The organism is Cellulosimicrobium sp. BMG9.22 (genome assembly GCF_059159975.1).
The window spans coordinates 1-91,907 of the sequence record NZ_JBZGBY010000016.1; the positions used below are offsets into that span (position 1 = coordinate 1).

87 protein-coding genes and 2 pseudogenes are annotated in these 91,907 nt (G+C 73.4%); 57 read left to right on the forward strand and 32 right to left on the reverse strand.

The genetic code is table 11. The annotated features are described in order from the left end of the window. Positions 1-583 precede the first annotated feature (583 nt). From AC4H2H_RS11945 to AC4H2H_RS12005, 13 genes are all read left to right on the forward strand, one after another. Positions 584-1,477 carry a hypothetical protein gene (locus tag AC4H2H_RS11945; protein ID WP_494371030.1) on the forward strand — a complete coding sequence of 298 codons (894 nt, stop codon included), beginning with the start codon at positions 584-586 and terminating at the stop codon, positions 1,475-1,477. Continuing rightward, a complete protein-coding gene (locus tag AC4H2H_RS11950; protein ID WP_494371031.1) occupies positions 1,474-2,496 on the forward strand; it encodes an HAD-IIA family hydrolase in 1,023 nt (340 codons plus the stop codon). The genes AC4H2H_RS11945 and AC4H2H_RS11950 overlap by 4 nt, the downstream gene beginning before the upstream one ends. Positions 2,497-2,641: 145 nt before the next feature. Continuing rightward, the gene (locus AC4H2H_RS11955) at positions 2,642-2,836 is read left to right on the forward strand and encodes a hypothetical protein (protein ID WP_494371032.1); all 195 of its coding nucleotides are present in this window, start codon (positions 2,642-2,644) and stop codon (positions 2,834-2,836) included. A 2-nt stretch (positions 2,837-2,838) separates the two neighbouring features. Beyond that, on the forward strand, positions 2,839-3,816 hold the full coding sequence (locus AC4H2H_RS11960; protein ID WP_494371033.1) for a TlyA family RNA methyltransferase: 978 nt from the start codon (positions 2,839-2,841) through the stop codon (positions 3,814-3,816). After that, entirely contained in the window at positions 3,813-4,784 is a 972-nt protein-coding gene (locus AC4H2H_RS11965; RefSeq protein ID WP_494371034.1) for an NAD kinase, read from the forward strand. The genes AC4H2H_RS11960 and AC4H2H_RS11965 overlap by 4 nt, the downstream gene beginning before the upstream one ends. Positions 4,785-4,786: 2 nt before the next feature. Continuing rightward, complete coding sequence (gene recN, locus AC4H2H_RS11970) at positions 4,787-6,550, forward strand: DNA repair protein RecN (protein WP_494371108.1); 1,764 nt, start codon at positions 4,787-4,789, stop codon at positions 6,548-6,550. 6 nt (positions 6,551-6,556) lie between these two features. Continuing rightward, positions 6,557-7,744 (forward strand): putative cytokinetic ring protein SteA, encoded by a 1,188-nt coding sequence (steA, locus tag AC4H2H_RS11975; protein WP_494371035.1) that lies wholly within the window; start codon positions 6,557-6,559, stop codon positions 7,742-7,744. Positions 7,745-7,864: 120 nt separating this feature from the next. Continuing rightward, complete coding sequence (locus AC4H2H_RS11980) at positions 7,865-8,938, forward strand: copper transporter (RefSeq protein WP_494371036.1); 1,074 nt, start codon at positions 7,865-7,867, stop codon at positions 8,936-8,938. A 1-nt stretch (position 8,939) separates the two neighbouring features. Beyond that, the gene (locus tag AC4H2H_RS11985; protein ID WP_494371037.1) at positions 8,940-9,779 is read left to right on the forward strand and encodes a hypothetical protein; all 840 of its coding nucleotides are present in this window, start codon (positions 8,940-8,942) and stop codon (positions 9,777-9,779) included. Then, entirely contained in the window at positions 9,776-11,437 is a 1,662-nt protein-coding gene (gene murJ, locus AC4H2H_RS11990) for a murein biosynthesis integral membrane protein MurJ (RefSeq protein WP_494371038.1), read from the forward strand. Before AC4H2H_RS11985 ends, murJ begins: the two co-directional genes overlap by 4 nt. A 79-nt stretch (positions 11,438-11,516) precedes the next feature. Further along, the gene (pyrG, locus tag AC4H2H_RS11995; protein WP_494371039.1) at positions 11,517-13,202 is read left to right on the forward strand and encodes a CTP synthase; all 1,686 of its coding nucleotides are present in this window, start codon (positions 11,517-11,519) and stop codon (positions 13,200-13,202) included. Continuing rightward, on the forward strand, positions 13,202-13,876 hold the full coding sequence (locus AC4H2H_RS12000; RefSeq protein WP_494371040.1) for an NUDIX domain-containing protein: 675 nt from the start codon (positions 13,202-13,204) through the stop codon (positions 13,874-13,876). Before pyrG ends, AC4H2H_RS12000 begins: the two co-directional genes overlap by 1 nt. A gap of 70 nt (positions 13,877-13,946) precedes the next feature. Continuing rightward, positions 13,947-14,792 (forward strand): formylglycine-generating enzyme family protein, encoded by an 846-nt coding sequence (locus AC4H2H_RS12005; protein WP_494371041.1) that lies wholly within the window; start codon positions 13,947-13,949, stop codon positions 14,790-14,792. Positions 14,793-14,864: 72 nt separating this feature from the next. On the opposite strand, the gene AC4H2H_RS12010 is transcribed toward AC4H2H_RS12005, so the two are convergent. The 3 genes from AC4H2H_RS12010 to AC4H2H_RS12020 all read right to left on the reverse strand — a co-directional run bounded on the left by AC4H2H_RS12010 (position 14,865) and on the right by AC4H2H_RS12020 (position 17,729). Continuing rightward, the gene (locus AC4H2H_RS12010) at positions 14,865-15,842 is read right to left on the reverse strand and encodes a COX15/CtaA family protein (protein ID WP_494371042.1); all 978 of its coding nucleotides are present in this window, start codon (positions 15,840-15,842) and stop codon (positions 14,865-14,867) included. Between the two features lie 79 nt (positions 15,843-15,921). Then, positions 15,922-16,743 (reverse strand): ABC transporter permease, encoded by an 822-nt coding sequence (locus tag AC4H2H_RS12015; RefSeq protein WP_494371043.1) that lies wholly within the window; start codon positions 16,741-16,743, stop codon positions 15,922-15,924. Next, a complete protein-coding gene (locus tag AC4H2H_RS12020; RefSeq protein ID WP_494371044.1) occupies positions 16,740-17,729 on the reverse strand; it encodes an ABC transporter ATP-binding protein in 990 nt (329 codons plus the stop codon). The genes AC4H2H_RS12015 and AC4H2H_RS12020 overlap by 4 nt, the downstream gene beginning before the upstream one ends. Positions 17,730-17,936: 207 nt before the next feature. Between AC4H2H_RS12020 and AC4H2H_RS12025 the strand changes: the two genes are divergently transcribed. The 12 genes and pseudogenes from AC4H2H_RS12025 to AC4H2H_RS12080 all read left to right on the forward strand — a co-directional run bounded on the left by AC4H2H_RS12025 (position 17,937) and on the right by AC4H2H_RS12080 (position 28,623). Then, the gene (locus AC4H2H_RS12025; RefSeq protein ID WP_494371045.1) at positions 17,937-18,728 is read left to right on the forward strand and encodes a helix-turn-helix transcriptional regulator; all 792 of its coding nucleotides are present in this window, start codon (positions 17,937-17,939) and stop codon (positions 18,726-18,728) included. Between the two features lie 93 nt (positions 18,729-18,821). After that, positions 18,822-20,282, forward strand: a complete 1,461-nt coding sequence (gene sufB / locus AC4H2H_RS12030; protein WP_494371046.1) for a Fe-S cluster assembly protein SufB — start codon at positions 18,822-18,824, stop codon at positions 20,280-20,282. Between the two features lies 1 nt (position 20,283). After that, positions 20,284-21,537 carry a Fe-S cluster assembly protein SufD gene (sufD, locus tag AC4H2H_RS12035; protein WP_494371047.1) on the forward strand — a complete coding sequence of 418 codons (1,254 nt, stop codon included), beginning with the start codon at positions 20,284-20,286 and terminating at the stop codon, positions 21,535-21,537. After that, positions 21,534-21,878 (forward strand): non-heme iron oxygenase ferredoxin subunit, encoded by a 345-nt coding sequence (locus AC4H2H_RS12040; protein ID WP_494371048.1) that lies wholly within the window; start codon positions 21,534-21,536, stop codon positions 21,876-21,878. Before sufD ends, AC4H2H_RS12040 begins: the two co-directional genes overlap by 4 nt. A 79-nt stretch (positions 21,879-21,957) precedes the next feature. Beyond that, positions 21,958-22,740 (forward strand): Fe-S cluster assembly ATPase SufC, encoded by a 783-nt coding sequence (gene sufC, locus AC4H2H_RS12045; protein WP_494371049.1) that lies wholly within the window; start codon positions 21,958-21,960, stop codon positions 22,738-22,740. Positions 22,741-22,769: 29 nt separating this feature from the next. Further along, the gene (locus AC4H2H_RS12050) at positions 22,770-24,089 is read left to right on the forward strand and encodes a SufS family cysteine desulfurase (RefSeq protein WP_494371050.1); all 1,320 of its coding nucleotides are present in this window, start codon (positions 22,770-22,772) and stop codon (positions 24,087-24,089) included. 9 nt (positions 24,090-24,098) lie between these two features. Then, on the forward strand, positions 24,099-24,605 hold the full coding sequence (gene sufU, locus AC4H2H_RS12055) for a Fe-S cluster assembly sulfur transfer protein SufU (protein ID WP_494371051.1): 507 nt from the start codon (positions 24,099-24,101) through the stop codon (positions 24,603-24,605). Then, the gene (locus AC4H2H_RS12060; RefSeq protein WP_494371052.1) at positions 24,602-24,958 is read left to right on the forward strand and encodes a metal-sulfur cluster assembly factor; all 357 of its coding nucleotides are present in this window, start codon (positions 24,602-24,604) and stop codon (positions 24,956-24,958) included. The genes sufU and AC4H2H_RS12060 overlap by 4 nt, the downstream gene beginning before the upstream one ends. Before the next feature lie 70 nt (positions 24,959-25,028). Continuing rightward, on the forward strand, positions 25,029-25,238 hold the full coding sequence (locus AC4H2H_RS12065) for a hypothetical protein (RefSeq protein ID WP_494371053.1): 210 nt from the start codon (positions 25,029-25,031) through the stop codon (positions 25,236-25,238). A gap of 66 nt (positions 25,239-25,304) precedes the next feature. Beyond that, positions 25,305-25,628: pseudogene (locus AC4H2H_RS12070) on the forward strand (PIN domain-containing protein); the annotation flags it as partial. A 210-nt stretch (positions 25,629-25,838) separates the two neighbouring features. Next, positions 25,839-27,086 carry an ATP-binding protein gene (locus AC4H2H_RS12075; RefSeq protein WP_494371054.1) on the forward strand — a complete coding sequence of 416 codons (1,248 nt, stop codon included), beginning with the start codon at positions 25,839-25,841 and terminating at the stop codon, positions 27,084-27,086. A 157-nt stretch (positions 27,087-27,243) separates the two neighbouring features. Continuing rightward, a complete protein-coding gene (locus tag AC4H2H_RS12080) occupies positions 27,244-28,623 on the forward strand; it encodes a helix-turn-helix domain-containing protein (RefSeq protein WP_494371055.1) in 1,380 nt (459 codons plus the stop codon). A gap of 25 nt (positions 28,624-28,648) precedes the next feature. On the opposite strand, the gene AC4H2H_RS12085 is transcribed toward AC4H2H_RS12080, so the two are convergent. Continuing rightward, positions 28,649-29,302: a LuxR C-terminal-related transcriptional regulator gene (locus AC4H2H_RS12085; protein ID WP_494371056.1), complete on the reverse strand. Its 654-nt coding sequence runs from the start codon at positions 29,300-29,302 to the stop codon at positions 28,649-28,651. Between the two features lie 101 nt (positions 29,303-29,403). Here AC4H2H_RS12085 and AC4H2H_RS12090 point away from each other — a divergent pair, with 101 nt between their 5' ends. The 3 genes from AC4H2H_RS12090 to AC4H2H_RS12100 all read left to right on the forward strand — a co-directional run bounded on the left by AC4H2H_RS12090 (position 29,404) and on the right by AC4H2H_RS12100 (position 30,662). Beyond that, a complete protein-coding gene (locus AC4H2H_RS12090) occupies positions 29,404-29,892 on the forward strand; it encodes a DUF6326 family protein (RefSeq protein ID WP_494371057.1) in 489 nt (162 codons plus the stop codon). A 183-nt stretch (positions 29,893-30,075) separates the two neighbouring features. Then, positions 30,076-30,321, forward strand: a complete 246-nt coding sequence (locus AC4H2H_RS12095; RefSeq protein ID WP_494371058.1) for a ribbon-helix-helix protein, CopG family — start codon at positions 30,076-30,078, stop codon at positions 30,319-30,321. Continuing rightward, positions 30,315-30,662, forward strand: coding sequence for a type II toxin-antitoxin system PemK/MazF family toxin (locus AC4H2H_RS12100; RefSeq protein WP_494371059.1), 348 nt, complete (start codon positions 30,315-30,317; stop codon positions 30,660-30,662). The genes AC4H2H_RS12095 and AC4H2H_RS12100 overlap by 7 nt, the downstream gene beginning before the upstream one ends. Before the next feature lie 345 nt (positions 30,663-31,007). Here the strand turns inward: AC4H2H_RS12100 and AC4H2H_RS12105 are convergent. Both AC4H2H_RS12105 and AC4H2H_RS12110 read right to left on the reverse strand, forming a co-directional pair. Further along, a pseudogene (locus AC4H2H_RS12105) lies at positions 31,008-31,304 on the reverse strand (endonuclease V); the annotation flags it as partial. Positions 31,305-31,373: 69 nt separating this feature from the next. Continuing rightward, positions 31,374-33,824, reverse strand: a complete 2,451-nt coding sequence (locus tag AC4H2H_RS12110) for a DNA gyrase/topoisomerase IV subunit A (RefSeq protein ID WP_494371060.1) — start codon at positions 33,822-33,824, stop codon at positions 31,374-31,376. A gap of 241 nt (positions 33,825-34,065) precedes the next feature. Between AC4H2H_RS12110 and AC4H2H_RS12115 the strand changes: the two genes are divergently transcribed. From AC4H2H_RS12115 to AC4H2H_RS12130, 4 genes are all read left to right on the forward strand, one after another. After that, the gene (locus AC4H2H_RS12115) at positions 34,066-36,915 is read left to right on the forward strand and encodes a bifunctional acetate--CoA ligase family protein/GNAT family N-acetyltransferase (RefSeq protein ID WP_494371061.1); all 2,850 of its coding nucleotides are present in this window, start codon (positions 34,066-34,068) and stop codon (positions 36,913-36,915) included. Between the two features lie 70 nt (positions 36,916-36,985). After that, positions 36,986-37,579, forward strand: a complete 594-nt coding sequence (locus AC4H2H_RS12120) for a DUF5998 family protein (RefSeq protein ID WP_483776614.1) — start codon at positions 36,986-36,988, stop codon at positions 37,577-37,579. Continuing rightward, the gene (locus AC4H2H_RS12125; protein WP_494371062.1) at positions 37,576-38,793 is read left to right on the forward strand and encodes an alkaline phosphatase family protein; all 1,218 of its coding nucleotides are present in this window, start codon (positions 37,576-37,578) and stop codon (positions 38,791-38,793) included. The genes AC4H2H_RS12120 and AC4H2H_RS12125 overlap by 4 nt, the downstream gene beginning before the upstream one ends. 58 nt (positions 38,794-38,851) lie before the next feature. Then, positions 38,852-39,493 carry a thymidine kinase gene (locus AC4H2H_RS12130; RefSeq protein ID WP_494371063.1) on the forward strand — a complete coding sequence of 214 codons (642 nt, stop codon included), beginning with the start codon at positions 38,852-38,854 and terminating at the stop codon, positions 39,491-39,493. A 13-nt stretch (positions 39,494-39,506) separates the two neighbouring features. Here the strand turns inward: AC4H2H_RS12130 and sepH are convergent, their stop codons facing one another. Next, positions 39,507-40,646: a septation protein SepH gene (sepH, locus tag AC4H2H_RS12135; protein ID WP_494371064.1), complete on the reverse strand. Its 1,140-nt coding sequence runs from the start codon at positions 40,644-40,646 to the stop codon at positions 39,507-39,509. 177 nt (positions 40,647-40,823) lie between these two features. On the opposite strand from sepH, the gene AC4H2H_RS12140 reads away from it, so the two are divergent. The 3 genes from AC4H2H_RS12140 to AC4H2H_RS12150 all read left to right on the forward strand — a co-directional run bounded on the left by AC4H2H_RS12140 (position 40,824) and on the right by AC4H2H_RS12150 (position 43,018). Then, positions 40,824-41,486, forward strand: a complete 663-nt coding sequence (locus tag AC4H2H_RS12140) for a trimeric intracellular cation channel family protein (protein ID WP_494371109.1) — start codon at positions 40,824-40,826, stop codon at positions 41,484-41,486. 3 nt (positions 41,487-41,489) lie between these two features. After that, on the forward strand, positions 41,490-42,341 hold the full coding sequence (locus tag AC4H2H_RS12145) for an inositol monophosphatase family protein (RefSeq protein ID WP_494371065.1): 852 nt from the start codon (positions 41,490-41,492) through the stop codon (positions 42,339-42,341). A 377-nt stretch (positions 42,342-42,718) separates the two neighbouring features. Then, positions 42,719-43,018 carry a DUF4193 domain-containing protein gene (locus AC4H2H_RS12150; RefSeq protein ID WP_483776620.1) on the forward strand — a complete coding sequence of 100 codons (300 nt, stop codon included), beginning with the start codon at positions 42,719-42,721 and terminating at the stop codon, positions 43,016-43,018. Positions 43,019-43,140: 122 nt separating this feature from the next. Here the strand turns inward: AC4H2H_RS12150 and AC4H2H_RS12155 are convergent, their stop codons facing one another. Next, on the reverse strand, positions 43,141-43,671 hold the full coding sequence (locus AC4H2H_RS12155; protein WP_494371066.1) for a DUF3093 domain-containing protein: 531 nt from the start codon (positions 43,669-43,671) through the stop codon (positions 43,141-43,143). A gap of 93 nt (positions 43,672-43,764) precedes the next feature. On the opposite strand from AC4H2H_RS12155, the gene dut reads away from it, so the two are divergent. From dut to AC4H2H_RS12175, 4 genes are all read left to right on the forward strand, one after another. After that, positions 43,765-44,241 (forward strand): dUTP diphosphatase, encoded by a 477-nt coding sequence (gene dut / locus AC4H2H_RS12160; RefSeq protein ID WP_494371067.1) that lies wholly within the window; start codon positions 43,765-43,767, stop codon positions 44,239-44,241. A 90-nt stretch (positions 44,242-44,331) separates the two neighbouring features. Continuing rightward, positions 44,332-45,117, forward strand: a complete 786-nt coding sequence (locus AC4H2H_RS12165) for a DUF3710 domain-containing protein (RefSeq protein ID WP_494371068.1) — start codon at positions 44,332-44,334, stop codon at positions 45,115-45,117. A gap of 1 nt (position 45,118) precedes the next feature. After that, positions 45,119-45,493, forward strand: coding sequence for an OB-fold nucleic acid binding domain-containing protein (locus tag AC4H2H_RS12170; RefSeq protein WP_494371069.1), 375 nt, complete (start codon positions 45,119-45,121; stop codon positions 45,491-45,493). A gap of 91 nt (positions 45,494-45,584) precedes the next feature. Continuing rightward, complete coding sequence (locus tag AC4H2H_RS12175; RefSeq protein WP_494371070.1) at positions 45,585-46,475, forward strand: DUF3159 domain-containing protein; 891 nt, start codon at positions 45,585-45,587, stop codon at positions 46,473-46,475. 18 nt (positions 46,476-46,493) lie between these two features. Here the strand turns inward: AC4H2H_RS12175 and AC4H2H_RS12180 are convergent, their stop codons facing one another. Further along, positions 46,494-47,264, reverse strand: coding sequence for a potassium channel family protein (locus tag AC4H2H_RS12180; protein ID WP_494371071.1), 771 nt, complete (start codon positions 47,262-47,264; stop codon positions 46,494-46,496). After that, the gene (locus AC4H2H_RS12185) at positions 47,264-47,917 is read right to left on the reverse strand and encodes a potassium channel family protein (RefSeq protein WP_494371110.1); all 654 of its coding nucleotides are present in this window, start codon (positions 47,915-47,917) and stop codon (positions 47,264-47,266) included. Before AC4H2H_RS12185 ends, AC4H2H_RS12180 begins: the two co-directional genes overlap by 1 nt. A gap of 138 nt (positions 47,918-48,055) precedes the next feature. Here AC4H2H_RS12185 and AC4H2H_RS12190 point away from each other — a divergent pair, with 138 nt between their 5' ends. The 4 genes from AC4H2H_RS12190 (at position 48,056) to AC4H2H_RS12205 (ending at position 54,846) form a co-directional block, all read left to right on the forward strand. Further along, positions 48,056-50,059 (forward strand): APC family permease, encoded by a 2,004-nt coding sequence (locus tag AC4H2H_RS12190; protein WP_494371072.1) that lies wholly within the window; start codon positions 48,056-48,058, stop codon positions 50,057-50,059. A 222-nt stretch (positions 50,060-50,281) separates the two neighbouring features. Beyond that, positions 50,282-51,523 carry a class I SAM-dependent RNA methyltransferase gene (locus AC4H2H_RS12195; protein ID WP_494371073.1) on the forward strand — a complete coding sequence of 414 codons (1,242 nt, stop codon included), beginning with the start codon at positions 50,282-50,284 and terminating at the stop codon, positions 51,521-51,523. 86 nt (positions 51,524-51,609) lie between these two features. After that, complete coding sequence (locus tag AC4H2H_RS12200) at positions 51,610-51,783, forward strand: hypothetical protein (protein WP_494371074.1); 174 nt, start codon at positions 51,610-51,612, stop codon at positions 51,781-51,783. Between the two features lie 228 nt (positions 51,784-52,011). After that, a complete protein-coding gene (locus AC4H2H_RS12205) occupies positions 52,012-54,846 on the forward strand; it encodes an aconitate hydratase (protein ID WP_494371075.1) in 2,835 nt (944 codons plus the stop codon). Between the two features lie 196 nt (positions 54,847-55,042). Here AC4H2H_RS12205 and AC4H2H_RS12210 read toward each other — a convergent pair whose 3' ends face one another. After that, positions 55,043-55,498: a DoxX family protein gene (locus AC4H2H_RS12210; RefSeq protein WP_494371076.1), complete on the reverse strand. Its 456-nt coding sequence runs from the start codon at positions 55,496-55,498 to the stop codon at positions 55,043-55,045. An 86-nt stretch (positions 55,499-55,584) separates the two neighbouring features. Between AC4H2H_RS12210 and AC4H2H_RS12215 the strand changes: the two genes are divergently transcribed. Further along, positions 55,585-56,142, forward strand: a complete 558-nt coding sequence (locus tag AC4H2H_RS12215) for a TetR/AcrR family transcriptional regulator (protein ID WP_494371077.1) — start codon at positions 55,585-55,587, stop codon at positions 56,140-56,142. Between the two features lie 45 nt (positions 56,143-56,187). Further along, entirely contained in the window at positions 56,188-56,655 is a 468-nt protein-coding gene (locus AC4H2H_RS12220; RefSeq protein ID WP_494371078.1) for a DUF1801 domain-containing protein, read from the forward strand. Between the two features lie 84 nt (positions 56,656-56,739). On the opposite strand, the gene AC4H2H_RS12225 is transcribed toward AC4H2H_RS12220, so the two are convergent. After that, on the reverse strand, positions 56,740-57,420 hold the full coding sequence (locus AC4H2H_RS12225) for an NUDIX hydrolase (RefSeq protein ID WP_494371111.1): 681 nt from the start codon (positions 57,418-57,420) through the stop codon (positions 56,740-56,742). 5 nt (positions 57,421-57,425) lie between these two features. Next, positions 57,426-58,877 carry a GMP reductase gene (gene guaB1 / locus AC4H2H_RS12230; protein ID WP_494371079.1) on the reverse strand — a complete coding sequence of 484 codons (1,452 nt, stop codon included), beginning with the start codon at positions 58,875-58,877 and terminating at the stop codon, positions 57,426-57,428. Positions 58,878-59,082: 205 nt separating this feature from the next. Between guaB1 and dxs the strand changes: the two genes are divergently transcribed. Further along, positions 59,083-60,987 (forward strand): 1-deoxy-D-xylulose-5-phosphate synthase, encoded by a 1,905-nt coding sequence (gene dxs / locus AC4H2H_RS12235; protein WP_494371080.1) that lies wholly within the window; start codon positions 59,083-59,085, stop codon positions 60,985-60,987. Beyond that, a complete protein-coding gene (locus tag AC4H2H_RS12240) occupies positions 60,984-61,643 on the forward strand; it encodes an HAD family hydrolase (RefSeq protein WP_494371081.1) in 660 nt (219 codons plus the stop codon). Before dxs ends, AC4H2H_RS12240 begins: the two co-directional genes overlap by 4 nt. 41 nt (positions 61,644-61,684) lie before the next feature. Here AC4H2H_RS12240 and AC4H2H_RS12245 read toward each other — a convergent pair whose 3' ends face one another. Then, a complete protein-coding gene (locus AC4H2H_RS12245; protein WP_494371082.1) occupies positions 61,685-62,782 on the reverse strand; it encodes a carboxylate-amine ligase in 1,098 nt (365 codons plus the stop codon). Between the two features lie 77 nt (positions 62,783-62,859). On the opposite strand from AC4H2H_RS12245, the gene AC4H2H_RS12250 reads away from it, so the two are divergent. After that, entirely contained in the window at positions 62,860-63,489 is a 630-nt protein-coding gene (locus tag AC4H2H_RS12250) for a GrpB family protein (RefSeq protein WP_494371083.1), read from the forward strand. A gap of 47 nt (positions 63,490-63,536) precedes the next feature. After that, a complete protein-coding gene (locus AC4H2H_RS12255; RefSeq protein WP_494371084.1) occupies positions 63,537-63,896 on the forward strand; it encodes a hypothetical protein in 360 nt (119 codons plus the stop codon). A gap of 162 nt (positions 63,897-64,058) precedes the next feature. Here AC4H2H_RS12255 and AC4H2H_RS12260 read toward each other — a convergent pair whose 3' ends face one another. Then, on the reverse strand, positions 64,059-64,208 hold the full coding sequence (locus AC4H2H_RS12260; RefSeq protein ID WP_494371085.1) for a hypothetical protein: 150 nt from the start codon (positions 64,206-64,208) through the stop codon (positions 64,059-64,061). Here AC4H2H_RS12260 and AC4H2H_RS12265 point away from each other — a divergent pair. Together AC4H2H_RS12265 and AC4H2H_RS12270 are read left to right on the forward strand one after the other, a co-directional pair. Beyond that, positions 64,201-65,208, forward strand: a complete 1,008-nt coding sequence (locus AC4H2H_RS12265) for a Fic family protein (RefSeq protein ID WP_494371086.1) — start codon at positions 64,201-64,203, stop codon at positions 65,206-65,208. The two genes, AC4H2H_RS12260 and AC4H2H_RS12265, sit on opposite strands and share 8 nt — an antisense overlap. A gap of 106 nt (positions 65,209-65,314) precedes the next feature. Then, positions 65,315-66,070 (forward strand): PIG-L deacetylase family protein, encoded by a 756-nt coding sequence (locus AC4H2H_RS12270; RefSeq protein ID WP_494371087.1) that lies wholly within the window; start codon positions 65,315-65,317, stop codon positions 66,068-66,070. A gap of 85 nt (positions 66,071-66,155) precedes the next feature. Here AC4H2H_RS12270 and AC4H2H_RS12275 read toward each other — a convergent pair whose 3' ends face one another. From AC4H2H_RS12275 to AC4H2H_RS12295, 5 genes are all read right to left on the reverse strand, one after another. Then, the gene (locus AC4H2H_RS12275; protein ID WP_494371112.1) at positions 66,156-68,306 is read right to left on the reverse strand and encodes a 3-hydroxyacyl-CoA dehydrogenase NAD-binding domain-containing protein; all 2,151 of its coding nucleotides are present in this window, start codon (positions 68,304-68,306) and stop codon (positions 66,156-66,158) included. A gap of 62 nt (positions 68,307-68,368) precedes the next feature. Next, positions 68,369-69,667, reverse strand: a complete 1,299-nt coding sequence (locus AC4H2H_RS12280; protein ID WP_494371088.1) for a thiolase family protein — start codon at positions 69,665-69,667, stop codon at positions 68,369-68,371. A gap of 183 nt (positions 69,668-69,850) precedes the next feature. Further along, positions 69,851-70,897, reverse strand: coding sequence for a lipid II:glycine glycyltransferase FemX (locus tag AC4H2H_RS12285; protein WP_494371089.1), 1,047 nt, complete (start codon positions 70,895-70,897; stop codon positions 69,851-69,853). Between the two features lie 9 nt (positions 70,898-70,906). Further along, a complete protein-coding gene (locus AC4H2H_RS12290) occupies positions 70,907-72,187 on the reverse strand; it encodes an HRDC domain-containing protein (protein ID WP_494371090.1) in 1,281 nt (426 codons plus the stop codon). Further along, the gene (locus AC4H2H_RS12295) at positions 72,184-72,786 is read right to left on the reverse strand and encodes a DUF3000 domain-containing protein (protein WP_494371113.1); all 603 of its coding nucleotides are present in this window, start codon (positions 72,784-72,786) and stop codon (positions 72,184-72,186) included. The genes AC4H2H_RS12290 and AC4H2H_RS12295 overlap by 4 nt, the downstream gene beginning before the upstream one ends. Positions 72,787-73,018: 232 nt before the next feature. Here AC4H2H_RS12295 and gnd point away from each other — a divergent pair, with 232 nt between their 5' ends. Then, on the forward strand, positions 73,019-74,455 hold the full coding sequence (gnd, locus tag AC4H2H_RS12300; RefSeq protein ID WP_494371091.1) for an NADP-dependent phosphogluconate dehydrogenase: 1,437 nt from the start codon (positions 73,019-73,021) through the stop codon (positions 74,453-74,455). A 98-nt stretch (positions 74,456-74,553) separates the two neighbouring features. Then, positions 74,554-75,723 carry a DegT/DnrJ/EryC1/StrS family aminotransferase gene (locus AC4H2H_RS12305; protein WP_494371092.1) on the forward strand — a complete coding sequence of 390 codons (1,170 nt, stop codon included), beginning with the start codon at positions 74,554-74,556 and terminating at the stop codon, positions 75,721-75,723. Positions 75,724-75,748: 25 nt separating this feature from the next. On the opposite strand, the gene AC4H2H_RS12310 is transcribed toward AC4H2H_RS12305, so the two are convergent. Both AC4H2H_RS12310 and AC4H2H_RS12315 read right to left on the reverse strand, forming a co-directional pair. Then, entirely contained in the window at positions 75,749-76,981 is a 1,233-nt protein-coding gene (locus AC4H2H_RS12310; RefSeq protein ID WP_494371093.1) for a carboxylate--amine ligase, read from the reverse strand. Between the two features lie 72 nt (positions 76,982-77,053). Continuing rightward, on the reverse strand, positions 77,054-77,683 hold the full coding sequence (locus AC4H2H_RS12315; protein ID WP_494371094.1) for an HAD family hydrolase: 630 nt from the start codon (positions 77,681-77,683) through the stop codon (positions 77,054-77,056). A 31-nt stretch (positions 77,684-77,714) separates the two neighbouring features. Between AC4H2H_RS12315 and cuyB the strand changes: the two genes are divergently transcribed. After that, on the forward strand, positions 77,715-78,455 hold the full coding sequence (cuyB, locus tag AC4H2H_RS12320) for a cysteate racemase (protein ID WP_494371095.1): 741 nt from the start codon (positions 77,715-77,717) through the stop codon (positions 78,453-78,455). A 61-nt stretch (positions 78,456-78,516) separates the two neighbouring features. Here cuyB and AC4H2H_RS12325 read toward each other — a convergent pair whose 3' ends face one another. Both AC4H2H_RS12325 and AC4H2H_RS12330 read right to left on the reverse strand, forming a co-directional pair. Beyond that, on the reverse strand, positions 78,517-79,002 hold the full coding sequence (locus tag AC4H2H_RS12325) for a hypothetical protein (protein WP_494371096.1): 486 nt from the start codon (positions 79,000-79,002) through the stop codon (positions 78,517-78,519). A gap of 5 nt (positions 79,003-79,007) precedes the next feature. Further along, positions 79,008-79,847 carry a dihydrofolate reductase family protein gene (locus AC4H2H_RS12330; protein ID WP_494371097.1) on the reverse strand — a complete coding sequence of 280 codons (840 nt, stop codon included), beginning with the start codon at positions 79,845-79,847 and terminating at the stop codon, positions 79,008-79,010. Between the two features lie 37 nt (positions 79,848-79,884). Here AC4H2H_RS12330 and zapE point away from each other — a divergent pair, with 37 nt between their 5' ends. Both zapE and AC4H2H_RS12340 read left to right on the forward strand, forming a co-directional pair. Further along, a complete protein-coding gene (gene zapE / locus AC4H2H_RS12335) occupies positions 79,885-80,922 on the forward strand; it encodes a cell division protein ZapE (protein WP_494371098.1) in 1,038 nt (345 codons plus the stop codon). Between the two features lie 70 nt (positions 80,923-80,992). Beyond that, positions 80,993-81,397: a RidA family protein gene (locus AC4H2H_RS12340; RefSeq protein ID WP_494371099.1), complete on the forward strand. Its 405-nt coding sequence runs from the start codon at positions 80,993-80,995 to the stop codon at positions 81,395-81,397. A gap of 218 nt (positions 81,398-81,615) precedes the next feature. Here the strand turns inward: AC4H2H_RS12340 and AC4H2H_RS12345 are convergent, their stop codons facing one another. Genes AC4H2H_RS12345 through glgX form a run of 5 tightly spaced genes read right to left on the reverse strand, consistent with a single transcriptional unit; the run spans position 81,616 to position 89,771 of the window. Further along, complete coding sequence (locus tag AC4H2H_RS12345) at positions 81,616-82,170, reverse strand: GNAT family N-acetyltransferase (RefSeq protein ID WP_494371100.1); 555 nt, start codon at positions 82,168-82,170, stop codon at positions 81,616-81,618. Next, positions 82,167-83,096: a PPK2 family polyphosphate kinase gene (locus AC4H2H_RS12350; RefSeq protein WP_494371101.1), complete on the reverse strand. Its 930-nt coding sequence runs from the start codon at positions 83,094-83,096 to the stop codon at positions 82,167-82,169. The genes AC4H2H_RS12345 and AC4H2H_RS12350 overlap by 4 nt, the downstream gene beginning before the upstream one ends. 14 nt (positions 83,097-83,110) lie before the next feature. Then, complete coding sequence (gene treZ / locus AC4H2H_RS12355; protein ID WP_494371114.1) at positions 83,111-84,949, reverse strand: malto-oligosyltrehalose trehalohydrolase; 1,839 nt, start codon at positions 84,947-84,949, stop codon at positions 83,111-83,113. 29 nt (positions 84,950-84,978) lie between these two features. Beyond that, the gene (treY, locus tag AC4H2H_RS12360; RefSeq protein ID WP_494371102.1) at positions 84,979-87,567 is read right to left on the reverse strand and encodes a malto-oligosyltrehalose synthase; all 2,589 of its coding nucleotides are present in this window, start codon (positions 87,565-87,567) and stop codon (positions 84,979-84,981) included. Next, positions 87,564-89,771 carry a glycogen debranching protein GlgX gene (gene glgX / locus AC4H2H_RS12365; protein ID WP_494371103.1) on the reverse strand — a complete coding sequence of 736 codons (2,208 nt, stop codon included), beginning with the start codon at positions 89,769-89,771 and terminating at the stop codon, positions 87,564-87,566. The genes treY and glgX overlap by 4 nt, the downstream gene beginning before the upstream one ends. 213 nt (positions 89,772-89,984) lie before the next feature. Between glgX and AC4H2H_RS12370 the strand changes: the two genes are divergently transcribed. Then, the gene (locus tag AC4H2H_RS12370; RefSeq protein ID WP_494371104.1) at positions 89,985-90,197 is read left to right on the forward strand and encodes a hypothetical protein; all 213 of its coding nucleotides are present in this window, start codon (positions 89,985-89,987) and stop codon (positions 90,195-90,197) included. A gap of 3 nt (positions 90,198-90,200) precedes the next feature. Here AC4H2H_RS12370 and AC4H2H_RS12375 read toward each other — a convergent pair whose 3' ends face one another. Genes AC4H2H_RS12375 through AC4H2H_RS12385 form a run of 3 tightly spaced genes read right to left on the reverse strand, consistent with a single transcriptional unit; the run spans position 90,201 to position 91,843 of the window. Further along, complete coding sequence (locus AC4H2H_RS12375; RefSeq protein ID WP_494371105.1) at positions 90,201-90,512, reverse strand: hypothetical protein; 312 nt, start codon at positions 90,510-90,512, stop codon at positions 90,201-90,203. A 30-nt stretch (positions 90,513-90,542) separates the two neighbouring features. Further along, positions 90,543-90,899 (reverse strand): DUF2277 domain-containing protein, encoded by a 357-nt coding sequence (locus AC4H2H_RS12380; RefSeq protein WP_494371106.1) that lies wholly within the window; start codon positions 90,897-90,899, stop codon positions 90,543-90,545. A gap of 53 nt (positions 90,900-90,952) precedes the next feature. Then, a complete protein-coding gene (locus AC4H2H_RS12385; protein ID WP_494371107.1) occupies positions 90,953-91,843 on the reverse strand; it encodes a hypothetical protein in 891 nt (296 codons plus the stop codon). Between the last annotated feature and the right edge of the window lie 64 nt (positions 91,844-91,907).

A 91,907-nucleotide genomic window follows, 5' to 3' on the forward strand; every position in this document is an offset into this window, starting at 1 on the left:
AGAACGCCCCGCGTCCCGAGAGCACCCTGCGCACCTGGCGCAGCGTCGAGCTCGCGGTGACCACCCCCCGCGCGACTGCGCGACGTGGGAAGATGTTCTGCGCATCGAAAGACACGAGAGGGACATCCTGGTGAACGACACGGCTCACGAGCCCGAGCGAGAGCGTCCGACCACGGGCGAGGACCGTACGGGTCGTCGGGACAAGGACGCACGGCCCGATCGTTCGCAGGGGACCGGCCGGCCGGACGACCGTGGAGCGCGTCGCTCAGGCGACGCGACCGGTCGCCCTCGCTCGAGCGAGGGTTCGGGACGTGCGCGTTCTGGAGACGCCCTGGGGCGTCCCCGCCGTTCGGGAGACGCAGCACGTGCCGGTGACACGGACCGACGACGCGGCGGCCCCGCGGAGGGTGGCCGTCCCTCGGGCGGACGCGACGGTCGACAGGATGGTCGCGACCGCGGCGGTCGTCAGGACGCGCGCGACGGTTCCGCGCGTGGACCTCGCCGACCGTACGACGACTCGGCCCGGGACGACCGGGGTGCGCGCCGCGACGACCGGGGCCGGCCCGGGTCGGACGCGCGTGGTGTGCGTCCCGACCGCGACGGCGACCGCCGTCAGGGCCCCTCCGGCGCGGGCCAGGACCGTCGCGGGCACGCGCCGCGCGCCGGGGCCGGCCGGGACCGCGAGCGGGCCGACCAGCGCCCCGAGCCCCGTCACCCCGCAGGCCCGGAGCTGCCCGAGGACGTGCAGTTCTCGCAGCTGGACCGTGCGGCACGCGGCCGGCTGCGCACGCTGAGCAAGGAGACGGCCGAGGTCGTCGGACGGCACCTCGTCATGGCGGGGCAGCTCATCGACTCCGACCCGGAGCTGGCGTACGAGCACGCCCAGGCGGCGGTGCGCCGCGCGGGTCGCGTGGACGTCGCCCGGGAGGCCGCGGGGCTCACCGCGTACCGGACCGGGCGCTACGCCGAGGCGTTGCGCGAGCTCCGGACCGTGCGCCGCCTCAACGGGTCTTCGGAGCACCTGCCGGTCATGGCGGACTGCGAGCGGGGTCTCGGGCGCCCCGAGCGCGCGCTCGCCCTCGCCGCGTCGGTCGAGGCCGCCACGCTCGACGATGTCGGTCGCACCGAGCTGGCGATGGTCACGAGCGGCGCGCGCGTCGACCTGGGTGAGCTCGACGCGGCCCTGGCAGCGCTCGACCAGGTGCCCGCCGTGGGGAGGCGTGGAGAGCTGGGGGTCCGGGTCCTCCAGGCTCGTGCCTCCGTCCTCGAGGTCGCCGGCCGCACGGACGAGGCGGCCGAGCTGCTGGCGGGCATCGACGCGGACGTCCTCGCGGCAGCTCTGGGCCAGCCGACTGAGGACGTCATCGTGTACGACCTCACCGAGGAACCGGCGAGCGCGGAGGACGGCGACGACGGCGCAGAGAGCGCCGACGGGACGGACGCTGCGGGCCCTGAGGCGGCAGAGGGCGCCCGGTGAGCACGGGACTCCTCGCGAGCGAGCGTCCGCTCGCCGAGCGGTACGACCTCGCGCTCGTCGACCTCGACGGGGTCGCCTATCGCGGGCACGAGCCCATCGATCACGCGGCCGCAGGGCTGGCCGCCGCGCGGGAGCGCGGGATGCGGCTGGTGTTCGTGACGAACAACGCGTCGCGCGAGCCCGGCTCGGTGGCCGAGCAGCTCAGCGGGCTCGACATCCCGACGACGGCCGACGAGGTCATGACGGCCGCGCAGGCGGCGGCGGCGCTGCTGCGCACGCGCCTGGACCCCGGGGCGAAGGTGCTCGTGGTCGGCGGGGCCGGTCTCGTCACCGCGGTGCACGACGCCGGGTTCGTCATCGTCGAGAGCGCCGAGGACGACCCGGACGCGGTGGCACAGGGTTTCGCGCCCGAGCTCGGGTGGGCGCAGCTCGCGGAGGCGGCGTACGCCGTGCAGCGCGGGGCGTGGCACGTCGCGAGCAACCTCGACCTCTCGCTGCCGACGGCGCGCGGGTTCGCACCGGGCAACGGCTCGCTGGTCGGAGCGGTCCGCGCCGCGACCGGTGTCGAGCCGGACAGCGCCGGGAAGCCGTCGCCGACCATGTATGCGCTGGCCGTCGACCGCGCGGGCGCACAGGCGCCGCTCGTGATCGGCGACCGCCTCGACACCGACCTCGCGGGGGCACGTGCCGGCGGGTACCCGGGGCTCCATGTCCTCACGGGTGTCAGCACGGCCCGCGACGCGGTGCTCGCTGAGCCAGGCCTGCGGCCGCACTATGTCGGGACGGACCTGCGCTGTCTCCTCGAGGCCCATCCCGCGCCCGCGCGGACTGACGACGGGTGGTGGACCTGCGGCGACAGCGCGGCCCGGGTCGACGACGGGGCGCTCCGGCTGGACGTGCGCGGGACCGCGACGATCGACACCGTCCGTGTCGCCGCCGCGGCCGCGTGGGCCGCGGTGGACGCAGGCGGGCCGGTCGACCCGGCGAGCGTGCCGGACCTTCCCGTCGGGACGCACTGACGGCTGTCGCACCTGCGCCGCAGTGGCGAGCGCTCTGTGCGGCACGGCGTGCCGGGACGCAGGCTGGCACCGGCGCGTGGGACGGTGCGGGTAGCGTGAGCCCGGACGCCCGGGACGGGGACGACGAGCAGGCGGGAGGCAGCACATGACCGACGAGCGGGAACGCCCGGTGCCCGTGCCGCCGCCAAGGCAGGGTTCCCAGGCTGCAGGCCGGACGCAGCTCGACGACGCTCTCGCCCTCCTCGACGGCCTGGACGACCTGGCGATCGCCGACCACGCGCGCGTGCTGGAGTCGGTGCACGAGGCACTGGTCGCCGAGCTCGCCCGCACGGAGGACTGAGCGTGGCGGAGCGCGAGGGCGGGCGCCTCGACAGCGAGCTCGTGCGTCGGGGGCTCGCCCGGTCCCGACGCCACGCGGCGGAGTTCGTCGCCGCGGGCCGGGTGACGCGCGACGGTGTCCTGGTGTCGAAGTCCGCGCTCCACGTCGGGCCGACGACGACCCTCGCGGTGACGACCGACCCGGACGACCCCGGGTACGCCTCGCGCGCCGCCTTCAAGCTCGCGGGCGTGCTCGACGCCCTGGGCGCCCTCGATCCCGACGACGGCCCGGCACGCGTCCCGTCCACGCCCGTCGTCGACGGTGCGCTGTGCCTGGACCTCGGCGCCTCGACCGGGGGGTTCACGGACGTCCTGCTGCGCCGCGGGGCGCGCGGGGTGGTCGCGGTCGACGTCGGGCACGACCAGCTCGTCCCCGAGCTGCGGGCGGACCCGCGCGTGGTGGTGCACGAGGGGCTCAACGTCCGCGACCTCGTGCCCGAGCACGTCGGGGCGTCCCCTGACCTCGTCGTCGGGGATCTCTCCTTCATCTCGCTGGCGATGGTGCTGCCCGCGGTCGCGGGGGTCGTCGGGCCGGGAGCGGACCTGCTCCTCCTCGTCAAGCCGCAGTTCGAGGTCGGGCGCGAGCGCATCGGCAGCGGGGGCGTGGTGCGCGACCCGGAGCTGCACGTCGAGGTCGTCGTCGCCGTCGCGCGCCACGCGCAGCTCGTGGGGCTGCGGGCGATCGCGGTCGTCCCGAGCCCGTTGCCGGGGCCGAGCGGGAACCGCGAGTACTTCTGGTGGCTGCGCTCCGGCGACCCGCGTCCGGTCGACGACGCCGAGCTCGAACCGGCCGTGCGTCGCGCCGTGGCCTGGCAACCGGGACCTGAGACCGGGCCACCACCGGTCGTCCTCGTGCCGCCCGCCGGCGCGCAGACCTCGAAGACCCCGACCGGTGGCGGACACGTCGACCGGGACCCACACCTGGCTGGAGGAGCACCGTGACGCGTCGCGTGCTGATCGTCACCCACGGCGGCCGCCCGGAGGCGGTCGTCGCGCTGCGTGAGGCGGTCAGCGAGCTCGAGCGCGCCGGCTTCAGCGTCGCGCTGCACGACGACGACCTGGCGGAGACCTTCGGCGACCACATGGCGCGGACCCGCGTGCGTGAGGGCGTGACGGAGTCCGAGGTCGTCATGGTGCTCGGCGGCGACGGGACGATCCTGCGCGCCGCGGAGCTCACGCACGGGACGGACGTCCCGTTGCTCGGGGTGAACCTCGGCCACGTGGGCTTCCTCGCCGAGAGCGAGCGCGAGGACCTGCGCGCCGCCGTCGAACGGCTGGCCGACCACGACTACACGGTCGAGGAGCGCACCGTCGTGGACGTGCGCGCCCACCTGCCCGGTCGCACCGAACCGCTGGTGGGATGGGCGCTCAACGAGGCGACGGTCGAGAAGGCACAGCGCGAGCGCATGATCGAGGTCGTGATCGGTGTCGACGGACGTCCGCTGTCGTCGTTCGGCTGCGACGGCGTCGTCACGGCGACGGCGACCGGCTCGACCGCCCACGCGTTCTCCGCCGGGGGGCCGGTCATGTGGCCCGACGTCGACGCGGTGCTCGTGGTGCCGCTCGCGGCGCACGCGCTGTTCGCGCGACCGCTCGTCGTCGGCCCGAGCTCGACGATCACGGTGGACGTGCTGCCGCACTCGGCGTCGTCGGGCGTGCTGACGTGCGACGGGCGGCGCAGGATCGACCTGCCCAACGGGTCTCGCGTCGAGGTGCGGCGCGGGGCGACCCCGCTGCGGCTCGCACGGCTGAGCACGGCGCCGTTCACGGACCGGCTCGTGTCGAAGTTCTCGCTGCCGGTCGTGGGGTGGCGCGAGCGCGCAGCGAGCGCGGCGGCGGCGAACGGCCGCGGTGCCGACGCGCGCGCGGTCGAGGACGACGCGGCCGGTACCGCCGACGAGGAGGGGTGAGCGTGCTCGAGGAGATCGCGATCGAGAACCTCGGTGTCATCCGGGCGGCGCGCGTGCCGATCGGGGACGGGCTGACGGTCATCACGGGCGAGACCGGTGCGGGCAAGACGATGGTCCTCACCGGGCTCGGCCTGCTGATGGGCGGCAAGGCCGACCCGGCGACGGTGCGTCCGGGCGCGGCGAGCGCTGTCGTGGAGGGCCGCGTGCGCGTCGTCGACCGCCCGGGCGTCGCGCGGCGCGTCGACGACGCGGGCGGTCACGTGGACGACGACGGCACGGTCGTGATCCTGCGCACGGTCGCCGCGGAGGGGCGCTCGCGCGCGCACCTCGGCGGTCGGAGCGTCCCGCAGGCGGTGCTCGCCGAGATCGCGGACGACCTCGTCACGGTGCACGGCCAGTCCGACCAGCTGCGGCTGCGGACCCCGGGCCGCCAGCGCGTCGCGCTGGACGCCTTCGCGGGCCCGGAGCACGCCGCGCTGCTCCGCCAGTACCGGGAGGCGTGGACCGAACGCGTCGCGCTCCAGGCGGAGATCGACGACATCGAGAAGCGCGCCGGCGAGCGGGCGCGCGAGGCCGAGCTGCTGCGCCTGGGGCTGGCCGAGGTGGAGCGGGTCGCGCCGCAGCCGGGGGAGGACGCCGAGCTCACCGCGCTCGTCGCGCGCCTCGGGAACGTCGAGGAGCTGCGCGTCGCGGCCCAGTCCGCCCACGACGCCGTCGCCGGCGACGACGCCACCGAGCAGCAGGAGACCGCCGTCGTCTCGGTGGACCGTGCGCGCCGCGCGCTCGAGTCCGCCGCGCACACCGACCCCGCCCTCGCCCGGTTCGCCGAGCGTCTGGCGGAGGTGGGCTACGCGCTCGGGGACGTCGCGACGGAGATCTCCGGGTACGTGGAGGACCTCGCGGCGGACCCGGCGGGGCTCGAGACGGCGCACGCCCGGCTCGCGGAGCTCGGCACGCTCACCCGCAGCTACGGCGAGACGATCGACGACGTGCTCGCGTGGGCGAGCGATGCCGGGCTGCGGCTCCTCGACCTCGACGACGGCGGTGAGCGGCTGCGAGCGGCGACCGACCGGCGCGGCGAGCTCGATGCCGAGCTCGAGAGGGTCGGCACCGCGATCACCGCCTCGCGCGAGCGTGCCGCGGCCGAGCTCGCGGCGGCCGTGACCGACGAGCTGCGCGGCCTGGCCATGGGAGGAGCGAGCCTCGGTGTCGACGTCGAGCGTGCCGACGAGCCGGGTCCGTGGGGTGCCGACGCCGTGACCTTCTCGCTCGTCGCGCACCCCGGGGCACCGGCGCGCCCGCTGGGAAAGGGGGCGTCGGGCGGCGAGCTCTCACGCGTCATGCTCGCGATCGAGGTGGCTCTTGCGACGTCGGCGGTCGACGGTACCGACGGTGGCGACCAGGTGCTGCCGACGTTCGTCTTCGACGAGGTCGACGCCGGGGTGGGCGGCAAGGCCGCGGTCGAGGTCGGCCGGCGGCTCGCGGCACTCGCGCGCCGGGCGCAGGTCGTCGTCGTGACGCACCTCGCCCAGGTCGCGGCGTTCGCGGACGTGCAGCTCGTCGTGACGAAGTCGTCGGGCTCCGGCGACACCGGCGATCAGGCCGACGCCGACCCGTCCGGACCGGTCACCGTCACCGGTGTGCGCGAGGTCACGGGTGAGGACCGGGTGCGCGAGCTCGCGCGGATGCTGTCGGGGCAGGAGGACTCCGACGCGGCCCGTCGGCACGCGACGGAGCTTCTCGAGTCGTCGGTCGTGGGACGATAGGCGACGATGAGACTCACTCTGCGCAAAGCCTCCCCGCAGGAGGCCGGTTCCGGCACGCTCGGCCCGGCCAAGGTCGACGCGCGCACCAAGGCGCTGACCAAGCGGCTGCACCCCGGCGACGTCGCGGTGATCGACCACGTCGACATCGACCGCGTCGCGGCCGACGCCCTCGTGGCCGCGAAGCCGGTCGCGGTGCTCAACGCCGCCCGGTCCGTCTCGGGGCGGTACCCCAACCTCGGCCCGGACATCCTCGTCGACGCCGGGATCATCCTCGTCGACGACCTCGGGCCCGCGATCATGGCCATCCCCGACGGACGCGAGCTGCGCCTCGACGGCGGCAAGGTGCTTCTGGGCGAGGACCTCGTGGCGGAGGGCGTCCGGCAGACGCAGGAGACGGTCGCGCACAGCCTCGAGGAGGCGCGCGCGAACCTGTCGGCCGAGATCGAGTCGTTCGCCGAGAACACGATGGACTACCTGCGGCGCGAGCGCGACCTCCTGCTCGACGGCGTGGGCGTGCCCGACATCCGCACGGCCATCGACGGACGTCAGGTCCTCATCGTCGTGCGCGGCTACCACTACCGCGAGGACCTCGCGACGCTGCGCCCGTACATCACCGAGTACCGCCCCGTGCTCATCGGGGTCGACGGCGGTGCGGACGCGATCCTCGACGCGGGATGGAAGCCCGACATGATCGTCGGCGACATGGACTCGGTCTCCGACCGCGCACTGAGCAGCGGCGCGGAGATCGTCGTCCACGCGTACCGCGACGGGAAGGCGCCCGGGCTGGAGCGCGTCCAGGCTCTCGGGGTCGAACCGGTCGTCTTCCCCGCGACGGGCACCAGCGAGGACATCGCGATGCTCCTCGCCGACGACAAGGGTGCCGAGGTCATCGTCGCCGTCGGCACGCACGCGACGCTCGTCGAGTTCCTCGACAAGGGCCGTGCCGGCATGGCCAGCACGTTCCTCACGCGCCTGCGTGTCGGCGGCAAGCTCGTGGACGCCAAGGGCGTCTCGCGCCTGTACCGGCACCGGATCTCGAACCTGCAGCTCTGGCTGCTCTCCGTCGCGGGTCTGCTCGCCGTCGTCGCGGCGCTCTGGTCCACCGCCGCGGGGCAGACGTTCTTCGGCATCGTCGGCGCCCGGTTCGACGACCTGTGGTCGTGGGTCGGGTCGCTCTTCGCGGGCGGCGGCTGACGCCCAGGCACGTGACCGCCGCCGTCGTCGGCCGTGCCGCAACCCCGCACCGGCGCGCGCCGGCGCACCCCTGACCATCGCCAGCATGCAGCAGCACTCACCGAAGGACACCACCGCACAGTGATCGACTTCAGGTACCACATCGTCTCGTTGATCTCGGTCTTCCTGGCCCTGGCCGTCGGAATCATCCTCGGCGCGGGCCCGCTCCAGGGCGCCATCGGCGACCAGCTCACGGGGCAGGTCGAGCAGCTGCGCACCGAGCGCAACGACCTGCGTGACCAGCTCGACGCGGCGAACGTCATGGTCGACAACGACGCCCGCTTCATCGAGGCCGCCGGGCCGCAGCTCGTCGCGGGATCGCTCCAGGACCGCCGGGTCGCGGTCGTCGACCTCGACGGCGCCGACGCGGAGCGCGACGCCGCCATCACGGAGCAGCTCGAGAGCGCAGGGGCGTCGGTGGTCGGGCACGTCCGCCTGACGGACTCGTGGACCAGCCAGGACGAGGAGAGCGCGCGGGCGACCGTCGCGGACGGCCTGGGTGACAAGCTGGGCGAGGTCCCGCAGGACGCCACGGCCGAGCAGAGGCTCTCTCGTGCGCTCGCGCTGTCCCTGACCGGCGCGACCGCCGCCAGCACCGAGGTGCGCAGCCCCGAGGCGATCGAGCTCGAGGCGCTCCTCGAGCGCTTCGCCCTCGTGGACGTCGTCTCGGAGCAGACGCTGCCCGCCGACGTGATCCTGCTGCTGGCCGGGCCGGCGCCCGAGACGACGCCCGCCGCGGAGGGTGAAGAGGCTCCGGCTCCGGACACCTACGTCGTCGACATCGAGGTCCAGGTCGCGGTCGCGGCCCAGGACGTCGCCGACGCGGCGCTCGTCGCCGGGCCCACGGCGGTGGGCGGCGACGTCGTCTCGACGATCCGTGGCGACGAGGAGCTCGCCGCGACGCTCTCCACCGTGAGCGGTGTCGAGGCCGAGCCGGGCCGGATCAGCGTCCCGCTCGCGCTCGCGGCACGGCTCGCGGACCAGGTCGGGCAGTACGGCTTCGAGGAGAGCGCGACGGCGGTGCTCCCGCCCGCCGTCGAGCTGCCGCCGGTGACCAGGACCGCCGGTGCGCAGGACGCCGCCGCGGGCGACGCCGCGGGCACCGAGCAGACCGCCGGCACCGCACCCACCGCCGACGGCGCGGGGGAGGGCTGACGTGGGGCGCCTCCTGTCGACGCTCGCCGCGGCGGGCGTCGCCGCCGTCATGACCACGGCGGTGCGGCGTGCCGCGGACCCGCGCCCGCCCGGCGGGGCCGAGCGGTGGACCCGGACCAACCACCGGGGCGAGCCCATCAGCCTGCTCGAGGGGCCGGCCGTCGCCGCGGGTCTCGTCGCGGGGACCCTCGCGAGCGGAGGTGACGCCCGCACGCGCGGCGCCGTCGCGCTCGCGACGGCGAGCGCGGGGACCTTCGGCCTCGTCGACGACCTCGCCGAGGACACCGCCACGCGGACCAAGGGACTCCGGGGGCACCTGGGCGCCCTCGCGCGCGGCACGGTGACGACCGGGGGCCTCAAGGTCCTGGGCATCAGCGCGACGGCGCTCGTGGCCGCAGCGGTCGGGACGCGTCGCACGGGAGGGGCGTTCGCGCACCTCGTCGACGTCGGGGTCAACGGCGCGCTCGTGGCCGGCACCGCGAACCTGCTCAACCTCCTGGACCTGCGCCCCGGGCGCGCGTTCAAGGCGGCCGCAGCCGTGTCGGCGCCGTTCCTCGCCACCTCGGCCGCGCCGACGACGGGCGCCGTCCTGGGTGCGGCCGCCGCCGCCGCGCCCGGGGACCTCGCAGAGCGCGACATGCTCGGCGACTGCGGCGCGAACGCGCTCGGCGCCGCCCTCGGCTCGCAGGTCGCGTTCACCGCACCGCGCTCCCTGCGCTGGCTCGCGCTCGCGGGCGTCGTCGGGCTGACGCTCGCGAGCGAGAAGGTGAGCTTCTCGCGCGTCATCGAGGGCAACGACGCGCTCCGGCGCGTGGACGCGTGGGGCCGGCGCCCGGCGTGAGCACGCGGTCGGGGCGGCTGCGCGCCGCCACGGGCACGCTGGCGGGCGCCGCCGCGATGATCACGGTCGTGACGATCGCGAGCCGGCTCGTCGGGTTCGCGCGCTCGCTCGTGCAGTCGGCGGCCGTCGGGACCGAGGGGGTCGGCTCCGCCTACCAGGCGGCCAACCTCCTGCCCAACGTGCTGTTCGAGGTCGCGGCCGGGGGAGCGCTCGCCGGGTCGGTGGTCCCGCTCCTCGCGGGACCGATCGCGCGGCGTGCGGGCACCGACGTCTCGCGGATCGCGTCCGCGATGCTCGGGTGGACGCTCGTCGTCCTCGTCCCCCTCGGGGCGCTCCTCGCGCTCCTCGCGCAGCCGGTCGCGACGTTGCTGATGCGCGAGCACCCCGAGCTCGTGGGGGTCACGGCGACGTTCGTGCGCGTGTTCGCGCTGCAGGTGCCGCTCTACGGGATCGCCGTCGTCCTCGGGAGCATCCTCCAGGCGCACAAGCGGTTCTTCTGGCAGGCGTTCTCGCCGCTCCTGTCGAGCGTCGCCGTCATCGTCGTCTTCCTCGTGTTCGAGCGCCTCGCCGACGGCGACCAGGGCGACGTCGCGGCCCTCTCGGGCGCCGCGATCGCGTGGCTCGGGTGGGGGACCACGGCGGGCGTCGCAGTGCTCGCGCTGCCGCTCGTGCTGCCCGTGCACCGGGCGGGGGTCCGGCTGCGCCCGACGCTGCGCTTCGGCGGCGGCGAGGCCGTCCGGGCGCGCAACCTCGCGTTCGCGGGGATCGGCGCGCTCGTCGCCCAGCAGCTCTCGGTGCTCGCGATCCTCGGCGCCTCGTACCGGTACGGGCCCGAGCAGACCTTCCCGACCTACTGGTTCGCGCAGCAGGTGTACCTGCTCCCGTACGCCGTGCTCGCCTTCCCGCTCGCGACGAGCACGTTCCCGCGTCTCGCCGAGCACGTCGCGCACGACCGGCACGACGCCTACCGCCGGCTGCTCGCGACGACGACGCGCACGCTGCTCGTCGTCGCCGGTCTCGGCGCGGCGGCGCTGATCGCGGCGTCCGACGCCGTCGAGGCGGTGTTCGCCCAGATCGCGAAAGGCTCCGTCGTCGGCCTCGGGGACGCGGTCGCCGGGATGGCCGTCGGCATCGTCGGCTTCTCGCTGATCCTGCACCTGTCGCGCGCGCTGTACACGATCGACCGTCAGCGTGTCGCCGTCGTCGTGACGGCCGCGGGGTGGCTCGTGGTCGCCGTCGCCGCGTACGCGCTGCCCGCGGTCACGGGCGCACGGGACCAGGCCGGCGTGCTCGTCCTCCTCGGGCTCGCGACGGCGATCGGCATGTCGGTCGCGGGCCTCGGCCTGCTCGTCGCGACGCGCCGGTACGCCGGCCGTGAGGCGACGAGAGGAGTGCCGCGCACGCTCGTCGTCGTGACGGTCGGCGTGGCGCTGGGGGCCCTGGCCGGCTCCGCGGTGTCGCGCGGGCTCCTGCCCGACGACGCGGCCTGGCTGCCCGCCGTGGGCGTCGGGGTGCTCGCGGCCGCCGTCGCCGGTGCGATCGTGGTCGGTGTGTCGCTCGTCGCCGACCGGGGCGCGCTCCTGGACCTCCTGCGCCGCGGTCGGGGCACGGGCGGTCGCGGTCCGGACGACTCGGCCGAGGCGGACGCCCCGTCCTGATCCTCCCGGGCCCGGGTGTGAGGCGACCGACGTCGCGGCCCGCGTGCCGTCGTCGGGCACGCTGTTAGGATGGAGTTCCGTGGCAGATCACCTGAACCGGCCCTCCTCCCGCCTCAACGCCTCGGGCGCTCGCTCCGAGCACCGCACCGCGCACGTCTTCGTCACCGGCGGCGTCGCCTCCTCACTCGGCAAGGGCCTCACGGCGTCCAGCCTCGGTCGTCTGCTCCGCTCGCGCGGCCTGCGCGTCACCATGCAGAAGCTCGACCCGTACCTCAACGTCGATCCCGGGACGATGAACCCGTTCCAGCACGGCGAGGTGTTCGTCACCGAGGACGGGGCCGAGACCGACCTCGACATCGGCCACTACGAGCGCTTCCTCGACGTCGACCTCGAGGCGTCCGCGAACGTCACGACCGGCCAGGTCTACTCCCAGGTCATCGCTCGCGAGCGGCGCGGCGAGTACCTGGGCGACACGGTCCAGGTCATCCCGCACATCACGGACGAGATCAAGTCCCGCATGCGCGCCCAGGCCGGTGAGGACGTCGACGTCATCATCACCGAGGTCGGCGGCACGGTCGGCGACATCGAGTCCCAGCCGTTCCTCGAGGCGGCGCGCCAGGTGCGCCACGAGCTCGGCCGTGACGACGTCTTCTTCCTCCACGTCTCGCTCGTGCCGTACATCGGCCCGTCGGGCGAGCTGAAGACGAAGCCGACCCAGCACTCGGTCGCCGCGCTGCGTTCGATCGGCATCCAGCCCGACGCGATCGTGCTGCGCGCCGACCGTGTGGTCCCCGAGCCGGTGAAGCGCAAGATCGCGCTCATGTGCGACGTGGACAACGAGGCCGTGGTCAACGCGATCGACGCGCCGAGCATCTACGACATCCCGCGCGTGCTGCACTCCGAGGGCCTCGACGCGTACGTCGTGCGGCGCCTCGGTCTGCCGTTCCACGACGTCGAGTGGGACGGGTGGAGCCAGCTCCTCGAGCGCGTGCACACCCCCGCGCAGCGCGTCGAGGTCGCCCTCGTGGGCAAGTACATCGATCTCCCCGACGCGTACCTGTCGGTCACCGAGGCGCTCCGCGCGGGCGGCTTCGCGAACGACGCCAAGGTCACGATCCGCTGGGTCGCCTCCGACGAGTGCCAGACCCCGGCCGGCGCGGACGACGCGCTGCACGGCGTCGACGCCGTGCTCGTGCCGGGCGGGTTCGGCGTGCGCGGCATCGAGGGCAAGCTCGGCGCGCTGCGCTGGGCGCGCGAGAACAAGGTGCCGACGCTCGGCATCTGCCTCGGTCTGCAGTCGATGGTCATCGAGTACGCGCGCAACGTGCTCGGCATCGCGGACGCGTCCTCGACGGAGTTCCACCCGGAGACCTCCGACCCGGTCATCGCGACCATGGAGGAGCAGCTCGCGATCGTCGGCGGCGACGGCGACCTCGGCGGCACGATGCGCCTCGGCTCGTACGAGGCCGCGTTGGTCCCCGGCTCGGTCGTGGCCGAGGCTTACGGGTCCGAGCGGGTCTCGGAGCGTCACCGGCACCGCTACGAGGTGAACAACGCCTACCGCGCGCGGCTCGAGGAGGCCGGCCTCGTCGTCTCGGGCGCGTCGCCCGACTCCTCGCTCGTCGAGTTCGTTGAGCTCCCCGCGGACGTGCACCCGTACTACGTGAGCACGCAGGCACACCCGGAGTTCAAGTCACGCCCGACGCGCGCGCACCCGCTCTTCGCCGGGCTGATCGCCGCCGCGATCGAGAACCAGGCGGACTGATGGGCGCCGAGCCGGGCGCGGCTGCGCCGACGTCCGCCGCGTCCGGGGCCGTCTCGCCCACGATCGACGCCCTCGCTCCACGCGAGGTCGTCGACACGTCGGTCGTGCACCACGGCCGCGTGTTCGACCTCCGGTCCGACGTCGTCGAGCTCGACGACGGTCGGGTCACCCGCGAGTACCTCGATCACCCGGGCGCCGTCGCGATCGTCGCGCTGGACGAGGACGACCGCGTCCTCCTGCTGCGCCAGTACCGTCACCCGGTGCGACGGCTTCTCTGGGAGGTGCCAGCGGGCCTGCTCGACGTCGACGGCGAGGACGCACGCCTCGCCGGGATCCGGGAGCTCGCCGAGGAGACGGACCTGCGCGCCGCGCAATGGCACGTCCTCGCCGACTACTTCACCACGCCCGGCGGCTCGAACGAGGCCCTGCGCGTGTTCCTCGCCCGCGACCTGTCGCCCGTGCCCGACGGCGAGCTGTTCGCGCGCGAGGCCGAGGAGCTCGGCATGGAGCTGCGGTGGGTGCCGCTCGACGACGCCGTCCGCGCCGTCCTGGCGGGCGAGCTGCACAACCCGTCCGCCGTCGTCGGGATCCTCGCTGCGGCCGCGTCGCGCGCGGACGGCTGGGCGTCGCTGCGCCCCGCCGACGCGCCCTGGCCGGAGCGCCGCGGCGGCTGACCGGACGCGGACCGTCGATCTGGCGTCCGCCCGGTCGGCGCGCGGCACGCCTCGGGTAGCGTCACCTCGCGTGACCACCTTCGCACCGACGCTCGTCCGTGTCCCCGCCGGGAGGATCGAGCTCACCGACGCACGGTCGAGCTCGGCCCGGGTCGTCGGGCTCGCCGCGTTCGAGATCGGCCGGGCGCCCGTGACGGTCGCCGAGCACCGTGCCGTGGCTGCTGCGGCGCGCGAGCCCGATCTCCTCGACGCGGAGGAGACGCCGGGTTTCGCGGCGGACACACCGCCCCGTCCGGTACTCACCGACGTGCCCGTGCACGGCTTCACGTGGTTCGAGGCCGTGCACTGGTGCAACGTCGCGTCCGACGTCGCGGGACTGGCCCGGGCCTACCGTCTCGACGGTCGCGACGTCGAGTGGGACGTGAGCGCGGGCGGCTTCCGCCTGCCGACCGAGGCGGAGTGGGAGCACGCGTGCCGGGCCGGGACGTCCGGACCGGCGTACGGGCCGCTGGCCGAGGTCGCCTGGACGGAGGCCGACGACGTACCCGGTCCGCAGCCCGTGGCCGGGAAGGCGCCCAACGCGTACGGCGCGCACGACATGCTCGGCAATGTGTGGGAGTGGTGCTGGGACTTCGCGGACACGGCGCGGTACGGGGAGTACCGGAGCCTGCGCGGTGGGGGATGGGCCGACCGCGCCTGGAGCGTTCGTGCGTCGGTGCGTCGGGGCAGCGCTCCTGACGCGCGGATCGAGGACGTCGGCTTCCGGGTAGCGCGGGGCGCCGTCGGGACACACGGCGGACTCGACGCCCAGGGTTGGTCGGACGCCGCCGATCGCGAGCGCGCTGACGTCCGTGGCCCGCTCCCGCTCGGGTGGACGCCGCTGCGGTTCACGCGGCCGTCGCCCGCGCCGAGGTAGAGCCCTGGTCGTGTGCCCGCCCGAGGGCACTGACTCGCGTGACCGCGGCTCTACTTCGGCGAAGAGGCTGGGTCAGGCGCGGGTTCGCGTGGTGAGGACGACGCGCGTGGTGCCCGCGACGAGGAGTGCCGAGCCGAGCATGTGGAGGCCGACGAGCAGCGCGGGCAGGCCCGTGAAGTACTGGACGTAGCCGATCGCTCCCTGGGCGAGCGTGATCGCGAGGAGGAGCCAGGCGGCGCGGCGGACCTGCTGCGGGCCGCGGCGGACACTCACGAGGTACGCGACGAGGACGGCGACGAAGATCCAGACGGCCCCCGCGTGGAACTTGCTCACGAGCGCGGGGTCCACGGCGAAGCGGTAGCCGACCTCGGCGTCGCCGCTGTGCGGGCCGGCACCGGTGACGACGACACCGAGCGCCACGACCACCGCGGTGAGCGCGGCGAGGGCCCAGGCGAGCGCACGGGTGCGCGGGCCGACCGTGGGGACCGGTGGGCCGTCGCCCTCGCCGGACCGGTGCAGCAGGAGCAGCGACACGGACACGAGGGCGGCCGAGGCGAGGAAGTGCACCGAGACCCAGCCGGGGTGCAGGTGCAGCAGGACGATGACCCCGCCGATCACGGCCTGCGCGGCGACGCCGAGCAGCGGGACCGCGCCGAGGAGCCGGTACGACAGGGCGCGCGACCGGTCCGTCCACACGAGCACGAGCACCGCCACGGCGATGACCGAGAGCACGCCCGCGAGCGTGCGGTTCCCGAACTCGACGAACTCGTTGTACGTCGTCGCGGGGTGGAACTCGGCCGTGAACTGGCCGGGGTGGCACTCGGGCCACGTCGAGCAGCCGAGCCCCGACTCGGTGAGCCGCACGGCGCCGCCGGTGACGATGATGCCGATCTGGCCGACGAGGTTCGCGACGAGCACCGGACGGGTCCAGCGACGCAGCGGCGCGAGCCGGTCGGGACGGCCTGCGGCATCTCCGGTCGCGCGGGCTGTCGCGCCGGCAGCGGCACGGTCGGTGGCGGCGGGATCCGGCGCGGGGGGCAGGGTGCTCACCGTCCCACGGTATCGGGGGTCCGCGCGAGCCTTGGAATCCTGCGGGTGTGAGATGCGACGTCGTGCCGCCGGTGACCGCTCAGGTCCAGCGGAAGAGTTTGCCCGCGCCCCAGCCGAGGGCGGCGGTCCAGCCGAGCAGGACGACGACGGAGAACGGCGGGACGGCGCCGTCGAGCAGCGCGCCGCGCATCGCCTCGCCCAGCGCGCCCGACGGGAGCAGGAGCGCGACGTGTGCGAGCGGGCCGGGGAGCTGGTCCGCGGGGACGAGGACGCCGCCGCCGACCGTGAGCAGGACGAGCACGAGGTTCGCGACGGCGAGCACGCCCTCGGCCCGCAATGTGCCGGCCAGGAGCATGGCGAGCGACGTGAAGGCCGCGGTCCCGAGCAGGATCGCGAGCAGGGCCGCGGGGATCCCCGCCGGGTCGGGACGCCACCCCAGGCTCAGCGCGACGGCCGAGATGACCACGACCTGCACGACCTCCACCGCGAGCACCCCGAGCACCTTGCCCGCGAGCAGCCCGCCGCGCCCGAGCGGGGTCGTCGACATGAGCCGCAGCACGCCGTTGCGGCGGTCGAAGGCCGTGGCGATCGCCTGCGACGTGAACGCCGTGGACATGACGGCGAGTGCGAGCACGCCGGGCGTCACGAAGTCGACGCGCGAGGCGCCGCCCGTGTCGAGGTCGATGAACGACGTGAGGACGAGACCGAGGAGCAGCATCACGGGCAGGATGATCGTCACGAGGAGCTGCTCCCCGTTGCGCAGGATCATGCGCGTCTCGAACGCGGTCTGCGACGCGACGCGACGCCACGCGGGCGCGGCGAGCGCGCTCGACGACGGTGCGACGCCCGGTCCTGCGGATGACGTGGTCGCGGCGGGCGCGGGGTGCGTTCGGTCGCTCATCGCAGGTGCCGTCCCGTGAGGTCGAGGAACACGTCCTCGAGCGTGCGGCGGCCCACCGTGACGCGCGACGTGAGGACGCTGCGCGCGGCGAGCCACGTGGTCAGCGCCACGAGCGTGGCAGGGTCGGCGGGGCCCGTCAGCGCGTAGGAGCCGGGCTGCTGCTCGGCGACGACCCACGTGGGCGCGGCCGTGGCGCCGGGAACGGTGTCCGTCGAGCCCGTGCTCTGCGCGACCTGACCGGCGAGCACGGCGTCCAGGCCCGCGAGGTCGAGCCCCGGCGTCGCCTCGAAGCGGACGGTGCGGTCCTGCTCGCCGTCGGCGCCGGTCTCGAGCAGGTCGCGCGTCGTCCCGGACGCGATGACCTTGCCGTGGTCGACGACGTACACGTGGTCGGCAAGGTCCTCCGCCTCGTCCATGAGGTGGGTCGTGAGCACGATGCCGACGCCGTCGGCGCGCAGCTCGCGCACGAGCTCCCACACCGCGTGGCGGCTCTGCGGGTCCATGCCCGCGCTCGGCTCGTCGAGGAACACGACCTCCGGCCTCCCGACGACCGCCGCGGCGAGCGCGAGGCGCTGGCGCTGGCCGCCCGAGAGGCGGCGCACGGTCGTGCGCGCGAAGCTCTCGAGGCCCAGGCGCTCGGTGAGCTCGCCGACGTCGCGCGGGTCCGCGTACATGGACGCGACGTGCCGCAGCATCTCGAGCGCGCGGACGCCGGTGGGCAGGCCGCCGTCCTGCAGCATCACGCCGACGCGCGGGCGCAGGTCGCGCGCGTCGCTCACCGGGTCGAGCCCGAGCACCTGGACGCGACCGGAGTCGGGCGTGCGCAGGCCCTCGCAGCTCTCGACGGTCGTCGTCTTGCCCGCACCGTTCGGCCCGAGGACCGCGGTGATGGCGCCGCGCTCCGCGGTGAGCGACACGCCGTCGACGACGGCACGACCGTCGTAGCGCTTGACGAGGTCGTGCACGAGCACGGCGGGGGCGGGCACCCGCCGATTCTAGGGGCTGGCGGCGGGCGCGGGATCTCTCCTGCAGGCCTGCTCGGCCGGGTGTCGCGTACGCCACATCGCCGCCTTCCGGGGGCCCGCTGAGGGTCGCCTTGCTTGCGCTCAGGCAATTAGGGAACAACCATGTTCTCTATATCGAGCTGCGTGCTGCGCGCACGCGTGCCCGCGACGACGCCGCAGGAGGTGTGCATGTCCGCAGGATCCGTCCGCCCGGACGCGCTGCTCCCTGCCGTGCCCGAGGTGCCGACCGTGCCCGAGGCCCCGACCGTGCACGTCGCGACCGACGCCGACCGCCGCACGCGCGAGCGCGTGCTCGAGCTCGTGGCGAGCGAGGGCCCCGTGAGCGCCGCCGAGCTCGCGGCGACCCTCGGGCTCACGCCCGCCGCCGTCCGCCGCCATCTCGCCCTCCTCGAGGAGGACGACCTCGTCGCCGTGTACGACGCCGGGCACGCCACCGGCATGCGCGGCCGGCCCGCGCGGCGCTACGTGACGACGTCGGCCGGTCAGGGCGAGCTCACGGGCACCTATGCCGACCTCGCGACCGAGGCGCTGCGGTACCTGCGCGACGTCGGCGGCCCGGACGCCGTCGAGCGCTTCGCGCACGACCGCCTCGCCGGGCTCGCCGACCGCTACGCCGCGCGCCTCGACGCCGACGACGTCGAGGGGCGGGCCGTGCAGCTCGCCGCGGCGCTCGCGGACGACGGGTACGCGGCGAGTGTGCGGCCCGTCCCGGGCACCCTCGCCGTGCAGCTCTGCCAGGGCCACTGCCCGGTGCAGCACGTCGCCGAGGAGTTCCCCCAGCTGTGCGAGGCGGAGGCGCAGGTGTTCGCGAAGCTGCTCGGCTCGCACGTGCAGCGCCTCGCGACGCTCGCCACGGGCGGGCACGCGTGCACGACCAACGTCCCGCTCCACCCCGCCGCCCGCCTCCCGGGCGCCGGTGACGTCCGCACGCGGGGGAGACCGCCGTCGGACGAGCCCTGACCCGCACCTCCAGCACGACCACCCGCCGGGCCATCCCGGCCGCCCCCCGAACCGACTGCCCCCTCCGCATCGACGGACAGTGGAAGGAACACCATGAGCGCTCCCACCCAGGACGCCGCCGGCACGGCCCAGCCGACCGGTGAGAAGCAGACCGACGACCAGATCATCGCCTCGATCGGCGCCTACGAGTACGGCTGGCACGACGCCGACGCCGCCGGCGCCACGGCGCAGCGCGGCCTCTCCGAGGACGTCTTGCGCAACATCTCCGCGCTGAAGAACGAGCCGGAGTGGATGCTCAAGACCCGGCTCAAGGCGCTGCGCCTGTTCGGCAAGAAGCCCATGCCGAGCTGGGGCTCCGACCTCACGGGCATCGACTTCGACAACATCAAGTACTTCGTACGGTCCACGGAGAAGCAGGCGGCCTCGTGGGAGGACCTGCCCGAGGACATCAAGGCGACGTACGACAAGCTCGGCATCCCCGAGGCGGAGAAGCAGCGCCTCGTCGCGGGCGTCGCGGCGCAGTACGAGTCCGAGGTGGTCTACCACCAGATCAACGAGGAGCTCGAGAAGCAGGGCGTCATCTTCCTCGACACCGACACCGCGCTGCGCGAGCACCCGGAGCTCTTCCAGGAGTACTTCGGCACCGTCATCCCGTCGGGCGACAACAAGTTCGCGGCGCTCAACTCGGCCGTGTGGTCGGGTGGGTCGTTCGTCTACGTGCCGCCGGGCGTGCACGTCGAGATCCCGCTGCAGGCCTACTTCCGCATCAACACGGAGAACATGGGCCAGTTCGAGCGGACGCTGATCATCGCGGACGAGGGCTCGTACGTGCACTACGTCGAGGGCTGCACCGCGCCGATCTACTCGAGCGACTCGCTGCACTCCGCGGTCGTCGAGATCATCGTCAAGAAGAACGCCCGCGTGCGCTACACGACCATCCAGAACTGGTCGAACAACGTCTACAACCTCGTGACCAAGCGGGCGACCGCGGCCGAGGGCGCGACGATGGAGTGGGTCGACGGCAACATCGGCTCCAAGGTCACCATGAAGTACCCGGCGATCTACCTGCTCGGCGAGCACGCGCGCGGCGAGACGCTGTCCATCGCGTTCGCGGGCGAGGGCCAGCACCAGGACGCGGGCGCCAAGATGGTGCACGCGGCCCCGCACACGTCGTCGTCCATCGTGTCGAAGTCGGTCGCGCGCGGCGGCGGTCGCACGTCGTACCGCGGCCTCGTGCAGGTGCTCGAGGGTGCCGCGCACTCGGCCTCGACCGTCCTGTGCGACGCGCTGCTCGTCGACCAGATCTCCCGGTCCGACACCTACCCGTACGTCGACGTCCGCGAGGACGACGTGTCCATGGGGCACGAGGCGACGGTCTCGCGGGTGAGCGAGGACCAGCTGTTCTACCTCATGTCCCGAGGCATGGAGGAGACCGAGGCGATGGCCATGATTGTGCGCGGGTTCGTCGAGCCCATCGCGCGCGAGCTGCCCATGGAGTACGCGCTCGAGCTCAACCGCCTCATCGAGCTGCAGATGGAAGGGTCCGTCGGCTGATATGACCACCACCACCATTCCCGAAGAGGCCGGACTGACCACCGACCACTCGCGCGCGCAGGCCGACGGGGCGCACTCCCACGGAGTCGTGCCCCAGGGCTCGCGCGCCGAGCGCCTCACGTCGTTCGACCTCGCCGACATCCCCGTGCCCTCCGGGCGCGAGGAGGAGTGGCGCTTCTCGCCCGGCGCGCGGCTCGCGCCGCTGTTCGAGGAGAAGCTCGTCGGCCAGAGCGGCGGCGGCGACGTGCGCGTCACGGTCGTCGAGGCGCCCGAGGTCGAGGTCTCGATCGTCGGTCGCGACGACGCCCGGCTCGGCACCGCCGGCAAGCCCGGCGACCGCACGGCCGTGACGGCCTGGAACGCGTTCGAGCAGTCCACGGTCATCACCGTGCCGAAGGAGGCCGTCGCGTCCGACGTGACCTCCGTGCGGATCGAGGGCCACGGCTCCACGCCCACGGCGAGCCACGTCCTCGTGCGCGCCGAGCGGCACTCGGAGGCCGTCGTCGTGCTCGACCACGTCGGGAACGCCACCCTCAACGAGACGGTCGAGATCGTCGTCGAGGACGGCGCGCACCTCACCGTCGTCTCCGTGCAGGACTGGGCGGGCGGCGCCGTGCACGCGTCGTCGCACCGGGCCCGCATCGGTCGCGACGCGCGCCTCAAGCACGTCGTCGTGACGCTCGGCGGCGACGTCGTGCGCCTCACCCCCGACGCGGAGTTCACCGCCGAGGGCGGCGAGGTCGAGATGGTCGGCCTGTACTTCGCCGACGCGGACCAGCACCAGGAGCACCGCCTCTTCGTCGACCACGCCGTCCCGCGCTGCAAGTCGCGCGTCACGTACAAGGGCGCGCTGCAGGGCGAGGGCGCGCACGTGGTGTGGGTGGGCGACGTGCTCATCCGGGCCGAGGCCGAGGGCACCGACACCTACGAGCTCAACCGCAACCTCGTCCTCACGGAGGGCGCGCGGGCCGACTCGGTGCCGAACCTCGAGATCGAGACGGGCGAGATCGAGGGCGCGGGCCACGCGTCCGCGACCGGTCGCTTCGACGACGAGCAGCTCTTCTACCTGCAGGCTCGCGGCATCCCGGAGAGCGAGGCGCGCCGCCTCGTCGTCCGGGGGTTCTTCGCCGAGCTCATCCAGGAGATCGGCGTCGCGTCGGTCGAGGAGCGCCTGCTCGAGGCGATCGAGCGCGAGCTCAGCAAGTCCATGTCGATCATCGACGGGAGCGCCGAGCCCGCCGAGGCCACGGCGTGACCGCACAGCCCGCCTGCACGACGGCGGACCTCGGCCCGGAGGAGGCGCTGCGCGTCGAGCTCCCGGCCGCCGACGGGCGGGTCGTCGAGGTCGCCGTCATCCGTGACGGGGACGGCGACTGGCACGCGATCTCAGACATCTGCTCCCACGGGGCGGTGTCGCTGTCGGACGGCGAGGTCGAGGGATGCTTCGTCGAGTGCTGGCTGCACGGCTCGCAGTTCGACCTGCGGACCGGCATGCCGACCGCGCTGCCCGCGATGCGGCCGGTGCCCGTCTACCCGGTGACGGTCGACGGCGAGCAGGTGCTCGTCGACGTCGACCGCGTCGTCGCCCCGACCTGAACCGCCCCGTCGATCCGCCAGAAATGACACGGCGCGCCTCGCGCCCCACAGCTCACAGAACCTCTTGGAGAAGAACCAGATGTCCACTCTCGAGATCCGCGACCTGCACGTCAGCGTCGAGACCAAGGAAGGGCCGAAGCCGATCCTGCGCGGCGTCGACCTGACGATCGCCAGCGGCGAGATCCACGCCATCATGGGCCCGAACGGCTCGGGCAAGTCCACGCTCGCCTACTCCATCGCCGGCCACCCCAAGTACCAGGTGACGAGCGGCACCGTGACGCTCGACGGCGAGGACGTCCTCGCGATGAGCGTCGACGAGCGCGCCCGCGCGGGCCTGTTCCTCGCGATGCAGTACCCCGTCGAGGTCCCGGGCGTGAGCGTCTCGAACTTCCTGCGCACCGCGAAGACCGCGATCGCCGGCGAGGCCCCCGCGCTGCGCCACTGGACCAAGGACGTCAAGGGCGCCATGGAGCGGCTGCGGATGGACGCGTCGTTCGCGGAGCGCTCGGTCAATGAGGGCTTCTCCGGCGGCGAGAAGAAGCGCCACGAGATCCTCCAGATGGAGCTCCTCAGCCCGAAGTTCGCCATCCTCGACGAGACCGACTCGGGCCTCGACGTCGATGCGCTGCGCATCGTCTCCGAGGGCGTCAACCGCGTCCACGGGAACACCGACGCGGGCGTCCTGCTCATCACGCACTACACGCGCATCCTGCGCTACATCAAGCCGGACTTCGTCCACGTCTTCGTCGACGGCAAGGTCGCCGAGCAGGGCGGCTCCGAGCTCGCGGACCGTCTCGAGGAGGAGGGCTACGACCGCTACCTCCCCGGTGCGGTCGAGTCCGCGTCGGCAGCGTCCGCCTGAGCGGTCGCGCCACGTTCGAGGAGACGACCATGACGACCACCGCGCACACCGCCGAGCAGCCCGCCGGTCCGTCGGCGCGCCTGAGCGCCGGCGAGCTCGCCGCCGTGCGGGCGGACTTCCCGCTGCTCGAGCGCACCGTGCGCGGTGGTCGTCCGCTCGTCTACCTCGACTCCGCGGCGACGTCGCAGAAGCCGCAGGTCGTCCTCGACACCGAGGTCGACTTCTACGAGGAGCGCAACGCCGCGGTGCACCGCGGCGCGCACCAGCTCGCTGAAGAGGCGACCGAGGCGTTCGAGGCCGCGCGCGCGGACGTCGCGTCGTTCGTCGGCGCGCGACCGGGCGAGATCGTCTGGACGTCCGGCGCGACGGCGGCGATCAACCTCGTCGCGTACGGGATCTCGAACGCGACGCTCGGTCGCGGGGGATCCGCGGCGCGGCGGTTCGCGCTCGCGCCGGGCGACGAGATCGTGATCACCGAGGCCGAGCACCACGCGAACATCGTCCCGTGGCAGGAGCTCGCGGCCCGCACGGGCGCCGTGCTGCGCTGGTTCGACGTGGACGACGACGGCCGCGTGCGCGTCGAGGACGCGGCGAGCGTCATCACCGATCGGACGCGCGTCGTCGCGTTCACGCACGTGTCGAACGTGACCGGCGCCGTGACTCCGGTCGCGCCGATCGTGGCCCGGGCGCGCGACGTCGGCGCGCTCACCGTGCTCGACGCGTGCCAGTCCGTGCCGCACCTGCCGATCGACCTGCCCGCGCTGGGCGTCGACTTCGCCGTGTTCTCGTCGCACAAGATGCTCGGGCCGACGGGCGTCGGCGCGCTCTACGGGCGGCGCGAGCTGCTCGAGGCGCTCCCGCCCGTGACGACCGGCGGGTCGATGATCGAGGTCGTCACGATGACCGAGTCGAGCTACATGGCCCCACCGCAGCGCTTCGAGGCGGGCACGCAGGCGGTCGCGCAGATCGTCGGGTTCGGGGCGGCCGCGAGATACCTGGACGAGCTCGGCATGGAGGGCGTCGCGGCGCACGAGCACGAGCTCGCCGCCGAGCTGCTGCGCATCGGGGAGATCCCGGGCGTGCGGATCGTCGGTCCGCGCGAGCCGGTCGACCGGCTCGCGGTCGTGTCGTTCGTCGTGGACGGCGTGCACGCCCACGACGTCGGGCAGGTGCTCGACGACGCCGGCATCGCCGTGCGCGTCGGGCACCACTGCGCGCAGCCCCTGCACCGTCGGTTCGGCGTCGCGGCCACGGCACGCGCGTCCGCGTCCGTGTACACGACGCGCGAGGACGTCGACGCCTTCCGGGAAGCATTGGCCGGGGTCCGAGCGTTCTTCTCGGTGGACTGAGAGGACTCCATGAGCTCGATCGAGCAGATGTACCAGCAGGTCATCCTCGACCACGCGAAGACCCCGCACGGGCGGGGCCTCGTCGAGGTGGCCGACGGCGCGGCCAGCGGCCAGTCGCACCAGGTGAACCCGACCTGCGGCGACGAGGTGACGCTGCGCGTCGAGCTCGCCGGCGACACGATCGGCCGCGTGAGCTGGGATGGACAGGGCTGCAGCATCTCGCAGGCGTCCCTGTCCGTCCTCACCGACCTCGTGACCGGGCGACCTGTCACCGAGGCGGAGCACCTCGGCGAGGTCTTCCGCGAGCTCATGGGCTCGCGCGGCAAGGGCCTCGACGAAGCCGCGGAGGACGAGCTCGAGGACGCCACCGCGTTCACCGGCGTCTCGCTGTACCCTGCCCGCATCAAGTGCGCCCTGCTCGGCTGGGCAGCGCTGCGGGACTCGCTCGTGACCTCAGGCGCACTGGACCACACGACCGCGGCGGACGCCGCGGCGACCACGGAGGAGAACCGATGAGCACCGACACGACCGGCGCGCCCACGGGCGGCGTCGCACCGAGCCCGCCCACGGTGGCGGACGTCGAGGAGGCCCTCCGCGACGTCATCGACCCCGAGCTCGGCATCAACGTCGTCGACCTCGGCCTCATCTACGGCATCCAGGTCGACCAGAACAACCACGCGATCATCGACATGACGCTCACGTCCGCGGCCTGCCCGCTGACCGACGTCATCGAGGACCAGTCCGCGCAGGCGCTCGACGGCCTCGTCGACGGCTTCCGCGTCAACTGGGTCTGGATGCCGCCGTGGGGCCCGGAGAAGATCACCGACGACGGCAAGGACCAGCTCCGCGCGCTGGGGTTCAACGTCTGATCACCGCGTAGCCGCTCCGCTCCTGATGCATAGACTGTCACCGGCTTCTCTGTATCAGGAGGTGGTCCTCATGCCGGTCACGACAGTCGATCTTCCCGAAGGTCTGGTCGAACAGGCCAAGGCGGCGACGGGGGAGAAGACCACCAAGGGCACCATCATCACGGCGCTCAACGAGGTCATCGTTCGTGCCCGCCAGCTCGAAGCGATCGGCCGTCTCGCTGGCCGCGAGCACCTGGGGGATCTCCTCGACGAGGACGTGCAGGCCAAGGCCGCCGGGTGACGATGCGGGTCCTGGTCGACACCTCGGTGTGGGCGAGGGGCCACGTCACCGACTTTCCGCAAAGCTCTCACGGACGCATCCCGTGAGAGCCAGATCGTCCTCGCGCCGCCCGTCGTACTCGAGCTCGGGTTCTCGGCTCGGAGCGTTGTCGAGTGGGACGGGCTGCACGACGACCTTGCCGCGTTCCCCGTGCTGCCGCTCAGCGAGCGGACGCACGTGATCGCCACTGCGATGCAGCGAGCGCTGTGGGCGGGCGGAAAGGTCAGCGCTGCCGGGGCGACCGACACGCTGTTCGCGGCGTGCGCCGTCGACAACGACGCAGTGCTGATCCACTACGACCGCGACTACGAACACCTCGCCGGTGTCGAGCCGCGCCTTCAGCACCGGTGAGAGGTGTCCCGGGGGGAGCGCGGCCTGGTGTGTCCGGTCGACGTTTGCTGCTGCTGTTGTGCGGGGTGGATGACGGAGATCCTCCGCGGTCCGTGCGGGCCCATCGGTGCGGCGAATCCCCGAGCAATGTTCGGCTAATCCACGAGCGCACCATGGCGAATTGACGAGCCCGGCCTGGCGGATCGGCGACGATGTCGGTACCGTCGCGCCATGACGACCATCGCACGTCACGTGAGGCCGCGGGTCACGGAGGCACTGGACGACACCCGCGTCGTCGTCGTCCAAGGAGCACGGCAGGTCGGCAAGACGACGCTGCTGCGCGACGTCGTCGCGGAGCGTCGGGGACGCCTCGTGACGTTCGACGACGACGTCACGCGTGCCGCCGCGCAGGCGGATCCTGTCGGGTTCCTCGGGCAGATGGCGGACGGGCTGCTCGCGATCGACGAGGTCCAGCGTGTGCCCGAACTCGTCCTGGCCCTCAAGCTCGTCGTCGATCGCGATCCCCGGCCCGGGCGGTTCCTGCTGACAGGCTCCGCGAACCTCCTGCGTCTGCCCACGACCGAGGACAGTCTCGCGGGCCGCGCGGAGAGCATCGAGCTCCATGGGTTCACCCAAGGGGAGATGGAAAGCCGTCGAGAGAAGTTCATCGATCGCTTGATGGCCGGTGACACGTTCGTGGGGCACGAGAGCGGCCTCAGTCGCGCCGACTACCTCGAGCGCGCAGTCGCCGGGACCTACCCCGAGGCGCTCGCACGGGAGGCGGGTCGCCGCCGTAACCGGTGGCTCGACAACTACCTGTCGCGCGTCATCGAGCGAGATGCCCCCGACGTCTCGAACCTTCAACGACTCGGAGACCTGCCGCTCATCCTGCGGGTGCTCGCCGCGCGCAACAGCGAGGAGCTGAACGTCTCCAGCATCGCTGGCGACACAGGTATTCCTGCCAGCACGCTCACGCCGCACCTCGAGCTCTTGGAGACGCTCTACCTGATCCAGCGGATCCCCGCGTGGTCGACGAACCTGTCCAAGCGGGTGATCTCCCGGCCCAAGGTCGCACTCCTGGACACCGGCCTGGCGGCGAGGCTTGTCAACGTATCGGCTGCCGGTGCTGCGCCGACGGTCAACGGAGAGGTCGCGGGCCACCTGCTCGAGGGCTTTATCGCGGGCGAGCTTCGTCGACAGCTGGGCTGGGCTGAAGAGTCGGTCCGCATCAGCCATTACCGGGACCGCGCCGGTGACGAGGTCGACCTCGTCCTGGAGGCCGACGACGGACGGGTCGCGGGGCTCGAAGTCAAAGCCGCGTCGTCCGTGGGGCTCCGCGACGCGAAGTGGCTGCTCAAGCTCCGCGACAGGCTCGGTAGTCGGTTCGTCGCAGGTGTCGTCCTCCATACTGGGCGAACGAGCGCGCCCTTCGGCGACCGGGTCAGCGCCGTCCCGATCGACGCACTGTGGACCGCCTGAGCGGTCGCTTCGAAGACCCCGGCCCGCCGAAACCACTGTGGCGTTCCCTCCCGCGTCGTCGCTGGTCACGATCGGCTTGCGATTCCTTCTGGTGCGTTGACGAGGAGTGTCCTGAGTGTTGGGATATGTGCGCCCACACCACTTTTCGGAGGATGACGTGACACAGCAGGACCAGACCGGCTCGGGCGGATCCCCGCGACAGGTGCGTTACCGCGGCAGGCATCTCCCGATGGTCGCGGTGGTCGTCGCGGCGACGATCGCGACCGCCCTGGCCTACAGCGGCATGGTCCTGTTCGGCCTCGAGGTCGCGCACATGTCGCCGCTCGAGGCGTACGGACTCGCGGGCTTCCTCGAGGTCAGCCTCGTCGCCGTGGCGCTCATGGCGCGCAACGCGGCGCTCGAGGGTCGCCCGTACGGCATCCTCCTCACGCTCACCTGGGTGCTCTCGGGCACCTCGGGCGTGTTCGCGGCGCTCCACGAGATCGCCGTCCCGACCGACAGCACGCCGTACATGGTGGTGTTCCGGTTCGTGCCGCCGCTGGTCGCCGCGCTCATGTGGCACCTCGCCCTCGTGGGGGAGCGGCACATGGTCACAGGCCACACGCTCGACGAGCGCCGCCGCGAGACGCGGGTCCACGGGTACGTCACCGCCATGGAGCAGTGGCGCGACGCGCGCGTCGACAGCTCGGGCTCGTCGGCGGACCTGCGCAAGGTGCGGGCCGCGCACCAGCGTCAGCGCGCCGCCCGTGACGCTGCCCTCAAGCTGCTGACGGTCGAGGACTTCGAGCGCCGCATGCAGATCTGGGTCGACCGTCTGGAGGCCGCGGAGCGCCACGGCAACCGGCTCGACCTCATCGGGGCGAGCTCCGTGAAGCGCGGTACCGCCCGTGGGTCGGCCGAGGCTCCCGCGGTCGTCGTCGCGCGGACCGCTGCGCCCGCTGAGGCACGCAACCTGGAGACCCTCGCGCTGGAGTCGGCGCGCGACGACGCGGTCCGCGCGGTCGAGGCGCCTCAGCGGGTCGAGGTCCGTCAGGCCGTCGAGCCGCAGGCCGCCGCACCGGTCCAGGCTGCCCCGGCAGCCCCGGCGCCGGTCGCGACCTCCGCCGTCGAGCCGGACGAGAAGCCCTACGTGCCCGAGACGGCGTTCGAGGCGCTTCCCGATCTCGAGGCGCGGGTGAAGGAGCTGTTCGGGCGCGCCCAGCCGCTCCCCTGGGACCAGCCCGTCCCGGAGGACACCGACGCGACGTCGGTCGTGGAGCCCCCGACCGTGACCGGTCACACGCGGCGCGTCGAGGTCTTCGACCTCGCCCGTCCCGGCGCCGACGTGCAGGCCGCGGCGAGCGAGCCTGACGAGGCCTCCCTCGGCGAGGACCCGACCGATCGCGACCGCCGCATCGTCGAGCTCGCCCGCCAGGGCGTGAGCCAGCGTGAGATCGCCCAGCAGGTTTCGGTGGCGCGGTCGACCGTCGGCCGCGTCGTCCGCCGCTACGAGGACCAGAAGCCTGCAGCCGACGACCGCGAGCTCGCGAACGCCTGAGGCAGGCGCTCGCTGCGATCTGCACCTACTGGTCTGCTCTCACGCGTCGGGTGTCGTAGGCCCACATCGCGATCTCGACGCGGTTGCGGGCGCCGAGCTTGGTCATCAACGACGCCACGTGGGACTTGACCGTGCTCAGGCTGACGAAGAGCTCGGTAGCGATCTCGGCGTTCGTCCGGCCCCGTGCCACCAGGGCGAGCACCTCTTCCTCGCGCTCGGTGAGCGAGTCGACGGGCTGGACCGGTACCACCGGCGTCTGGTCGGCGAAGGTCGCCAGCAGCCGACGGGTGACGTTGGGGGCGATCAGCGCGTCCCCGTCGGCCGCCGCGTGGATGGCCTGCACGAGGAGCTCCGGCCCGGCGTCCTTGAGCAGGAAGCCGCGGGCGCCGGCGCGGAGGGCGCCGAGGACGTACTCGTCGAGGTCGAAAGTGGTGATCACGACGACCGCCATCGGGTCCGTCACGTCCGGCCCGGCCAGGCGCCGCGTCACCTCGATGCCGTCGAGCCCAGGCATCCGGATGTCGACGAGGAGGACGTCGGGACGCAGCCGGGTCGCCAGGTCGAGCGCTGCGAGCCCGTCTGCGGCCACCCCCACCACCTCGAGGTCGGGTTGCGCGCCGAGAATCCTAGGGATCGGCGCGCCTCGGCGTACCCGCCGAAAGAACGAGAGAGAGACCATACCGTCGGCCAGGTGAGCTCCAGCCTCCCGGCCGGTGTGCCCAGCCACCGGGCCCAGCGATCGTGGACCTACCGATCCGCACCACGACAACGGAGCCCATGATGAGAACACGTCAACCCATCACCGCACTGGACGACCAGCCGGTCCCGGTGAGAGCCAAGCTCGCCGCAGCGTGGGCAAGCCTCATGTTCCTGTACGCCTACGTGGACATTCTCAACTTCTTCACGCCCGGCGTCATCGGCGACATCCTCGACGGCAGGGTCTTCGAGTTCGACCTCTCCCAGACCTTCTCGACCACGGCGCTGATCCTCATGGCCGTCCCGATCTTCATGGTCGTGCTGTCGACGACGTTGCCCGCCAGGGTGAACCGCATCGCGAACCTCGTCGTGGCTTCGCTCTACGTCCCCGTCACGGTGTTCAACGTGGTCGGCGAGTCATGGCTGTACTTCTACGGCCTGGGCATCGCACTGGAACTGATCCTTCTCGCCCTCATCCTGCGGTACGCCTGGACCTGGCCCCGCACCGCATCTTCGGCGACCATGTCGACCAGCCCGGACCGTGAAACCGTACGCGCCCAGCGTCAAGCGTGACTCGACAGTCGTCACCGTCCTGTTCGCAGCCATCTGCCTCTGAGTCGCGGTGTGCGCCTCCTGGCGCCCATGATCGGCTCTCACAGAGAGGTGGTCGTTCGTGTCCGTCGGCTCGACGTGAACGACCGCCTCGCTCCCACGAGCACCTGGCCGACCTCTGGTATGACTGGTTATACTCGGCCTATGAAGACTGCCATCTCCGTACCCGATCGTGAGTTCGAGCGGTTCGAGCGGATTGCTGCCCGGCACGGCATGAACCGTTCGGAGTTCTTCCGACGCGCGGGCGAGAAGTTCGCGGACGAGCTCGAGGGCAGCAGCGACCTGACTGCGCTGGCAGACGCTGCGCTCGCGGACGCCGGGCAGCCGTCCGAGGACGGCTTGTTCCTCGCTGCTTCCGAGCGCGAGATGGTGCGCGGGACCGAGTGGTGATCTCCCGCGGTGACGTCGTCTGGGTGGACTTCGGGCAGCCTCGCGTAAGCGAGCCTGCGAAGACCCGCCCGGCGCTGGTGATCCAGGAAGACTGGCTCCTCGCCTCGACCATCACCACCGTGATCGTCGTTCCACTGACCTCGAATCTCAGGCTCGAGTCGTTCCCGGGCAATGTCCTCGTCCCTACAGCCGCATCCGGCCTGGACAAGGACTCGGTCGCTGTCGTCTCGCAGGTGGGGCCCGTCAGTCGTGAGTTCCTCGAGCCGTACCCCGTTGGCCACCTGCCCGGATACCTGATGTCGAAGGTCTCCGACGGCCTGCGCCTGGTCCTCGGGGTGTAGCAGCACGGTCGACGGCGACGTGACGTTCGGGCCGCGAGTGACCAGGGCGATGACGCCCTGCGCGAGGCGCTGGGCTGGGGCCGACGTCACGCACGTCATGTCGCTCGGTTCCCGCGCCAAGCGGCTCGCCGACGCACTCGGCGTCCCCTTGACCGCGGCGTTCGACCGGTTCATTGCGGAGGAGTTGCGCACGCACGGGTGCCGGTCGTCCGGCGTTGAGAACGCGGGCCTACGGTTCCCCTGCCGGCAACGGCGCCGGCCGCACGACCGAAGGAGTCTCGACGCCCATGCTCGCCGCGTGGGGCGCGCTCGCCCTGCTCGCACTCGTCCACCTCGCCGCACAGCTCACGGGTGCCTCGACGCTCGCCACGCCTCCGACCGTGCAAGCCGGTCCACGAGGCGGAGCGACTCGGGAAGGCGCCCTGTGCCCGGTAGATTCACCAGATCAAGGGCGGGCACCAGTGCGAGAACCGCGAGCAGCGGCGGGAGCTCACGCTCGAAGAACCGGCCCGGGACGTACGGGGCGATGGCCGGCAACCAGAGGGTCTGGGTCTCGACGATGGACCGGAAGGACGGGTCGGACGCGACCACGACCGCAGCGCGTGCTCCGCCGTCGGCGGGATAGTGAACGTCCACCGCCGCGGAACGGCGGAGCGCCCGGGGCGGACGGACCGCCGGGGGTCGCCGTCTCGGGTGGCGTCACGCTCGCCCCTACCCCACAGCGGTGATCGGTGACGCGAGCGGTGTGCCGGAGCCGTCGCGGCGCTGGTCGACCTCGGGCAGGTCGAGCGCCTGACCCCCGGACCCGACGGCGCGCGCGGGACCCTGACCGACCCAGGCGAGGATGAGCGCGTCCTCGCCCTTGAGGAACCGGTGGGCCCGGACACCGCCGGTGCCGCGGCCCTTGCCGGGGTAGAGCTCGTACGGAGTGACCTTGCCCGCGCCGGTCTGCGTACCGGGAAGAGCGCTCGACGACCCGGCGACCGTGACCACCGTCGAGAGGTCACGCACGTCTGCAGGCACCACGCCGAAGAACGCCACCCGATGCCCTTCGGCGAGCCGGATGCCCGCCATGCCGCCCGCGGCGCGGCCCTGCGGGCGGACGGACGACGCCTCGAAGTGCAGCAGGGACGCGTCGCTGCTGACGAACACGAGCTCGTCCGCGTCGCTCGCGGGCGCGGCGCCCACGACCGTGTCGCCGTCCTTGAGACCGACGATCTCCCACGCGTCCCGGTTGCTCGGCACGTCGCCGGGCATGACCCGCTTGACGACACCCTGCGCGGTGCCCAGCGCGAGCGGGGGAGCGTCCGCGTCGAGCGACGCGATCGTCACCGCCTCCTCGCCCGGGTCGAGCGCCACGACCTCGCTGAGCGGCACGCCGCCCGACAGGCTCGGGGCGTTGTCGGTCGGCGGGATCGCCGGCAGGTCGAGCACCGACACGCGGACGACGCGCCCCCGGCTCGTGACGAGACCGACCTCGCCGCGCGCCGTCGTGCGCACGCGGGCGCGCAGCACGTCGTGCGCGGCCCGGGGACCCGACCGTGCCGGCTCGGTCTCGTCGGTCGTCCGGGCGAGCAGCCCGGTGGCGGAGAACAGCGCCCAGCAGGCGGTGTCGGCGACCTCGAGCGGCACGGCCGCGGTCGTCGTCGGCGCGGCACCGGCGGACTCGAGGAGGATCGTGCGGCGCGGTGTGCCGTAGGTCTTGGCGACGTCCGCCATCTCGGCGGAGACCACGGCCCGGAGCCGCGCGTCGCTCCCGAGGATCTCCTGCAGCTCCTCGATCTCGCGCCGCAGCGTCTCCTGCTCCTTCTCCAGCTCGATGCGCGAGAACTTCGTCAGCCGTCGCAGCTGCAGCTCGAGGATGTACTCGGACTGCGGCTCGGACAGGTCGAAGACCGTCTGCAGGCGCTCGCGGGCGGTGCGCGCGTCGTCGGAGGTGCGGATGACCTGGATGACCTCGTCGATGTCGACGATCGCGATGAGCAGGCCGTCCACGAGGTGCAGGCGCTCGGTGCGCTTGCGCAGGCGGTGCTCGGACCGTCGCCGCACGACGTCGATCCGGTGGTCCACCCACACCGTGAGCATCTCGCGCAGGCCCAGTGTGCGGGGCTGCCCGTCGACGAGCGCCACGTTGTTCATGCCGAACGAGTCCTCGAGCGGCGTGAACTTGTAGAGCTGCTCGAGCACGGCCTCGGGGTTGAACCCGGTCTTCACCTCGACGACGATCCGCAGGCCGTGCGCGCGGTCCGTGAGGTCGGTCGCCGCGGTGATGCCCTGGATCTTCTTCGTCTTGACGCCGTCGGCGATCTTCTCGATCACCTTCTCGGGGCCCACGAGGTAGGGCAGCTCCGTGATGACGATGCCCTTGCGGCGCGGGGTGAGGTTCTCGACGCGCGCCGTGGCGCGCGTGCGGAACGTGCCGCGGCCCGTGCGGTACGCGTCGCGCACGCCGTCGAGCCCGACGATCTTGCCGCCCGTCGGCAGGTCGGGGCCGGGGACGAAGCGCATGAGGGCGTCGAGGTCGGCGTCGGGGTGCGCCACAAGGTGACGGGCGGCCGCGATGACCTCGACCAGGTTGTGCGGCGCCATGTTCGTCGCCATGCCCACCGCGATGCCCGACGCCCCGTTGACCAGCAGGTTCGGGATCGCCGCCGGCAGCACGTCGGGCTGCTGCAGCTTGTTGTCGTAGTTCGGCACGAAGTCGACGACGTCCTCGTCGAGGCCCGCCGTCATCGCGAGCGACGAGGGGGCGAGGCGCGCCTCGGTGTACCGGGACGCGGCCGGGCCGTCGTCGAGCGTGCCGAAGTTGCCGTGCCCGTCGACGAGCGGCAGCCGCAGCGAGAAGTCCTGCGAGAGGCGCACGAGCGCGTCGTAGATCGCGGTGTCGCCGTGCGGGTGGAGCTTGCCCATGACCTCGCCGACGACGCGCGCCGACTTCACGTGCGCGCGGTCGGGGCGCAGACCCATGTCGGCCATCATGTAGAGGATCCGGCGTTGCACGGGCTTGAGGCCGTCGCGCGCGTCGGGCAGCGCGCGCGAGTAGATGACGGAGTAGGCGTACTCGAGGAACGACGTCTCCATCTCCGCCTGGACGTCGATGTCGACGATCTTCTCGTTCACCTCGGCCGGGTCGATCGAGGGGGTCGAGGGCTTGCGCGCCATGGGCCTGCGGGCTCCTGCCGTTCGGTGCGTCCGTGCGGACGCGGTTCTTCGCGGACGTGCGGGTCGTGCGGTCGGCCGGGGCGCTCGCCGCCCGGTGCCGCACGTGAGGGTACGTCACGCGTCCGACACCCCGCGCCCGGCGGGACCAGGGACGCGACCATTGTCCTCCCGCGCCGGGCCGCGACGGCGCAGGCGCGCGGCGCACCTCCACGCGCGCAGGTCCACCGCATAGCCTGGGCACGTGAGCGACGGCGAGGCCGCCGGGCCCGACCCGGCCCTGCACCCGGCCCGGTACCCGGTCGAGTGGGAGGCGGACGTCGTCCTGCGCGACGGGACGACGACGCACCTGCGCCCCATCCGCCCGGACGACGCCGACGCGCTCCAGCGCTTCCACGTCGCCCAGTCCGAGCGGTCCACGTACCTGCGCTTCTTCGCCCCGATGGAGCGCCTGTCCGACCGCGACCTCGACCGGTTCACGCGCGTGGACCACACCGACCGCGTCGCGCTCGTCGCGGTGCGGCCGCGCGGCGACGACGACGGCCAGGACATCATCGGCGTCGCGCGCTTCGACCGCACGGGTACGCACGAGGCCGAGGTGGCGTTCAACATCGCGGACTCGGCGCAGGGCCGCGGGCTCGGCTCCGTCCTGCTCGAGCACATCGCCGCGGCGGCGCGCGAGCGCGGCGTGCAGCGCTTCACCGCCGAGGTGCTGCCGCAGAACGGCAAGATGCTCGCCGTGTTCCGCGAGGCGGGCTACGACGTGCACCAGCAGATGGACGACGGTTTCGTGCTGGTGAGCGTGGACCTCGACCCGACCGAGCGGTCGCGCGCCGTCATGGCCGACCGCGAGCACCGCGCCGAGGCGCGCAGCATGCAGGGGCTGCTCGGCGCGAGGAGCGTCGTCCTCGTGGGACCCGGGTGGGCCCCGGACGAGGGAACCCCGCTCGAGCCGGGGCCCGCCGTCGACGGCGACGCGGGCGCGCCCGTCGAAGCTCTCCTCGCGCGCCGCGCGCTCGCGGCGCTCGTCCGCAGCGACGGCGTCACCGTCCACGTCACGGGCGTCCGGACCGAGGTTCCCGACGGCGGGCCCGACGGCGGTGCGGTCCCCGGCGAGGCGACCCTGCCCCAGGAGCACGCGTCGCTCGCCGACGTCCCCGGGCCGGTCGACCTCGCCGTGGTGGCGCTGCGCCCGCCCGAGGCGATCGACGCCGTCCGCCATCTCGCGCGCCTCGGGGTGCGCGGCGTCGTCGTGCTCTCCGCGGGCTTCGCCGAGACCGGCCGGGAGGGCCTCGCGCTGCAGCGCGACCTCCTGCGCGTCGCGCACACGGCGGGGCTGCGCGTCGTGGGGCCGGCGAGCTACGGGCTCCTCGCCACGGGCAGCGCACACGACCGTCCGGCGCTCGCGGCGACGCTCGCGACGGACCTGCCCCTGCCGGGCGAGGTGGGCCTGTTCAGCCAGTCGGCGCCCATGGCGGTCACGCTCCTCGCGACGACGGCGCGGCGCGGGCTCGGCGTGTCGTCGTACCTCTCCGCGGGCCACCGCGCGGACGTCTCGGGCAACGACCTCATGCAGTTCTGGCAGGACGACCCCGCGACGCAGGTGGTGTGCCTCTACCTCGAGTCGATCGGCAACCCGCGCAAGTTCTCGCGCATCGCGCGCCGGCTCGCCTCCGTCAAGCCCGTCGTCGTCGTGACGGCGGGGCGCTCGGGCCACGTCGTGCCGCCCGGGCACGCGGTCCGCTCGACGCGCGCCCCGCGCCGGACGCTCGAGGAGATGCTGCGGCAGTCGGGCGTCATCCGGGCCGAGAACACGCACCACATGATCGACATCGCGCAGCTCCTCGCGCACCAGCCGCTGCCGCGCGGTCGGCGCGTGGGGATCCTCGCGAGCTCGGCGTCGCTCGCGGCGCTCGTCGCCGAGGCGGCGGCGTCGGCGGGGCTCGTCGTCGCGAGCTCCGACTTCCTGCCCGAGGACGCGACGACCGCCGACGTGGAGGCGACGGTCGAGGCGCTCTACGCACCGGACGCGTGCGACGTCGTCGTCGTGGTCCAGGTGCCCGTCGTGCGCCCCCGGCGCGCCGACCTCTCGCGGGTGGTGGCGCGCGCCGCGGCCCGTACGGGGCGGACGACCGTCGCGAGCATGCTCGGCCTGCACGGGCTCACGGACGAGCTGTCGGTCCCGGCGACCGACGGGGGGCACGCGAGGGAGGACGGGGACTCCGAGCTGCTGCGGCGCGTGCCTGCGTACTCGACGCCGGAGGACGCGGTCGCCGCACTCGGTGCCGTGGTGCGGTACGCCCGGTGGCGCGAGGCGGACCACGGCACGCCGGTGCGGCCCGCGGGCGTCGACGCCGGGCGCGCACGGGCGCTCGTCGAGTCCGCGCTCGCAGGTACGGGCGCCGTCGACCTCGACCCGACGGCGGCCGCCGAGCTCCTGGCCTGCTACGGCGTGCACGTGTGGCCCGCCCGGCGCGTCCGGACGGTGGACGAGGCCGTCGAGGCCGCGCGCGACGTCGGCTGGCCCGTCGCGCTCAAGAGCACGGCTGCCGGGCTGCGGCACCGCGCCGACCTCGGCGGCGTTCGCCTCGACATCGCGGACCCCGACGAGCTGCGGACGGACGTCGAGCAGATGCGCGCGGCCCTCGCGGGCGTGCTGCCGGACGCGGCCGACCAGCCGCTCGAGGTGCAGGCGATGGCCGACGCGGGGGTCGCGTGCGTGGTCCGCTCGACCGAGGACCCGCTCTTCGGCCCGGTCGTGTCGTTCGGCCTCGCGGGGGACGCGGTCGACCTGCTCGGCGACGTCGCCTACGGCGTGCCCCCGCTCACCGACGTCGACGTGGCCGCCATGGTGCGCTCGGTGCGCGCCGCGCCGCGCCTGTTCGGGTACATGGGGACACGCGTCGTGGCGACCGCGGCGCTGGAGGACGTCCTCGCGCGCGTGTCCGTGCTGGCCGACGACCTGCCCGAGCTGCGCAGCCTCGAGCTCTACCCCGTGGTCGTGTCGGAGCACGGCGCGGCCGTCCTCAGCGCGCGCGTGAGCCTCGCCGACGCCCAGCGCGCGGACGCGCTGCGGCGCGCGCTTCCCCACTGACCGGCGCGGTTCGTCCACACCACGGCCCACGGGCTGGCCGCCGCCGTGCGCCGGGTGGGAGAATGCGCGGGTGCCCTCTGCAACCTCGAACGCCTGGACCGACCTGACGACCCAGCTCCACCGCGCCGGGTACTACCCGGAGCTCGTCGCCGACGTCCTCGACGTCGCGATCGCGGGCGAGGAGATCGTCTCCCACCTCGTGCTGCCGGAGACGACGTTCGACGCGTCCGAGGTGCGTCGGCACCTGACGGTGCTCGTCCTCACCCCGTCACGCCTCGTCACGTCGCACGTCGACGACCACCCGGCCGACAGCGAGAACCCCTCCGCCTCGGCCGCGGCGACGACCGAGTCGGTCCCGCTCACGGAGGTGCGCTCGGTCTCGCTCACGCACGTCGTCGCCGAGCCCCACGAGCACCGCTCGGGCGCCGCGCCGCTCGAGGTCACGCTCGCGCTCGGCTGGGGCGCGGTCTCGCGCGTCGACCTGGAGCCCGCGCAGTGCCCCGACCCCGCGTGCGACGCGGACCACGGACTGACCGGCCAGATCACCCCGGACGACGTCGTGGTGCGCGTGAGCGCCGAGGCGGAGGGCCGCGACGCCGTGCGTGCCGCCGTCGACTTCGCCCGCGCCCTGTCGCGCGCCACCGCGGGCCACAGCGCCCGGTGAGCGACGCACGGACGGAGCCGGCCGTCGAGGTGCCGCCAGCACCGGGCTCGGCGCCCGGGCTGCCGCCTGGGCTCCTTGCTCCCGAGACGGGCACCGGCGGTCTCGCGGCCGTCCTGCCGGGAGCGGCCGGCGTCCTGGGCGTGTCGCTCACGACGGCGACGGGGATCGGCAGCGAGGTCGCGCGCGCCGCGCTCGACCTGCCGCGCGCCGAGCGCGTGTGCGTCGTCCTCGTCGACGGGCTGGGCCACGTCAACCTCGCGGAGCGGGCGGGTCACGCGCCGTTCCTGCGCTCGCTCCTGCCCGAGGCGCGCGCCCTCACCTCGACCTTCCCGAGCACGACCGCCGCGGCCGTCGGGGCGTTCGGGACCGGCACCGCACCCGGTCGCACCGGGATGCTCGGGTACACCCAGCGCAACCCCGAGACGGGCGAGCTGGCCAACATGGTCTCGTGGGAGGGTGCGCAGCCCCCAGCCGAGCTCCAGCGCGAGACCCCCCTGCTCCAGCGCCTCGCGGACGCGGGCACGACGGTCATGTCGACCGGTCCGGCGCGGTTCGCCGGGTCCGGCATGACCCTCGCCGCCCTGCGGGGCGGCACCTACTCCGCGGCCGAGGCGCTCGCGGGCCGCGTCGACGCCGCCGTGCGGGCACTCGCCCGGCCCGGGCTCGTCTACCTCTACTGGGGCGAGGTCGACAAGGCCGGGCACCACCACGGGTCCACGTCGTGGCAGTGGGGCGACGAGCTCGAGGCCCTCGACCGCGAGCTCGCGCGCCTCGTCCGCTCGCTGCCGCGCGGCACGCTCGTCCTCGTCACGGCCGACCACGGCATGGTCGACGTCGACCCCGCGCTGCGCCGCGACGTCGCGACCGACCCGGTCCTCGGGCGCGGCGTGCAGCTCGTCGGCGGCGAGCCCCGAGCGGTGCACGTCTACGCGGAGCCGGGCCAGACGGCGGCCGTCGCCGCCCGCTGGCGCGACGTGCTCGCCGACGACGCGCTCGTCCTCGAGCGCGACGAGATCCTTGCGCGCGGCTATCTCGGTCCGGACCCGCTGCCCGACGCCGTCGCGGCGGCCGGCGACGTCGTCGTCGCGATGTGCGGGCGCGCGACCGTCGTGGACTCGCGCACCCAGACACCGGCGTCGCTCACTCTCGTGGGCGTGCACGGCTCCCTCACGGAGCGCGAGATGCGCGTCCCGCTCCTCGTCGCGACCGCCTGACGCCGCAGCTCGAGCGTTCCAGCCCACCCCACCGACCGAACCACGAAGGAGGACCCTCGTGGCCGAGCTCGTCTTCTTCTCCGGGACCATGGACTCCGGAAAGTCCACCCTCGCCCTCCAGCTCGACCACAACCACGCGGCCCGCGGCCGCCGGGGGCTGATCTTCTCGCGCGACGACCGGGCCGGGACCGACCGGCTCTCGTCGCGCCTCGGACTCGAGGTCACCGCGCGCGAGGTCACGGACCGCACCGACTTCTGGGCGCTCGTCACGGCCGAGCCCGTCCCGGTCGACTATCTCGTGTGCGACGAGGCGCAGTTCTACTCGCCGGCGCAGGTCGAGCAGCTCGCGCGTCTCGTCGACGAGACGGAGATCGACGTCTTCGCGTTCGGGATCACCGCGGACTTCCGGACGCGGCTCTTCCCCGGGTCGGCGCGCCTCGTCGAGCTCGCCGACCGGGTCGAGGTGCTCCAGGTGCAGTCGCTGTGCTGGTGCGGGCGTCGTGCGACGCACAACGCCCGGACGGTCGACGGGCGCATGGTCGTCGAGGGCGACCAGGTGGTCGTGGGGGACGTCGACGCCGGGTCGGGCGAGATCGGCTACGAGGTCCTGTGCCGCCGTCACCACATGCGCCGGATGACCACGTCCCTGGCCCGGACGCTCGCGCGCACCGACGAGCTGTCCCTCGACCTGCCCCGCTGACACCGACGGCGGCTCAGCCCTCCGGACGCGCCCCGAAGACGATCTCGTCCCAGCTCGGCACCTTCGCGCGCGAGCGGTTCTTGCCCTTGCGCGGCTCGCGCGCCGCCTGCGGACGACCTGGTCGCGCGCCGTGCGGCTCCTGCGCGCCGTCCGTCCGTGCCGCCCCCGGCCGGCCGGCGTCGTCGCCCTCGGGCCACTCCGCCTCGGGGCCGGCGGTCTCGTGCGCACCGTCCGCCTGTGCTGCCAGGCCCGTGGCCAGGTCCCGGTCGGCCTGCTCCGTGCGTTCCTCGTGGCCCTGCACACGGATCGTGGGGAGATGGACGACCGTGGCCCCGGACGACGCGTCCGCGGTCTCGGTCGGGACGTCGCGACCCGGACCGCCCCGCGGCCCGAACCCCTCGAAGGGTTCCTGCTCGGGCACGACCTCCGTTCCAGGGACCGCCGTGCGCGGCCGGATGCCGCGGCGTTGGCTCAGGTCGTCCAGGAGCTCTGCCGTCCCCTCGTCCGACGCCGGGCGCCCACCGCGGGACGTGCGTGACGCCGCGTCGACGTCGAACACGGCGAGGCTTCCCGGCGTCGGGTCCGGGGGAGTGTCCGTCCCCGACAGCCACCGGGCCTCGTCGTCGAGCGGGTGCAGGGCGCGCGCGGCCGGGTCGTAGGTCCAGCGGGCCGCGCGTCGTCCGGAGCCGACGACGAAGGAGGCCGTGACGACCCACTGCCCGCCCCGCTCGCGCGCCGCGGACCACTCGACCTCCGCGGGGTCCACGTCGCGCGCCTTGAGGCGCTTCGTGACCAGCTCGTCGACGGTGGGGGAGTCCTCCTCGTGGCCCTGGCGCGACTTCCGGAGCCGGTCCACGACGTACTCCTGCTCGGCGACCACCGGACCGGCGAAGCGCCGCACGTGCTCCACCGCGAGGCCCGCCGCGTCGGCGACGTCCTCCACGGAGTCGCCGGCCCGCAGGCGTGCCTGGATCTCCCGCGGGGCGAGGCTGCGTTCGCCCTCGGCGCGCAGGTGCTCCAGGTGTGGGCGGTCCCGTCGGACCGCGGCACGCAGCGCCTCGGTGATGGGCAGCGTGAACTGCGCGCCGCCACTTCCGCCGAGGACGAGGTGCTCCCCGTCCTCGTGCAGTCTCACCAGCTCCAGCTCGTCCATCGGTCCTCCCGTGTCGCTGCGCCCTGTGCCGTGTCGCCGCGCCCTGTGACGCTCCGCGGTGCGCCCGGCCCGGCACCGCGCCACCGCTCCCTCGAGGGTGCCATCGTCGCACCCGGTCCGGGCGCAACCCGCCCGGTGTGCCGCCGACTCGCGCACCGGGCGCGGCGGGCTGGGATGATGCCGCGTGTGATCCTCGACCTCGTCCCCGGCGACGCCCTCGAGCTCGGCGGCGTCTTCTTCGCCGCGCTCTCCGGCGGTCTGGCGGCCGTGCGGAAGAGGTTCGACCTCGTCGGGGTGCTCGTCCTCGCATGGGCGGCGGGGCTGGGCGGCGGTCTGCTGCGCGACGTGCTCATCGGGGCGGTCCCGCCCGTCGGCATCTCGGACTGGCGCCTGGTCGCCGTCGCGGGGCTCGCAGGGGTCGTCACGTTCTTCTGGCACCCGCGGCTCGAGCGCCTGCGGCGCAGCATCATCGTGCTCGACGCCGGGGCGCTCGCCCTGTTCGTCCTGTCCGGCACGATGAAGGGCCTCGAGCACGGCGTGGGACCGCTCGCCGCGGTCTTCGTGGGCGTCCTCACCGGAGTGGGCGGGGGCATCCTGCGCGACCTGCTCACGAACGAGGTGCCCCTGCTCTTCCAGGACAAGCAGCTCTACGCCATCCCCGCGCTCGCGGGCGCGGCGCTCACCGCCGTGCTGTGGGAGGCCGACGCGCTCGGACTCCTGTCGCAGGCGGCGGTGCTGGCGCTCGTCTTCGGGTTCCGGCTCGTGTCCCTGCGCCTCGGGTGGTCGGCGCCCGGTCCGTGGGAGGGTCGCCGGGCACGCTCCGGGTCGGGCAGGATGTGAGCCGTGCGCCTCTTCATCGACGATCCCCGCCAGCCCGACGACGTCACGGTGGCCGACCTGAGAGACCTCGCCGAGCGCCTCGCCCGGTCGGCCGGCGAGCTGGTGCGCGCGGGCCGTCCCGAGCGCGTCGAGGTCGCCGCGACCAAGTCGTCCGCGACGGACGTCGTCACGCGCATGGACGCCGAGTCCGAGGCGCTGCTGCGTCGGGAGATCGCCGCGGCCCGCCCGGACGACGCGGTCCTCGGCGAGGAGGAGGGATCGTCCGCGGGCACGTCGGGCATCACCTGGGTGATCGACCCGATCGACGGCACGGTCAACTACCTGTACGGGATCGCGTCGTACGCGGTGTCCGTCGCTGCGGTCGTGGGACCGCCCGACCCCCAGGAGTGGACGGCGCTCGCGGGCGCCGTGCACTCGGTCGTCGACGGCCGCACCTGGACGGCGGGCCTGGGCGGCGGGGCGACGCTCGACGGGCGCCCGCTGCACGTGACCGGACCGACCGACCTCGGGCAGTGCCTCGTGGGGACCGGGTTCGGCTACGACGCCGACCGTCGTCGCGCGCAGGCACGGGTCCTGGTCGAGGTGCTTCCGCAGGTGCGTGACATCCGCCGTCTGGGGTCCGCGGCGATCGACCTGTGCCTCGTCGCCAGCGGCGAGCTCGACCTCTACTTCGAGCGCGGCCTCAACCCGTGGGACCTCGCGGCGGGTGCGCTCGTCGCCCACGAGGCCGGCGCCCGGGTGACGGGTCTGCGCGGGCGCGCGGCCGACCACGAGATGACGGTCGCAGGGCCGCCCGAGGTGACCGCGAGGCTCGTGCGGATCCTCGAGGACGCCGGGGCGGACGGCGACGCCTGAGCGCGTCGCCGGGCGCCGGACCACGGGCCAAAGGCACCTCTCCGAGCCACGTGAGCCCAGCCGCCCAGGGGGTGGGAGCGTTCCCCCTCCCTTCCCCCGCGCCTTCGGGGTTTCGCCCGTGACGAACGACACCGGGCACGCACGCCGCCACAGGGTGCATCTGGCCGGGAAATGGTGCAGAATCCGGTGGCCCGCCGGGAACAATTCCGGTGCGCCGTGCATTGATCAGCGTGCACGTGCTACGACGACCTCGGGCACGCCACGTCACGGGGTGCCCCGCGCCCCGCACCCGTGCCGCCCGGCACGACCGGCCATCGCCGGTGGTCCCGGACGAGCACTGTCGCGATCGACGAATACTCCGGAGAGTGACCCCACAGATGGCAACAGACTACGACGCCCCCCGCAAGACGGAAGAGGACCTCAGCGAGGACTCGCTGCAGGAGCTCCAGGCTCGTCGCTCCGACAAGAGCTCGGGCGTCGTTGACGAGGACGAGACCGAGGCGGCGGAAGGATTCGAGCTGCCCGGTGCCGACCTGTCCGGCGAGGAGCTCTCCGTCCGGGTCCTGCCTCGTCAGGCGGACGAGTTCACGTGTGCGAGCTGCTTCCTCGTGCACCACCGCAGCCAGCTCGCGTACGAGAAGAACGGGCAGCAGATCTGCTCGGAGTGCGCCGCCTGACCTGCACCGGTCCTGACGCCCGGCCGTCGCCCCTCGGGGCGGCGGCCGTCGTCGTACCGGCACCGTCCGCCCCCCGGGCCTCTGCCTCGGGCGTCGTCGCCCGACGATCCGGCAGCGTCGCGTCAGACGGCCCGGGACGCGCGCAGCGCGTCGGCGAGGTGCTGCGGGCGGCGCGTCGAGACCAGCCAGTACGGGGTCGGGTCCTGCGGGTCGTCGAGCTCGACACGCACGCCCGTCCGGGCCCACGCCCGCAGGCAGACGTACGCGCGCGCGTCGAGACGAGGCCCGAGCTCGGTGCGCATCGCCTCGGCGTCGAGCGTCGTCACCTGGCCGAGCACCGACACGGGGATGTGCGCCCGCCCGGCCCGGAGCTCGCCGTCGCGCACGGCGACGACCGGGGACGTCCACCACAGCGCGGCCAGCCCCGCAGCTGCGGCGAGCACCCCCGCCCCGACCGCGATCGCCCGGCTCGCGGGCCACAGCGCGATCCCGAGCACGAGTGCGAAACCGAGCGCGGCAGCCCAGCCGCCGACGCCGGGCAGGACCCGTTCCCTGTGCGACGGCGCGTCGGGTGCAGGTCGCGGTGCGTCCTCGGGCGCGTCCTGCGGCACGGCGTTCGACGGTCGGGCGCTGCGGTCGGCGGCATCGGTCATGGCTCCATCATCCCAGCCGCGCGCCCGCTGCCGTGCGCTCGTGTGCTCGTCGTGTGCTCGCCCTGCCCGTGCGAGGCCACTAGGCTCTGCCGGGTGCCGATCGACCAGCAGCCCACGACCGGGGACGTCGACGTCCTCATCACCCTCCTCGACGACGTCCCGCTGCCGGCGTACTCGCACCCGGGCGACGCGGGCGCCGACCTCGTGACGACGGTCGACGTCGAGCTCGGCCCGGGAGAGCGGGCCGTCGTGCCCACGGGCGTCGCGATCGCGCTGCCCGACGGGTACGCGGCGTTCGTCCACCCGCGGTCGGGCCTCGCCGCGCGGCACGGCCTCACGGTCGTCAACGCGCCGGGCACGGTCGACGCCGGCTACCGGGGAGAGATCAAGGTGACGCTCCTCAACACGGACGCGCGCGAGGCCGTCACGCTGCGGCGCGGGGACCGCGTGGCCCAGCTCGTCGTGCAGAAGGTCGAGCGTGCCCGGTTCGTCCAGGCCGAGCGGCTGCCCGGGTCGCACCGTGGCGAGGGCGGCTTCGGGTCGAGCGGTGGCTGGACCGCCGCACCCTGACCCCCGCTGTGCGGGCTAGTGTGGAAGTGCGGGGCGAGCGTCCCGCGAGGAGTCCCGGTCGCGCGCCGGGCAGCTGAAGGAGTTCGTCCCGTGGGTCTGTTCCGCCGCTCCAGGTCGTCCGAGCCGGCCGAGTCCTCGACGTCGTCGAGCGCGTCGTCCGAGCCGGGCATCGAGAACTCGGCCGTGTCGAGCGCCGAGAAGTCCGCCGAGGCGACGTCCGGGGGCGGCTCGGCGGGCAGTTCCGAGAGCGCTGCCGCGCGAGGCCCGTTCGACTCGTCGCAGGTGTCCGAGCGTGGTGCCCGCGTCGATCTCGGTGCCGTGTGGCTGCCCGGTGTACCGGGCATGGAGCTGCGCATGGAGGTCGACAAGAAGACGCAGCGCATCACGGGCGTCTCGTGCGCCGTCGCGGGCTCCGGGCTGCAGGTCCAGGCGTTCGCCGCACCGCGCACCGAGGGGATCTGGGACGAGATCCGCGGCGAGATCGCCGCGTCCGTCACGAAGCAGGGCGGGACCGTCGACGACGTCCCCGGCCCGTTCGGCCGCGAGCTGCTCGCGCGCATCCCCGCCCAGACGCCGGACGGTCGGCCGGGGGTACGTCCCGCGCGCTTCGTCGGGGTCGACGGCCCCCGCTGGTTCCTGCGCGGGGTCGTCACGGGCAAGGCCGCCGTCGACCCGGCCGAGGCGCGGCTGCTCGAGTCCGTCTTCGCGAACATCGTCGTCGTGCGCGACCAGAGCCCGCGGCCGCCGCGCGACCTGCTCACCCTCCATCTGCCGGGCAAGGCTCCCGCGCCGGTCGTTCCCGCGCCCGCGGGCGCCCCCGAGGCCCCGTCGTTCGACCCGCTCACGCGCGGGCCGGAGATCACGGAGATCCGCTGACATGTCCCCGACCCTGCGCGACGCGTGGCGTACCGCTCTCGCCTCCCAGGAGGAGATCGCGGCCGACGAGGAGCGCGTCGAGGCGGCTCGGCAGACGGGCTGTCGTGCGGTCGCCGACCTGCCCAACCGGCGCCGGGCCAAGGTCTCGGGCATCCTGCGCTCGGTCGTGCTGCGGCCCCGGGAAGGTGTCCCGACCGTCGAGGTCGAGCTGTTCGACGGCTCGGGCGTCATCGACCTCGTCTGGCTCGGCCGTCGCCGCATCGTGGGTGTCGAGCCCGGGCGCCGCGCGCTCGTCGAGGGGCTCGTGTGCGAGGTCGACGGGCGCCGGACGATGTTCAACCCCCGGTACGAGCTCCTGCCCAAGCCGGGGGAGTGACGGCCACGCGTCGAGCCGCACGTGCCTGTCCGGCGCGCCCCGACGTCACGTACGATCCCTGCGCACCCGACCGCTACCGAGGACGCCACAGATGACGAGCAGCAGCGACCCGGCCGCACCCGACCGCGACGGCGGTGGGGCGACCGGCGCCGGCCACGACGCCGAGGTCACCGAGACGGTCGCCGAGACGGTCGCCGAGACCGTCGTCGACGACGTCGCGGCGCCCGAGGACGGTCCCGCCCGCGGTGTGCGGGCGCTCGCGGGCGAGCAGTTCTCCGTCGCGGACGCGGTCGGTGGCGTGCGCGGCCTGGTCGAGTCCGTCGCGCCGGGGCTCGTCTTCGTCGTCGTCTACGTCGCGACGACCAACCTGCGATGGGCCCTCGTCACGTCCGTCGCGGCCGCGCTCGTCGCCGTCGCCGCGCGGCTGATCCAGCGCACGCCCGTGACCCAGGCTTTCGGCGGCCTCCTCGGTGTCGCCATCGGCGTCCTGTGGGCGTGGCGCTCCGGCGAGGCGCAGGACTACTTCGCGTGGGGACTGTGGACCAACGCGGCGTACCTCGTCGTCCTCGTCGTGTCCGTGCTCGTGCGGTGGCCACTCGTCGGCCTCGTCGTCGAGGGGTTCCGGAGCGGGTTCGGGGTGAGCGGCGCGACCGCCGGGGCGACGACGGACCCGGCCGCCGCGGAGACGGCCGCCGAGCCCGAGACCGCCAGGGAGCCCGGCGCGTTCGCGCGCTGGGCGCGCACGTGGCGGTCGGACCGCACGCTCGTGCGCCGGTACGCCGCGGCGACGTGGCTGTGGGTCGGGCTGTTCGCCGCGCGCCTCGCCGTCCAGGTGCCGCTCTACCTCCAGGGCGACGTCGGCTGGCTCGGCACGGCCCGCCTCGTCATGGGCATCCCGCTGTGGGCGCTCGTGCTGTGGCTCACCTGGGTCCTGGTCCGACGCCCGCACGCCGCCCCGACGACGACGTCGGAGCAGAGCTAGCCCGGGGCCCCGCTCGGATCAGGCGAGCTCGGGGGGCGTCGGCGTGGCGTCGTCGTCGGGCTGTGCTGCCACGGGCTGGACGTCGTCCTCCCCGGGCGTGTCGTCGCTGTGGGGGCCGCCGATCTCCGACTCGCCCGCGAGGAGGCGGCCCAGCGCGGACTCGTCGGCCTCGTTCCCCGTGACGAGCAGGAGCTCGTCGCCGGCCTCGAGCGTGTCGTCCTGGCTCGGTGCGATCGGACGGACACCTCGCACGATCGCCGCGAGCACGGTGTCCACGGGCCAGCGCACCTCGCCGACGCGGCGCCCGACGAGCGGAGACGTCGGCGGGAGCGTGACCTCGAGGATGTCCGCCCCGGACTGGTGGAACGTGAAGATGCGCACGAGGTCGCCGACGGCGACCGCCTCCTCGACCATCGCGGTCATGATGCGCGGCGTCGACACGGCGACGTCGACGCCCCACGACTCGTCGAACATCCACTCGTTCTTCGGGTTGTTCACGCGCGCGACGGTGCGCGGGACGCCGAACTCCGTCTTCGCGAGGAGCGACACGACGAGGTTGACCTTGTCGTCCCCCGTCGCGGCGACGATGACGTCGCACTCGTCGACCTTCGCCTCGCCGAGCGACGAGAGCTCGCACGCGTCCGCGAGCAGCCAGTCCGCCTCGGCGACCTGGGCGATCCGCATCGCGGCGGGCTGCTTGTCGATGAGCATGACCTCGTGGTCGTGGCTGAGGAGCTCGCGGGCGATCGAGCGGCCCACGGAGCCTGCTCCGGCGATGACGACGCGCATCACTCGGCCTCGACCTTCGGTGCGTGGGTGAGGACGCGCTCGACGGCGGCGGAGCCGTCGACGGTCATGAGGACGTGGAGCTCGTCGTTCTCCTGCAGGATGGTGCGCTCGGTGACCAGCTTGCCGTCGCCGAACCGGCCGACGAACGCGACCCGAGCGCCCGTCGCCTCCTCGATCGCGCGGACCGTGCGCCCGACCCAGTCCGGGTGGAAGTCGAGCTGCGCGAGGCGCACCTGGCCCGACGGGTCGCGGTACTCGTCGGTGGCCCCGAGCGGCAGCATGCGGCGCAGCACCTGGTCGGCGGTCCAGCGCACCGTCGCGACGGTCGGGATGCCGAGCCGCTCGTAGATCTCGGCCCGCTGCGGGTCGTAGATGCGGGCGACCACCTTCTCGACGCCGAACGTCTCCCGGACCACGCGTGCCGACAGGATGTTCGAGTTGTCGCCGTCGGACACCGCCGCGAACGCGTACGCGTCCTCGATGCCGGCCTGCACGAGCGTGTCGCGGTCGAAGCCGACCCCGGTCACCTTCTTGCCCGTGAACTCGGCCGGGAGGCGCCGGAACGCGTCGGGGTTCTGGTCGACGATCGCGACCGAGTGGCCGCTGGCCTCGAACGACTGGGCGAGCGTCGCGCCGACGCGACCGCAGCCCATGATGACGAAGTGCACGCCACGAACGCTATACCGCCGGGGGCTGCTCGCGCGCGCCCCGGGACGACGGCGTGCGGGCGCGGGAAGTCGTCCGGCCCGGCGGGGCGCGACCTCGCCCTGGCGGGCATAGCATGATGCCTCGTGTCGGAGATCGCTGATGCCGCGAAGCGGCTGCTCGTCGGACGCCCCGTGCGGAGCGACCGGCTGGGCCACACGCTGCTTCCCAAACGCATCGCGCTGCCCGTGTTCGCGTCCGACGCCCTGTCGTCCGTGGCGTACGCCCCCGACGAGATCCTCCTGACCCTGGCCCTCGCCGGCCTGACCGCGACGATGATCTCGCCCTGGGTGGGCCTCGCGGTCGTGGTCGTGCTGCTCACCGTCGTCGCGTCGTACCGCCAGAACGTGCGCGCATACCCCTCGGGCGGCGGGGACTACGAGGTCGCGACCGTCAACCTCGGCCCCACGGCGGGCGTGGGGGTCGCGTCGGCGCTCATGGTCGACTACGTCCTGACGGTGGCGGTGTCGATCTCGTCGGGCGCGCAGTACGCGGCGAGCGCGATCCCCGCGCTGCGCGGCCACGAGGCGATCTTCGCGATCGCGCTCGTCGTCCTCCTGACGCTGGTCAACCTCCGGGGCGTCAAGGAGTCCGGGTCGTTCTTCGCGATCCCGGTCTACCTGTTCATGTTCGCCATCGGTTCGACGGCGGTCGTCGGGTTCTTCCGGCACGTCACAGGGACGCTGCCACCGGCCGAGAGCGCCGACCTGGAGATCGTCGCGGAGAACAGCTTCGACCAGGGGCTCATGGGGATCGCCGGGGCCTTCCTCATCGCGCGCGCGTTCGCGTCCGGGTGCGCGGCGCTCACCGGCGTCGAGGCGATCAGCAACGGCGTGCCGGCCTTCCGCAAGCCCAAGTCGCGCAACGCCGCGACGACGCTCGCGCTGCTCGGCGGCATCTCCGCCACGATGATGATCGCGATCCTCCTGCTGGCGAGCGCGACCGGCGTCCACTACGTGGAGGACCCGCACACCCAGCTCACGCTCGACGGGCAGCCTCTCCCTGAGGACTACGTGCAGCACCCCGTGATCGGGCAGCTCGCCGAGTCCGTGTTCGCGGGCTTCCCGATCGCGTTCTACGTCGTGTCCGTGGTGACCGGTCTGATCCTCGTCCTCGCGGCGAACACGGCTTTCAACGGGTTCCCCGTGCTCGGCTCGATCCTCGCGAAGGACGGCTACCTGCCGCGTCAGCTCCACACGCGCGGCGACCGGCTCGCGTTCTCGAACGGCATCGTCACGCTCGCGGTCGCGGCGATCGTGCTCATCTGGGCCTTCGACGCCGAGGTGACACGGCTCATCCAGCTCTACATCGTGGGCGTCTTCGTGTCGTTCACCCTGTCGCAGCTCGGCATGGTCCGGCACTGGACCCGCGCACTGCGCACCGAGCACCAGCCGCGCGAGCGGTCGCGCATGCGGCGCTCGCGGGTCGTCAACACCGTGGGGCTCGCGATGACCGGCACGGTGCTCGTCATCGTGCTCATCACGAAGTTCACGCACGGCGCCTGGATCGCGATCCTCGCCATGGCGATCGTGTTCGTCCTCATGAAGTCGATCCGCAAGCACTACGACACCGTGCGGGACGAGCTCGCGCTCGGTGACGACCTCACGACGGCGAGGGCGCTGCCGAGCCGCGTGCACGCGATCGTGCTCGTGTCGAAGATCCACAAGCCGACCCTGCGGGCGCTGTCCTACGCGCGCGCGTCGCGGCCGTCGGTGCTCGAGGCGGTCACGGTGGGCGTCGACGCGGAGGATGTCGAGGACCTCATGCAGCAGTGGGAGGAGCTCGACCTCCCGGTGCCGCTGCGCGTGCTCGACTCGCCGTTCCGCGAGATCACCCGCCCGGTCCTGTCCTACGTGCGCTCGGTGCGACGCGAGTCGCCGCGCGATCTCGTCGTCGTGTACATCCCCGAGTACGTGGTCGGCCACTGGTGGGAGCAGCTCCTGCACAACCAGAGCGCGCTGCGTCTCAAGGGCCGCCTGCTGTTCACGCCCGGCGTCGTGGTCGCGTCCGTGCCGTGGCAGCTCTCGTCGACGCAGGGCCAGACCGGCCTCGAGGGCGAGGGGTACCGCCAGCGCTTCCCGGGCTACTGACGTTCCAGGGCTGCTGACGACGGTCGGCGGCGCGTCCGGGATACTGGACGCATGCCGTCCTCCTCGCGTGGTCCTGCCGTGCCCTCCGACCGACCGTCCGACCGCCCCTCCGACGGTCCCTCCGAAGGTGCCGGCGCGCGCCCCCGCAAGCAGGCCCCTCGAGGTCGCGGCCGCGGTGAGCGGCCGACACGACAGTCGCCGCGCGCGAACGCTCGACCTGAGGTGGAGATCGAGCTCGAGCTCGAGATCGGCCCCGTCGCCCACGGTGGTCACTGCGTCGCGCGGCACGACGGTCGCGTGGTGTTCGTCCGGCACACGCTCCCGGGCGAGCGCGTCCGGGCGATCGTCACCGAGGCGGGGGAGGACGCGAAGTTCTGGCGCGCGGACGCCGTCGAGGTGCTGGAGGCCTCGCCCGACCGCGTGCCGTCCGTCTGGCCGGAGGCCGGGCCGGGCGGTGTCGGTGGCGGCGAGCTCGCGCACGTCGCCCTGCCGGCACAGCGGCGGTGGAAGCGCGACGTGCTCGCCGAGCAGCTGCGCCGCCTGGCGGGCATCGACCTCGACGCGTCTCACCCTCAGGTAGAGGTCGAGGGCCTGCCGGGCGACGACGAGCGCGGCGGGCTCGGGTACCGCACGCGCATCGACCTCGTGGCCGACGACGCGGGCCGGGCCGGGATGCACCGGTTCCGCTCGCACGACGTCCTCGCGCTGGAGGCGATGCCGCTCGCGACCGACGAGGTCGCCGAGCTCGCCACCCACGAGAAGGTCTGGTCGCGCCGGTGGCGGCCCGGGACGCGGCTCGAGCTCGTCGCCCCGCCGGGGACTGCGCCCGTCCTGCTGGTCGACGGCGAGCCGTGGCGCGGCGGGTCGCTCGACCAGCGCGACAACGCGCGCCGCAGCGTCACCGAGCAGGTCGAGGTGGGTGACCGCACGTACGAGTTCCGCGTGGCGGCCGACGGTTTCTGGCAGGTCCACCGGCACGCGCCGGCGACGCTCACGCAGGCGGTGCTCGACGGCGTCGGCGACGTCACGGGTGCACGCGTGCTCGACCTGTACTCGGGCGCCGGCCTGTTCACGTCGCCGCTCGCGGCCGCGGTCGGCCCGTCGGGGGCCGTCGTGGCGATCGAGGGCGACGAGCGGGCGGTGCGCGACGCGCGGCGCAACGCGCACGGTCTCGACCAGGTCGACCTCCGGCACGGGCCGGTCGAGCACGTGCTCAGGGCCGACGAGACAGGCGCCGACGTCGTCGTGCTCGACCCGCCGCGCGTGGGCGCGGGCCGCAAGGTGGTCGACACGATCGCGGCACGTCGCCCGTCCCGCGTCGTGTACGTCGCGTGCGACCCGGCGGCGCTGGCGCGCGACGTCTCCTACCTCGCGGGCCACGGCTACGCGCTCGACTCGCTGCGCGCCTTCGACCTCTTCCCGCACACGCACCACCTCGAGGCCGTCGCCGTCTTCACGCGGTGAGGACCGAGTCTCCGGGCGGCCTCCGCTCCTGCTCCGCAGGGCCAGCAGGGGGACACTGGAGGCAGGACGCGAGGGGAGGCGGTGCGATGTTGAGCGACGACGTGCGGGAGATCGTCGGGGTCGGTGTCCTCCTGGCGAACGGACGGCTCGCCGGGCGGAGCTTCGCGACGCGCGCGGAGGCGGAGGCGGAGGCGTGGGCGCGGCCCGAGGAGGGGGAGCAGGTCGTCGAGCTCAACCTCCTGTGCGACTGCGACCTGTGAGCCTGCCCTCCGGACGTGCGGGGTGGGCAGGCCATATATCTTGACGTCAAGATATATGGGGTATGCTGGTCGCGGTGCAGGTCGCAGCGGGTCGTGGACGAGCCGCCGACCACCGCACCGGTCGCCCCGAGGGATCCGGCCGGAGCGGCGCGCCGGCCCGGCGTAGTCTGGGCGAAGCCCCCTGAACCATGGCATCCGTGCCACCGTCTCGCCACGAAGGAGCTACGAGTGAGCAGCGTCGACACGTTCGGGTCGAAGGGAACGCTGGAGGTCGGTGAGAACTCGTACGAGATCTTCCGGCTGTCCGCCGTCGAGGGTGTCGAGCGCCTCCCGTACAGCCTGAAGATCCTCGCCGAGAACCTCCTGCGCACGGAGGACGGCGCCAACATCACGGCGGACCACGTCCGCGCGATCGCGTCGTGGGACCCCGCCGCGCAGCCGGACACCGAGATCCAGTTCACGCCCGCGCGCGTGATCATGCAGGACTTCACGGGCGTGCCGTGCGTCGTCGACCTCGCCACGATGCGTGAGGCCGTCGCCGAGCTCGGCGGCGACCCGTCGCGCATCAACCCGCTCGCGCCGGCCGAGATGGTCATCGACCACTCCGTCCAGATCGACGTCGCGGGCCGCGCGGACGCGTTCGAGCGCAACGTCGAGTTCGAGTACCAGCGCAACCACGAGCGCTACCAGTTCCTGCGCTGGGGCCAGACGGCGTTCGACGACTTCAAGGTCGTCCCCCCGGGCACCGGCATCGTGCACCAGGTCAACATCGAGTACCTCGCGCGCACCGTCATGACCCGTGAGGTCTCCGTGAACGGGGAGGCGCCGGTGCTCCGGGCCTACCCCGACACGTGCGTCGGCACCGACTCGCACACGACCATGGTCAACGGCCTCGGCGTGCTCGGCTGGGGCGTCGGCGGCATCGAGGCCGAGGCGGCCATGCTCGGCCAGCCGGTCTCGATGCTCATCCCGCGCGTCGTCGGCTTCAAGCTCAACGGCGCGATCCCCGCGGGCGTCACCGCGACGGACGTCGTGCTCACGATCACCCAGATGCTGCGCCAGCACGGCGTCGTCGGGAAGTTCGTCGAGTTCTACGGCGCGGGCGTGGCCCAGGTGCCGCTCGCGAACCGCGCGACCATCGGCAACATGAGCCCCGAGTTCGGCTCGACCGCCGCGATCTTCCCGATCGACGGCGTGACGCTCGACTATCTGCGTCTCACCGGCCGCAGCGACGAGCAGGTCGCACTCGTCGAGGCGTACGCCCAGGAGCAGGGCCTGTGGCTCGACCCGACCGACCCGAGCTACCTCGAGCCGGTGTTCTCCGAGTACCTCGAGCTCGACCTCTCGACGGTCGTGCCGTCGATCGCCGGCCCGAAGCGTCCGCAGGACCGCATCGAGCTCGGCGAGGCGAAGGAGTCGTTCGCCTCGGCGATCCTCGACTACGTCGACGCGCAGGAAGCGGCGCCGTTCACGGGCCTCGACGAGTCGGTCGACGAGACGTTCCCCGCGTCCGACCCGATCGCCGCCGCTGCGCACGACAACGAGTCCGACCACCCGGTCGCACCCGGTCACGGGGACAGCGCGAAGCGCCCGCACAAGGTCGTCCCCGTCACGCTCGCAGACGGCACGACGACCGAGCTCGACCACGGGCACGTCGTCATCGCGTCGATCACGTCGTGCACGAACACGTCGAACCCGTCGGTCATGCTGGCCGCCGCGCTGCTCGCGAAGAACGCGGTCGACCGCGGGCTCGCGTCCAAGCCGTGGGTCAAGACGTCGATGGCGCCGGGTTCGCAGGTCGTGACGAACTACTACGAGAAGTCCGGCATGTGGCCGTACCTCGAGAAGCTCGGCTTCCACCTCGTCGGCTACGGCTGCGCGACGTGCATCGGCAACTCGGGTCCGCTCGCCGAGGAGATCTCGGCGTCGGTCAACGAGCACGACCTCTCGGTCGTCTCGGTGCTGTCGGGCAACCGCAACTTCGAGGGTCGTATCAACCCCGACGTGAAGATGAACTACCTCGCGTCGCCGCCGCTGGTCATCGCGTACGCGCTCGCCGGCACGATGGACTTCGACTTCGAGGCCGAGCCGCTGGGCATCGACCCGCACGGCGAGCCCGTCTTCCTCCAGGACATCTGGCCGTCGCCGGAGGACGTCCAGGCGACGATCGACTCGTCGATCGACCGGGACATGTTCACCAAGGACTACGCCGACGTCTTCACGGGCGACGACCGGTGGCGCGCGCTCGAGACGCCCGAGGGCGACACGTTCGAGTGGGACCAGGAGTCGACCTACGTCCGCAAGCCCCCGTACTTCGAGGGCATGCAGGCCGAGCCGGCTCCGGTCGCGGACATCACCGGCGCCCGCGTGCTGGCGAAGCTCGGCGACTCGGTCACCACGGATCACATCAGCCCCGCGGGTGCGATCAAGGCGGACTCGCCGGCCGGCACGTACCTCGCCGAGCACGGCGTGGGCCGTCGCGACTTCAACTCCTACGGCTCGCGCCGCGGGAACCACGAGGTCATGATCCGCGGCACGTTCGCGAACATCCGCCTGCGCAACCAGCTCCTCGACAACGTCGAGGGCGGGTACACGTTCAACTTCGTCAAGGACGCGCAGGACACGATCTACGACGCCGCGCAGGACTACGCCGCGCAGGGCACGCCGCTCGTCATCCTCGGCGGCAAGGAGTACGGCTCCGGCTCGTCGCGCGACTGGGCGGCCAAGGGCACCGCGCTCCTCGGCGTCAAGGCGGTCATCACGGAGAGCTTCGAGCGCATCCACCGCTCGAACCTCATCGGCATGGGCGTCCTGCCGCTGCAGTTCCCGGCGGGCGAGAACGCCGCGTCGCTCGGCCTCGACGGCACCGAGACGTTCGACGTCACCGGCGTCACGGCGCTCAACGAGGGCACCACCCCCTCGACGGTCAAGGTCACGGCCACGAAGGGCGACGGCACGAGCGTCGAGTTCGACGCCGTCGTGCGCATCGACACGCCCGGCGAGGCGGACTACTACCGCAACGGCGGCATCCTGCAGTACGTGCTCCGGTCGCTCGTCGCCTGAGACCGGAGTGCAGCCCAGGGTGAGGGCCGAGGAACGAGGCACTCGCCCGCAACGGAACGCAGGTCTCGGGCGACCGGCAGGTCTCGTCGCCTGAGGTCGGACGACGCACACGCACCCCCGGCGGGGCGCTCACCTCTCGAGGTGGGCGCCCCGCCGTCGTCTGCGAGGCCCTGGTTGCTCGGTCCCCGGAGAGGACTCACGCGGGGAGCCACGCGACCGCGACGCACGCGAGCAGGTACAGCGCCTGCTCGACCATGCGGCGCCTCACGGGGGTCACGGGCCGGCCGGCGAGCCGTGCTCCCTGACGGGCGGCCCAGACGTTGGCGGGCGTCATGGCGACCAGGAGCAGGGCGAGGCACACGGCGGCGGCGCGCGACGTCGCCGGGACGAGGAGGCCGACGGCGCCGACCACCTCGAGCACGCCGGTGAGGGCGACGAGGAACGCGGGTGCGGGCAGCCGGGTCGGCACCATCGCCTCGAGGCCCGCACGGACGTGGGGGACGAGCCGGCCGGAGGCGGTGAGGAGGAAGAGCGCCGCGAGCCCGCAGCACAGGGCGGTGCGCCAGTCGTCGAGGACGTCGACGCCGAGAGCGCCGACGGTGCGGGCGGCACCGGTGACGAGAACGAGGACCAGGGGGAGCGGGATCGACACGGGCATCCAATCTTGACACCGGCAAGTTCTGACCTGGCCACCTCACCATCGTTCCGATATCTTGTCAACGACAAGATTGGAGCGACATGGCCTACCACCACGGGGACCTCCGCCGCGCCCTGCTCGCCGAGGCGGCCGACGTCGTCGCCGAGCACGGACCGTCGGCGCTGAGCCTGCGGGACCTCGCGCGCCGCGCCGGCGTCTCGCACGCGGCCCCGGCGCACCACTTCGGGGACAAGGTCGGAGTGCTCACGGCGCTCGCGGCGGAGGGCCACCGCCTCCTCGCGCTCGCCCTCGAGCAGGCCGGGCAGGCAGGTCGGGGCCTGCTGGGGGCGGGGCTCGCGTACGTCGACTTCGCCGTGGCGCACCCCGGGCACTTCGCAGTGATGTTCGGCCGCGGCCTGGTCCACGACGACGACGCGGAGCTCGTCGCCGCGCAGGCGCGCAGCGGCGCCGTGCTGCAGCGCGCGGCGCCCGAACCCGTCGCGGCACGCGCCGCGTGGTCGGTCGTGCACGGCTTCGCGGCCCTCTGGCTCGCCGGGGCGATCACGGGCGAGGACGCCACGGCGGTGGCCGAGCCCGTGCTCGCACGAGCGCTCGCCGGCCTGGCACCGGACGAGCGGACGTCCGACGGGCGCGACTGAGGCCCGCCTCTTGTGCGCCGTGCGTCCACGAGTCAGGCTGACGGCATGGCCGCGAGCGAGAACACGACCCAGCCCACCGGCGCCGACGTCTCGGCTTTCCTCGCGTCCGTCGAGCACCCCGTGCGGCGTCGCGACGCGCAGCGCCTCGTCGAGCTCATGAACCGGGTCACCGGTGAGCCGCCGCGGTTGTGGGGCCCGTCGATCGTCGGCTTCGGCTCCTACCACTACCGGTACGCGAGCGGCCGCGAGGGCGACATGGCCGCGGTCGGGTTCTCGCCGCGCAAGGCCGCGACGACGCTCTACCTCACGGACGGCGTCGACGAGCACGCCGAGCTGCTCGCGCGGCTCGGACCGCACACGGTCGGCAAGGCCTGCGTCTACGTCAAGGACCTCGCCGACGTGGACCTCGACGTGCTCGCCGAGATGGTGCGGCGGTCGTACGCGACGCTCACCGGGACGCCTGCGTTCGGCAAGCGACTCTCGGGGCCGTCGGCGAGCGCACCCTCCACCTGACGCGCCCGGCTGGCGTGTCGCCCCGATCGTCCCGAGCGCGCGCGGCCGGCCGGTCGTCATCCTTCGGCGAGGACCTGTGCGCGGTCAGAGCGGGGCGTCGAGCGTCCGGGTGCGGTCCCAGGGCTCGGTCCAGCCGAGCCGGTCGAACAGCGCGTCGAGGATCCCGCCCGTGAACCCCCACACGAGGTGCTCGCGGCCGTCGGCCACGACGAGGAAGCCAGGGCTCTTGTGCACGCGCCGGTCGCGCCGCACGGTGACGGTCCGGCGCCGGTCCGGAGCGAGGAGGTCGGCCACGGGGACGCGGAACACGTGCGCCGACTCGGCGACGTCGACGGCGCGCACGGGCGTCGGGCGTGACCACCACCCGAGCACCGGGGTGACGACGTGGTTGCTCACGGGCACGGGCAGCTCGCCCAGCGTGCCGAGCACGTCCACCCCGGAACGGTCGAGGCCCGTCTCCTCGACGGCCTCGCGCAGCGCCGCGTCGACGGGACCGTCGTCGCCGGGGTCGATGCGCCCGCCGGGGAAGGCGACCTGCCCGGGGTGGTGGCCGAGCGTCGCGGCGCGCGCGAGGAGCAGCACGTCGAGGTCGCGTGGCACCGCGCGCGCCCGGTGCTCGGCGGGCACGCCGTCGAGCGCCCCGAACAGCAGAAGCACGGCCGCGGGCCGGGCACGCTCGTCGAGCGTGCCGACCGCGTGCCGCCACGGCGCGGGCCAGGCACCGCCGTCGGCGGCGAGCGCGGCGAGCTGCTCGCGCGCGGGCACGGCCGTCACCAGCTCACCGGGAGCGGTCGGCCCTCCTCGTAGCCGGCGGCGGACTGGATGCCGACGACGGCGCGCTCGGCGAACTCCGCGAGGCTCGTCGCGCCGGCGTAGGTCGCCGAGCTGCGCAGGCCGGACGTGATCTCGTCGAGCAGGTCCTCGACGCCCGGGCGGTGCGGGTCGAGGAACATGCGGCTGGAGCTGATGCCCTCCTCGTAGAGCGCCTTGCGGGCCCGGTCGAACGGCGAGCCGCCCGCGGTGCGCGCGGCGACGGCGCGTGCGGACGCCATGCCGAAGCTCTCCTTGTAGAGGCGGCCCGTGCCGTCGTCGTGCAGGTCGCCGGGGGACTCGTACGTGCCGGCGAACCAGGAGCCGATCATCACCTGCGACGCGCCCGCGGCGAGCGCGAGGGCGACGTCGCGCGGGTGGCGCACGCCGCCGTCGGCCCACACGTGCTTGCCGAGCTCGCGCGCCGCGGCGGCGCACTCGAGGACCGCGGAGAACTGCGGGCGCCCGACGGCGGTCATCATGCGCGTCGTGCACATCGCGCCAGGGCCCACGCCGACCTTGATGATGTCGGCGCCCGCGGCGACGAGGTCGCGCACGCCGTCAGCGGTCACGACGTTGCCCGCGACGACCGGGACGTCCGGGCCGACCGAGCGCACGGCGTCGAGCGCCTGGAGCATCTTGGCCTGGTGGCCGTGCGCCGTGTCGACGACGAGCACGTCGACACCGGCTGCGAGCAGCTCCTTCGCCTTGGCCGCGACGTCGCCGTTGATCCCGACGGCGGCCCCGACCCGCAGGCGGCCCTGCGCGTCGAGCGCGGGGGAGTACACCGAGGAGCGCAGCGCACCCTTGCGTGTGAGGACGCCGAGCAGCGCGCCGTCGCGGGTGACCGGCGCGACCTTGAGTCGCGCGCCGTGGAGCTGGTCGAACGCCGCCTCGAGCCCGGACCGGCCGCCGTCGAGCACGGACGCGTCGAGGACGAGCGGGTCGGTCGTCATGACCTGGTGGACCTGCGTGAAGCGGTCGACGTCGGCGCAGTCGGCCTCCGTGACGACACCGACCGGGCGGCCGTCGTCGACGACCACCGCGGCGCCGTGCGCGCGCTTGCCGATGAGCGTCAGGGCCGTGTGCACGGTGTCGTGGGGGCCCACGACGACCGGCGTCTCGATGACGGGGTCCTTGGACTTCACGTCCGCCACGACGTCGGCGACGACGTCCGTGGGAACGTCCTGCGGGATGATCGCGATGCCGCCGCGGCGCGAGATCGTCTCGGCCATGCGACGGCCGGCGACGGCGGTCATGTTGGCCACGACGAGCGGGACCGTCGTGCCCGTGCCGTCGTCGGACGACAGGTCGACGTCGAAGCGCGACGCGACCTCGGAGCGCGACGGGACGAGGAACACGTCGCCGTAGGTGAGGTCGGTCGCGGGGGTCTGTCCGGGCAGGAAGCGCATGCCTCCATCCTACGAGGTCACGGGGATCGATTGTCCGCACAGCGGAAGGACGATTCCATCGACACGCGGGTGCGTGCGGCCAGGACCGGAGTGTGCGTCAATGGCGTGAAGGTCCCGTCGCTCCGCGCACCGTTGCGCGGGACACCCGCCCGGAGCGCCTAGAGTTGCTCGGGCTGGTCGCACGGGAACGGAACGGGAGCACTGCATGAGCCTGCTGAGCACGATCACCTCGCCGGAGGACGTGCAACGGCTGACACCGGGGCAGGCGCGACAGCTCGCCGCCGAGATCCGCGCGTTCCTCGTCGACTCCGTCTCGCGCACGGGCGGGCACCTCGGGCCGAACCTCGGCGTCGTCGAGCTCACGCTCGCGATGCACCGCGTGTTCTCCTCGCCCACGGACACCTTCGTGTTCGACACGGGTCACCAGTCCTACGTGCACAAGCTGCTCACGGGCCGCCAGGACTTCTCGGCGCTGCGCAAGAAGGACGGCCTCTCGGGGTACCCCTCGCGGGCCGAGTCGGAGCACGACGTCGTCGAGAACTCGCACGCGTCGACCGCGCTGTCGTGGGGCGACGGCATCGCGAAGGCGAACGTCGTGCGCGGCCTCACCGACCGGCACGTCGTCGCGGTGATCGGCGACGGCGCCCTCACGGGCGGCATGGCCTGGGAGGCTCTCAACAACATCGCCGAGTCCCAGGACCGGCGCCTCGTCATCATCGTCAACGACAACGGGCGCTCCTACTCGCCGACCATCGGCGGGCTCGCGCACCACCTGTCGACGCTGCGCACGACGCACGGCTACGAGAGCTTCCTCGAGTGGGGCAAGCGCACGCTCACCCGGTCCGGCGCGCCCGGCCGGTTCGCGTACGAGTGGCTGCACGGCCTGAAGAAGGGCCTCAAGGACGTCGTCGCGCCGCAGGGCATGTTCGAGGACCTCGGCATCAAGTACGTCGGCCCGGTCGACGGGCACGACGTCGAGGCCATGGAGCACGCGCTGCGCCGGGCCAAGGCGTACGGCGCGCCCGTCATCGTGCACGCGATCACCGAGAAGGGCCGCGGCTACACGCCCGCGGAGCAGGACGTCGCCGACCGCTTCCACGCCGTCGGCAAGATCCACCCCGAGACCGGGCTGCCGGTCGCGCCCTCGCGCTTCGGCTGGACGAGCGTCTTCGCCGACGAGATCGTGCAGATCGGCCGCCGCCGGTCCGACGTCGTCGCGATCACCGCCGCCATGCTCGAGCCCGTCGGGCTCAAGCCGTTCGCGCAGGCGTTCCCCGAGCGCACGTTCGACGTCGGCATCGCGGAGCAGCACGCTGCCACCTCCGCGGCGGGGATGGCGTTCGCGGGCCTGCACCCCGTCGTCGCCGTGTACGCGACGTTCCTCAACCGCGCGTTCGACCAGGTCCTCATGGACGTCGCCCTGCACAGGGCGGGCGTGACGTTCGTGCTCGACCGCGCCGGCATCACGGGCGACGACGGCGCGAGCCACAACGGCATGTGGGACATGGCGATGCTGCGCATCGTGCCCGGGCTGCGGCTCGCCGCGCCGCGCGACGAGACCACGCTCCGCACCGCGCTGCGCGAGGCCGTGGACGTCGACGACGCCCCGACCGTCGTGCGCTACCCCAAGGGCGCGCTCGCCGACGCGCTGCCTGCCGTGGACACCGTCGACGGCGTGGACCTGCTCGCCGTGCCCGGCGACGCGTCGACGACCCCGGCCGGCGCCCCGTCGCGCAGCCGTGTCCTGCTCGTCGGACCGGGCTCGATGGCGCGTGTCGCCCTCGGCGCGGCCGAGTCGCTCACGGCGCACGGCGTGGACGTCACCGTCGCGTCGCCGACGTGGGTCCTGCCGGTGCCCAGCGCGCTCGTCAAGCTCGCGGGCGAGCACGACCTCGTGGTGAGCGTCGAGGACGGCGTCGCCGACGGCGGCGTCGGCTCGCTGCTCGCCCAGCGCGCGCTCGAGTCGGGCGTGCGGACGCCCGTGCACGCCCTCGGCCTGCCGGCGCAGTTCCTCGACCACGCGACGCGCGACCAGGTCGCCTCGGCGCACCGCCTCACGGCGGCCGACGTCGCGCGCGACGTCCTCGACGCGCTCGCGGCCGGCGCGTGATCTGGCTCGTCGACCTCGACAACACGCTCGTCGGGCGGGACGACGCCTTCGCCGCCTGGGCGCGCCGCGCCGTCGCCGAGGCGGGCGGCGACGCGAGCGACGTCGCGGCCATCGTCGCCGCCGACCGGGGCGGCCACGCCCCGAAGCGGGACGTGGCGCGCGTGATCGTCGACCGGCTGGGCGGCGGCGACGACCTGGACGCGGTCGTCGCGCGGTTCCGCCGCGGCATCCTCGAGCACGTCCGCGCGTACCCGGGCGTGCTCGACGCGCTCGACGCGCTGCGCGCCGCGGGCGAGCGCGTCGTCGTCGTGACGAACGGCACGTCCGCCCAACAGCGCGGCAAGATCGTGCGCTGCGGCGTCGAGCCGCACGTGGACGCGGTCGTCGTGTCCGACGAGGAGGGCGTGGCCAAGCCCGACCCGCGGCTCCTCGAGATCGCGCTCGAGCGGATCGGCGCGACGGACGTCGACCGCACGCAGGTCTGGATGGTCGGCGACGCTCCCCACCTCGACGTCGCGGCGGGTCGGGCAGCCGGCGTGCGCACGGCGTGGGTGTCGCACGGGCACCAGTGGACCGATGGCGCGGAGCCCGACGTCACGGGCACCACCACGATCGACACGCTCGCGCTCGTGGCGTCGACAGCCGCGACGGTCTGACCGGTAGGTCCCTCGACCGCTGCCCCGTCGATCCGCCGTCCTCAGGAGTGCGTGACCTCGACGGCGCGCTCGACGACGGCGCGCAGGTCGCCGCGGGCCTCGGCGTGCCAGGCGCGCTGGCGCGCCGCGCCGTTCCCGCCCGACCAGAGGCGGCCGAGCAGCTCGGTGACGGTGTCCAGGTCGCCCGCGTCGACGAGCGCGTCGCGCACGTGCGCGACGAGCAGCCCGATGACGTCGTGAGCCGGTGCGGGCCGCCAGGTGAGCGGAGACACCAGGTCCTCGGCCAGGCCGGAGCGCCCGGCTCGCCAGGACGACGTGCGCAGGATCTCGGGACGCAGCTCGGGAGCGGGGGTGCCCGCCGCGGCGTCACGCGCGGCGGTCTCGACGAGCCCGCGGCTCAGCGCGGCGACCAGCGTCGCGGTGTCGGGGTCGAGGCACACGTCGGCGATGCGGATCTCGACGGTCGGGTAGCGCGACGACAGGCGTGCGTCGAAGTAGACCATCTTCTCGTCGAGGATCGTGCCGGTCGCGACGAGCGCGTCGACGGCGTCGCGGTACGCCGCGGGAGTGCCGAACGCCCGGGCCGGGCCCGACGTCGGCCAGCGGGCCCAGACCTGCGAGCGGAAGCTCGCGTACCCGCTGTCCTCCCCCTGCCAGAAGGGCGAGTTCGTGCTCAGCGCGAGGAGCGTCGAGAGCCAGGGGCCGATCCGGTCCAGCACGGCCACGCCCTCGGCGTCGTCCGCGACGGCGACGTGCACATGGCACCCGCTCGTGAGCTGCTCGCGCGCCGTGAGGCCAAAGGCGGCACGGGCCTCGAGGTAGCGCAGTCGCGACACGGTCGTGCCCTCGAACGGCAGGGGGGACGTCGAGAGCGCGGCGACGCGGGCGCCGACGCGGTCCGCGGCCTCCTGGGCGCGCCGACGGCCGTCGCGGATCTCGGTCGCGAGAGCCTCGAGCTCGCGGTGGGGGTGGGTCGCGGTCTCGAGCTGCTCCTCCATGAACTCCGACTCGAGCGAGCCCGTGCCCCCGCCCTTGTCGTCGACCCCCGACGCCTCGAGCGCCTCGCCCGCACGGGCGACCGGACGTCCGTCGTCGCCGACCAGCAGGAACTCTTCCTCGACACCCACAGTGCGCTTCACCCGGGAAGTGTCACACGGAAGCCTGATCCACGTGCGGCCAGAGCGGTGGGGCCTGGGTGCCGCCGTAGACTGCCCGCGTGCCGGCTCCTGTCATCTGTGCTCACGACCCGCGATGGACGACTGCGGCGCGGCGGTGGTCGGAGCAGATCGCCCGGTCGACGGCCCGCCTGGAAGGGGCCGACGCGTTCGTGCACGAGCACATCGGCTCCACCGCGGTGCCGGGCCTCGCCGCGAAGCCGATCATCGACCTGCAGGTGCGCTCGTCGCCGCTGCCGTCGGAGGCCGCGCTCCTGGAGGTGCTCGGTCCCCTCGGGTTCTCGATCGCGCGCGGCTCGCGTCCGGACTCCCCGGGCGTGTACCGCGACATCCCGCGCCCGGGCGCCGACCCGGACCCGGCCAGGTACGTCAAGAGGCTGCTCACGCATCCCGGGAACGACGGCGAACCGCCCGTCATCCTGCACGTGCGCCTTCTCGACTCGCCGTTCGGCGACTACGTGGTCGACTTCCGCGACTGGCTGCGCGCCGAACCCGCCGAGGCGGCCGCCTACGAGGCGACCAAGCGCGGTCTCGCCGCGCGCCACGCCGACGCGGACGACTACGACGACTACGACGACTACACGCGCGAGAAGACCGCGTTCCTCGACGAGGCGCAGCCGAGGATGGAGCGGTGGCTCACCGCGCGCGTCCCCGAGGGCGATCCTCGCTGACCCGGTACTCCCTGCGAGGCGGGTTCGTCGCACTCCTGCACCACGGTGTGCTCGTCGTCGAGGATCCTGCCAGCGAGGCGATCCTCTCGGAGCAGGACCCGGAGCGACAGTCGTTCGACGTCGACGATGGATCGATCCTCATCCGTGTACGCGTCGCGGTCGACGGCCCCGTCGAGGTCGAGGTCCACGACGTCGTCGATGGCGCTGACGAGGTAACCGCCGGTCTCGTCCGCGTCGTCGAGACGAGTGTCGCCACGCCGGATGACACGGTGCGTGTCCACGACCCCGAGGAACGCGTCTCGTTGATCGTGCAGTCCGAGCGGGAAGACTTCGGGACGCCTCTTCGCGTCAGGGTGCTCGTCGACGACGTCGAGGACGCCGGGCGCGTCGTCGTCCTGTTTGGATGAACCGGTTCGCGACGGTGCCTGTGGACGCGTAGCCGAGAACAGCGCCCCCATTGCTCTCGGTTCTGCAAACAAGCGAGAATAACGGCGGATGATGTTCTCGGTGAGGAGCACACGTGACGCAGCCCCACCACCCCCCCCGGGCCATTTCACGTTCCCTTCCCATCAGCGCGAGACGCTGCCCTGGGCGCCGAACAACGGGCGCAGGTCCGAGATCCGCGAGTACACCGCGTCCATCCCGCCGACCATCGCCCACCTGCCCCTGGTCGCCTCGCCCGAGCTCACCGAGGCGAGCCGCACCGCTCTGGTGGACATCGCCGTCCTCGAGCGGACGTACGCCGATCAGGTCGCCACCCTCGAACCCTTCCTGCTACGCACGGAGGCCATCGCGTCCTCCCGGATCGAGGGGGAGCTGACGACCGTCGACCAGCTGGCGCGGGCGCAGTACGGGATGAGCGCACCCAAGACCGCTCGCACCGTCAAGGGCGCCATCGACGGATTGAACCTGCTCGTCACACGGGCGGGCGACGGCGTAGACCTGGACGACATCCTCGCCGCACACCGACCGCTCATGGCCGACGACGTCGACGAGAAGTGTTACGCCGGCCAGCTGCGCCAGGTTCAGAACTGGATCGGCGGATCCAACCGCTCGCCGCTCGGGGCCGTGCATGTCCCACCCACGGCCGGGCGCGTGCCCGAGCTCATGGACGACCTGATCGCCTTCATGCGCCGCACCGACGTCGACCCGGTCCTGCACGCGGCCGTCGCCCACGCCCAGTTCGAGTCCATCCACCCGTTCACTGACGGCAACGGGCGCGTCGGGCGCTCGCTCATCAACGGCGTATGGCGGTACCGCGGCGTCACCACCCGCATGGCTGTCCCGGTTGCTTCGGCGATCGTCGCTGACCGTGAGCAGTATTTCGAGCTTGTCAACGGCTATCGTTCCGGTGACGTCGAGCCGTTCGCGCTCTACCTGGCCGACGCGACCGCCCGTGCTGCCGAGGAGGCTGCTGTCTCCGCCGAGCGTCTGATCGCGCTGCCCGACCAGTGGCGCGAGCGTGTGCGCCCGCGCAGTGGCTCCGCGGCCGCCACGCTGTTGCCGCTGCTGCCGAGCCACCCGATCGTCGATGCCCACGACGTCGCTCACCTGACCGGCGCGTCCCAGGCCCGCGCCTACGCCGCGATCGAGCGGCTGGTCGGCAACGGCGTGCTGCGCCCGATCACACAGTCCAAGCGGGACATGGCGTGGGCCGCCGGCGAGGTCCTCGACGAGGCCGACCTGATGGTGGACCGCCTCCGCCTCCGCCTGCGCTGACTGCTGACGCGCCGTCGTCGACGCCGAGCGTGCCCGGCTCTTCGTCGATCCCACCGTGACGTCGACCGAGGACGCGCCGGTCGAGCCACGGGCATAGCGTGGCGCCATGACCACACCGGACACCCTGCCCCCGCTCGTCCCGCTGCCCGAGGACTGGTCGACGGCCCTCGCCGTCGTGGCCCATCCCGACGACATGGAGTTCGGTGCGGCCGCCGCCGTCGCGCGCTGGACCGGCCAGGGCAAGCGGGTCGTGTACTGCATGGTGACGAGCGGCGAGGCCGGCATCGACGGGATGGACCCCGACGAGGCGCGCCGCGTGCGCGAGGCGGAGCAGGTCGAGTCCGCGCGCCTCGTGGGCGTCGAGGAGGTCGAGTTCCTCGGCCTGCCCGACGGCGTGCTCGAGTACGGGATCCCGCTGCGCCGCGCGATCGCGGGCGCGATCCGGCGGCACCGGCCCGACGTCGTCGTCACCGGGAACTACCGCGAGACGTTCCCCGGCGGCATGCTCAACCAGGCGGACCACATCGCGACCGGGCGTGCCGTCGTCGACGCGGTACGCGACGCCGGGAACCGGTGGGTGTTCCGGGAGCAGGTCGAGACCGACGCGCTCGAGCCGTGGGGCGGGGTGCGCCAGGTCTGGGTCGCCGCCTCGCCCGACGCCGCGCACGGCGTCGACGTGAGCGCGACGTTCGACGCGGGCGTCGCGTCGCTGCGTGCGCACGCGGCGTACCTCGACGGCCTCGGCTGGGCGGACTTCGACCCCGCCACGTTCCTCGCCTCCATGAGCGCCCCGACGGGTGAGCGGATGGGCGTCACGCACGCGGTCGCGTTCGAGGTGCTGCGCATGGGCTGGGACGACTGACCGGACGGTCGTGCCCGGTCGAGCATGCGGCTGTGGCCCGTCCCCGGGCGGGGACAGGCCACCACCGCATGCTCGGCGGGAGGGTTCAGGCGCGCGCCGCCGCCGGGACGTTCGCGACGCCGTCGGGCAGGAGCCTGCGGCCCAGCACCTTCTCGCTGTACCCCGTGCGGTCGAGGTACGGCGTGATGCCACCGAGGTGGAAGCCCCACCCGGCGCCGAGGATCATGCACAGGTCGATCTGCGACGGGCTCGCGACCACGCCCTCGTCGAGCATGAGCCTGATCTCGGCCGTGAGCGCCGTGAGCACCGAGTCGAGCACGCGGGCCTCGTCGAGCGCCCCCGGGCCACCTGCCTCGCCCGTCCCGAAGACCCGCTGGATCGCCGGGTCGACGGGCTTCGGCAGGCCCTTGGGGGCGTCCAGCACGACGGGGATCTGCTCGTCCACGATGCGCTGGAGGCCGGGAGAGACCGGGAACCGGTCGCCCAGGTCCTCACGCAGCGACGTGAGCACGTGCAGCCCGACCGCCGGGCCGACGAGGTCGAACAGCGCGAACGGCGGCATGGGCAGGCCCAGCGGCGCGACCGCGCGGTCGGCGACCTCGACCGACGTCCCGTTCTCGACCGCCTCGACGATCTTGCCCATGAGCAGGATGAGGAGACGGTTGACGACGAAGCCGGGCCGGTCCGCGACGAGCACCGCGGTCTTGCGCAGCTTCTTCGTCATGGCGAACGCCGTGGCGAGCGCGGCGTCGTCGGTCTTGGCGGCCTGGATGATCTCGACGAGCGGCATCTGCGCGACGGGGTTGAAGAAGTGCATCCCCACCACGCGCTCCGGGTGCTGCAGGTCCCCCGCCATCTCGGTGATCGACAGCGCGGAGGTGTTGGTGAGCAGCACCGCTTCGGGCGAGATCACGCCCTCGAGCTCGGCGAAGACCTTCTTCTTGAGCCCGAGGACCTCCGTGACCGCCTCGATGACGACGTCGCACGACGCGAAGTCCCCGATCTCGGTCGTGCCGTGCACGGACCCGACGATGCGCGCGGCGACGTCCTGCGACATCCGGCCGGTGCGCACGAGCTTCTCGACCGTCGAGCGCACGTACCCGAGGCCCTTGTCCACCCGCTCCTGGTCGAGGTCGCGCATGACGACGGGCACCTGGAGCCGCTGGGCGAACAGGAGGGCGATCTGCGCGGCCATGAGACCCGCACCCACGATGCCGACCCGCGTCACGGGCCGCGCGAGCTTCGCGTCCGGGGCGCCCTGCGGGCGCTTGCCCTGCGAGACGAGCTGGAACGCGTAGACGCTCGCGCGCATCTCGTCGCTCATGATGAGGTCCGCGAGGGCCTCGTCCTCGGCGGCGAACGCCTCGTCCTTCGTCGCGGTCCGCGCCGCGGCGACGAGGTCGAGGGCGCGGTACGGCGCGGGACGCGACCCGGCGACGACGGCATCGAGCTGCGTGCGGGTCGCACCGACGACCGCGTCCCAGACCGGGGCGGGGTCGAGCTCGCGCCGCTCGACGACGATCTCGCCCGCGAGGACCGCGGCGGTCCAGCGCAGCGAGGACTCGAGGAAGTCGGGCGCCTCGAAGATCGCGTCGGCGAGGCCGATCTCGTAGGCCTCCTTCGCCTTGAACGGCTTGTTCGCGGCCGGGCGGGCGAGGATGACGTCCATCGCCTTCTCGACGCCGACGAGCCGCGGGACGAGGTACGCGCCGCCCCAGCCCGGGACGAGCCCGAGGCCGACCTCGGGCAGGGCGAGAGCGGGGGCGTCCGTCGCGACCGTCCGGTAGTCGCAGTTCAGCGCGACCTCGAGCCCGCCGCCGAGCGCCAGGCCGTTGATGTACGCGAACGTCGGCACGCCCATCTCGCCGAGCAGCCGGTAGGCCGCGTGACCGCTGCGCCCGAGCTCGAGCGCCATGTCGTGCGACGTCACGGTCGCGACCTGCAGGAGGTCCGCGCCCGCGGCGAGGAAGTACGGCTTGCCCGTCACGGAGACGGCGACGATCTCGCCGTCGGCGGCGCGCTGCTGCAGCGCGCGCAGGGCCGCCGTGAGCTCCGCGATGCCCTCGGGCCCGAGCGTCGACGGCTTGGTGTGGTCGAGCCCGTTGTCGAGCGTGACGAGCGCGAGCGTGCCGCGGCCGCCGGGCAGCTCGACGTCGCGCACGAGCGAGTGGGTGACGCGCTCGCCGCGTGCCGGGGCGGGGCCGCCGTCGCGCGGCGACGACGGGTCCGGGGCGATGGTCTGGTCGGCCGACGTCGTGCCGGGCCGCGTCGTGATATCGGAGGTGGTCTCGCTCACGGTCAGTTCTCCCCGTCGGTCGCGGTGGTCGTGTCGGCGGCGCCGTGGCCGGAGTAGTCGGCGTGGTGCGGGTTCTCCCAGATCACCGTGCCGCCCATGCCGAGCCCGACGCACATGGTCGTCAGGCCGTAGCGGACCTCGGGGTGCTGCTCGAACTGGCGCGCGAGCTGCGTCATGAGGCGCACGCCCGACGACGCGAGCGGGTGCCCCATGGCGATGGCCCCGCCGTAGAGGTTGACGCGCGGGTCGTCGTCGGGCAGGCCGAAGTGGTCGAGGAACGCGAGCACCTGGACGGCGAACGCCTCGTTGATCTCGAACAGGCCGATGTCCTCGATCGTCAGGCCTGCGGAGGCGAGCGCGCGCTCGGTCGCAGGGACCGGGCCGATGCCCATGACCTCGGGGTCGACGCCCGCGTAGGCGTAGGAGACGAGGCGCATCCGGGCCGGGAGGTCCAGCTCGTCGGCGACGTCGCCCGCCGCGAGGAGGCAAGCCGTCGCGCCGTCCGTGAGCGGCGAGGCGTTGCCCGCCGTCACGCGGCCGCCGGGGCGGAACGGCGTCTTGAGGTCGCGGATCGCGTCCAAGGTCGTGCCGGGGCGGGGGAGCTCGTCGGCGGTCGCGAGGCCCCAGCCGAGCTCGGTCGACCGGGTCGCGATCGGCACGAGCGCGTCGGAGATGTCGCCGTTCGCCAGGGCCTTGGCGTACTTCGCCTGGCTCTCGACGCCGTACGCGTCCGCGCGCTCCTTGGTCAGGTGCGGGAAGCGGTCGTGCAGGTTCTCGGCCGTCGCGCCCATGACGAGTGCGGAGGAGTCGACGAGCTTCTCGGCGACGAAGCGCGGGTTCGGGTCGGCGCCCTCGCCCATGGGGTGGTGGCCCATGTGCTCGACGCCGCCCGCGATCGTCACGTCCTGCGCGCCGACGGCGATGTTCGCCGCGGTCGTCGTGACCGCGGTCATGGCGCCCGCGCACATGCGGTCGATCGCGAAGCCGGGGACGGACTTGGGCAGCCCGGCGAGGACGGCGACGCTGCGCCCGAGGGTGAGGCCCTGGTCGCCCGTCTGGGTCGTCGCGGCGAGCGCGAGCTCGTCGATGCGCTCGGCCGGCAGCTCGGGGCGACGGCGCAGGAGCTCGCGGATCGTCTTCACGGCGAGGTCGTCGGCACGGGTCTCGGCGAAGATCCCGTCGGGGCGCGCCTTGCCGAACGGGCTGCGCACGCCCTCCACGAAGACGACGTCGCGCACGGCGCGGTGGCGCGAGCGCTGGGTGGCGCCCTGGGTGCGAGGGGCCTCGTTGGCCACGGTCATGGCATCTCCATCCGATGCAGATGGTCGGGACGGCGGTGTCCGGAGCGGCACCGCTCGGGTCGTTCACGTGTGCTGATACACGCTACCGCGAGTATCGGGAAAGTACGAGTAGATCGTACGCGACGAAAGAGACCCGGTATCGCACGTGGCGATACCGGGTCTCTCGACCGTCCGGGGCGGGCGTCAGCGGCTCCCGCGGAGCTTGCGCACGACCTTCTTCGCGGTCGGCAGACCCTTGTTCCACGCCGAGTACCACATCGAGAACGGGACGTCGACGCTCCCGAGCAGCTCGTCGTCGTGCTGCGCGAAGCTGCGCTTGAACTCGCTGATCCCGTCGTTGAGCAGGCCGTTCATGTCGTAGCGCACGAGCCCTGCCTCCTGCGCGAGCGTGATCGCGTGCCACTTCACGGGGGCGTTGGCGCGCAGCTTGCGCCCGGCGTCGTCGATCCCGCCGTAGAGCTCGAACGATGTCGTCGCGGACGACACGCACCACACGAACGAGACCGGGGCACCCTCGGAGAAGGCGGCGACCAGCACCGAGTGCTCGCCGAGCTCGCGGTGGATCGCGAGGTAGTACTCGTCGTCGTGCAGCGCGAAGCCCGCGCGCTCCGCCGTCTCGTGGTAGACCGCGAGGACCTGCCGGACCTCCGCCTCGTCCGTGACGCGGCGCACCTCGAGCCCGGTCCGGGCGGCCTTGCGGATGTCGTACCGCGTGGTCTTGCCCATCGCCTTCGTCAGCTCGTCCTGGCTCTTCGTCAGGTCCAGGATCAGCGTGACCGGGTAGAGGATCGGGTTCACCGCGGGGCGGGCGTCGGGCAGGTCGAGGTGGGTGCCCACGGGCCAGTCCGGCTCGATCGTCACGCCGACGCCGCCGACGTGCTCCTTGCACCACGCGACGACGGCGCGCGTCACGGCGTCGCGCGTCGCGTCGTCGCCGACGCCGGGCCCGGCACCCCACCCGTCCGTGCCCGCCGGTGCGACCACGGGGCCGCGGGGGAGGTGGCACAGCGCCTTGAACTGCGCAGGCAGCGACCGGACGAGCACCTGGGCGAGGCCCTGCACCCGGCCCTCCGCGTCGACCGCCTCGACGCGGTGCGGGGTCCACGCGCCGGTCGCCTTCACCTCGCCCCAGCCCCAGAGCTGCAGCGGGTGGCCGCCCAGCTCGTTCACCCGGGCGTCCCAGGAGGCGCGGTCGGTGACTGTCCGGATCGTCAGGTTCGCGTCGTGCACCGGACGACCCTACCGTCCCGGGACGGCGGCGAAGGCGGTCGCCAGCCGGACGGCGAGCAGCCCGACCTGCCACTCGCGGGCGCCTCGCCCGCGCAGGAACTGCGCGACGTGCTCGGCGTCCGCAGGCTGTGGCGGCGTCCAGCACAGGCGGCGCAATGCGTCCGGCTGCAGGAGGTTCTCCGGAGGGACCGCGAGCTCGTCCGACAGTGCCTGGACGACGCCGCGTGCCGCCTCCAGGCGGGCCGCCGCGCCCGGGTCGCGGTCGGCCCAGGCACGCGGGGGCGGCGGGGCGTCGGTGCGCGGGCCGCGCGCCGAGGGCAGCGCTCCCGCCGGCAGCGCGAGCGCCTCGTCGATCGCCTGCTGCCAGTAGGCCGCGCGCCGCCGGGTGCCCTTCCCGGCGAAGGCCGGGATCTCCACGAGCTGGGCGACGGACCGCGGCAGCGACTCGGCGGCGGCGACGATCGCGCGGTCGGGCAGGACGCGCCCCGGGGCGATGTCGCGGCGCCGGGCGTTGACGTCGCGCGCCTGCCACAAGCTGCGCACGACGGCGAGCCGGCGCGGGTCGCGCAGCGTGTGCGTCCCGGACGTGCGGCGCCACGGGTCGACGCGCGGCGCCGGCGGGCCGGCGGTGCGGACCGCCTCGAACTCCTGGGCGGCCCACTCGGCCTTGCCCGCCGCATCGAGGCGCTCGCCGAGCACCTGACGCAGCGGCACGAGCACCTCGACGTCGAGCGCGGCGTACCGCAGCCACTCCACGGGCAGCGGGCGCGTCGACCAGTCGACGGCCGAGTGCTCCTTGGCGAGCCCGAGCCCGAGGACCTCGGCGACGACGGCGGCGAGCCCCACGCGCTCCATGCCGAGCAGGCGGGCCGCGAGCTCGGTGTCGAAGACGCGCGCGGGGACCACGCCGTGCTCGGCGAAGCCCGGCAGGTCCTGCGAGGCGGCGTGCAGCACCCACTCCGCGTCGCCGACGGCGTCGAGCAGCGGCGAGAGGTCCGGGACGCCGACGGGGTCCACGAGGGCGGTGCCGGCACCCTGGCGCCGGACCTGGAACAGGTAGGTGCGCTGCCCGTAGCGGTACCCGGACGCGCGCTCGGCGTCCGCGGCGACGGGGCCGGTCCCGGCGGCGAACGCCTCGACCACGCGCGCGAACGCCTCCGGGGTGTCGACGACCCGACCGAGGCCGTCGGACGGCTCGGTGAGCGGGGTGATCGCGGGGACGTCCTCCGGGGGAGCGTCCTCACGGGGGGCGTCGACGGGGGGCGGTGCGGGTGCTGCGGTCGAGCTCATGGACCCACGGTATTGCGTCGCGGCGGGTGCCGGTGCGCGAGGGGTGTCACGCCGTCGGGCACGGGCGGCAGCCCGGCCGCCGTGCACAGGAGCTGGGACCAGGCCGCGAGGTGGCTCCCGAGCTCGTCCGAGAGGGGGGTCCAGGACGCGCGCATCTCGAGCTCGACGTCGTTGTCCTTCCCCGCGAGGGCGCCGAAGCTCTGCGACAGCACGCGCGTCACGGTGCCGCCCTCGGCGTGGGCCGACGCGCCCTGGTCGCGCAGCGCGTCCTGGAACCACGTCCAGGCGACCTCGGCCAGCATCTCCTCGCTGCCCATCTCCGCCTCGAGGGTCGCACGCACGAGCGTGACCACGCGGAATCGCCCCTGCCAGGCCTCCTGGCCCTCCGGGTCGAACAGGAGGATGAACCGGCCGGACGCCAGGTCGGCGTTGTCGCCCGGCGGACCCGCGACCTCGCCCGTGAGCGCGACCGACCACGGGGCGATCCGGCGCGGTGCGGGCACCTCGCGCAGGGTCACCTCGGGGCGGAGCCGACGTGCCGCGAGGGCGTCGAGCGCGGCGCGGAACTCCGGTGGGGCGTCCGTGCCGTGAGCGGTCATCACACCCGGCACACTACGAGCCCGGCGGCGCGGCGCCGCGGCGCCGCGCGCGGGTGTCGCCGAATCGTGATCGGCTGGGCTCGTCGTCCGTCGACGGTCGGCACCCCGGATCGGCACCACCGCTGCCGGTGACCGGATGGTGGCAGCGCCCGAGCCGCCCGGTACCGGAGGACTAGGCTGACCCGCGTATCCGCCCCGTACCGTTACCGAACCCCGAGGAGCAGGGAAGCAGATGTCAGCACGTGCACAGATCGGTGTGACCGGACTCGCGGTCATGGGTCGCAACCTGGCCCGCAACTTCGCCCGTCACGGCTACACGGTCGCGGTGCACAACCGCTCGTACGCCAAGACCGAGTCGCTCGTCGCCGAGGCCGGGAGCGAGGGCGACTTCGTCCCGTCCGAGTCGATGGCGGACTTCGTGGCGTCGCTCGAGCGGCCTCGCAAGGTCGTCATCATGGTCAAGGCGGGCGCCGCGACGGACGCCGTCATCGACGAGCTCGTGCCGCTGCTCGAGGAGGGCGACATCGTCGTCGACGCGGGCAACGCGCACTTCCCGGACACGATCCGGCGCGAGAAGGCGCTCGCGGCGAAGGGCCTGCACTTCGTCGGTACCGGCGTGTCCGGCGGCGAGGAGGGCGCGCTCAACGGCCCGTCCATCATGCCGGGCGGCACGCGTGAGTCGTACGCGAGCCTCGGCCCGATCCTCGAGGACATCTCGGCGAAGGTCGACGGCACGCCGTGCTGCACCTACGTCGGCCCCGACGGCGCCGGGCACTTCGTCAAGATGGTCCACAACGGCATCGAGTACGCCGACATGCAGCTCATCGCCGAGGCGTACGACCTGCTCAAGCAGGGCCTCGGTGCCTCGGCGGCGGAGATCGGGAAGATCTTCGAGGACTGGAACACGGGCGACCTCGAGTCGTTCCTCATCGAGATCACCGCGGACGTGCTCCAGCACGTGGACGCGGAGACCGGCTCGGCGTTCGTCGACGTCGTGCTCGACCAGGCCGAGCAGAAGGGCACCGGCCGCTGGACCGTGCAGAACGGCCTCGATCTCGGGGTGCCGATCACCGGCATCGCCGAGGCGACGTTCGCCCGCGCGCTGTCCGGCTCGGTCCCGCAGCGCGAGGCCGGCCGCGCGGCCCTGCCCGCGGACACGCAGGACTGGGACGTCAAGGACCGGGAGGCGTTCGTCGAGGACGTGCGCCTGGCGCTCTACGCGTCGAAGGTCGTCGCCTACTCGCAGGGCTTCGACCAGATCGCGGCCGCGTCCGTAGAGTTCGGCTGGGACATCGACCGCGGGGCGATGGCGCGCATCTGGCGCGGCGGCTGCATCATCCGCGCGCGGTTCCTCAACCGCATCACCGAGGCGTACGAGCGCGACGAGCAGCTCCCCCTGCTCCTCGCCGACGAGTACTTCACCGGCGCGGTCGGCAACGGTCTCGCCGCGTGGCGCCGGGTCGTCGCGGGGGCGGCGCAGAACGGCGTGCCGACGCCGGCGTTCTCCTCGTCGCTCGCGTACTACGACGGAGTCCGGGCAGAGCGCCTGCCCGCCGCGCTCATCCAGGCGCAGCGCGACTTCTTCGGCGCCCACACGTACCGGCGCGTCGACAAGCCGGGCACGTTCCACACGGAGTGGTCGGGCGACCGAACCGAGTCCGACGCCTGACACCCACACCGCCCGACGGCGGCCGTGACGCTCCGGCGTGACGGCCGCCGTCGGCATTCGCCGGACGACGACGATGATCCACGACGACACGGAGAACGATGAGCCGCCACCCGCAGGACGCGACCGCGACGAGGATGCTCGCCGACCGGACGGGCACCGACCCCGCCGACTGGTTCCTCGTGTTCAAGGCCCGGTACGGCATGGAGGTCGTGTTCCGGGCGCTGGCCCAGGTGCGCGGCGTGGGCGACGTCGTCACGCAGGTGTTCACGTGCTCGACGGCGGTCGACCCGGTCCTCGTCGCCGGGCTGCGGCCCGTCTACGCCGAGGTGTCCCCGGCGACGGTCGCGATCGACCCCGACCGGCTCGCCGTCGGCCCCGCCACGCGTGCCGTCGTGCTGCAGAACACGTTCGGGATCGTCGACGACGCGACCGGCCGCCGCCTGCGCGACGCCGCGCGCTCGGTCGGGGCGCTCCTCGTCGAGGACAGCGCGCACTGCGTGACGCGCCTGGCCCGGGACGTGGACGGGACGCCGGTCGCGGACGTGTCGTTCCACTCGTTCGGCGTCGAGAAGATGCTGCCCACGCGGTTCGGCGGGGCGGTGTGGGTGAGCCCGTCGCTCGACCCGGCCCTGCGGTCGGCGGTCGTCTCCGCGCTCGACGCGCTGCCCGCCGTCGGGCTGCGCCTCGACCTCGCCGCGCGCAGCTTCCGCACGCAGGTGCGCGTGCTCAACCGGCTCCCCGGCGCGGCGGCGGGGAAGGTGCGCGGTGCGCTCACCGCCGTCGGAGCGTACGAGCCGGCGATCGCTCCCGTGGAGAACCGGGGCGGGCTCGCGCACCCGCCGCAGCGGCCGTCGTCGTGGGTCGTCGGGCAGATGGTCGACGCGCTGCGGTCGAGCGGCGACGTCGAGGCGCGCCGGGCGGACACCGTCGCCGAGTACGTGCGCGGGCTGTCCGACGTCGTCGAGGTCCCGGCCGGTATCGGCGAGCGGGCGCCGCTCGTGCGGTTCCCGTTCTTCGCGCCCGACGCCGCGACCGCCGACCGGCTCCTCGCCGACCTGACCGCGGCCGGCTTCTACGTCGGGAAGTGGTACCGGCCCGCGCTGTTCCCCGGGCCGGACGACCCGGCCGTCTACGGCTACACGCCCGGGGACCCGTCGCTCGCGACGACCGAGGACCTCGTGGCGCGCGTCGTGAACCTGCCGACGACCGTCGGCGTCACCACGGCGCGCCGCATCGTCGACGCCGTGCGCTCGTCGCTCGGCGTCTGAACGCCTCGCGTCGGGCCGCCGGGCGTCAGGCCGACGGGCGGGACCGGGCGAACTTCACGTAGTCGAGCGTGTGGCGCAGGTCGACGCGCCACACGTCGACCCGGCGTCGCAGGCTCCTGTCCGGCGCGTAGCGCAGCGTGTGCCACACCCCGTGCTTGCGCGCCTTCTTGACGCGGTGGCGCAGCGACACCGGCACGAGCGCCCGGACGACCGGGTAGGGCACGTTGACCCACAGCCGCGCGTCGGACGTGACCTGCTCGGGCAGCTCGCGCCCGTGGATGAGGTCCTCGACGTAGCAGCGCGCGAGGTTGCCGCCGGCGGCCATCGTGTAGAAGCTCGCCGCACCCTGGCGGAGGTTGACCTCGAGGATCTTGCTCGTGCCGGTGCGGCGGTCGTACATGACGTCGAGGTTCGCCGCGCCCACGTAGCCGAGGCTGTCGAGCAGGTGCCGGACCGACTCGGTGAGCCTGTCGTCCTTCATCGTCACGACGGCGTTGTAGTTGCCGACGAGCTTCGGGTCGTACTCGCCGAGCACGATCTGGGCGGCCGAGAGGAAGCGCAGGCGACCGTGCCGGTCCGAGTAGGTGTTGACCACGCGCATGACCGACTCGTCGCCGGCGAGGTACTCCTGGACGATCAGGTCGTCGGTGTAGCCGGCCGCGTAGATGCGGCGGGCGACCTCGCGCAGCTCCGACGCGTCCTGGACGAGGTAGACCTTCTTCTTGCCCTCGAACCGCAGACGCGGGTAGGTGTCCGTGTCGGACGGCTTGAGGATCAGGGGGTAGGGGAAGGGCAGACCCTCGCCGAAGCCGGGCGCGTCGACGTCGGCCGCCGACGCGATCACGGTCTCCGGGTGCGGCACCCCCAGCTCGGCGCACGTGCGGGAGAAGTCGGTCTTGTTCATGAGCCGCGCGGCGAGCTCGGCCCCGACCAACGGGATGACGTAGAGGTCCTCGAGCTCGGCCCGGTGGGCGATCACGACGTTGGTGTAGAACTCGATGTTGGCGATGAGCAGGCGCTTGCGGCCCGGGAACTCGGCGGCGAGCTCGCGCAGGATCGCGACGATGCGCTCGGGGTCGTCGAAGTCGCGGTAGGTGCGTACGTCGACGATGCGGGAGTCCGCCGTCTCGCGCAGCGGGTAGCGGCCGAGGGCCAGCGTCCGGATGCCGTACGCCTCGTGGAGCGACCTCGCGATGTTGTAGGTGTTGAGGTTGGTCCCCAGGACGATGGGGAGGAACTCGGCGTTGCCGTACGTCATCGGGGGAGGTCGTCCGTTCTTCAGGGTCCGTAGGCCGTCCGCCATCCTACGAGGGCGACGTCCCGACCGGGCTCAGGTGGCGGTCGGCGCCGTGGCGCCGACGCCGTGCGCGGCGAGGAGCCGGACGAGCTCGTCGTGGCCGCGGGAGACGTCCCAGTGCACGGCCGGCATGCCTGCGGCGCGCGCGCCGTCGACGTTCCGCTCGGTGTCGTCGACGAACAGCACCGACGACGGGTCGACGCCGATCCCGTCGGCTGCGGCGAGGAAGAAGCGGGGGTCGGGCTTGGCGACCCCGAGCTCGCAGGAGTACCAGCTCGTGTCGAACTCGTCGTCGTACCCGAGGGTGGTCCGCATGAACGGCACGCGCCGGCTCTCCTGGTTGGTGCCGAGGTGCACGCCGTAGCCGCCGGCCCGCAGCGCGCGCACGAGCGCGAAGGACTCCTCGACGACCTCGAGGGCGTCGAACCACACGGCGCGGTACACGTCCTCCGCAGGGACGGTGACGCCGTACCGCCGCAGGCCGGCGGCCAGCACCGGCAGGTAGTCGCCGTCGCCGACGAGCATCGGCAGCTCCTCGCTCCAGGTCTCGAGGAGGAACTCGCGCGTCCGGTCCCCGAGGTAGCCCTCGACGACGGCATACCAGCCGTCAGGGACGTGCTGGAGCACGCCGTCGGCGTCGAACAGGACGTGGCGCACGCTCATCCGCGCACCCTACCCGCCGTAGGATCCACGGGTGACGCCGCGACCGGACCAGGACCACGCCCAGCCCCTCGTCGGAGTGCTCGGGGGTGTCGGACCGCTCGCGACCGCGTACTTCCTGCAGCTCGTCGTCGCGCTCACGGAGGCGGAGAAGGACCAGGACCACGTGGATCTCGTCGTGCTCAACCACGCGACGATCCCGGACCGGACGGACTTCATCCTCGGCCGGTCCGACGCCGACCCGGGGCCGGTCCTCGCGCACGACGCACGCCGCCTCGAGGCGTTCGGCGCGGAGTTCCTCGTCATGCCGTGCAACACCGCGCACTACTTCACGCAGCAGGTGCTCGACGCGGTGACGGTGCCCTTCGTCTCGATCATCGCGACGACCGTCGACGCGGCGCGCGAGCGCGTCCCGGGCCTCGCCGCGGTGGGTCTGCTCGCGACAGCCGGCACGGCCGCGTCCGGTGTGTACCAGGACGCGTTCGCGCAGCACGGCGTCGAGACCCTCGTGCCGGACGACGCGGACCAGGCGCTCGTCTCGCAGATCATCTACGAGCAGGTCAAGGCGGGTCGTCCCGTGGACCTCGACACCTTCCGTGCGGTTGCCGGGCGCCTGGTGGACCGGGGGGCGCAGGTGATCGTGCTCGGGTGCACCGAGCTGTCGGTGGTCGCGGTCGATCACGACCTGCTCGCCGACCCGCTCTACCTCGACTCGACCGACCAGCTTGCGCGCGCGACGATCCGGCGCGCCGGGCACCGCGTCCGCGAGGTGTGATCACGCTTCTCCCTCGGCGGCCCGGGCCCCTACCTCGGCCGTGAGACGCCGCGTGAGCGGATCAGCCGAGCTCGCTCGTCCCGGAGTAGAGGTGCAGCACAGGGACGTGGAGCTCGTCGCGGGCCCGCGAGGCCCAGTCGGTGTGGAACGTGTCCTCGACCGCGTGCGGGTAGGTGACGACCACGACCTCCCGCACGAGTCCCCTCGCGACGGCCTTGCGCAGCGCGGGCAGCGGGTCGTCGTCGATGACGGACCCGTCCGCCTCGCGGCCGGCGTCGCGCAGCTCCGCCACGGACCGCTCGAGCTGCTGCGCGGCCGTCGCGGTCGCCTGGGTCGGGGTCGGCTCGCGCCCGATCACCTCGTCCCATGCCTCCTTGAGCTCGCCCACGCTGAGGTGGTCGATGATCGCGGAGACGAGGTTGCGCTCCGTGTCCGCCGGCACGAGCACGCGGTACGCCAGCGTCTCGTCCTGGTGCAGCGACAGGATGTGCTGGACGTCGGCCGGGTTCAGCGTGTCTTCGGTCAGGACGAGGATCGTGTCGGTCACGCAGGTCAGCCTATCCGCAGGAGCCAGCGCGCGACGGTCGTACCGGCGGGCGAGCCGGGGCGGTCGGTCGGGCTGTGCAGCAGGTGGGCGAGTCGCGGCGGCCTGGCGGCGACGCCCGACGGCGTCGCACCCGCCACGATCCGGCCGGGCCCGCGCCCGACGACGCTCGCCGTCGTCGTCACGCACAGCTCGTCGACGAGGTCCGCGGCGAGGAGGTCGCCGAGCAGCGTCGGGCCGCCCTCGGTGAGCACCCGCGTCAGGCCGCGCTCGGCCAGGGCCGCGAGCCCGGCAGCGAGGTCGACCTCGCTCCCGCCGTCGTCCGGTCCCCGTCCGACGACGAGCACCCGGTCCGCGGGCACGTCGCCCCGGGCGGCATCGGCGCCCGCCAGACCGGTGAGCACGTACGGCGGCCGTTCACCACGGGCGAGCGCCTCGGGGACCCGGCCCGTGCGCGTGACGAGCGCGAGCTCGAGGGGCGCGGCGTGCAGGTGCTCGAGGCCGCGCGGCCGGTCGAGCGCGGTGTAACCCTCGGCCCGCGCGGTGCCCGCACCGACCAGCACGACATCGGCGAGCGCGCGGAGCACGCGGAAGACCCGCCAGTCGGCGGCGTCGTTGATCGAGCCCGACCGGTGGTTCGGGCCCCACGCGGCGCCGTCGACGCTCGTGACCATGTTGGCGCGTACCACCGACGCGCCGCGCGCCGACGACCCGTAGGCGTAGAGCGCCGCGAGCCGCTCCTCGACCGGGTCGGGCGGCAGGTGCTCGGCCGTCGGGAGCAGGACGTCGAGCGGAGGCAGGTCCGTGCGTCCGGCCGGGGCGGCGGAGGGCGTCGTGGCAGAGGTCACAGCGACCAGGTTAGCCACCGGCGTAGGCTGGATCCTCGTGACTGCAGCACCAGCGACCGGCGTCCGTGCCCTCGCCGACGTCCGCCCCGCGGTGGCGCCCGCGCGGCTCCTCGCCGACCTGCTGCCCCCGCGCCATTTCGCCGACGCGCGCTTCTCGACCTACCGCGCGAACCCGGCCTATCCCAGCCAGGCGCGCACGGTCGAGCGACTCGAGGAGGTCGCGGCCGCCGTCGTGAAGCCGGCGCGCAAGGGGCTGTTCGGCAGCCGGAAGCAGCCGGCTCCCGCGGTGTACATGGACGGCGGGTTCGGCGTCGGCAAGACGCACCTGCTGACGTCGCTCGCGCACGCCGTCGGGCTCGACGTCAGCGCGTACGGGACGTTCGTCGAGTACACGAACCTCGTCGGTGCGCTCGGCTTCCAGGCGACGGTCGACGCGCTCGCGACGAAGAAGCTCGTGTGCATCGACGAGTTCGAGCTCGACGACCCGGGCGACACCGTCCTCATGTCCCGCCTGCTGCGCGAGCTCGCCGACCGCGGCGTCGCGCTCGCCGCGACGTCGAACACCCTGCCCGAGGCGCTCGGCGAGGGCCGCTTCGCCGCCGAGGACTTCCTGCGCGAGATCCAAGCGCTCGCGGCCCGCTTCGAGGTGTTGCGCGTCGACGGCGAGGACTACCGCCACCGCGCCGTCGTCACGGACTCCGAGCCGCTGCCCGAGGACGTCGTCCGGCGGGTCGCCGCCGCGAACGCGGGGTCGACGCTCGACGGGTTCGACGACCTGCTCGCCCACCTCGTGCACGTGCACCCGAGCCGCTACCGCGCGCTCCTCGACGGCGTCGAGGTCGTCGCGCTCACGGGTGTGCACCCCGTCACGGAGCAGTCCGCCGCGCTGCGGCTCGTCGTGCTCGTCGACCGGCTCTACGACCGCGACGTGCCGGTGCTGCTCGCCGGGGCGGGGGAGAAGGGTCTCTTCTCCGAGGAGATGCTGCGCGGCGGGTACCGCAAGAAGTACTTCCGCGCGCTGTCGCGCCTCGGGGCGCTCGCGGAGGACGGGCGCCGACTCGTGCGCGCCGCCTGACCGTCGCTCACCGTGCCTCTCGCTCTTCGCGCCAGGGCGTGTCGCTCAACGCGGGTGAGAGGATCGCCAGGTGAATCCTGCAATCCGTCTCATTCGATCTGCTGAACTGAGCGACGCACCCTATGCATACGCGTCGGTCGTGGACAGCGCTGTGCGCCTGGTCTTCCTCGCCGGGGCGTGCCCTCTCGAGAGGGACGGGACCACGGCAGCCGTGGGTGACTACGTGGGCCAGGCTGCGAGATGCGTCGAGACTCTGAGCGAGGCGCTCCGGGCAGTGGGCGCAACGCTAGAAGATGTGGTGAACACCCGGGTGCTGGTGGCGTCGTCCCAGCGGTCGGATCTCGGTGTGGTGTGGGAGGTCGTGCGGGACGCGTTTGGGGATCATGACGTGCCCAGCACCCTGATGGGTGTGACGGTGCTGGGCTATGAGGATCAGCTGGTCGAGATCGAGGCCGTTGCCGCGGTTCCTGCCTGACCACTGTCGGGCCCGCTCGCTGGCCAGTGGCGAGTCGCAGCGAGGCAGAGATCAGCGCGGTAGCCACGGGCGAGTGTGTCCGAGCGCATGGGCAGTCTCTCTCGCCGTTCGGCGAGAGCGTGGCACGAGCTGCCAAACTTCCGCGTCGGCCTCTGAGTCCTTCTCCAGTCCGGGTCCCTTCGTGACCACGCGGTCGTGCACGGCGGCGTGACGGTGGGTCACGGTGGTGCGTTCGGCGGACGGTCGAGCCGGTAGACCACGTGCTCCCTCGTGTCGGCCGGGTTGTCCGGCTCCAGGTCGGCCGTGCCGACGCGCGTGAAGCCCGCTTTCTCGAGGGCGCGCCAGGACGCGACGTTCGCCGCCGAGACCGGCACGACGATCGCCGTCGCCTCGGGGTGCTGCGCCCAGGTGTCGCGCGCCGCCGTCGCGATGATCCGTGTGCCGAGCCCGTACCCCGTGCGGCCCGGGTCGCCGACGAGGTAGTCGAGGGTCACCGCACCGTCCGGGACGTCGACGCCCGCGCCGACCAGCTCGTCCCGGTATTCCGGGTAGTCGCGCAGGAACGAGCGCTGCAGCAGCCCCACGGGCACGCCGTCGACGAGCACGACCAGGTCCTCACCCGGCTCCTCGCCGCGCACCGAACGACCGAAGTCGCGCTCGACGGCCTCCGGTGTCGTCTCGTGGTGCCACCAGCGGGCGACGTGCGGCTGCGCGAGCCACCCCGCGAGCATCGCGAGGTCGCGCTGCTCGAAGGGCCGGAACGCGATCGTCATGTCGCGGCGAGGCGCTTCTTCTCGACCTTGACGTCGAAGTCCGCCGGCGGCCAGCCGAGGTCGAGGCCGCGCAGGGCGTCGAGCAGCAGCTCGCTCACCGCGAGGCGGGCGAACCACTTGCGGTCGGCCGGGACGACGTGCCACGGCGCGATCTCGGTGCTCGTCCGGTCGAGGACCGCCTGGTAGGCCTCCTGGTACGCGGGCCACTTCTTCCGGGAGCCGACGTCGTTCGGGTTGTACTTCCAGAACTTGTCCGGGCGCTCGAGGCGCTCCATGAGGCGGGCGCGCTGCTCCTCGTAGGACACGAGCAGCGCGACCTTGACGATCGTCGTGCCCGACGCGACGACCTTCTCCTCGAACCGGTTGATCTCGTCGAACCGCTTCTCCCACACGTCCGGTGCCACGAGCGAGTCGACCCGGGCGATCAGCACGTCCTCGTAGTGCGATCGGTCGAAGACGCCGATGTACCCGGGCCCGGGCAGCGCCCGGCGGACCCGCCACAGGTAGTGGTGCTTGCGCTCCTCGGGCGTCGGCACGCCGAACGAGCGGTGCGCGACGCCCTGCGGGTCGACCAGGCCGACGACGTGCCGCACGATCCCGCCCTTGCCGGAGGTGTCCATGCCCTGCAGCACGAGGAGCACCGACCGCGACCCGCCGGACCGTCCCTCCGCGAAGAGCCGCTCCTGGAGGTCGGACAGCTCGTCGGCGTGGTGCGCGACGAGCGCCTGGCCGGCCACCTTGTCGCCGTCGAAGCCGGGGGTCGAGGCCCGGTCGAACGACGCGAGGTCGAAGCCGACGGGCGCCCGCAGCGCCTCGCTGGGGGGAACGTCCCACTCGGGGTGAGGCGCCGGCTCCGGAGCTCGACGCTTCGCCGACGCGTTGTCGCTGCCCTTGCCGCCACCCTTGCCGTGCTTCTTCTTCGACATGCCCGTGAGCGTAGTCACACCCACGACAGCACGGCGACCGCACGCGCGGGCAGCTCGACGACGCGGCCGCGCACGCGGGTCGCCGGGTCCCACGCCGCGAGGAGGCGCGGGGCTCCGCCCAGGGCGAGCCGCAGCCGCCGGGGGTCACGTCCGAGGTTCACGGCGACGGCGACCGTCCGGCGGTCGACCACGAACGCCGGACCGTCGTGCGGCGCGGCGGCGACGCGGGCCTCCTCGGCGGACGCGTCGTCGTCGGCGCCGCCCGGGCCGTGCACGCGCACCGCCGACAGGTCGCCCGAGCGCACGTCCGGACGCGCGCGCAGGGCGACCAGGTCGCGATACCAGGCGAGAAGCCGGGCGTGCTCGCCCCGGTGCCGCTCGCCCCAGTCGAGGACGCTCGCGTCGCGCGTCGCGGGGTCCTGAGGGTCGGGGACCGGGACGGCGTCGCCCCAGCCGTGCCCGGCGAACTCGGCGGCGCGCCCGCGCCGGATCGCGTCCGCGAGCTCCGGCTCGGCGTGGTCGGTGAAGAACTGCCACGGCGTGGACGCGCCCCACTCCTCGCCCATGAACAGCATCGGGGTGAAGGGGGAGACGAGCACGAGCGCGGCGGCAGCGGCGAGCGCGCCCCCGTCCAGGGCCGACGACGTCCGGTCGCCGTGGGCGCGGTTGCCGACCTGGTCGTGGTTCTGCGCGGACACGACGAACGCATGACCGTCGGTGCCGGGCGGCAGGCGGTGCCCCCACGGCCGCCCGCGGAACGTCGAGTAGGTGCCGTCGTGCACGAAGACCCCGGTGAGCGCCTTGCGCAGCACGGCGACCGAGCCGAAGTCCACGTAGTACCCGTGGCGCTCGCCGGTGAGCAGCGCATGGAGGGCGTGGTGGACGTCGTCGGCCCACTGGGCGCCCATCCCGCGCCCTCCCTGCTCGACGCCCGTGACCGTGGCGGGGTCGTTCTCGTCCGACTCGGCGATCAGGGTCAGCGGGCGGCCGAGCTCCTGCCGGATGCGCTCCACCCGGCGCGAGAGCTCGGCGAGCACGTGCGTCGGCGAGTCGTCGACGAGGGCGTGCACGGCGTCGAGGCGCAGGGCGTCGAGGTGGAACTCGACGAACCAGCGCTCGGCGTTGTCGAGGATCCACTCGCGCACCTCGCGGCTGCCCGACCGGTCCAGGTTCATCGCCGAGCCCCACGGCGTGGTGTGCGCGTCGGTGAAGTACGGCCCGAACTCGGGAAGGTAGTTCCCGGAGGGCCCGAGGTGGTTGTAGACGACGTCGAGCACGACGGCGAGCCCGCGGGCGTGCGCCGCGTCGACGAAACGCTGCAGCGCCCGGGGGCCGCCGTACGGTGCGTGGACGGCGTACGGGTGGACGCCGTCGTAGCCCCAGCCCCACCACCCGCCGAACGCCGCGACGGGCATGAGCTCGACCGCGCCCACGCCGAGGGCGACGAGGTGGTCGAGGCGGTCGATCGCGGCGTCGAGCGTGCCCTGCGGCGTGAACGTGCCGACGTGCAGCTCGTAGACGACCTCGCCGCGTACGTCCTTGCCCGGCCACGCCCCGTCGGTCCAGGCGAACGACGCGTCGAACGTCCGGCTCGGCCCGTGCACGCCGTACGGCTGCCACGGGCTGCGCGGGTCGGGGCGGCCCGGGCCGCCGTCCACCGCGTAGCCGTAGTCCGTCTCCCACGGCAGCTCGTGGTCGTACCCCCACCAGCCGGGCACGTGCGCGCCGACGAGCCGCAGCGGGAGCCGGCGTGCGCCGTCGAACGTCCCCGACCCGGGCTCGGGGAGCAGCAGGTCGACGCTGCGCGCGGCCGGCGCCCAGACGATCGGGCGCGGCCCGGGCACGGAGAGCATGGGCGTCGCGCGGGGCGGCGGCACGGACGTCACGACGCGCCTCCCGGTGCCGCGGCGCTCGCGGCGGTGTCGTCGGTTCCGCCGAGGACGAGGAGCGCGACCGGGAGATCCGTGAGCAGGTCGGCGAGTCGCACGGTGCCGGGGGGGTGCTCGCGACCCGTCAGAAGGTCGTGCCAGGGGCGGTCGGCGGTGGGGAGGGTCACGACGTGGTCGCGCCAGCCGCCGAGCCGGCGGAGCGTCCCCGCGAGCCGCGTCACGACCGTCACGACGCGCGGTGTGCCGTCGTCCGCCGAACCGCTCTCCGTCGTGCGGGCGAACGCCAGGGCGCACGGCGACGACGTCGCGAGCGGCGCGTAGCCCGCGCCCGGGCCGGTGAACGCCTCGGGCAGCGCGCGTCGCACGCGCAGCACGCGCGAGGTGACGAGGAGCTTCTCGTCGGCGAGCGTACGCGCGGGGCCGCCGTCGTCGAGCCGTTCGAGCCCCCGGGTGAGCGCCTCGGCGTCCACGGGTTGCCGGTTGTCGGGGTCGACGAGCGTCGGCGCGTAGGTCTCGCTGCCCTGGTAGACGTCCGCGACGCCGGGCGCGGTGAGCTGCGCGAGCTTGAGCCCGAGGCTCGCCGCTCGCAGCTCGTCGCGGTGCTCCCTCGACCAGCGCGCGAAGGCCGCGAGCACGCGATCGTCGGCCCGCGCCCGGCGGGCGAGGTCCTCGACCGCCCGCTCGTACGCCTCGTCCGGGCTCGTCCACGACGTCCCGACCTTCGCCTCGCGCAGCGCCTTGCGCAGGTAGTCGACGAGGCGGTCGGCCGCGATCGCGCCCTCGCCCGGGGCTGCGGCGTCCGCCGTCTCCGGGAGCCACGTCCCCGCGACCGTCTGCCACAGGAGGTTCTCCGCGAGACCGTCGACGAGCGCGCCGCGGTACGACGACGTCGCGGCCCGGACCTCGTCGACGAGGCGCGACCAGCCGCGCGTGTCCTCGGACAGCACGCCCAGCGCCGCGCGCGTGTCCTCGCCGCGCTTGGTGTCGTGGGTCGAGCCGGCCGTCAGGCCGTACGGCGTGAGCGCCGCGAACCGCTGGGCGAACGCGTGCCAGTCGTGCGTGCCGAGGCTGAACCGGTCCGGCTCGCCCCCGACCTCGCACAGGCTCACGAGCTCGGTCCACCGGTAGAACGCCGTGTCCTCCACGCCCTTCGCCATGACCGCGCCGCACACCTGCTGGAACCGCACGACGAGCTCGTCGCGCCGCGACTCACGGCGCCGGCCGGCGCTCCCGACCTCGCGCCCCAGCACGAGGTCCACCACGACGTCGAGCGTCTCGCCGCGCTGCGGGTCGAGCCGGGCCCGCGCGACCGCGGCCGCCTCCTCGACGGCCCGCACGGCCTCGTGGCGCGGCGGGGTGCCCGGCACGACGTACGCGCGGTAGCGGTCGAACGCCACGAGCAGCTCGCGCAGGCACTGGTGCAGACCGCGCCAGGTGTGGTCGCGCAGCCGGGGGTCGTCGTGGCAGACGGCGGCCGCGAGGTCGGTCAGGCGGTGCAGCTCGGCGTACAGCGGGCCGGCGACGACCTCGCGCTTCGCCTCCTCGACCACAGCCTCCAGGCCGCCCGCGACCGCGCCCGTCAGCCGGGTCATCACCGCGTCGAGACCCGCCCGTCCGCCCGGGTCGACGAAGAGCTGCTGCAGCCGCCACGCGACGTCGTACCCGGTGGTCCCGGCCGTCGCCCAGTCGGCGGGCACCTGCTCCTCGCCCGCGAGGATCTTCTCCACCACGACCCAGGCGTCGCCCGTGCGCCGCGCGAGCCGCTCGAGGTACTGCGCCGGGTCGGCAAGACCGTCCGGGTGGTCGATCCGCAGGCCGTCGACCGTGCCGTCCGCCACGAGGTCGAGCACGAGCGCGTGCGTCGCCTCGAACACGCTCTCGTCCTCGACGCGCACGGCGACGAGCGTGCCCACGTCGAAGAAGCGGCGGTAGTTGAGCTCCTCGTCGCCCACGCGCCAGAACGCGAGACGGTAGTGCTGGCGCTCCACGAGCTCGACCAGCGGCAGGTCCTCGGTCCCGGCCCGCACGGGGAAGACGTGGTCGAAGTACCGCAGGACGGCGCGGGCGCCGGGCGAGCCCGGGACCTCGAACTCGTCGAGCACGAGCTCGCCCGCCGCGAGGACGTCGCCGAGCCGCGAGCCGAGCACGGGCATGAGCACCGCGCCCTCGCCCGCCGACCAGTCGACGTCGAACCAGTGCGCATGGGGCGAGTCCGGGCCCTCCTCGAGGACCGACCACAGCGCGCGGTTGTGCCACGCGGGCGTCGGGACCGCCATGTGGTTCGGGACCACGTCGAGCACGATCCCGAGCCCCGCGGCGTGGGCGCTCGCGGCGAGGCGCTCGAGTCCGTCCCGCCCGCCGAGCACGTCGCTGATGCGGGAGTGGTCGACGACGTCGTAGCCGTGGGTCGAGCCGGGCGCCGCCTGCAGGACGGGGGAGAGGTACAGGTGCGTGGCCCCGAGGGACGCGACGTAGGGCACCTGGCGCGCCGCGTCGTCGAACGTGAGGTCGGGGCCGAGCTGGAGGCGGTAGGTCGAGACGGGCACGCGCGGGCGGCCAGACCCGGGGGAGGTAGCCGTCATCGTGCCGACGGCCGGGTCAGGACGATGACGCTGCGGCCCGTGACGGGGATCGTGTCCCCGGGGGCCAGCGCGTCGCCGGCGTCGACGGTCCCGTCGGTGTCGAGCACGACGTCCCAGCTCTCGCCGTACTCGGCCGGCGGGACCGTGAACTCCAGCACGTCGTGGTGGGCGTTGAGCAGCAGCAGGAACGAGTCGTCCACGATGGGCTCGCCGCGCCGGTCGTGCTCGGGGATCGCGCCGTTGAGGAACACCGTGACCGAGCGCGCGTACGCGTGCTCCCAGTCCTGGGCGTCCATGCGCGCCCCCGTGATGTCGAGCCACTCGATGTCGGGCAGCTGCGCGGGGTCGGCCGTCCTGTCGTCCGCGCTGCGTCCCGCGAAGAACCGCCGCCGGTGCAGGACCGGGTGGTCGCGGCGCAGCCACACGACGCGGCGCGCGAAGTCCAGCAGCGCGGCGCGCTCGTCGTCCAGGCCCCCCTCGCCACCCCAGTCCATCCACGTGATCTCGTTGTCCTGGCAGTACCCGTTGTTGTTGCCGCCCTGGGTGCGGCCGATCTCGTCCCCGTGCGCGAGCATCGGCACGCCCTGGGAGAGCAGGAGCGTCGTGAGGAAGTTGCGGCGCTGGCGCGCGCGCAGCGCACGGACCTCCGGGTCGTCGGCCGGGCCCTCCACGCCGCAGTTCCACGAGCGGTTGTGGTTCTCCCCGTCGCGGTTGTCCTCGCCGTTGGCGTCGTTGTGCTTCTCGTCGTACGACACGAGGTCGTTGAGCGTGAAGCCGTCGTGGGCCGTGACGAAGTTGATGGACGCGATGGGCTTGCGGCCGCTGTGCTCGTACAGGTCGGAGGAGCCGGTGAGCCGGCTCGCGAACTCGGGCAGGGTCGAGGCCTCGCCGCGCCAGAAGTCGCGGACCGTGTCGCGGTAGTCGCCGTTCCACTCGGTCCACAGCGGCGGGAACCCGCCCACCTGGTAGCCGCCGTCGCCGAGGTCCCACGGCTCGGCGATGAGCTTGACCTGGGAGATCACCGGGTCCTGCTGGACGATGTCGAAGAAGGCCGACAGGCGGTCGACCTCGTGGAACTGGCGCGCGAGCGTCGCGGCGAGGTCGAAGCGGAACCCGTCGACGTGCATCTCCGTCACCCAGTACCGCAGCGAGTCCATGATGAGCTGCAGCACGTGCGGCGAGCGCATGAGCAGCGAGTTCCCCGTGCCGGTCGTGTCGAAGTAGTGCGCCTCGTCGCCGTCGACGAGGCGGTAGTAGGCCTTGTTGTCGATGCCACGGAAGGACAGCGTGGGGCCCATGTGGTTGCCCTCGGCCGTGTGGTTGTACACCACGTCGAGGATGACCTCGATGCCGGCCTCGTGCAGCGCCTTGACCATGGTCTTGAACTCCATGACCTGCTGCCCGCGCGTCCCGTACGCCGCGTAGCCGTTGTGCGGCGCGAAGAAGCCGATGGTGTTGTAGCCCCAGTAGTTGCTCAGGCCGCGGTCGACGAGCGTCGGGTCGTTGACGAACTGGTGGACCGGCATGAGCTCCACGGCCGTGACGCCGAGCGTCACGAGGTGCTCGATCACCGCCGGGTGCGCCATGCCCGCGTACGTGCCGCGCAGCTCCTCCGGGACGTCCGGGTGGCGCATCGTCATGCCCTTGACGTGCGCCTCGTAGATCACGCTGTCGTGGTAGTCCCGGTTCGGCGGGCGGTCGTGACCCCAGTCGAAGTAGGGGTTGACGACGACCGAGACCATCGTGTGCGCGGCGGAGTCGTCGTCGTTGCGCGGGGGAGCGGACGACGGGGCGTCGTCTCCGGCCGCGTCGCCGTCCGCGACGTCCGAACCGTCCTCGGAGCGGTCCGGGCCGGGCTGGTCGAACCGGTAGGAGAAGAGCGACTCGTCGCCGTCGACCTGGCCCTCGATCGCCTTCGCGTACGGGTCGAGCAGCAGCTTCGACGGGTTGCACCGGTGCCCGTTCGCAGGGTCGTACGGGCCGTGGACCCGGTAGCCGTACCGCGTCCCGGGGCCCTTCCCCGGCAGGTAGACGTGCCACACGTGCGCGTCGACCTCCTCGACGTCGACACGCTGCTCGGTGCCGTCCTCCTTGATCAGGCAGAGCTCGACGCGCTCCGCCACCTCCGAGAAGAGGGCGAAGTTCGTGCCCGTCCCGTCGTACGTCGCCCCCAAGGGGTAGGGGTGGCCCGGCCAGGTCTGCATGCCCCCGAGGATTTCATGCGCGCCCGCTCGGTGTCGTCGCAGAGCGACTGTGACGATGCCGGCGAGCCGCCGACGGGGCACCGTCGCGTCATGTTCCGAGTAATAGTGTGCCAAGCGCGCACGATCGATCGTCGTCGCATCGCCACCGCCTTCGGCGATGCGCTGACCACCGAGCGGCGTGCGTGCCGCCCCCCGACCTGGTAGACCCGTGCCATGAGCACCGAAGCGCACCGCAGGGACGACCTCAACGAGTCCGACGTCGCCTCGGCTCGACTGTCACCGCGCCGCGGTGACGAGGACGAGCGCGGCGACGTGCTCACGGGCGGCGACGCCAGCAAGGCGCCGCACTCGCTGTCGGAGACGGAGCGGCGGCCCATCGAGGGCGCGTCGTCCGGCACCTCGTGGGACGACCCGGACGAACTGTGAGCCTCAGTCGACGCGGGGGAGCCGCGCCGCGTCGACGGGGATGAGGCGCGGCATGCCGGCGGGTGCGACCGCGCTCAGGGCGAGATAGCGCGCCTCCGCGCGGTGGAGCCGGATGTGCTCGTCGACGGTCCAGTCCTGACCGTTCGTCAGGGCCATGCCGCACGAGCAGTCGATCGTGACGCGACCCGAGGCGTCCTCCCGGACCTGTCCGATCGTCACGTGCGCCGAGCGTGCGTCGGCCTTGGCCCGCCGCATGCCCGCGCTCACGGGCTCGGTCGGGGCAGCGTCGTCGAGGGGTCGCAGGTCGAGATCCACGGCCCCGAGCCTAGACGCCCGCAGCACGGTTCAGGCGGGCGTGCGCTCCACGGCCGGCTCGTCGTCGTGCGTGTGGGCGAGACCGAGCTCATGGGCACGCTCGTGCGCGCGCTCGGCGGCCTCGCGCGCCGCGATGCGCGCACGGACCTCCTCACGCCGCAGCGGAGGGACGGTCGACGGCGGGTTGCGTCGCTCGGGGAGCTCGTCGAGAAGACGGGCGACGATGGCCGTGACCTCGTCGACGGCGCGCTCGAACGGCTCCGCGGTCGCGGGGCTCGTGCGCTGGATCCCCGTGACCTTGCGGACGAACTGACGTGCGGCCGCCTCCACCTCCTCGTCGGTGGCAGGAGGCTCGAGACCGCGCAGGGTGGTGATGTTCCGGCACATGCTCCTGACGCTACGTCGACGTGAGGAGAGTCACAAGGTCGTCGGGACCGGCGTCAGGCGAAGCGGGCCGCCACGGCGAGCGTCGCGCCGACCTCGACGCCGACGTCGGCGAGCCGGACGCCGTCGGGCAGCTCCGCCGCGAGGTCGATGCTCCGGCCCTCGACCTTCGCGAGCTCGCCGCGCGCGGTGAGGAGGAGCGCCGCCACGACGGGATTGCGGCTCGACAGCACGACGTCGCGCACGGTGAGCACCATCCGGGAGTCCACCTCGGCGGTCGCGGTCGCCCGCACGCTCGCGGAGAGGAAGCCCTTGCGCACCCGGGCGAACCCACGCACGGACACGCTGCGGGGCCCGTCCGAGACGAGGTCGACGTCGAGCGAGACGAGGCTGAGCCCGACGCCTTCGAGCTCGGTCGCGGCGAGGCGGCGGGCGGTGGCGAGGACCGCGTCGCGGGGCGCGGCTACGTGGACGTGACCGCTCAGCGGCGCCACGGCGTCCGGTTCTACGGCCTCGACGGCCAGGGAGCCGTCGGTGCTCTCGACCCAGCGGAAGCGCAGCCCTTCGACCTCGGCGACGACGTCGACGGGGACGTCCTCGACCGTCAGCGGGTGCGCGTCGACGCGGAGCCGGTGCAGCGTCGCGTCCTCGCGTGAGCGCACGTCGTCGACGGTGTGGGTCCGCTGCCCGGAGGGGTCCTGCTCGACCGCGCCCGTCCGGTGCGAGCCGGCGACGCGCACGCGGACGCCGGTCAGGTCCACCTCGAGCCGCGTCACGTCGGGCCCGGCGAGAGCGGCGTCGAGCCGCACGCGCTCGACGCCGTCGACATCAGGGCCGAGCGCCTCGACCACGGCCGGACGCAGCCGCGCGAGGAGGTCCGGGGCCGTCGTGGGTCGCGGGGCCGAGCCGAGCGGCAGGATGTCGACGGCGGGTCGCAGGTCGGGCATGGGCCCGAGGGTAGTGGACGGGACGACGAAGGCCGCCCCGGTGGTCCGGGACGGCCTCGAAGCT

Excerpts from the sequence above, each read along its gene's own strand:
- AC4H2H_RS12075 (WP_494371054.1), top strand. The coding sequence starts at position 25,839 with ATGACGACCATCGCACGTCACGTGAGGCCGCGGGTCACGGAGGCACTG.
- AC4H2H_RS12315 (WP_494371094.1), bottom strand. The coding sequence starts at position 77,683 with ATGAGCGTGCGCCACGTCCTGTTCGACGCCGACGGCGTGCTCCAGCAC.
- AC4H2H_RS12345 (WP_494371100.1), bottom strand. The coding sequence starts at position 82,170 with ATGACGATCGCGTTCCGGCCCTTCGAGCAGCGCGACCTCGCGATGCTC.
- AC4H2H_RS12090 (WP_494371057.1), top strand. The coding sequence starts at position 29,404 with ATGAGAACACGTCAACCCATCACCGCACTGGACGACCAGCCGGTCCCG.
- AC4H2H_RS12095 (WP_494371058.1), top strand. The coding sequence starts at position 30,076 with ATGAAGACTGCCATCTCCGTACCCGATCGTGAGTTCGAGCGGTTCGAG.
- AC4H2H_RS12140 (WP_494371109.1), top strand. The coding sequence starts at position 40,824 with ATGCCGCGTGTGATCCTCGACCTCGTCCCCGGCGACGCCCTCGAGCTC.
- AC4H2H_RS12110 (WP_494371060.1), bottom strand. The coding sequence starts at position 33,824 with ATGGCGCGCAAGCCCTCGACCCCCTCGATCGACCCGGCCGAGGTGAAC.
- AC4H2H_RS12220 (WP_494371078.1), top strand. The coding sequence starts at position 56,188 with ATGGCCGCGAGCGAGAACACGACCCAGCCCACCGGCGCCGACGTCTCG.
- AC4H2H_RS12290 (WP_494371090.1), bottom strand. The coding sequence starts at position 72,187 with ATGAGCTCGACCGCAGCACCCGCACCGCCCCCCGTCGACGCCCCCCGT.
- AC4H2H_RS11955 (WP_494371032.1), top strand. The coding sequence starts at position 2,642 with ATGACCGACGAGCGGGAACGCCCGGTGCCCGTGCCGCCGCCAAGGCAG.
- AC4H2H_RS12200 (WP_494371074.1), top strand. The coding sequence starts at position 51,610 with ATGTTGAGCGACGACGTGCGGGAGATCGTCGGGGTCGGTGTCCTCCTG.
- AC4H2H_RS12305 (WP_494371092.1), top strand. The coding sequence starts at position 74,554 with ATGAGCCGCCACCCGCAGGACGCGACCGCGACGAGGATGCTCGCCGAC.
- AC4H2H_RS12180 (WP_494371071.1), bottom strand. The coding sequence starts at position 47,264 with ATGCGCGTCGTCATCGCCGGAGCAGGCTCCGTGGGCCGCTCGATCGCC.
- AC4H2H_RS12185 (WP_494371110.1), bottom strand. The coding sequence starts at position 47,917 with ATGGGCTGCGGTCGCGTCGGCGCGACGCTCGCCCAGTCGTTCGAGGCC.
- AC4H2H_RS12155 (WP_494371066.1), bottom strand. The coding sequence starts at position 43,671 with ATGACCGATGCCGCCGACCGCAGCGCCCGACCGTCGAACGCCGTGCCG.
- gnd (WP_494371091.1), top strand. The coding sequence starts at position 73,019 with ATGTCAGCACGTGCACAGATCGGTGTGACCGGACTCGCGGTCATGGGT.
- AC4H2H_RS12295 (WP_494371113.1), bottom strand. The coding sequence starts at position 72,786 with ATGACCGCTCACGGCACGGACGCCCCACCGGAGTTCCGCGCCGCGCTC.
- AC4H2H_RS12000 (WP_494371040.1), top strand. The coding sequence starts at position 13,202 with ATGGGCGCCGAGCCGGGCGCGGCTGCGCCGACGTCCGCCGCGTCCGGG.
- AC4H2H_RS12260 (WP_494371085.1), bottom strand. The coding sequence starts at position 64,208 with ATGTCCACCAGAGCGGTGCGGCTCGCCTCGGTGAGCTCGGGCGAGGCG.
- AC4H2H_RS12270 (WP_494371087.1), top strand. The coding sequence starts at position 65,315 with ATGACCACACCGGACACCCTGCCCCCGCTCGTCCCGCTGCCCGAGGAC.
- AC4H2H_RS12050 (WP_494371050.1), top strand. The coding sequence starts at position 22,770 with ATGACGACCACCGCGCACACCGCCGAGCAGCCCGCCGGTCCGTCGGCG.
- treZ (WP_494371114.1), bottom strand. The coding sequence starts at position 84,949 with ATGCTCTCCGTGCCCGGGCCGCGCCCGATCGTCTGGGCGCCGGCCGCG.
- steA (WP_494371035.1), top strand. The coding sequence starts at position 6,557 with ATGAGACTCACTCTGCGCAAAGCCTCCCCGCAGGAGGCCGGTTCCGGC.
- sepH (WP_494371064.1), bottom strand. The coding sequence starts at position 40,646 with ATGGACGAGCTGGAGCTGGTGAGACTGCACGAGGACGGGGAGCACCTC.
- AC4H2H_RS12280 (WP_494371088.1), bottom strand. The coding sequence starts at position 69,667 with ATGACCGTGGCCAACGAGGCCCCTCGCACCCAGGGCGCCACCCAGCGC.
- AC4H2H_RS12170 (WP_494371069.1), top strand. The coding sequence starts at position 45,119 with ATGTCCCCGACCCTGCGCGACGCGTGGCGTACCGCTCTCGCCTCCCAG.
- sufB (WP_494371046.1), top strand. The coding sequence starts at position 18,822 with ATGAGCGCTCCCACCCAGGACGCCGCCGGCACGGCCCAGCCGACCGGT.
- AC4H2H_RS12025 (WP_494371045.1), top strand. The coding sequence starts at position 17,937 with ATGTCCGCAGGATCCGTCCGCCCGGACGCGCTGCTCCCTGCCGTGCCC.
- AC4H2H_RS12350 (WP_494371101.1), bottom strand. The coding sequence starts at position 83,096 with ATGTCGAAGAAGAAGCACGGCAAGGGTGGCGGCAAGGGCAGCGACAAC.
- sufU (WP_494371051.1), top strand. The coding sequence starts at position 24,099 with ATGAGCTCGATCGAGCAGATGTACCAGCAGGTCATCCTCGACCACGCG.
- AC4H2H_RS12060 (WP_494371052.1), top strand. The coding sequence starts at position 24,602 with ATGAGCACCGACACGACCGGCGCGCCCACGGGCGGCGTCGCACCGAGC.
- AC4H2H_RS12215 (WP_494371077.1), top strand. The coding sequence starts at position 55,585 with ATGGCCTACCACCACGGGGACCTCCGCCGCGCCCTGCTCGCCGAGGCG.
- guaB1 (WP_494371079.1), bottom strand. The coding sequence starts at position 58,877 with ATGCGCTTCCTGCCCGGACAGACCCCCGCGACCGACCTCACCTACGGC.
- AC4H2H_RS12370 (WP_494371104.1), top strand. The coding sequence starts at position 89,985 with ATGAGCACCGAAGCGCACCGCAGGGACGACCTCAACGAGTCCGACGTC.
- sufD (WP_494371047.1), top strand. The coding sequence starts at position 20,284 with ATGACCACCACCACCATTCCCGAAGAGGCCGGACTGACCACCGACCAC.
- AC4H2H_RS12150 (WP_483776620.1), top strand. The coding sequence starts at position 42,719 with ATGGCAACAGACTACGACGCCCCCCGCAAGACGGAAGAGGACCTCAGC.
- AC4H2H_RS12085 (WP_494371056.1), bottom strand. The coding sequence starts at position 29,302 with ATGGTCTCTCTCTCGTTCTTTCGGCGGGTACGCCGAGGCGCGCCGATC.
- AC4H2H_RS12065 (WP_494371053.1), top strand. The coding sequence starts at position 25,029 with ATGCCGGTCACGACAGTCGATCTTCCCGAAGGTCTGGTCGAACAGGCC.
- treY (WP_494371102.1), bottom strand. The coding sequence starts at position 87,567 with ATGACGGCTACCTCCCCCGGGTCTGGCCGCCCGCGCGTGCCCGTCTCG.
- AC4H2H_RS12380 (WP_494371106.1), bottom strand. The coding sequence starts at position 90,899 with ATGTGCCGGAACATCACCACCCTGCGCGGTCTCGAGCCTCCTGCCACC.
- dxs (WP_494371080.1), top strand. The coding sequence starts at position 59,083 with ATGAGCCTGCTGAGCACGATCACCTCGCCGGAGGACGTGCAACGGCTG.
- AC4H2H_RS12310 (WP_494371093.1), bottom strand. The coding sequence starts at position 76,981 with ATGACGTACGGCAACGCCGAGTTCCTCCCCATCGTCCTGGGGACCAAC.
- sufC (WP_494371049.1), top strand. The coding sequence starts at position 21,958 with ATGTCCACTCTCGAGATCCGCGACCTGCACGTCAGCGTCGAGACCAAG.
- AC4H2H_RS12015 (WP_494371043.1), bottom strand. The coding sequence starts at position 16,743 with ATGAGCGACCGAACGCACCCCGCGCCCGCCGCGACCACGTCATCCGCA.
- AC4H2H_RS12175 (WP_494371070.1), top strand. The coding sequence starts at position 45,585 with ATGACGAGCAGCAGCGACCCGGCCGCACCCGACCGCGACGGCGGTGGG.
- glgX (WP_494371103.1), bottom strand. The coding sequence starts at position 89,771 with ATGCAGACCTGGCCGGGCCACCCCTACCCCTTGGGGGCGACGTACGAC.
- AC4H2H_RS12385 (WP_494371107.1), bottom strand. The coding sequence starts at position 91,843 with ATGCCCGACCTGCGACCCGCCGTCGACATCCTGCCGCTCGGCTCGGCC.